The sequence below is a fragment of the Flavobacterium sp. C3NV genome (assembly GCF_046825355.2).
GTDB lineage: Bacteria > Bacteroidota > Bacteroidia > Flavobacteriales > Flavobacteriaceae > Flavobacterium.
In genome coordinates this window covers 1-115,343 of the sequence record NZ_JBKQBJ020000004.1, presented here as the reverse complement: position 1 = coordinate 115,343, position 115,343 = coordinate 1, and the positions used below count along the sequence as shown (strand labels likewise).

The window sequence follows — 115,343 nt, the reverse complement described above, 5'->3', positions numbered from 1 at the left end:
GTACTTTTGTTTCTACATTAAAAAAATATACCGAAATAATAGAAGTTAAAGACACCAATCTTGACAGCCTGAATAAGGAATTGAGAAAATTTGACAAGGTGATTATTAGCTTTCATAAAGTAAATAAACCTTGGGAAAAACAAGAATTTACATTAACAGAAATGCTTTGGCTAAAAGAAATTGCGAAACACAACGACGTAATTCTCGACATTTTTGCCAAACCTTATTCGCTATTATCTATTTCTGATTTTGATGATATTGAAGGCTTAGTGGTTTCGTACCAAAATTCAGATATCAGTCAGGTCGTTTCGGCCGAATTACTTTTTGGTGCTATTGCATCCAAAGGAAAGCTGCCGGTATCCATCAATACTTCCTTCAAAGTAAATGACGGATTAACGACCGAAAAATTAAATCGTCTCGCTTTTACCGCTCCGGAAAATGTGAATATGAATCCCGCCATTCTATCAAAAATAGATGCTGTGGCACAAAAAGCAATCGACGGAAAAATGGCACCGGGAATGCAGATTTTGGTGGCCAGAAAAGGAAGTGTAATTTTTCAGAAATCATACGGAAATCAAACTTATGAAAATGGAAAAAAAGTGACCAATACCGATTTATATGATGTTGCTTCGATCTCAAAAATGATTTCGACATTGCCAAATGTGATGCAATTGTACGATAAAGAAAAAGTAAATCTGGACACTAAACTAAAAGATATGGTGCCGTTTTTTGCCAAAACAAACAAAGAAAATATCATTTTCAAGGATTTGTTGACGCATTATGCCGGACTTCAGGCCTGGATTCCGTTTTACAAAGCAACATTAGACAGCAATAATAATCCTTCTGAAAAATACTATCGAAAAATAGCCGAAACTGGTTTTACCACAAAAGTAGCAGACAACCTTTATATTCGAAATGATTATCACGACACTATCATGAAAATCATTGCCGATAGTCCGGTATCGCTTAAAAAAGAATACAAATACAGTGACTTTACTTTTATCATCTTAAAAGAATATCTGGAAAGAAAAACGCATAAAAAACTGGAAGATCTGAGCAAGCAGAATTTTTACAGCACACTCGGGATGAACAATACACTTTACAATCCGTTAGACAAATTCGATAAAAGCAACATTGCCCCTACAGAAGTTGATACGTATTTCAGACATCAGGTTATTCAGGGTTATGTACACGATATGGCCGCAGCAATGGAAGGCGGAGTTGCCGGTCACGCAGGAATTTTTTCGAACGCTATGGATGTTGCCAAAATGATGCAGTTGTATTTGCAAAAAGGAAATTACGGTAATAAAGAATATTTCTCTCCACAAACATTTGACGCTTTCAATACTTGTTATTATGCCAATCAGGGCGTTCAGAGAGGTTTAGGTTTTGATAAACGAATTGGTAAAGACGGACCAACCTGCGCTTGTGTATCTGCATCAAGTTTTGGTCACACCGGATTTACAGGAAACATCGCCTGGGTCGATCCTGAAACAGAAATTGTTTATGTATTTTTATCCAACAGAACCTATCCCGGAACGAATGGAGATGAGAATAAATTAGCCAAAGGAAAAATTAGAGAAGAAATTCAGCAAATTATTCAGGAAGCTATTATGGTGAAGTAAATTTTAAATTAACCCTATAAGAAATTTAAGAACATATTAGTTTTTGCTAAAATTTTTAAATGAACTTACATTCCTTATATGGTTAAAAAATATTATACACAACGAAGAATAATTTTATTAAAAAAAACAATATCATGAATGCAAATCTGGAATCACTGTATAAAATTGCCCAAAAACCATCACGAACTATTATCGGATTAATGTCCGGTACTTCATTGGATGGTTTGGATGTGGCTTTATGCGAAATTTCAGGTTCAGGCGAAAATACCAAAGTTCAATTAATTCAATTTGATACCGTTGATTATTCTGAAGAAGTAAAAACCGAAATCAGAAATGTATTTGCGAAACCCACTATCGATTTTCAGAATTTGGTTTTATTGAATGAATGGATCGGGATTCTTCATGCTAATATTATTCTGGATCGTTTGAACCATTGGAAAATTCCGGCTGAAAAAATTGATCTGGTGGCCTCACACGGACAAACTGTTTTTCATGCTCCGAAGATCTTGCATCAACAGGAAAAATTTCCAAACGGTACTTTGCAAATTGGTGACGGAGATCATATTGCTGTAAAAACCGGCATTATAACCATTTCTGATTTTAGGCAAAAACATCTTGCTACAGGCGGCGAAGGAGCACCATTGGCCGTTTACGGAGATTATTTTTTATTTAGCAAAAAAGATGAAAACCGCATTATGCTCAATATGGGCGGTATCGCTAATTTTACGTATTTATCTTCAAGCCACAATCCCGAAGAAGTTTTTGTTACCGATACAGGAACAGGAAATACCTTAATTGACGCTTTTACAAGACTTCATTTTCCTGAGAAATCGTATGATAAAGATGCCGAAATTGCGAAACAAGGCAACGTAAATCCTAATCTTTTAAAAGCCTTAAAAGAAGATGAATTCTTTGCTAAACCTTTCCCTAAAACTACAGGTCCGGAACTTTTTAGTATTGACTATGTTCGAAAAGCGCAAGCCCAAAGCAATACCCAAAATATTACTATTGAAGATTTACTCGCCACCTTAACCCGATTCAGCGCTGAAACCATCGCCGAAGCCATACATTCGGCTATAAACAACACAACGTATTCTCCTGAAACTTTCACCATTTATATGTCAGGCGGCGGAGCGCACAATCCATTATTAGTGGGCTGGCTAAAAGAATTATTGCCTTGTACTTTTGAAAATACTGATATTTTAGGAATTTCAGGCGATGCAAAAGAAGCCATATTATTTGCCATTTTAGCCAATGAAACCGTTTCCGGAGGCACTTCTGATTTTGGTCCGCGAAAAAGGATTCCGTCAGTATCGATGGGAAAAATCTCTTTTCCGAATTAAAAAAACAATCACGATTTCTCTTTTTATATCATTAACGAAACCAAAAAACAACCTCAACCAATGACAAAAGAACGTTTAATTTCACTAGATGTATTTAGAGGATTTACCATTTTATTGATGACAATCGTCAATAATCCCGGAAGCTGGGCTTCGATATATCCGCCTTTAGAACATGCCGAATGGCACGGCTGTACTCCTACCGATTTAGTATTTCCTTTTTTCGTTTTTATAATGGGAACCGCGATTCCGTTTGCAATGCCGGTAAAACATTTTGATTCAGCTGTTTTTAATAAAATTATAGTTCGTTCGTTACGAATCTTCTGTTTAGGTTTTTTTCTCGCTTTTTTCAGCCGATTCGAATTATTTGGTTTAGAAGGAATTCCGTTATTAATCCTGAGATTACTAATAACTTTTGCAGTAGCTTATGCTCTTTTAGGCAACTTTACTTTAAAAGTCAAAACCTATCTCGCAGTAGGGATTTTTGCCGTACTAATATCCTTAGCCTACAGCGGAATCGAAGCTTTTGAAGACGTAAGAATTCCTGGCGTTCTGCAACGAATAGGAATTGTATATTTCTTTACTTCTATTTTATATTTAAAAACAAACCTGAAAACACAACTTCTAGTTGCCGCATCGATTTTATTGATTTACTGGATTTTGATGGCTTTTGTTCCGGTTCCGGGATTTGGTCCTGCCAATTTCGACAAAGGAACTAATCTGGCTGCGTGGTTGGACAATTTACTTTTAAACGGACATTTATGGGCTTCTAGTAAAACCTGGGATCCTGAAGGAATTTTGAGCACTTTGCCAGCCATTGGTACAGGAATCATGGGAATGTTTATTGGTCAAATATTAAACCTGCAAATCGCCAAAATCGAAATTGTAAAAAAATTAGCCATCGCCGGAGTTTCTTTATTGATTCTGGGTCTACTCTGGAACACCTTTTTCCCAATAAACAAATCGCTTTGGACAAGCTCATATGTTTTGTACACGGCCGGAATCGCCACAATATGTTTGACGATATTATACTACATAATAGATGTTGCCAATTATACAAAATGGACCAAACTGTTTTTGATCTGGGGCGTAAATCCTATGATTGTATTTTTCTTTTCAGGAATTATTCCGAGAGCGTTGAGTGCAATTAAGGTTCAAAGTCCGGAAATAGCGTCAGAAGAAATCAGTCTTCAAACTTCGATTTACAAATACGGAATTGCAACCTGGTTCGAAAATCCGTTGAATGCGTCTTTGGCTTATGCACTTATATATGCTGTTTTTTGGTCTTGCATTTTATGGGTTTTCTATAAAAAGAAATTGATTTTTAAAGTTTAAAAAACGTTATCCATGCAAACACGAATTTCACGAATTAGCATGAATTTTTCATGAAAATGATTGTCCTAGCCCCGATAGAAGTGGAAATCCTTTTGTGCCGGGGTTCGGCACAAAAGATTGGAACGGATAGCGGGATTAGCTCCTAATTTTTATTAATAAAGACAACATGAGATTAAGCCAATTTATTTTTGGATTTCATTTAATTGCACTTATTTGTTTTTGTTCCATCGGAACATTTCATTGGTAGCCCAATAGATATGGCGTTTTTCACGTTCCGTAGGAACGTCTGATTTTATAAATAATAATTGGTAAAAATAGATACAGATTACAATTTCTCAAACGTCCCAATGGGACGATGTTTCTCACGATGCATTTTTTTTCTACCGATGAGGTGTTCCGATGGAACACAATCTAACTTAATAACATTGCACAGTGGGATGGGATATTTATAGAAATTTTAATATTGATTATGAAGAAAATAGTACCTCTCGCTCCGTTAGAATTTTATTCAGGTAAAAAACTAAAACTTTCGGTTTTGATATGGCGTTCCTTCCCCATCTTCGCAATAACTTTTAAGACTTAACAAAAACATCGCCCAATTGTAATTGCACCATTGGTAAAACTCTGTCAACTCACGCCAATCGAAATGTTTGAGAACAACTGACGTAACTCCGTTTTTCTCGGTCAGGTCAAATGAAATTTTTGTACCAATCCATTCGGGGTCAGAATCTGTGCATTCCCATAGGATTCTTTTGTTGGGAGACAATTCTACTACCTTCATTTTTGTTGAATCATTATCTCCAAAATCAAACTCATTGATAAAACCTACTTCCGGTTTTACAATCAATTCTGTGGTCCATACAGCGCCAAGTCCTTCTTGCGTATTAAGTGTTTTGTAAACCTCAGCAATAGGTGATTTGATGTAATTGATGTGCTCAATTTTTTCCATTTTCATGAATGTTTTGTTTTCGTAAATTCAAAGTTAACGAAATTTCTATTGCTCTGACAAACACTCTATTTTGAAAATAATACCTGTAATTGTCCTTTGTATATTTTAAAAGAGAATATTAATCTCAAGTTAAATTCGATAACCTCTTGCGCTTTTTTCATAATTATGAGGATTAATTTAATTAACTTTAGATTAAATACACTACAATGACTTTGTAAAAGCAATTCTTTCACACCTAAATTGTTTTTATAATGAGTCTTTTAAAATAAAATACTATGAAAATGACTGCAGAAATTACCTCTCCATACGATCAAAGTTTTATTAAAGAATTACCCTTGATAAGCAAAAATGAGATTGACAACATACTTAATACCGCTCAAAACTTATTTAACGATCAATCGAAGTGGATTCCGGCGTATAAAAGAATCGAAATATTAGAAAAAACAGCTTCGATTATGAATGACAGAATCGAGGAATTATTAGTCACTGCCATAAGCGAAGGCGGAAAACCTTATCAGGATTCTAAAGCTGAGGTACTTCGTGCAATAAAAGGTGTAAAATTGGCAGCAGAACACATTTCTCAAATAAAAGGAGAACAAATACCAATGGGACTTACAGAGGCTTCTTTAAACAGAATTGCTTTTACCTCAAAAGAACCTATAGGAATTGTGGCCGCCGTTAGTGCTTTTAACCACCCGTTAAATTTAGCAGTTCACCAAATCGTTACGGCCATTGCGGCCGGCTGTCCCGTAATTTTTAAACCCGCAACAGCGACTCCTCTGTCAAGTTTGGCTCTTGGCAATATTTTAAAAGAAGCAGGATTACCCGATGGCTGGCTTCAAATAATTCTATGCGATAATGAAGCTGCCGAATTGCTAGTCACAGATCCAAGAATTAATTTTTTCTCTTTTATTGGTTCGGCAAAAGTGGGATGGTCCTTAAAAAGCAAATTATCTCCGGGAACAAGATGCGCCTTAGAACATGGCGGAGCTGCTCCCGTTATTGTTGAAAGTGATGCTGATTTTACCGAAATGATTCCTGCTCTCGTAAAAGGAGGCTTTTATCACGCCGGACAAGTTTGCGTTTCGGTTCAGCGAGTTTATGTCAATCAGGAGATTTCTGAGCGTTTTATTGAAGAGTTTGCAGCTGCCACCAATAAACTAATTACAGGAAATCCGTTAGATCAAAAAACAGATGTTGGTCCGCTTATTACACCTAAAGAAGTCGATCGTGTCGAAGAATGGGTGAATGAAGCTATTGAAAAAGGAGCTCAATTAATAACCGGCGGAAAAAGAATTTCCGACACTTTCTTTGAGCCTACAGTTTTGGTTAATCCGTCAGAAGATTCGAAAGTTTCGACTACCGAAATTTTTGGACCCGTTGTATGTATTTATTCTTTTACAGACCGAGATGAAGCGATTAAGAGAGCCAATGCACTTGATGTTCATTTTCAGGCAGCCGTTTTTACAAAAAATGTTGATATCGCTTTAGATACTGTTAAAAAATTGAATGCTACTGCTGTTATGGTTAATGATCATACGGCATTTAGAGTCGATTGGATGCCATTTGGAGGAAGAGATTCTTCAGGTATTGGAATGGGCGGAATTTCATATGCCATAAACGAAATGACGAGAGAAAAACTAACCGTTTTTAAAAGTAAATTTCTATAATTTTTATTTACCCGATTTAATATGAAAATTTCATTTAAAACATAGATTATTTTTCTCGCAGATTTAGGAGATTTTTTTATGTTAAGGATTAAATTTTAAACAAGATCTGCTAAATCTGCGTGAAAAATTTTAAACACATAGAAACATAGATTTTATGTGTACCAAAAAGGAGACAAAAAGAAGCTGATTCCTTTCACATAGCTATACAATTTTAAACACAAATTTCACTAATTGACACTAATTCATTTCGTGAAATTAATTTCACAAACTAAATTAAACCAATTAAAATTTGTGCAAATTAGTGACCTGAGCGATAGCGAACAGGCGGAACAAATTCGTGTTTGTTTCATACTAATGTTCAGACGGTAGGATAGCTATCTGGACTATGTGTTTAAAAACCATACGCAAAGGTTTCATAAATTGATGGTAAAAAATCTAAGCATCCGATTTAAATTTAAATAAAGAAAAAGTTTTAAAAATATGAACGCAAACCCTGCAGAACTAAACATTGAAACGACCAAAAAAATATTACCCATTATTTTGGCGACTTCGATCTTTATGCAAATGCTAGATTCTACTATTTTAAATACATCAATAACGGCTATTGCCAAAGATCTGCACGAATCGCCGCTTGATATGCAGAATGCCATTATTAGCTATGTATTAACTCTTGCGCTTTTTATGCCGGTTAGCGGTTTTTTATCGGATAAATTTGGGACGAAGAAAGTATTTATTTTTGCTTTGTTGTTGTTCAGTATCGGGTCTTTGTTTTGTTCGCTTTCGCAGAATTTAACCCATCTGATTTTTTCGCGCGTTATTCAGGGGATCGGAGGAAGTTTAATGACACCCGTAGGTAAATTGGCGCTCATTAGAACATTTCCTAAAAAAGAATTATTAAAAGCAATGAATTTTGCCATTATCCCAGCCTTGATAGGTCCTGTTTTAGGTCCTTTGGTTGGAGGATACATGGTCGATTATTTATCCTGGCACTGGATTTTCCTGATCAATATTCCGTTTGGGATTATTGGTATTCTTTTAAGTCTTAAGTATATGCCCGACTATAAATCTCCCATAATCGATTTTGACTTAAAAGGTTTCCTGATTTTTGCTGCGGCTTCCCTTCTTTTGTCTATTTCTTTAGAATTATTTGGCAATACTGTTCGCGTAACACCGGTTTTATTGGTATTAATGTCCGGATTTTTAATGTTGTATTGGTATTATAAACATGCTGTGACAGACAATAACCCTCTTTTTCCGTTGAATTTATTTAAGGTAAGAACTTTTCGCGTAGGCATAGTAGGTAATCTGGCGACGCGTTTGGGGTTTAGTTCGATTCCGTTGTTATTACCCATGATGATTCAGATTGCTTACGGACAATCGGCAGTAACTTCAGGATGGATTGTGGCACCTATGGCTCTTACTGCCATGTTTGGTAAATCGGCTGTTATTAAAATTTTAAATACTTACGGTTACAGAAAAACCTTAATGGTGAATACTTTTATTATTGGTGTCTTAATCTGTGCACTGGCTATTCCGTCAATTCATAGTTCTTTTTATTGGTATGTTCCTATTATTTCGGTTTTGGGTTTCTTCAACTCCATACAATTTACGTCTATGAATTCTATTTCTATTGCCGATTTAAGAGTTTATCATACTAGTAGCGGCAATTCCTTAGTTTCTGTAAATCAGCAACTGGCCATTGGTTTTGGAATTGCTTTTGGACTCCTGGTTCTTAAAGTTTTTCAGGGTGATACAAAGCTCATTCATAACGAAATTCACAATGCTTTTCGATATACATTTCTTGTCGTAGGTTTTCTGACTATTCTTTCCGGATTAGTTTTTAGAAGACTTCATGATAAAGATGGTGACAATTTAAAATCGGCTAGTTAAGAACCTTAAATAGAAAACATCTTAAAATAGAAAAAACCTGTAAAACATCAATTTTACAGGTTTTTTCAGCCAACGAATAAATATAATTAAATTCTAAAGTATTAAAAATCAATCTGGGTTCGCCAGTATTTTATACAACTCAGCATTCGAAATATAATACTGATTCTCGATACTAATTTGGGAAAGTTTTGCACTGACCAGATTATTTTCTCTTGAATTGATTAAGAATATCGAGCTTTCGCCAAAGGAAAACAATTTCTCCTCTGAGTTGAGCATGGTCACGTAATCTTTGACCAGATTATCAATAACATTTTTTTGCCTTTTTAATGAAGCAATTTCAGTTTGCTGTGCTTTTATTTTATTCTTTAATTCGAGTCTTTGCTGATCGATATCAAACTTTAAATCCTGAATTTTAAGCTTCGCGAGTTTAAGTCCTCCACGTTCTTTTCGCAGAAAAATTGGAATACTAAAATCGATATTAAACTTGTAATCATCGGCATTAAAAGAATTAAAATAAGAGGGTTCAGAGATATAATTGTAACCCACATTCAGCTTTGGCAATAATGAATTTGCTTTGAGTTGTCTGTTGATTTCGAGCATCGACATTTTAGTTTCTAAAGCCTGAATTTTAGGATGCGCTTCAAATGTTTCTGAGTTGACCATCATCGCTGAGGTTTTTAATGTTTCCTCGAGTGTTTGAATTAAATTCTGCTCTGGTTTTACATTCTCTTCTAACTCCACCGGAACACTTTCGATCCATAAATAATTAGACAGATTCAGTTTGGCTTTGGCCAGTTTCAGGTTCCCGTTTTCTACATTCAGTTCTCTGTTTCTTACCGTAATTCCGGCTTCAACGCTGTCTATTGCGGGAGAATCTCCCAGTTCAATCAGTTTTTTTACTCCGGCAAAACGAGTACTGGCAAAACCAAGATAACTTTTATAAAGTTCGGCTTCGTTGTAACTTTTTCTCCATTCAAAATACGCTTCACTGGCTTTGTATAAAACCTCGATTGCTCTCAGTTTTCGTTGTGCATCGCTTAGTTTTAACTGCAATTTTCCTTCGCGAACATCAGCCATTCTTTGGTTGATAAACATTCCCTGACCCAAAGCTACGCTAATTCCTAATGAGGTTAATCCGGCTTCGGGCGTACGATTCTGCGGATTGTAATATTGCCCGTCTGTATCATCAAAACCGGCTTTGATTTCGACACCGTACCAGGTTGGGATTTTGAAACTGCTGTTTAGTAACGAATAATATTCGGTTCCTTTAAATTCTTTTTTATTGTAATCTACTTCAATTTTTGGATCAAATCCTCCGCGCGCCACCATAAGCATTGCCTGAGCGCTGCTCACTTCAAGGTTGGCCTGTTTTACCAGCGGATGGTATTTTTTTACGTATCCTAAAAACTCGCTATAACTTAATTCTTCTTTATTAAAATCCTGACTGTAACCGGTAAAAATGCCCAATAAGAATAAAAAATAAAATAATTTTATAGCAGTTCTCCTCTTATTTTTTGTCCTTTCCATTTGCTGCTTTTTCATCTGACTTATAATAATTTGGCGGAAATCCATTTAGGTTACGCCATATTTCATACCATACCGAAACGGTTTCTAACAACGCTATACTTTGTGCACCGGCACCAATGCTGAGTTCTTTGGGCCATTTCTCCTCTTTATTATCATCGGGAGCAATTAGTACTCTGTATTTCCCGTTGGCACTAATAAAATTTTCGATAGCCACAATTTTACCTCCAAAAGTTCCGTAAGACAATCCCGGCCATCCTGAAAATACAATTCTTGGCCAACCATCAAACCAAACACGTACGTTTGCACCACGGTGTACCAACGGAAGATCGATAGGATCTACATACGTTTCTACCGCAATATCATAACTCGCAGGCATTATACTTACAATTGGCGTTCCTTCTTTTATGGTTTCTCCAAGACCGGTCAGTAAAGCACGGTTTACATATCCGCTTTGAGGCGCCGTGATATAATACATTCCGTTTCTTATGCTATAATTCGCATATTGATTCTCCAGCTTATTTACCTGAGCTTCTGTATCATATTGCGTGCTTAAAGCGGTAAACTTATCACTTCTTGATTTTGATATTTTTTCAGCATATTCAGCTCCAATTCTATTAATCTCGACTCTGGCATTTATAAGCTCATTTTTACTGCTTAGCAATTTATTTTGCTGTGTAATAATATAAGCTTCAGATTCCTGCAATTTCAGCCGTTTTTGCTCTACATCGGTCATTGGTTTTAAACCTTCTTTATTAAGGGCAGTAGAACGATTAAACTGTGTCTGAGCAATTCTTAACTGTGTTTTTACAGCTTCAAGATCCATACTGTCACTTTTTATTTTCAACAGGGATTGTTTTATTTTATTTTGTGCTTGTTGTAGTTTTAGTTCTCTTTCGGTATTAAGCGATTTTGCCTGATCGTTAAGCGAAGTCACTTTATCGCCATAAGATTCTACAGCCATTTTTTTAGCATCGACCTGATCTTTGGTATTTCCTACCAAATTTGGATCTAAGTAATCTTCTTTGGTTTCTGAAATAAAAAGAATCGTATCTCCTTTTTTGACATAATCGCCTTCTTTTACAAACCATTTCTCTACTCTACCGGCAATGGCATTATGAACAGTTTGCGGTCTTTGATCCGGTTTTAATGTAGTTACTGATCCGCTTCCTGAAATGTTTTGCGTCCAGGGAAGGAATAAACACGCTAATCCGAACAATAAAAAACCTATGATAACTCTGTTTAAAATTTTATAATGAGGTCTGCGGGCAACGCTGGTTATCGAAGCGTATTTTCCCGGAGTAATAAGTACGTTATTATCTTTAGATAAATTGAGCATGATTAAAGCTTTATGTCGTTAATAATTTTTCCATCATCAATCGTGATCATACGGTCGCATTTATTCTTCCAAATATCATTTTTAGAAGTCAGGATTACCGTCCAGTTATTTTCTTCAGAAAGTAAAAAATCAACTATTTTACCCGAAGTCAATTCGTCCATTTTATCAACGGGATCTTCGAGGAATAATATATTCGGTTTGTTTACAATGCTTCGTGCCAAAAGAATTTTTTGAACATCTGAAGCCGAAAGTTCGCGCCCGCCCGGATGAATCTGATTCTCAAGTCCGTTAGGAAAAGTTTTAATGTATGGTGTAAGGCAAACATTGTCTAAAGCCCATTTTAGCTCATCATTATCAATGGTTTCGTTACCAAAAAGAATATTCTCCCTAATGGTTCCGGCAAAAAGCGTATCGCCCTGCAAAAATGTACCTGCCTGCGCTCTGTATGTATTTTCATCCAGACGATTCATATAATTATCTGTGATGTACATGGTACCGCTTTCGGGTTCGAGTAAACCAGAAAGTAAGCGTAATAAAGTACTTTTTCCAGCTCCATTTGGTCCTCTTAAAATGATTTTTTCTCCCTGAGATATTTTCAGGTTGATGTTTTTAAGCGATTTTTTGTTGTGATCGGGATAGTTGTAAGCAACACTTTCGGTTTCGATATTGATGCCGGTATCGCTTACCGCTGAGGTTTGCGGAATGCCCGAAATCTCCATATCAGTCACCTGACCAATTTTTTCGACAGAAGTCAGTACATCATAAAATGATTCTAACCCAAAGATGATTTTTTCGACCGAATTGATCAGCAATACAATCACAATTTCAGCTGCCACAAACTGCCCAATATTCATTTGATGGTGAATTACCAGAAAACCACCAATCGACAAAAGGGCAGCCGTAACAATAACTTTAAAAATAGTCAGCTGAATGTATTGTTTTTTCATGACCTGAAAATGCTTCTCGCGATAGTTGATGTATTCGCTCACATATCCGTCGTTTCTGTTTAATGCATATTCGAAACCGCCTTTTCTTCGAAAACTTTCACGATTGCGCGCAATTTCCTGAATCCAGGCTGCTACTTTATATTTAAACTTAGATTCATTCAAACTGGTTTCTAAACCATCTTTGTACGAAAATTTAAAAATGATATAAAGAATAACAATAAACAAAAGCCCAATTACGGTAAAAAAGGAATGGTACAAAACCAATAATATAATACCAAAACCTACCTGCAGAAAGGCAGCACAAAAATCCAGTAAAAGTTTTGCGGTTCCTTTTTGAACCATCAGGGTATCAAAAAAACGATTGGCTTTTTCGGGAGCATATTCAGAATACATTTCTTTAAATTTAATTAAAGGCATTCTGTAAGCAAATTCAAATGAAGATCGTACAAAAATTCGCTGTTGCAGATTTTCTACTATTCGGAGTTGTAATATGATCAGCACTCCGCCAAAACCAACTCCAACGGTTACCAGAAACACAAGCACAACCCAGGAAACACTTAATTGTCCGCTCTGAATAAAATTAATAATGGCCTGAATTCCTAAAGGCAGTGAAAGATTTACGAGACCCGCAAAAGCGGCGTAAAATATAATTTGATATACGTCGCGCTTATCAAGTGCGAGTAAATTATAAAAACGTTTTAATGGTGTCATGAATTTATATATAAATACAAGATTAATAGATAGACATTAACATACGGTAAATACCATATTAAGGTTGGTAGATTTTCATTTAAATCTACAAAAAAAAAGTGAAATATTTACACAATCATCTCAGGTGGAGGCAAATAAATCTTGCCATGAAATGCAAATAAAAAAAGTGGATTGTCTATGTAGTTTTTTCTTTTAGATCCGTTTTTGAAATATAAACCCGCTATAGCTGCATCGTGAGGAACCAGATAATCTAATAAAACAATGCCTTTTGCCAGTTTGGTTGTTTTGGCATCTTTGGTTTCATAATCATCGAGTTCTTCTGGAATTCCGTCGCATTTGAATATTTTTTTCAGGAAATTGCAGGTCATTCCTTTTACTGAATTTACCTGAGCATTATCATTTATAATTTGGCTGAAATTATTAGACAAATTGATACTGCTCATTAAAAAATAGCCGATTAGCAACGCCTGTAGGCATTTGCATAAAAAACTATTTTTTATCTTGTTCAGCATTTCTAAAAGTTATATTATTTGCAGCAATTAGATTGAAAAAAGGGCTATTTAAAATCCATTATTTCTTTAGAAAAATAGCCCGTTTTTAAAATATTTTTTCTCAAAAAAAGTACAAGCGTGCAAGTTAAATCTAAATTTTCGCTGCCACATTAGAATAACATTAGAATTTCAGACCACACACATAAACCACTTACTGCAAGACATTTAAAAAATAATCACTTTATTTATTCCTTTACTTTTTTTGACGATTCATTTATTTATAAAAAAAAAGAGACAGTTTTATTAGAAACTGTCTCTTGAAATTTTTAAAACAAAACGAATACTATTTTTTAGATAAAACCTCCATAATCTTAGTATAGATTTCGGTGTTTTGATACACGCCCATAAAATTCTCTGCGCCTGGCCCGTAAGCAAAAACCGGAACCGGAACTGCAGTATGATCGTTTGTACTAAAACTTCCGTGTACATATCCTTTTTCGATACTTCCGTCGATTAACGAAAGTCCGCCAGTTTCGTGATCTGCCGTAACGATTAATAAGGTTTCCGGGTTTTTGTCAACAAATTCCATTGCCTGTCCTACCACTTTATCAAAATCAAGCATTTCGCGAACTACATATTCTACATTATTTTGGTGTCCGCCATAATCGATTTGCGCGCCTTCGGCCATAATAAAAAACGGATTTTTTGTTTTGGCAAAAGTTGAGGTTGCTTTCGCTAAAGATTTAGATAAAAAATCCCCTCTTCCGTTTTTCATAGACACTACCGAAGCATCATCTAAAACAATGAATTTGAAATTTTTGATGGTATCCAAAGAGCTGAATTTATCCGAAAAAGTATAGCCTTTTTGCATCAATAGCTTCGAAAGATCTTTACCATCTTTTCTGGATGTAAATTCTTTTGGTCCTCCTCCTATCAAAATATCGGACGGATTTGCTAAAAAATCTTCTGCAATTGGCTGGCTGTAGCTTCTTTCCGGCTGATGTGCGTAAAAGCAAGCAGGAGTAGCATCGGTAATATTTCCGGCGGAGATAATGGCCGTTTTATAGTTTTTCTTTGCCAATTGCTGGGTGATTAATTCTAATGGTTTTCCGTTTTCATCGACACTAATAAAACGATTATTGGTTTTATGTCCCGTTGCCATTGCCGTTGCTCCCGCAGCCGAATCGGTAATGTAACTGTCTGAAGACTTCGTGATCGAAAATCCCTGAGTTGGAATATTAAACAAACTCAATTGCCCTTTATTGGCCGTGTAACCGGAATAAATCTGCGTTAAACCCATTCCGTCACCAATTAAAAGAATAACATTTTTTGGTTTCTTTTTGGCGAAAGCCGAAGCATTTTTAGGAACATACGCCTGATGAAATTCGGTATTTTGATAAAATGTAGATTTGATATTATTAATGAAATGCGTCAGTTCCGGAACATTATCGGTACCAATAAAATCAACTTTTAGGTTCATTAAAGTCATCCACGTATTTACATTATCCTGAGTGGCCCAAAAGCGTACTTTTTTGTTTTGATCGTGTACTTTTTTTATGATAGCCTGTACTTTTTCGGCATCAGCCTGAGTCATTACACCTTTCCCATTCCAAATGGTGATTTCTTTTAAATCCTCGCTGATCATTTCTACGCGTGACAATTGTTCCGGAGAATAATTCTCGTTGAGTCTTCCGTCAAAATAAATAAAATCAGGATATTCTTTCCATGTTGTTGGCGAAGGTCGGTTTCCTGAAATTACGACTTTTAGATTTTTGTTCGAAATTAAATCAGGATAGGTTTTGATTTGTTGGGCGATTAATTTTAAAGTTGCATCGGCTTCTGTTTTGATATCGATCATTAAAATCAAAGGCTTATTACTTGGATAGGCTTTTCCGCCCAGACTTTTTAATTTATTAGAAAGCGGATCTAAATATTGACTTTTAAGGGTATTCTGTGCGTTAATTTCCTTAGAGGTATGCGCCACAAAAAGTTCATTATTTACAATAAAAACATCGGCTTCGATAACGCCGCTTTCATTAGAATAGGCTTCGTAAAAAGGAAGTTTGCTCGCATAATCATTATGAGAATGAATGTTGGATGAGCTGTATTCCTGCGCTTGTGCAAACACAAAGAATTGGAGGCAAAAAAGGGTGATTATTTTTTTCATTGGAAAAATTGGGTTTGTTTATTTTTTTAAAGTTGTAGGTGACTTTATTTATTATATTATTTTTTTTAGGAGCTAATCCCGCACCCGAGCCTGAAAGAGCGAACTGGCGAAGCAATCCGTTTCAATCTTTTGTGGCGAACCCCGCCACAAAAGGATTTCCACTTCTATCGGGGCTAAAGCACTCGTTTTCATAACAATATTTTCGTATAGTTTGTCATTTCGAGGAACGAGAAATCTTCGCAAGTAACTCGACAAAGATTGTGGCATTTCTAGTGTAATTTACTTCTTCTATTTGCTATCGCTTTAGTCTCCTTTCGGTCGAAATGACAATATTAGGGTTACGTTGTATGTAATTCCAATCTTTGTCGATCTTGCAACGGAGATTTCTCGTTCCTCGAAATGACAAACTATGAGGAGATTCTTTGTATAATTTCATGGGGTAAAATCATTTTTAATCCTTTAATCTGTGGCAAAAAAACCAAACAAACCAGCCTTTTTCTAAAAAAAGACTGGTTTGTTTTTATATCTAAAAATTCATTTGTTTTTTTCTTACGACTGCAAGCTCCGACAAGCTTGCAGCGTAGAAAAAACAAACAAACTGAAACTACAAATTACCAGCCTTTATTTTGCGTAAGCGCTCCTTTGCTTACTGCGATTTCGTCTGGTGGTATTGGCCAAACATGGTGAATGGCAGGGTTGAAATTACGGGCCGGATAAATCACGGTTCCGTTATAATGGTGTAAAGGTTTTGCGTACGTCGCCTGAGCATCGCCCCAACGTACTAAATCGAAATGACGGTCTGTCCATTCTCCGGCGAGTTCGCAACGTCTTTCTCTTTTTAAATCGGTTAGTGTTGCTCCGGCAAGATCGCCAAGACCTGCACGGTGACGAATCATATTGATTTCGGTATCGGCATTCAGGCCTTTCATTAGTTTGGCTTCGGCCAACATTAAAATCACATCGGCATAACGCAAAAGCGGTACGTTTAAAGCTGTGGAAGGTTTGTCTCCGTTGGCATTTACATAACGAATGTCGATTCCGCCAGAAGTTGTTTTTGGGTAACCAAACGGCTCCATATATTTATTGAACTGATATCCGGTTCTGTTACTGGAACTTACTATATATTTTCCTTCATTAAAGGTTACTAATTCACCAAAATACAGGAATTTATCTCCTTTTTGCAAAATAGTCGCGCTGCGTCTTTTATCTGTTGGATCATAGGTATCAAACAATTCTTTGGTAGGATAAAAATTTCCCCAACCGTTGTAAGCTCCCCAACCTTTATCCTCCAGACAAACTCCAGGGAAAATTGAACCCAAAGAAGTATTTTCGGCACTAGAAGTTACCGACCAGATATATTCTGAAGACCAGTTGTTTTTGATTTTAAATACATCTTCAAAATTGTCCAGCAATTTGTGTTTTCCGCTGGCAACAATCATGTTGGCATACTTAATGGCATTGTCCCAGTCTTTAGCATACAAATACGTACGAACCAAATATCCCCAGGCTGCTGTTTTATGAGCACGACCGTAATTGTCTGGAGTTAGTTCATTAAAATAAGGTAATAACTCAGCTGCTTTTACTAAATCTGCTGCGATGTAGGCATAGTTTTCAGCTACATTTTTAGCTCTTGGTACATACACATTGGTAGGGTTTTCGCGATCCTGAATTGGGATTCCGGCGCGATCGTCTCCATAGTGATACGCCAATTCTAAATGCATTACGGCATGGTTAAAATAAGCTTCGCCCAACATGGTGTTTTTAGTTTTTTCATCTAAATTAATCTTCGGAATGTTACGAATCACATCATTACAGCGTTTCATGATTTCGTAGTGAATTCTCCAGATCTCTTTGGTATCAGATTCTGCACCATCAACAATAAAATTCTTGATACGTTCTGCGTTCTGTCTTGGTTTTGTTCCAATATCATCACTTGCATTGTTCAGCCAGAAAAATCCGCGACCGTACATATTATCATCAGAATATAAAGCATAAATCGCGTTTACTCCTGCTTTTGCATCTGCAGGCGTTTTCCAGAAATTTCCGCTTGAAGGAGCTCCTTGCGGAACCAGATCAAGTTCGCTTTCGCAAGCTGTCGCGCCCAATAAAAGCACAAAACTCAATACTAAAAGACTTAAATTTTTCATTTTATTTGTTTTATGTTTTTTAAAAAGTTGCATTTACACCCGTCATATAAATACGGGAAAGTGGATATTTTCCTAAGTCCATACCAAAGTTGTTTAAACCAACTTCCGGATCCATTCCTGAATATTTAGTGATCGTGAAAAGGTTTTGTCCTGAGATAAAGAATCTCAATTTTGCTTTTCCGTTTAGCCATTGGTCTTTAACCGTATAACCAATCGAAAGGTTTCTTAATCTTACGAAAGAAGCATCTTCGATATAAAAATCAGAGATTCGACCAAAGTTATTGTTGTTATCTGTTGATGAAAGTACAGGAATACTGGTGTTGGTATTGGTTGGCGACCACGCATTTTTAGACTCAGCCAATAAATTATAACCCGGGAAAGAACCGTTTAAACCTGTATGTTTTACCGCATTAAAAACGCTATTTCCTGCTGCTCCGCTAAAAAATACATTCATATCAAAACCTTTGTACTTAAAGTTCATATTCAAACTGAAAGTAGTTTTAGGAAAAGGACTTCCCAACACAACTCTATCGCTGTTGTTGATGACACCGTCTCCGTTTACATCTTTAAATTTAATATCTCCCGCAACCGCATTTGGCTGATACACTTCGCCTTTGGTATTTACATAGGCTTTTGCCTCAGCATTACTTTGGAACAATCCGTCTGTAGAATAGCCATAAAAAGCACCAACCGGACTTCCTACCTGATAAATATTGGCCAAAGGCAAACTACGAACTCGGCTTAAATTCAATGGTTCAAGAGAGGTTAAATCATCTTTGATAGAAACAATTTTATTACTTAAAAATGCGGCGTTTGCTGTTACATCAAATTTAAAATCGCCGCGTGTTTTTTGGTACGTTAAACTTGCTTCGATTCCTTTGTTTTCTACATTTCCTGAGTTTACAATTCGGCCCAGAGGAGTTCCCGAAACACCCGGAAGCTGGTCACGAACCAACATGTCTTTGTTTGTTTTTACATAAGCATCCAAAGATCCTGACAAAGCGCTGTTGAACATCGTGAAATCTAATCCTACGTTGGTTTGCTCAGAGCTTTCCCATCTTAAATTAGGGTTCGATAATTCGCTTTCTGCATATCCGTAATTGATTACCGGAGTTGACCCGATTAAACCTTGGGTTTGAGTCAATGGCACACTAAACTGGTACGGTCCAAGGTTTCCAAGGTTTCCTATTTGTCCCCAACTTCCGCGTAATTTTAATGTACTGATTATGGGATTAATACCTTTCATGAATCCTTCTTCCGAAATCAACCAACCTGCAGAAACAGAAGGATAAACTTTCCAACGGTTTTCAGATGTTAGTTTTGAAGTTCCGTCACGACGCACAATTCCCGAGATTAAATATTTTTGATTAAAGTCGTAATTCAATCTTCCAACATAAGAAGAAATAATTTCTTCAGATAATCCTGCAGTTATTTGCTGTACTAATTTGGCATTCAATAAATAACGTTGCGATGGATCTTCATTATCGAAACCTGTACCTTGTATGGTATAAAAATTTCTTTTGGTTTGTTGGTACGTATATCCGGCTAAAGCTTTGAAATTATGCTTGCCTAACGATTTTTCGTAAGACAGCGTCTGCTCACTTAATAAATCTGTTGTTGTTGAGTTGGTTAAGGTTAATCTGTTAAAATCAAACACTTTGCCCGGTTCTGTAATTTTAACTGCAAAATCGGTTGAGTTGTTTTGAATTCTGGTATAACCCCAGTTTGATTTTACTTTTAATCCTGAAATAATTTCCCATTCGGCATAAGGATTGATCAAAATAGTCGAAATAGGATTTCTGTTGTCCAGTCTTTTTAGATAAGCTACAGGATTAATTACGTCTCCGTAAGAACCAATATATTTTTCAGGAACTCCACCAAATTGTCCTGAACCGTCTTCTCTATAAATAGTTGCATTTGGCGGATAAAAAATAGCTGCTAAAATCGCACCTGTATAACCACTATTTGTATTTGCCGCCTGACCATCTGTTAAGGAATACGACATGTTTTCTCCTAATGTAAAATTGGGCGCCAGTTTAAAAGAAGAATTGGCTCTTGCTGTATATCTTGTCCCGAAAGTATTCAATAAAATTCCTTCGTTTTTTCTATAACTTCCTGACAAAAAGAAATTCGATTTTTCTGTTTTTCCGTTTACCGAAATAGACAAATCCTGTATTTCGCCTGTACGGAAAATTTCATCCATCCAGTTTGTTTTTGTTGTTCTTGCTGTTGGCTCAAATGCAGGATCAAAAGCAGGAATTCTTGGCATACCGGCATTATCTCTCGCTGTATTCATGGCATCAGCATATCCGGCCGCATCCAGAACATCCAGTTTTTTGGCCACACTCTGAAAACCTCCCTGATAATTTACATTAACATTAATATGATCTGAAATTCCTTTTTTAGACGTAATTAAAATTACACCACCAGAAGCCCTTGCTCCATAAATTGCTGCCGAAGCCGCATCTTTTAGCACACTTATCGATGCAATATCATTTGGGTTTAAAGTATTTAAAGATCCGCTGTAGATGATTCCGTCCAACACGATCAACGGTGTTTCGGCATTCAGGGAACCAATACCACGAATATTGATTGTTGGTTCAGCCGTAGGATCTCCACCATTATTAATTACGGTAACACCCGCTACTGTACCTTGTAGTAATTCGGCTGCACTGTTATAAGTTCTGCTTGAAGTTTCTTTCATAGAAACCGTTCCAACAGCTCCCAAAACTTCATTCTTTTTTACCGAACCATATCCCATAACCACAACTTCCTGAAGCTGTTTCATGTCGGCTAAAAGTTTAACGCTTATGTTTTTATCTGAACTTGTTACTTTTACTTCCTGAGTAACATACCCTACGTACGAAAAAATAAGTACAGCTTCTGATGAATTGATTTCCATCTTGAAAGTTCCGTCGAAATCTGTCGTGGCTGTTGCATCAGAATTTTTGTCTTTGATTCCAACGCCCGGCAACGGCATTCCGTCATCTCCACCAAAAACAGTTCCTGAAATGCTTATTTTACCTTGTCCGGCATCTGCCAGTTTTTGATTTTTTTTGATGACAATGTTGTTGCTTACAATTTCGTATTTCAAGAAAAAATTGCTGCATATTTTATCTAATGCCTGTTCTAAGGTTACATTACTCAGTTTCAGGCTAATTTTTTGATTGATATTGACCTGATTGGTTTCGTACATAAAATGTACATCAGCTTGCTTTTCTATTTTCTGAAAAACATTCTTTATCGTTTCATTCTCAACTTTTAAGGTTACCCTTTTACTGCTGTTAATGCTCGCTGCCTTCATTGTTGATCCGATAAAAAATAAAGCCAGAAAAAAGAGTGCTTTGGTTAGTACGGATTTTTTAATGCTCTGACAGTTTACGACGTACCGCATTTGTTTTTTAGTCATGTTTTTGGAATTTTAATTTGTGTTTGGATTATTGCTTGGTTTCTACGTAGATGATTGATTAACTTAATTTTAAATACTTATGATTGCGTAATTGTTTTAACACATAGGGACATAGCTTTTCTTTGTCGATAAAAGGCGTTTCACTTGTTTAAATTCACATAGCATTGTGAAAAAATCATGATTTTCTAAAAGCATCTTAATTCTTAATTTTAAATCTATGTTTCTATGTGTTTCATTTTTTTGCTCGCAGATTTAGCAGATCGAGCAGATTTTTAATTTTTAATTCTCAATTTTTAATTCTTTTTATTCTTTTTATTCTCTTTTAAAGGTTTTCTTATTGAATGATATAAGTTCCTGCTTCGATTTTATAATTGGCATTGATGATATTACATACCAAAGCCACAACCTGATTAACAGGAAGTTCTTTGAAATAAGCACTGATTTTTAGATTGTTGAGGTTCTTGTTTTCGATCTGGATCGCTACATTATAATTGCGATTGATTGTGGCGATAACTTCCGGCAAAGGAGCATCTTCAAAAACAATGATATTTTTTCGCCATAATGAAATAGAATTCACCGGAATATCTGTAAACGCTTGAATTTTATTATTTTTTGATTTAAAAACCACTTTTTGCCCCGGAGTTACATACACATTCTCTTCGGTTACTGTCGATTTTACATTTACTCTTCCGGTTAAAACCGAAACTTCCTGTGTGGCATGATCCGGATAGGCCTGAACATTAAAACTGGTTCCTAAAACTTTGGTATCCATTTTATCAGTATGAATGATAAAGGGATGTTCTTTATCTTTGGCAACATCAAAAAAAGCTTCTCCGGTGAGATATACTTCGCGTGTTCCGCCTTTAAACTTTATTGGATATTTTAAATGACTTCCTGCATTGAGCCAAATCTGGGTTCCGTCGCTTAATGTTATTTTTGCGTGTTCTCCCAATTTGGTGGCATATTCTTTAGAAATTGTTTTTACAAACGACAGATAAAAGAAGCACGACAATCCCATCAAAAAGATTAGAGAAGCTGCCATTGTCCAGTTTCTGCTATGAAGAAAAATAACGTTGTTTGTTTTTTTAATTTGTCTGATTTCTTTTTTTAGTTGCGAACGATCAGATTGTATTATGATGGCAGGATCTAAAATTTCCTGAGGATGATCGTACCAGTTATTCCATAATTCTTCTCCTTTTTCAGAAGGCTTTCCTTCTAAAAAAAGTTGTACGTCTTGATGTAATTTTTCAGGCATTATAATTTGTTTATCTTTTTAATAGTATGTCTTGGGATTGTTACTTTTAGGTAGGCGCTTAAGGTTACGCTTTTGTTAAGAAAAAGCGTTCACTCCTAATTTTTAGCAAACAATGATCAATTGAATTCGCCCAAATAGTTTCGCATAAATTTTAGCGCATAAGCAATATGATACTTTACGGTTTCCTGCGATACATTCAGTTCTTCAGCGATCTCTTTGTTGGTGTAATGTTTGATGCGGCTTAGAATAAAAACTTCCTTGGATTTTTTAGGCAATAATAAAGTGGCTTTGTCGACGGCTTCCTGAAGTTCCTCATAATAGATAGCATCTTCGGTGGCATTGGTACTATTGTGGTCATTTGTATTTCTGTCGCTAACCTCTTTTATATATTGGTCGGTAGTATTGTGCGATTTGATATAATCTAAAGTCACATAACGAACCGAAGTGTAGATATAAGCTGAGAATTTCTTTTGAATAACCAAAGTCTTCCGACGTTCCCATATAGTGGTAAAAACTTCCTGTACAATTTCTTCAGCAACCGGAACCGATTTCATTCGCATATAAACAAAGCGAACTAACGCATCACGATACCGAAAATACAATTCATCAAACGCTTTGTCTTTGCCTTGTTTCAGTAATTCAACAAGCTGCTCATCTGTAAATCCTTTATACATGATGCAGTATTTTTGTATTATTTGGCAAATGAACGGCGCTTGTTAAAACACCAATTTCGATTATTTTTTTGCTATGTATTCTTAATTTAAAAAATGACATATACTACAAGTGTGTTGTTTATAATATGTCTCCAAAATTAAAACTGAGGGTAGGTCGGCAAGGTTACGTTTACATTAATAAAAATGTCCGGTTATAAAACATTGTATTAACATTTCGTCTCTTAGATGTTATGCGCCAGATATTTGTATGATATCGCTTATTAACTCCATAAAAAAAGGGAACAGTTAAAAAACTATTCCCTTATATAAATTTTTTAAACAAACTTTTAGCAAAGAAGTTTTTGAATTTAAAAATGAATCATTCACGGTTAAATTTTAAAAACCATTCTGTAATTAAAAAAATATTTTAATAATTAAACTCAATTCTTATAATTATTTAAAAAATATAGTAAGTTTGTAAGAGACACGTAATTATAAAAAAGCGATGAGTTTAAAAGATTTATTAGACAATAGTAAAGATAAAAGTCTTTCTGGCCAGAAATGGCATATGCTACGACAATCTATAACGAAACGTTTACTTTCAGGAGGTAATTCTACCATTGCCGAATTAAGTACAGAATTACAATCTAGTGTCCCAACCGTAACCAAAGCTGTCAACGAATTACTGACCGAAGGTTATGTGGTGGATATGGGAAAAATCACTAATAGTGGTGGCCGACGACCTTCCTTATATAGTATCAACCCAACTTGTGCTTATTTTTTGGGTGTTGAGGTGGGTATCAGCAGTATGTCTATTGGGTTACAAAACATCAAAAATGAACTGGTTAGCGTAGAATTGGGCGCATCGTTTATTTTAGAAAACACTCAAAAATCATTATTAAAATTTTGCGAGCTCATCAACTCTTTTATCGAAGACAGTTCTGTAGATAAAAAACTGATTGTGGGTGTTTGTATTAACTTTTCGGGACGTATCAATTCGATGGAAGGCTTTAGTTATAACTATTTCTTTAGCGAAAATCGACCGTTGAACGAAATCATTTCAGAACAATTGGATCTTCCGGTTCATTTAGAAAACGATACGCGTGCCATGGCTTTTGGCGAATATTGCGAAGGCGTTGTCGATGATGAACAAAATATCATTTTTGTCAATTACAGCTGGGGAGTTGCTATCGGGATGATTACTGACGGCAAGTTATATTACGGAAAATCAGGGTATTCAGGAGAATTTGGGCACAGTACCATTTTCAATAATGATATCATGTGCCAATGCGGGAAACTAGGATGTCTTGAAACCGAAATTTCTGGCTGGTCGCTGATCAATCAATTTAAAGAAGCTGTAAAAGAGGGAAAACAATCAAAAGTTACACTTGATGAAAGTTCTTCTACCCTGCAGCATAATGCTATTATTGCCGGAGCCGTAAATCTCGAAGATACTCTTTGTGTCGATCTGGTTACGCAGCAAAGCGAAAAAATGGGACGTTATTTATCTATTTTATTAAATATCTTCAACCCTGATCTACTGGTAATTGGCGGAGATTTCGCACAATTAGGCGACTATGCCTTACTACCTATTCAATCTGCATTAAAAAAATATTCACTGGGTTTAGTCAACCGTGATATGAAACTCAAAAAGTCTGCTTTAGGCCGTCGTGCGGGCGTTATTGGTGCTTGCTGTGTCATCAAAGAAAAGATGTTATTCCCGTTAATTAATAACTAAATTTTCCAACCACTTCTTAATTATTAAAATATTTTAATAACTAATATTGTTATTTTAAAATATTTTATATCTTTACCTCATAATAATAAATTAATTTATTCATAAGATTTTCATAACATTCAAAAGGATTATAAATTTTGACTGTTAAAAGATCGTAATAATGATATCCGGACTTGTAAAATATTCCTAAATACGAAATTGCATTATCATCAAAGAATAGTTTTTATTATTCCCTCAATTTCAAAAAAGAAAATAAAATATAAGATCAGGATGCTGAAGAAAATAGCTTAAAAGAGAATATAAGTTTTATATATAGAGTAAAAAATTAAAGATCAACCCTAAAAAATATCAATAAAAACCATTGCATACAAAATTTGTTTTTTAGTCATAAAAAAGCCAGCGAATGCTTGCAACATTGCTGGCCGGTTCCCCGATAGGAACAATGATTTGAAAATTAATAAACAGACCTTTAACAAAGTTATTATTAACCAAACCATTACAAAAGTATGAAATTATTGCCTAAAAGTAAACCTATCAATTCTAGGTTTACTCCTAAACACGGAAAAGTTATAAAATTGACCTCCACGTTGCTTTTAGTTTTTACCATGCAGCTAGCAACTGCAAAAACAGAAAAAAGTATTGCACTTACATATAACAATGTAAAAAAGAATGACCCTATCCAAAAGAAAGTTACCGGTACCGTTACAAACGAAAAAGGAGAAGCTTTACCTGGTGTAAACATAGTGGCAAAAGGAACGAACTTTAGCGCTCAGACAGATTTTGACGGAAAATTTACTATTGATGTACCGGATAATGCGACTACTTTAATCGTTTCTTATATAGGTCTTCAGGAACAAGAAGTTGCTATAGGAACTGCACCACTTAATATTGTTCTTAAAGAAATAGGACAACAAATGAACGAGGTTATTGTGGTAGGATATGGTTCTCAAAACCGAAGAACTTTAAGTACTGCTGTTTCTAAACTGGACAAAAAAGTATTAGAGAATGTACCTTACTCAAACGTAACACAATCTTTGCAAGGAAACGTAACTGGTTTAGTGGTGAAAACATCTTCTGGTCAGCCCGGAAAAGCTTCGAACATTTTAGTTCGTGGAGGAACTTCTATCGATAATCCTGCCGGAGCGACACCTTTATATATAGTAGATGGTGTGATTCGTACGCAAATTGATGATATTAACTCTCTTGATATTGCTTCGCTTCAGGTTCTTAAAGATGCCGCTGCAACTTCAATCTACGGAGCACGTGCTTCAAATGGTGTTATTATTATTACTACCAATACGGGGAAATCCGGTAAAATGAAAGTTACTTATAGTGTTTCTACTCAAAGCAGCACAATTGGTAAAAAATACAACTTTATGGATGGCGGAGATTACATCAAATTTCAACGTCAGGGTCTTTATAATGCGGCAGAACTGGCCGGACTTTCTACTACAACCGGTATTGCAAGATTGGGTCAGTTAACGGGTGCAACTCCTGCAGGTACGGGAAATAATCTTCAAAACAATACACCTTTTGCTACTTTATTAAAATCTAATTTATCGCCTGAAACTATTAGTACACTTCAGGCAAAAGGCTGGCAGGAATTGCAAGATCCTTTAAATCCTGCTAGTACTATTATGTACAAAAGTACAGACTGGAACGATGTTTTATTTCAGACTGCTATGACGCAAAGCCATACGCTTGGTTTTAGCGGAGGTAATGATACAGGAGTTTTTGATTTAAGTTTAGGATACTTAAAAGGCGATGGCATTACCATATTCACAGGTTATCAAAGGTTTACCAGTAAATTGAATGCTTCACTAAAAATAGCCGATAATTTTACTATTAATGGCCGTATGTTATTTTCTAAATCAAGCAACAATCAGGTGGTGGCCAATAGTGTGGTTTTCAACAGATACTTAGGAAACTCGCCTACTACAAAAATGTATTTAGAAGACGGAACATTGGCTCCGGGTCAAAATAACATTAACGGAAATCCATTGTACCAAATGGGGAAGATGAAGGGAATCAACGAAAACAATAAACTGCAAATGAGCGTTGATGGTGAATTAAGGCTTGCCAAAGATTTTACCTTTACGCCTTCGATGTCGCTTTATAGCGAAAACGAAAATGACAACACTTTTCAACAGGCATTTTTAAGTGGAAGCAGCGGTTTGGTAGACAATACGCGTACTGCAACGAGACTAAGCAATCAGATTTCGCAAGTACAATACGAAGGAGTTTTTGCTTATAAAAAAGACTGGGAAAACATTGGTGATTTTGATGCCAAATTAGGAGTTTCTAAATACGACAGAACCATAAAAGCTTTTAATGCTTCAGGAAAAGGAAGCCCTTCAGATTTAGCACAGACTTTAGACTCATCTCCTATTCCGGTTTCGGTTTACAGCAACAATACAAAATTGGTTTTAAATAGTGTTTTCGGACGTTTAAATTACGATTACAAAAACAGGTATTTTGCAACAGCTTCTTTCCGTTATGATGGTTCATCAAGTTTAGGACCAGATAACAGATATGGTTTCTTTCCGGGAATTTCTGCGGGATGGAACATGCAGGAAGAAAAATTCTGGACGGCTACAATGCCAAAAGTTATTTCTTCGCTTAAACTTAGAGGAAGTTATGGTGTAAATGGTAATTTAGGAACTTTGGGAGATTTTCAGGCCGGAGGTTTATATTCAGGATCAACAAATGGTATCGCCAACAGTTACAACGGACAATCGGCCATTATTAACTCACAAATTGCCAATCCGGGATTAAAATGGGAACAATCTGAAACTATAAATGGTGGTTTCGATTTGGGTTTCAACGAAGACAAAATCAGAATTATTGGGGATTTTTATAACAAACTGACTTCTGATTTATTAACGAACTTAACGCTTCCTTCAAACAGTGGTTTCTCTACGGTTTTAACTAATCTTGGAGGATTAAGAAGTAAAGGTTTCGAATTAGAAATACAGGCAAATTTGTACAATCAAAACGACTGGAAAATTAATGTTGGAGCAAACGTTTCTCATAATACCAACACGATTGAAAAACTTCCATCAAACGGAAATTTAAACAACAGAATTGGCGGAACTGAGATTTTCGATCAAAATAGTGGTACTTATCAATATGTTGGAGGTTTACAGGAAGGACAAAAAATTGGAAATTTCTACGCACACAAACAATTATATATTCTTTCGACTCAGGCAGAAGCCGATGCTTACAACTTAAAAGTTCATGATACTTATGTAACCAAAACAGCTGCCGCAGGTGGTAATCCTGAAGGTAAAAAATTCGCCGGAGATGCTGTATTTGAAGACACGGACAACAATGGTGTAATCGACAGCAGAGACAGAAAGTATATGGGGAATATGTTCCCAACGTTTGTGGGAGGTTTTAATTTTGATGCTTCATACAAAGGATTTTCATTAACCGTAAGAACAGATTACTCTCTGGGAGCTACAATTTACAACGAATCAAGAGCCCGTTTCTTAGGTCAGTTTCAGGGTAACTACGGATTATTGGCAGAAAGCGCACAATCATGGCAAAAAGAAGGTGATATTACAGATGTCCCTCGTTACCGTTGGGCAGATCAAACGAACCAAAACAACTTGTTTAGATCAGAAGCTAGTGGAGCTGCTTACAACACCAATATGTTTCAGGGAAACAGCCGTTACTACGAAAGCGGAGATTACTTGTGTATTAGAGAAATTACCTTTAGTTATAATTTTCCAAAATCATGGGTTGAAAAAGCTAAGTTAGCCTCACTTCGTATGTATGTTACAGGAAGCAACTTATACTATTTCACTAAATACAGCGGATTAAGCCCTGAAGTACAAGGTATCGACGGAGGATCTAGTTTAGGATTATCTGCAGCAGGTTCAACCGGAACCTACCCTGTTCCAAGAAATATTATCCTTGGTTTAAATATCAGTTTGTAAATTTTAATACTAAAATCATGAAAAAGAAATTTCTTCTCTATACACTATTTTTTACTACTCTATCTCTATTCAACTCTTGTCAGGATGATTTAGAACTAACTTCTGATAGTATCATTACATCTGACAGTTTTTGGAAAACAGAAGATGATGCCAAAGCTGGCGTAAACGGAATGTACGTGAACTTTAGAATCCAGACACAGCAAAATTATTATTTGCTGGGCGGAGCCAGAAGTGCCGAAATAACAGGAGGTGTTCAGTCGCCACTAACATTAGCCAATTATTATAACAACCTTCTTACACCACAAAACATCGATGTAGACTGGGCTGGTTTATATACCGTAGTACATTCGGCCAATTTAGTTTTAAAGTATGTACCGCAAATTACGTTTAGTCCAACAACGGTAAATGAGCAAAAACGATACATTGCACAAGCCTATTCAATGCGTGCATTATGTTACTTTATCATGGCACGTTCGTGGGGTGGTGTACCAATTGTTACAGATCCTACTGAAAATGCCAATCAGTCGCAATACATAATTCCGCGTAATAGCATCGAAGAAACATTTGCCTTCATCAAAAAAGATATTGATGCAGCCATTGCCAACTTTCCGGATGCTACAAACAATAAAACGCAGTTGTCGCTTGCATCGATCTACGCTTTAAAAGCGGATGTAAATTTATGGACCGCAAAACAATTAGGCGGAGGAACAGCAGATTTGAATACGGCATTGACAGCCATAAACACAATCCCTGGAACTCCAACTTTATTGCCTAACTTTAAAGATGTTTTTGCTTATGACAAAAAAGCAAATGCTGAGGTAGTTTTCGCCGTGCGTTACTCTCTGGCAGATTTACCATCGAATTTAGCAGACAACTGGAATCAGTTTATGTTTGTGGGGCCAAGTGATTTTGCACCGTTAACTTCTGCAACAGCAACAGCTACTTTTGGAACATTAGGAACCGGAGCTGGAAATGCAGGAATTTCAAGAGTGCAGCCGGACATTACAAGATTTAACTTTGCAGCTACAGATACCAGAAAAGCCGCTACTTATTTAACATTATACAATGGTGCAGTTCCTGTAGTTACAGGTTTGGTAAAATACAACGGAACTGTTGATGGAACGCTGAGACGATTTGTAAGTGATATTATCATTTACCGTTGGGCAGATATTTTATTGATGAAAGCAGAAATCAAAAATGCTTTAGGTCAGGATCCAACTGCAGAGATGAATTTGGTAATGCAAAGAGCAGATCCTTCGGCTTCATTTACAAATGATTCCCCTGCAAATAATGACAATGTGATTTTGAATGAACGTTTGAAAGAATTGGCTTTTGAAGGAAAATCATGGTGGGATTTGGTTCGTTTCAACAAAACAAGCTTAGTGCCATCAATGACAGCAGGCAAAGAAGTTTTGTTTCCTATTTCTCAAAACACGATCAACTTTAATCCAAAAATTGTTCAAAATCCGCTTAGCAAATAATTAGAATTAAAAATTAGACTGGGAATTCAAAAAGTTCCCGGTCTAATACCAAAATACACAAACAACAAAAAAACATACTCATGAAAATTGAACATTTACAAGGTCTTATTTCTGCTCCTTTCACTCCTTTTGACAGCAACGGAAAATTAGACGTAAGCCTGATTCCGCCTTATTATGCATTTCTAAAAAGAAACGGAATCACGGGAGCTTTTATCAACGGATCTACCGGAGAAGGAGTTTCTATTACTTTGGAAGAGAAAAAAGCCGTTGCGCAAGCCTGGGCAGACTGCTCGAATCATGATGCCGATTTTAAAGTAATGGTTTTCCTTGGAGGAACTTGTCTTTCAGATTGTATCGATTTAGCCCAACATGCTTACGAAATTGGTTTGTATGCCGTTTCTTTAACCGGAGCTTTTTACTTTAAACCAAACAATGTTGATACGCTTGCAGAAATTTGTATTAAAGTAGGAGAAAGCGTTCCTAATATGCCTTTCTACTATTACCACATTCCGGTCTTAACAGGCGTAAATGTTGCGATGTATGATTTGGTAAGGGCTTTAGACAATAAACTTCCAAACTTTGCCGGAGTAAAATACACTCACGAAGATTTCATGGATTTCCAAAGTTGTATGAGTTACGAAAACGGAAAATTTGATATGCTTTGGGGACGTGACGAAAATATGTTATCGGCTTTGGTTCTTGGTGCAAAAGGTGCTGTTGGAAGTACTTTCAATTATGCGGCTCCATTATATTATGATTTAATCGATGCTTTCAATAATAATGATTTGGTTAAAGCGCGTAAACTTCAGCAAAAGTCAATTGATATGATTCGTTTCTTAGGTAAATATGGCGGAATCTCTGTAGGGAAAGCGTATATGAAATTGGTTGGTCATGATTTAGGAGAATTTAGATTGCCGGTGAAAAACATGAACGCTGAACAATTTGAATTATTCAAAAAAGATGTTGCAGGTTTAGATTTCGATACTTTCAAATCCAAATAAATCCGTTCGTTTTCTCTAAAACAAACCCATATGAATCAGTCTTTTTCTTCCTTAATCCTTACTATTTTTATTATGTCTGCAACTGTTGGTTTTTCGCAAAAAACAAAGATTACAAATGTCGAATGGAAAAAAGCAGCACAACTGCAAAATGCTGACGGAAGTCTTTCATTGGGTTTTGCCGGTCCGATAAACGGAGTAAGCAATACTGTTTTGATCGTTGCCGGAGGAGCTAATTTTCCGGATAAAATGCCTTGGGAAGGAGGAAAAAAACACTATTCGAATGAAATTCATGTTTTAGAAAAAACGGCAGATGGTTTTCATTGGAACAAAAAAGTGGCAACTACATTACCGGAACCTATTGCATATCCCGGAAATACAACCACAAATAAAGGAATCGTTTATGTAGGCGGAGAAAATGAAAACGGACTTTCGAACAAAGCTTTTATCTTAAATTGGAATGCTGATAAAAATCAAGTAGAAACAAAATCATTACCCGATTTTCCGTTAGCAATTACCAATATCGCGCTTACACATTCAGGAAATATTGTGTATGCCATTGGCGGAGATGAAGCAACACAATCTTCGGATTTAGTTTTTAGTATTGATTTGAATGCCGAAAAACCGGAATGGAAATCGTTGACCAAATTGCCTTTTGCTTTAGCGAATTCAGTTTCAGTAATTCAAAATGATACAATTTATGTTATTGGCGGAAGAACCAAAACGCCTTCAGGAATAAGCGATTTGCACAACACCACTTTGGCTTTCGATCTAAAAAAACAAACCTGGGAAACAAAAGCCAATATTTGTGACGGCAAAGAAACAACCAATTTTTCGGCAGGTGCCGGAGTTGCTGTAGGAAATGAATACATTTTGATTCTTGGCGGAGATAACGGAACTACTTTTCATAAAATAGAAACCTTTTTATCTCAAATTGCAAAAGCCAGTTCTGAAGAAGAAAAAGCGAAACTTATTGCCGAAAAAAATATTTTAAATACAACACATAAAGGTTTTTACAACGCTATTTTACTGTACAACACACTCACAAATAAATGGTCGAAAATAGGCGAATTGCCTTTTCTGGCTCAGGTAACCACAACGGCAACCATCTGGAATGATAAAATAATTTTATCGAATGGAGAAATAAAACCCGGAATTCGTACACCGGATGTTATGTTGGGAACTATTAAATAAAAGATTAAACACGAATTGCACGAATTACCACAAATTAGAAATCCTAATAATCTTTTAATCAGTGGCAAAAATTAGAATAAAATCTGTTTCAATCCGCGTTAATCTGCGTGCAAAAAATTAGACACAGAGAAAAAAATTAAACACAAATTAGCACGAATTAAAATCCTAATAATGTTTTTATCCAATAGCTATCGGGAAATTAAACACATAGAAACATAGATTTAAAATCAAAGTAAAGATGGTTTTTAAAAAAATACATTTTTTTACATAGCACTATGAGTTTTATTTGGAGTGAAACGCCTCTTAACGCTATGCAGACTATGTTCCTATGTGTTTAAAAACTCAGCAGCAAATAATTTAAACTTAACCAAAGAGACCTAACAGGTTTTTAAAACCTGTTAGGTCTGACAAGAATCAAAATATGAAAAACTCTAAATATTATCCCTGGTTAGTCGTAGCGTTACTCTGGATTGTAGCGTTGCTTAACTATATGGATAGACAAATGCTGGCGACCATGAGACCTTCGATGGAAGCTGACATTCCTGAACTGGTATCGGGTGAAAATTTTGGACGTTTAATGGCTATTTTCCTTTGGATTTATGCTTTAATGAGCCCCATTTCCGGTATTATAGCCGATAAATTAAACCGAAAATGGCTGATTATTGGCAGTTTATTTGTTTGGTCTGCGGTTACATATGCCATGGGATATGCCACAAACTACAACCAAATTTACTGGTTACGCGCCATTATGGGAGTGAGTGAAGCCTTGTATATTCCGGCAGGTTTATCTTTAATCGCCGATTATCATCAGCAAAAAACACGTTCGCTTGCCATTGGTATTCACATGACCGGACTTTATGTAGGATCTGCTTTAGGAGGTTTCGGCGCTACAATTGCAGCCAGATTTTCGTGGCATACTACTTTTCATCATTTTGGAATTATCGGAATTGTGTATTCGATTGTGTTGGTTTTCTTTTTATACGAGAAAAAAGTCACTGCCAAAGTTTTTGATCCTGAGTTTAATAAAACCCACGAAAAAGATTCCCTTTTCAAAGGCCTGGCGCTATTGTTTACCAATATTTCGTTTTGGGTAATTTTATTTTATTTCGCTATTATAAGTTTACCGGGCTGGGCAACAAAAAACTGGCTTCCTACCCTGTTCTCGGACAACTTAAATATTTCAATGGATCAGGCCGGGCCTATAGCGACTATTACAATTTCGGTTTCATCCTTAATTGGCGTTATTTTCGGAGGGATTTTATCCGATAAGTGGGTTCAGAAAAATATAAAAGGAAGAGTTTATACCAGCGCCATTGGTCTAAGTTTAACCATTCCCGCCTTAATGCTAATTGGTTTTGGTCATTCCTTATTTCACGTAGTTGGAGCTGTTTTATGTTTTGGTATCGGATACGGAATGTTCGATGCGAATAATATGCCTATCATTTGTCAGTTTGTTTCTTCCAAACATCGGGCAACTGCATATGGTGTCCTTAATATGACTGGTGTTGGCTGCGGAGCGTTGGTTACTTCACTATTAGGCAAATCAGCAGATTCAGGAACTTTAGGTTTTGGTTTTGCTTTAATGGCCGGAGTTGTGTTGCTTGCCTTAATAGTTCAAATTAGTTTTCTGCGTCCTAAAGTCAATGATTTTGCCGATGCATAGGATATAAAGTTCATTCCCCTTTTTTTACAATTTAAGAGTTAGTTGGTTTTTGGTTTTTCAATAAGCCCGGGCGGAGCTATGCGTTCTGCCCAGCTTATTAATCGCCACATTTTTAATAATAGTTCTAAGAAAAATGAGAACAAAAAATCGAAATATTTTCCTGTTGATACTCTTCTTTTCAATGATTTTAAATCTTGAAATGAAAGCGCAGAGTCCAGTAAAAATTGCTTGTATAGGAGATTCCGTAACGGCAGGTTATCTTTTAGCCCATCCGGAAACAGAATCATATCCTTCGCAGCTTCAGGTTTTAATGGGAAATCAATACGAAGTCAGAAATTTTGGACATAGCGGCGCAACGCTTTTAAAGAAAGGAAGTACGCCTTATTTTAAAACGGAAAAATGTGCCCAGGCAATTGCGTATCGTCCTGATATTGCCATTATTCATTTGGGATTAAATGATACGGATCCCAGAAACTGGCCCAATTATAAAGAAGATTTTGATGCCGATTATGCGTGGCTGATTGATACTTTAAAAACACAAAACCCGAAGGTGAAAATTTTCATTTGCCGAATGACACCGATCTTCAATGAACATCCGCGTTTTAAATCAGGAACAAGAGATTGGTTCTGGCAGATTCAGGAACACATTCAAGGAATTGCAAAGGCCAATAATATTGGTTTAATTGATCTTCACGAAAAATTATACCATCGCCCTGATCTTTTTCCTGATGCTTTACATCCAACAAAAGAAGGCGCAACTATTCTTGCACAAACGGTTTACGGCAATATTACACAAGATTTTGGCGGACTGAGATTATCGCCTGTTTTTAGTGATAATATTGTTCTTCAAAGAAACCAGCCCATTGTAATTTACGGAACTGCAAATGGCGGTGAAAAAATAGCTATTACATTTAATAATCAAAAGGAAATTTCGACTGCAAACGAATACGGAAAGTGGAAAGTTATTTTTCCTGCGATGAAATCCGGCGGAACACATCAAATTACAATTTCATCAAAAGAAAAAAATATCGTTTTAAGAAATATCCTAATTGGCGATGTCTGGTTTTGTTCCGGACAATCGAATATGGCATTCCCGCTTCAGAAATCAGAAAACGGAAGGACTGAGGTTAAAAAAGCCATTCACAATACGAATCTTCGATTATTCAATTTTGAAGCCATTGCCGAAACCGATGAAAAAGCCTGGGATTCTGTTACTTTACAAAAAACAAATCAGTTAGAATTCTTCTCCGGAAAATGGAAAATAAGTGATTCTATAAGTGCCAGAGATTTTTCGGCCATAGCCTATTACTTCGGACAAAATATAACACGTGAAGAAAATGTCCCGGTTGGATTAATACAAGTGGCGGTTGGCGGATCTCCCATAGAATCCTGGATCGATAGATATACTTTAGAACATGATGATAAAGTAGTCGATGAATTAACCAACTGGCGAAAATCAGATTTTTTTATGCCGTGGGTAAGATCACGCGCCGATGAAAATTTGAAAAACACCGCCAATCCAAAACAACGACATCCGTACGGACCTTGTTACAATTATGAAGCCGGCGTAACCCATTTTACCGATTTCCCCATAAAAGGAATTATTTGGTATCAGGGCGAAAGCAACGCACATAACATCGAATTATACGAACATTTAATGCCAGTCCTGGTTGGTAGCTGGCGCAAAGCCTGGGGAACTTCCCTACCCTTTTATTATGTTCAATTGTCAGGAACAGATCGTCCGACCTGGCCGTCCTTTAGAGATGCACAAACCAAAATCCAGAAAAATATCGCACATAGCGGCATGGCGATTAGTATGGATTATGGTGATGCTACAAATGTACATCCTATTCAAAAAAAGCAGGTTGGAGATCGTCTGGCGCTTTTGGCCTTAAAATTTACCTACGGAAAAAATATCACCGCAACCGGACCATCGGCACAAAAAGCAACACAAAAAGGAGATGCAATTATAGTTTCTTTTTCGAATACCAAACAGTTATCGACAGCCAATAAGAAGGATTTAATTGGTTTTGAATTGGTCACTGAAAAAGGAATCCGGATCGAATGCAAAGCAACTATTATCAAAAATGAAGTTTCAATAAATATTCCGAAAGGCGAAAAGATAAAAACAGTTTTATATGCCTGGAAACCTTATACAACAGCCAATCTGGTAAATGAAGCGAATTTGCCTTGTTCGACTTTTCAATTGGATTTAGATAGAGAAAGATGAAAGAAGCAAGATGTGAGAGGCAAGATTTGAGAGGAAAGAAGCAAGAAATAAAATTTGTGTGATCTGCGAGCAAAAAAATAAAACACCAATTTCACGAATTAGCACGAATTAAAATCATGATAATCTTTTTATCCTAATAACTATCGGGAGTGGCAAAAAAAATTAAACACATAGAAACATAGACTTCAATCTAAAAAAAGAGAATTAAAGAAAATACATTTTTTCACATAGCGCTATGAGATTTATTTTAAGTGAAACGCCTTTCCAAGTTTTATAAACTATGTCTCTATGTGTTTAAAAATTATACACAACAAATACGAAATCAACACTTGGTAAATACAAAAACCAAGTCTAAAAAACATATATCAAATGAGTTATTCTAATACTGATCTAATACAATTAAAAGATTTTTATCAGCACCAATTATTACAGGACACGGTACCATTTTGGTTTCCACAATCTATCGACACCGTTCACGGCGGTTATTTGTTAATGCGCGGACAAAATGGCGATTTAATCGACGATGATAAATCGGTTTGGTTTCAGGGGCGAACTGCGTGGTTACTATCGACACTTTATAATACTGTCGAACCCAAACAAGAATGGCTGGACGGTGCCAAATCCGGAATAGATTTTATCAATCAGCATTGTTTTGATACCGATGGAAGAATGTTTTTTCACGTCACACGCGAAGGAAACCCGATTCGTAAACGTCGTTATTATTTTTCTGAAACCTTTGCCGTGATTGCGATGAGCGCTTACGCAAAAGCAAGCGGAGACGAAAAAATTGCAGAACAGGCACGTCATTTATTTGGAGAATGCATAAAATACTCCAGCACTCCGGGATTATTAGAACCAAAATATACGGGAGAACGCCCGTCGAAAGGAATTGGATCGCCAATGATTATGATCAATACGGCACAACAAATACGAGAAACAATTGGAGATCCGCGTTGCGACGAATGGATCACTAAATGGATTGCCGAAATCGAAAATGATTTTGTAAAGCACGACATCAAATGTGTGATGGAGCAAGTGGCTCCGGATGGTTCTATCATCGATCATATTGATGGCAGAACATTAAATCCGGGTCACGCTATCGAAGGCGCGTGGTTTATTTTGCACGAAGCAAAACATCGAAATAATGATCCGCATTTAATCGAATTGGGCTGTAAAATGCTCGATTATATGTGGGAACGCGGCTGGGACAAAGAACATGGCGGCATTTTATATTTCTGTGATGTTTACGGCAAACCCGTTCAGGAATATTGGCAGGATATGAAATTTTGGTGGCCTCATAACGAAGTGATTATTGCCACATTATTAGCCTACACAATGACGGGCGATGAAAAATATGCAAAATGGCATAAAATGATTCATGATTATGCGTACAGTAAATTTCATGATAAAGAAAACGGAGAATGGTTTGGGTATTTGCACAGAGACGGAACTGTGGCTCAAACGGCTAAAGGAAATCTTTATAAAGGGCCTTTTCATTTGCCGCGACAGGAATGGTATTGCACACAAATATTAAACGAATATCTAGAAAAAACAATCAAATATGAAAATCAAAGTTTGTAAATCAATCTGCAGTTAGGCACAACAGGTTGGTAGAAAACAAAAAATGGCCACAACAACCCCGTGCTGTAGGTACGCAACAAAACGTATTCTTGCGTACCTACGGCACGCTTTGGGATCTTTAATCTAATTTTTTTCTACCAACCTGTTGTACCTAACGGCACAATAAATGACATAATGCTGTGAGAAAATCATAATCGATATTTTGAGTTTTTCGAAACAATATATCGGTAGAAAAATATGATTGCATGAATGTGCCGTTAGGCACAACAGGTCGGTAGAAAAAAATTGTGTTCAATTTATGTATTGTGCCGTTAGGTACAACAGGTTGGTAAAAAACAAAAAATGGCCACAACAACCGCGTGCCGTAGGTACGCAAGAATACGTTTTGTTGCATACCTACGGCATGCTACCAACCTGTTGTACCTAACGGTACAATATTACATGTTTTCACAAAAACCTGTTTTCCATCAAGTCGTTCGTTATTAAACCTTATGCTTATTAACCAATTTTAACCAAAATAAAAACTATGAAAAATTTATTACGCTTATTTTGTTCGTGTTTTATGTGTTTATACGGTAGTAATATCCAGGCACAAAGTGGTAAGGTTTTGAACCTCGATGGAATTTCAACTTTTATGACAGTCGCAGATCATCCTGATTTGGACTTCGGCGCAAGCCAAAACAAGACCATTACCTGTTGGATCAAAACAACGACTTCGACAGGAACACCTCGAATTTTTGCCAAAAGAAATGGCGCTTCAGGAAACGGCTACGAATTTTGGACAGGAAACGGAACCAATGCCGGAAAATTTGCCATGAACATGAGCGGAACCGGAACACCCAACAATATTAGTACCGCAGGATATTCGGCCAACTCTATTGCTGACGGAACATGGCATCATATTGCTTTGGTAATCGATGCGTCGAGCAATCGAACGATGTACGGTTATGTAGATGGCGTTTTAGCCAATACAGGAAAAACCTTTACCTCTGTTACTTCAGATTTTTCGAATGCTTTAAATTTTGTGATTGGAGCAACTTCTGACGCTGGAAACAGTTACAAATGGGCAGGCCAAGTTGATAATGTTCGGGTTTGGAATAAAGCTATGACGGCACTTGAATTACAGGAAGATATGACTGCCGTTGTCAATGCGCCCGCAACTAATCTTCTTGCAGCATGGAATTTTGAAAACATAAGCGGAACTTCTGTTCCTGATGTTTCGGGCAATAACCATCCCGGAACTTTGGTGGGATCTCCAACAACATCAAATGCATTTCCTATGATTTTATCTTTAGATGGTATAAATGATTATATGTCGGTCGTGAATCATGCTGATTTTAATTTAGCAGCAGGTCAAAGTCTGACCATCACTTGTAAAATTAAAACCTCAGATTTTGGCAAACGTATTTTAAGCAAACGTCCCGGAGGTGCGGGAATTGGTTACGAATTTATCAATAATACATCAGCAGGCGGCGGACAATTTGGTGTTAATTTAACCACAAGCGCCGGAGCTGCGGGACCTCCATACGGAACTTCGAATATTGCCAACAATATTTGGCATCATTTGGCCATGGTGGTTGACGTTGCTTCAACCAGTTGCAAAATCTATGTTGATGGTGTTTTACAGCAAACCAAAACGACAGCAAATATTGGCGGAACCAATACGGTTTCGAATACCGGAGATGTATTATTTGGAACACTCAGCAATTTTGCATCGTATATGAATGCACAATTAGATGATATTCGTTTTTGGAATAAAGCCATGACAGCCGCAGAAATCGTAACCGATAAAACGGCCATTGTAACCGGACCGCAAACCAACTTAATTGCTGCGTGGGATTTTGAAAACGTAATTGGCACAACCGTTCCCGACATTTCAGGAAATAACCATCCGGGAATATTAAACAACGGAGCGATGGTAATTGCGCAAACCAACGAAATGCAGATCAATTCGGTTTCATTGGTGCAAACCGAATTACCAACCGGAATTGGCGATACCAACCAAAGAATTATTGCCGTAAAAGCTTCTGTGAGTGGTACTATAAATCCGCTTACAGTAAGTGCACTAAAATTTACGATGGCAGGAACTACAAATGTTTCTGATGTTACCAATATCAAAATTTACTCTAGCGGAAGTACTGCAATTTTCAATCCTGCAACCGCAACTTTATTTGGAAATGTTGCTCCGTCAAGCGGAAATCTTGTTGTAAACGGTTCAAAGTCATTAGTAAACGGAGACAATTATTTTTGGATTACTTATGATATTTCGGCTTCCGCCAATGAAGGAAATTTATTAGATGCCACTTGCGAATCTATTGTTGCAAACGGAATCACTTACAATACAACATCCAATACGGTTACCGGAAATCGAGTTATTTTATTGGCCAATACTTTGCTTTTTACTCCCGGAGATGCGGGTTCTGCAAGCTATCGTATTCCGGCCATTATCACTGCTGCCGATGGTTCATTGGTAACGGTAACGGATAAAAGATGGAACGGTGCCGGAGATTTAGCCGCTAAAATAGATCCTGTTGTTCGCCGTAGTACAGATAACGGAAAAACATGGTCGGCACCATTGACGATTGCCAATTTTGGTGCTGCCACAGGAGCGGGCGATGCAGCTTTGGTTTTGGATAAAACTACCGGAGAACTATTATGTATCGTTTCGGCTGAAAAAGGATTTTTTGCTTCTACAAATTCGGCGCCAGCCAAAGTTTTGGTCATTCGTAGTACGGATAACGGAATAACATGGGGAACTCCCGTAGATATTACAAGTCAGATTTATGGTCCAAATCCAGGTTGGAAAGGATTATTTGTGGCTTCAGGAAGAGCGCACCAATTGCGTGACGGAAAAATTGTAGCGGCAATTGCCGTACGAGAAAATGTTTCAGGAACCGAGCGTATTTGCAATTATATGATTACTAGTGCCGATCACGGAGTAACATGGACAACATCGACCGGAAGAGCAGAAATAGATGGCGATGAAGCCAAAGTTGTAGAATTAAATAACGGGAATATCATGATGAGTATTCGTAACCCGGGAACACGCCGTTTTAATGTTTCTACCAATAAAGGCGCAACATGGGGAACGGCTTACAATCAGGCAAGTATTACAGACCCTAATTGCGATGGCGATTTTATTCGCTACACTTCTACCCTTGATGGTTATGATAAAAATAGGTTATTGCATTCGATTCCGTTTTCAGGAAGCCGAAAAAATGTGAGCGTACAATTGAGTACGGATGAAGGAACAAGCTGGGGAGCACCAAAAACGATTTTCGCAGGAGCTTCGGCGTATTCGAGTTTAACCATATTGCCTGATGGAACAATCGGAATTTATTATGAAAACGGAGAAAGCTCGACTTATCAAATGTATTTTGTTCGTTTTAGTTTGAACTGGTTAACAAATGGTGCAGATAGTTTTGTACCTGCTGATACTCCTTCGTTAAGCAAGAAAACACAGGAAAAAGCAGCGACCGATGAAGAAAAATTTAGTATTGATGTAAATCCTAATCCAATTGATGATATTTTTACTGTGAAAATTAATAATGCTAAAGGAAAAGTAAATATTCAAATATTTGATTTATCCGGTAAAATAATCCGAACTGAAACTTTAAATACTAATGAAACACAAGCGACTTTTTCATTAGGAAATCAAACTCAGGGAATTTATCTTTTAAATATAAATGACACCAATTCTACTATTAGCAATAAAATAATTAAAAAATAAAAAAAAGAGCCATCGGCTCGACTTATATTGTAGGGCTGGATTTTAATCCGGTTTAAATAAATAAAAATGAAAAAATGAAACAGGCGATTATCAATACGACCGTGCACACTGGGGATGAAATCATTACCAACGGAGTCATTATTATCGAAAACGGAACTATTCTTTCCGTTCAAAAAGAAATTCCAAATGACATTGAAACGATTGATTTACAAGGAAAACATATTGCGGCCGGCTTTATCGATATTCAGATCAACGGCGGAGAGAAGCTTTATTTTAGCCAGACTCCTACCGAAGAAACAATTCAGGATATTTATGATGCAAGTTTAAAATACGGAACGACTCAGGTACTTCCGTGTTTGATTTCCTCTTCGCACGAAACTATTCTTCAGGGAATTGAAGCCGTTCGTAATTACATGCAAAAGCACGATAATGGCGTAATCGGGATGCATTTGGAAGGTCCGTTTCTGAATCCGTTAAAACGTGGCGCACATAGTATTGATCAGGTTCGCAAGCCTACGAATGCGGAACTTGAAGAAATTATCAGATTGGGGAAAGGCGTGATCAAAGTCATCACGATTGCACCGGAATGTTTTACAGACGAACAACTGAATATGTTGCTCGAAAGCGATATTCAAATCTCGATTGGACATTCGACTGTTACACATAAAGAAGCTCAGGTTTATTTTTCGAAAGGCATAAAACTTGTCACACATTTATTTAATGCCATGACGCAATTTGGACATCGTGAACCGGGCTTGGTTGGTGCTACTTTTGAAAATGAAAATGTATACGCTCCTGTAATTCTTGATGGCGCACATTGCGATTATGCTGCAGCAAAAGTGGCATACAAACTCAAACAGGACAAATTCTTTTTGATTAGTGACGCTACCTTTTTAGGCCGAAAAGTTGAAAACTTCAAATGGGATAATTTTGATGCACATCTTGACAATGGTTTTTACAGAAACGACGACGGAAATTTAGCCGGAGCTACAATATCGATGCTTGAAGCGGTTCAAAACGCCTATAATCATTTGGATGTTTCAGCAGATGAAGCGATCAAAATGGCTACTTCGCGCGTTGCCAGTGCGATTGGTTTAGAAGATCAATTCGGAAAAATAAAAGCGGGTTTTCCTGCCAGTTTTGTACAATTTAATGATGATTTATCTGAAATAGAAACGTTGAATTTTCTAAAACATTTATAATTATTTCGTAAAATGATCAAAGAAAAAATGCTCCCGATTACCGATAAAATCAAAGAATTTAAAATCATTATTGCCGGAATATTGTTTGCCTTTTTATGGGCATCTGCATCTACGGCAACCAAAATTGGATTGCATGCCGCGCAGCCTTTTGTGATTTCTATTTTCAGGTTTTTAATAGCCGGGAGCATTATGCTTATTCTTTCACATATTATAATGGCAAAACGATTTCCACAAAAAAAGGAATGGGTTCAAATTAGTATTTATGGTTTGTTCAACATTACTTTTTATCTGGGATTGTATGTCATTGCCATGCAAAAAGTATCTGCCGGTTTGGGAAGTCTGGCTGTAGCCACTAATCCTGTTTTTATTGTTTTGATCTCAGCTGTTTGGTTATCGCATAAAATCAAATTCAAAAACATACTTAGTCTGATTCTTTGTTTTATTGGAGTATTTCTAGCGGCATATCCTTTATTACAAAACAGTTTTGCAACCCCCGGCGGTATACTTATTTTGGTTACCAGCATGATTGCTTATTCATTAGGAACGATTTATTATTCAAGACAAAACTGGAACGGATTGCACATTCTTACCATCAATGGGTGGCAAACCATTATTGGCGCGGTGTTTCTGCTTCCGGTTTTATTTTTAACGTATGAATCTGATCAGAATGTTTTTAACCACGATTTTTGGTTCTCGACTTCCTGGCTGGCGATTGCGGTTTCTATTGGTGCAGTTCAGTTTTGGTTGTATTTATTAAAAAACAATCCTATAAAAGCTTCGTACTGGCTTTTTTTGTGCCCGATATTCGGATTTTTGATTGCCTACTTTATGGTCGATGAGCCACTTACTTTGTATACTCTTTTTGGAGTTCTATTTGTCATCATCGGATTGTATACTACGCTTTCTTCTGATAAAAAGAATCATTAAACAATAAAAAGAGTATTAACGATGAGCTCCGGCGGAGCGTAATATTTATAGCCAATTATCACCTCTCATCAAAGCTCCGGAGGAGCGTAATATATATCAGGTATTATATCCTGCCAAGATTTCTATTATAATTTGATTATGAAAATATGTCACCCCGATGGGGTTCATTCAATACGGAACTTAATTCTATAAATATGACGTCCCTATGGGACTGGCAGGATTATGAATAATCAAATCAGAACAAGAAAAACGTATTTCAAAACCGAATGCTATTCTAAATAATCAAATGTATTAATACTAGTAAAATGCCTTTACACATGAAGAAAACTACGTTTCTATGTGTTTAATAATGATTCATTAACAAATTAAAATAACCAAATAAAATTAATAAAAATGGAAACTGATTTAGCAACCAAACCTGATATCAGCTATAAAAGTGCGGGGAAATTTGAAGAAACCAGATTTGAGAAAATTCATAATGAAATCTTCAAAAATTCAGCAGAAGCTTCTATAATTGTAGCGCAGGAAATTGCGCAATTAATTAGATCTAAACAAGAAAAAGGAAAATCTTGTGTATTAGGTTTAGCAACAGGTTCTTCTCCTATAAAAGTTTACGAAGAATTAGTGAGAATGCACAAAGAGGAAGGTCTGAGCTTTAGCAACGTAATCACTTTCAATCTGGATGAATATTATCCAATGACCAAAGAGAACAATCAGAGCTATCATTATTTCATGCATCAGCATCTTTTTAATCATATTGACATCAAACCAGAGAATGTTAATATTCCTGACGGAACGGTACATATTGATGAATTAAACCAATATTGTATTGATTATGAAATGAATATTAAAAATGCAGGAGGTCTTGATTTTCAATTATTAGGAATTGGGCGTACAGGTCACGTAGGTTTCAACGAACCGGGATCGCACATCAATTCAGGAACCAGAATTATTACACTGGATCATATTACAAGAGTAGACGCCTCATCAGATTTTAATGGTATTGATAACGTTCCAAAACGTGCTATTACTATGGGAGTTTCTACCATTATGAGATCAAAAAGAATCGTACTAATGGCTTGGGGACAAAACAAAGCCGATATTATCAAGAGAACCATTCAGGGAGATATCAGTTCAGAAGTTCCTGCTACATTTTTACAAAATCATGCTAATGCAACTTTTGTATTAGACCAGTCTGCAGCCTCAGAATTAACGCGTTTCAAAACGCCTTGGTTAGTAGGAGAATGCATTTGGAATCAGGAATTAAAAAGCAAGGCGATTGTTTGGTTGTGCCAAAAAACAAAACAATCGATATTAAAATTAACAGACCGCGATTACAACAATAACGGAATGTCTGATTTATTGGCGCAGGAAGGTTCTGCTTATGATTTGAACATCAATATGTTCAACGTCTTGCAGCATACCATCACAGGATGGCCGGGTGGAAAACCCACTACTGATGATTCGCATCGTCCGGAAAGAGCCAATCCAGCAAAAAAACGAGTGATTCTTTTTAGCCCACATCCGGATGATGATGTGATTTCTATGGGAGGAACTTTTTCAAAATTGATAAAACAAGGTCACGATGTACACGTAGTGTATCAAACCTCTGGAAATATAGCTGTTACAGACGACGAAGCATTGAAATTTGCTGAGGTTGCCAAAGATTTTATTGGTGAAGCCGGCAGCGGAATCAACTTCAAATCTATAATTGAATTCTTAAACAGCAAATCAGAAAACGAGATCGATTCTCTTGAAGTTCGAAAATTAAAAGGATTGATCCGAAGAAGAGAATCTTATGCGGCCACAAGATATATTGGTTTAAAAGATGAGAATACACACTTTTTAGATCTTCCGTTTTACGAAACAGGACAAGTAAAAAAGAATCCGTTAGGAGCAGAAGATATTGCCATTGTAAAAGATATTATCACCAAAATAAAACCACATCAGGTATTTGCAGCAGGAGATTTGGCAGACCCCCACGGAACGCATGAAGTTTGTCTTAATGCAATTTTTGCCGCCATGAAACAATTAAAACCAGAAAAATACATGGATGATTGCTGGTTATGGTTGTACAGAGGCGCCTGGCACGAATGGGATATTCATGAAATTGATATGGCCGTTCCGCTTTCTCCATCAGAAGTATTATTAAAACGTCATGCGATTTTATACCACCAATCTCAAAAAGACAGGGTGATGTTTCAAGGAAATGACTCGAGAGAATTCTGGGTAAGAGCCGAAGACCGTAACAAAAACACTGCTATTTTATACGATGATTTAGGATTGGCAGAATACGAAGCAATCGAAGCTTTTAAACGTTTTGATTATTAAAGCCAATTAAGATGTTCAAAAAAAATCGTTGAGTGTAATGATTAAATCTATAGTTCCGAATTTTCAGGTTTATAGAATTAATTGCCATAAAAATCAAAATCAAAACATTTTTAATCAGATTTAAAAGTTGGTTTTTCAGTTACAACTTATCTTTCGCCCTGATAAAACCTTAAAAAACAAAAGAATAAGAAAATCTAAAAAAACCTACTTTTATAACAAATTAAAACAGCAATTTTCTGTCAATATTCTTGTTTTTAACAATGATATTGATAGTTTTGCGTTGTATAAATAAACCCCAAATTTAACCTACAAACCTTATGAGAAAAACCATTTCTTATTTTTTACCCTTTGCTATTTTCGCGAGCGTACTTATTGGCTGCAGCGATGATGACTCGAAAGGAGACGATTACAAAGCCAATTATTTGCCCAGCATTGATGCTAGTAATTTACCAAAGGAAAACCGACCTATGACCATGTTCGAAGACGATGAAAACTCGTCGAAAATGTACGACAACAAGGACCGTTTTTTCCGCGTTAACCAACCCATGCAGATCCTCCAGAAAGGAAAAGATTCTGTTCAGGTTTCTCTTTATTCCCCAGTTGGACTGAGCGATGTAAAAGTTTATGCCAAAATAGCCAACTACGACAAGCGATTTTTAATTTACCAGTTTTCTAAAGTTCCTGCTTTTCATCGTTCTTTTCACCAGCTTCCTTTGGTCGAAGGAAAACATGATTATCAGTTAGAAAACGGAAAAACAGTTACGATTGATAAAATTGGCGGATTTTCTTCCGGTGCGATCGAATTTTCGGTAGAATCTACAGATCCTTTATTTGCCAAATTCAAGAAAATTAAATCAAATCGACTAGTACAATTCAGCACGCAGTACCACCTTAATAATCCTGCTGATGATCCTAATAAATATTTACCGATGAATCCTGTTTTGGCAAAAGAGGCGATCACCATGATCATCAATTTCTCGTATGCTATTAGTCATCCTTTGTATTATGATACATTCATGAATTTTGACCGATACAAAAAAGAACAGGCTGCAACAGCCGGAACAGAAATAAATGGAGCCTTAAACTGGCACGGAAATGCTGATGATGTCGATGGCGTTTATGATTATCTGACAAAAGCTCAAATCGAACAAGCGTATAATACTTATATTGATAGCCGTACACTGAATATGGCGATGGTAGGTGGAGGTTCTGCCTGGGGCGGAGGCGCTTTGGCATCGCAATGGGAATCGGGTTATGTTACCGGACACTGGAAAGGCGAAATGTCAGTTTGGTCACACGAATATTCTCACCATTCAGGTTATAGCCATAGTAGTAATTTAGCCAATAGCGGCCAGGGCGGTGGTCAGCAGGAAATGTTAACAGAGTTTTATAAATATCTGATTCATTTAAATGATCTTCCTTTTACTGATCCGGATGTATTAAAAGGATACACAAAGACTACTTATTTAACAGGTAGTTACAAAAAACCTGTGTTTACTATTAATCCTAAAAATACATTTTTAGTAAAATATAAAGGAGAAGGAAAATGGAACTAACCTACAAAACTATCATGAACAAAATACCGTTTTTACTACTATTACTTTGCTTTTTTACCAATTGCAGCAAAGATTCTAATGGCGATGACCCAACTACTTACAACTACTTCTACCCTACTGATGAAGCTTCGATAACAGCGGCTCAAATTGGAGACGGAACTGGAACTTTAGATCCTAAGGGAATCGCGATTGCCAACGAAAAATTATATGTTGCTAATGGCAATGTACTTGAAGTTTTCAACGCGGTAACTTTGGCACATATCAAAACCATTACCGAATATAAAAAAGGAACTACCACTACTCCGTTGACCGAAATTACTTCTGTTGCTGTTGATAAAGGCAGAATTTATATTGGAAGCCGTGAGTCAAGACTTTTTGTAATTGACGAAAATACAAATGCCGGAATCAGCATTGTTGGAAACGGTCAATGGTGGCAGACTTTTGTACACGTTTTTGGTGTTGTGGTAAAAGACGGATTGGTTTTCGTAAAAGAAAAAGAAACCTCGATTAAAGTTTTTGAAACTTCTCAAATTACAGAAACCAGCGATTGGAATTTAAAACCTATCGCAAAACTGAATACTTTAAATGGTTTTGACCAAGTGTATTCATTAGATGTTGAAGGCGGAAATTTAGTCGTTGCGGGAAGAGATGCAAAAAGTTATTTGTATTACAATATTGCGGGCATCAGAGCCAATGCGGCAGGCTCACTTACTGAACCTATAAAGCCGGTAACATCGACTATTGTAACTAAACCAATTGCCGTAAGTTTTACCAATGATTGGGCTGTTACGTCTGAAAATAACGGAAGCACTAATTATTTACGTCTTTATCCTAAAGCAGATTTTATGGCTCGTAACTATACAGCAAGCGTAAATGCTACTGATGTTTTAGGACAAAATCCTTTTGGAAGCATCGTTGGTGTTGCACAACTTAACGATCGTATCTTTTTATCAGATAACACGAATAAAAAGATTAGAGTTATTAAGCTTAATAAATCTGTGATTGAGGAACAAAATTAAAATTAGAAATTCCAATTTTTGAATCTCAAATTCCAAAAAAAACAGAAGTTTTTACAATAAAAAATCTCAAGTTCCTTCATTGGAATTTGGGATTTTTTTTATTGGAATTTGAAATTCTTTTATTCGTGAAATTCTTTGTCTATTGAACGCAGATGATACGGATTCGCTAAAGCGAAAACGCGGATTTAAAACGGATTTTTTTATTTTTTGGATTTATTTTTTTGTCACTATTGTCACCCTGAGCGTAGTCGAAGGGCGCTCCAATTGGAACGTGGGTTTCGACTTCGCTCAGCCTGACAATGTTGATAAACCTTAAACTTTAAACAAAAAGCATCTCAAGCAACTTTGTCAAAGTTCAAAACTTTGACAAAGTTTCACGCAAAGTAAACCCAATATTGTCACCCTGAGCGTAGTCGAAGGGCGCTCCAATTGGAACACGGGCTTCGACTACGCTCAGCCTGACAATGCGGATAAATTTTAAACTTTAATAAAAAGAATTTTTAGCAACTTTGACAAAGTTTCACGTAAAGTTTGTTTTTTAGAGTTTATTCACAAAGTTTATCATTTCACAAGATTGCAAGTTTTTCACTAAAAAAACCACTCTAAAACCCCTACAATTCATTTTTAAATTTCTAATTTTAGGGAGTATATTTCCAATACATCTTAGAAACTTTATGCTAAAAAAATATAGCTCGTTGATTATTTTTATTGCCATCGAAATTGGTATTGCATTGGTGAGTTTAAATAATCATTTTCAGAACAATTCGGCTTTATTATCCGTCTGTACGGCTCTATTTTTGGTGGTAACACCGGCATTGTATTATATCTTACATAAAAAACAAACTGAATTTACTTTTTGGTTTGTTTTTTATTCTGTTTTTAAGATTACTCCTTATATATTCGAAATGGAAAACAACTTTTTTCAAGTCATTTTTCAATTCAAAATCTATTTCAACATTGCATTTCTGATGTTTTTACTTTGGAAAGCTTTTCAATTTATGAGAAACTTTAGAAAGGCGGTAAAACAAAAAGATATTGTTGAACAAGATGAATATGCTATTATTTCTGATTCTTTAAAAAAATCAATACCGTTTAAAAAACTGGGAAAAATGATCGCTTTTGAAGTGTGTTCATTTTATTATTGTTTTATAAAATGGACTCGGAATACCAATAATCAAAGTGGTTTTTCGGGCTATCGAGAAAGTGGTGTTAGTGCGATTTATATAGGTTTAATGATGGCTTCGGTTTTTGAAGCCATTGCGCTGCATGCGTATCTCATTTCGCGTAATAAAATGATCGCCATTGTTATCCTGATTCTTCATGTTTATTTACTGATTAATCTGATCGGGCATTTGAAAGCGATTTATTTTAGAACTCATCTTGTTTTATCTCAAAAAATTGTCATTCGTTATGGGCTTTTTGACACTTTAGAAATTCCTTTTGATTCTATTAATTCTATTCAGAAATTCGAAGGGGATTATCATAAAAGTAACAAACTTGTAAAATTTGCTTTGTTGGGAAAATTAGAACCTCATAATGTTTCGATTGAATTAAAAGAAATTATTACGGTTAATTTAACGTTTGGAATCACCAAAGAACCTAAAAAAATATTGCTATACGTAGATCACGTAACTGATTTTCTTAAAACCGTTACTGGCAAAATAGAAGAATCGCAAAAATTTGATGCTGTACCCTTACAACCAGATGGTGCTACTCCTATTTTTGTTACTTAGGAATGAAATGAAAAGGTGTAAAACCTGAAACGCGGAGCTGTCACCCTGAGTGAAGTGGAAGGGCACGCAAAGGGCTTCGACTACGCTCAGCCTGACAATGTTGATAAACCTTAAACTTTAAACAAAAGCATCTCAACAACTTTGTCAAAGTTTTGAACTTTGACAAAGTTTCTCGTAAAGTAAATATTGTCACCCTGAGCGAAGTCGAAGGGCGCTCCAATTGGAACGTGGGCTTCGACTTCGCTCAGCCTGACAATGTGGATAAATTTTAAACTTTAAACAAAAAGCATCTCAACCAACTTTGTCAAAGTTCAAAACTTTGACAAAGTTTCACGTAAATTAAACCCAATATTGTCACCCTGAGCGAAGTCGAAGGACACGTAAGAAGCACTACAAAGATTGTCGATTTTCTTTGGGTAATTTCTAGTGTGATTTCTCCTCCGAAATGATAAGATTGCGAAAAAATTCCGCGTAAATCCGTTTAATCCGTAAAATCCGCGGGCCATGGCAAACAAATTAACCACAAAAAAAGCTTGTCTTCAACAGACAAGCTTTTATATTCTCAAACGAAAGACTCGTTTATATGTTTACTTCTTTTGCAGCATCTTTCGATTTCACTAACTGATTTACTCTCCAAATAAAGAATATGGAACAAAGTGTAATAATCGCAATTACGTATCCTAAAATATCATAATTTTCAAGCGGAGCTGTTTTAGTTTTCTGATGTACAATGTATCCCGCACAAACCGCTGCGATTCCACCTGCAATTTGTTGTAAAGAGGATGATATCGACATGTAAGCACCACGATCTTCTAATCCCGGAATAGCGGTATTTAGCGTTGTGGCAGGAATCATTCGGCTCATAATTCCCATAAACAAAATCATATTGATCACTACGATTTCCCATAGCGGAATAGGATTTAAGTTGGTATAAATTAAGATCATAATGATCGAAAGTATAGAACCTGCTGCAAACAATTTGAACTTGCTTATTTTATCACTTAGCTTCCCGACCAAAGGCATGATAAAAAGAACTGAAAGTCCGGTAAAGAAAAATACCATTGGCAATTCTAATTGGCTAATTTTGATATTATTGACCAAAAAAGCACTTCCGAAAGGCTGTAACATAAATCCTCCAACCGAAAGAAAGGCAATAGAAGCAAATCCTATCTGATATTGTTTGTTGCTTAATGTATGCCAAAGATGCAAAAACGGACTTTTATCTGATTGTACTTCAAGGTGTTTGACAATAGGCTGCATTTGGGTGATAATCGCAATAAGAATCAGAACGCCTAAAACGGCGATCATGATAAATGCCGAATGCCATCCCCAGTTGTTGGCAAAATACAAACCAACCGGAATTCCAAGAATCTGACTGGTGGCAAAAGCCATTTGTATAAAGCCCATCACGCGGCCTCTTTGGTGAATCACAAATAAATCGGTTACGATGGCTAAAGATACTGAGCCAATTACACCACCAAAAAGTCCGGTAACAATTCGTGCCATAAGCAACATCATATAACTTGTTGAAAGTGCACAGAAAACTGTACCAATGATAAATCCGGTATAAAAGAAGATCAATAATTTTTTTCGGTCGAATTTGTCTGCAAAACCTGCTGCTAATAATCCGGATATTCCGGCACTAAAAGCATAAGCAGAAACGGCAAAACCAAAGTTTGCAGTGGTCATGTCGAGTGTTTTCATTAAGATATCTCCCAGCGGAGAAATGACCATAAAATCGAGAATTACAGTAAACTGCAAAAGTGCCAGAATGGCGATAATGATTTTTTGGTTAAAAGTAAAAGTGGGGCTTTCCCCTGATGTTTTTTCCATATAAAGTGGTTATTTTTTATTAATTTAATTCCTGGCATTCATGACCAAATTCGTTGATCATACCAATGATTGTTTCGGGTTTTAGTACCGAGGAAACAACGCGGAGTACACAATCGACATCTTCGTGATCGATACTCCATTGCTGTATATCCTGATGGTCGTTGAGCGTTTTACGCAGCTGGCAAGCCGGATCTACAGTGGCAATATTTGTTTTAAAAACGTGTATGGTATTTAAATCAGTTTCCATAATTTTTCATGGTTTTAAAGCTTTTATGGTTCGGCTAAAAGCTTCTTTCATAATTTCACTGGTAAGCTTAAATGGCTTCCCTCCCATACTCTTACCTTCAGTATGCAAGTTCAACAGCGTGTATAATGGTCCGTAGGCAACAGACCAAAAAGCTTCAAATGTCATAGGGACCAGTTCTTTGTTACGTAGTCCGTTATCTATAAACTCCTTCATAATCATTCTAAAATCTGCAAACTCCTGGATAGAATCCAGAATAATTTCTGAGTGAGGGGAATGTTTGACGATTTCAAAAAAAGCAACTTCCTTGGGGTATTTCATGGTAAACGCCGCACGGTTTTCCCATTGCTTCCATAATCCTTCTTCAAACGACATTTGAGGTGAAAAGTTTTTTACCGTACTGGTAAAAAATTTAAGTGCAGTAATGGCACCTATTTTTTGTATTAAGTCATCTTTGTCTTTATAATAAATATATAAGGTTCCAACAGAAATCGAACAGGCTTTTGCCAGTTTGTTCATGCTGAAACCCTGAAATCCGTTTTGTACGATTTGATCTATGGCAGTCGAAATTACCAGTTTTTCTTTATCAACATCACGTATTCTCATGGTATTTTTTTGGCAAAGATAAAATAATAAATGAATGAACATTCTTTTATTAATTATTTTTTTGAAATTATTTTAATGGAGAAAAATAACCGGTTTCAAATTCAAATCTAAATAGTCTTGATATGGAAAAAACATAGCCAACGGTTTCAACCGTTGGGACACAATATATTTATCGTGTTCATTATTTCGATACGTTATTTCGATATGTTATTTCGATACGTTATTTCGATACGTTATTTCGATACGTTATTTCGATACGTTATTTCGATACGTTATTTCGATACGTTATTTCGATACGTTATTTCGATACGTTTCCCGTGGTTGAAACCACGGGCTATGTTTGAAATACGATAAGTTAAAACTTCAACAAAATATATCGCCAAAGTTTGTTATTTCTCTCTTCGGTCGAAATGCCAAAAATGTGCAGATCGGCTTTGAACACAAGTGATTTTTTTTTGTGAAATGACAAACCAGACCAAAATATTCTTATGGAAATGAGTGCCCTAGCCCCGATAGCAGTGGAAATCCTTTTTCTGGCTTCTTTAGCCAGGAAAAGATTGGAACGGATAGCGGGATTAGCTCCTAAAAAAAATATAAATCAAATGTCTTTTTCAAGTTAGAACCACACGTAATTTAAAATCTTCTATTGATAAAAAATCCTTTTTAATCCTTTAATCAGTGGCTATAAAAAAACACAACACTTTATTCCATAAAAAAACTCCTGCTCAGATGAACAGGAGTTTCAAAAACAAATCTAATTTCAATTTCTAATCTAATTCTAAGTATTTAATTTATGCTAAACCACGTGTTAACCAACCTCTTTTGTTGGCTGTAACGATGGCGTATGGTGTAATCCAGAATAGGCTGAAGGTGTAAAAAACACTGTATGAATACGCCCAAAGCGAATCTGAAAAATTATATCTTTTTGCGTAAAACAAAACCGGAAAGCTTGATACGATTAAGATTCCTAATAGTGTTGAACTTAAAAACAATAGCGGGTGAATGGCGATAAAAAAGAACATGAAAAGCATGAATGGATATGCCATAGCGATTCTTAAAGCCTGGTTCAGCCATAAAAGTCTTGAACCAAATTTAGATCCTTCTCTAAAATCGGTGAAAACATATTTCGCCATTGCAATGTTCTCACGTACGTTACTTCTACTCCATCTAATAAACATTTTGTATAATCCGGTGTATTCTTCAGGAACATTGGTAAGTACATAAGCATTTCTTTGAAACAATACATGTTGACCTTGTTTTAGGATCATATTGGTCATGGCACGATCTTCACCAATGTCTGATGGCTGTCCCATAAAAGTCTGGTTGATCCATTCGTCAAGACAAGCAAAAACGGCTGTTTTACGATATGCTGCTGCTGCTCCCGGAGTACAAAGAACCGATCCTAATTTACTTTCGGCAGAACGCATGAATTCAAAACTCATTACGAAACTTACATTCAGCATTTTTGGCAAGATTGCTTTTTTGCTGTTTAAAACATGAACGTTTCCAGCCACTGCTCCACATTTTTCGTCTACCACAAACGGGCTAACTAAATTACGTAGGGTATCTTTTTTTACGATTGAATCACTATCTACCGTTACAAAAATTTCTCCGGTTCCTAATTCAAATCCACGGTATAGGGCGTGACGTTTTCCTGCGTTTGCCGGTTGTTGAAAAATCGTTAAACGATCTCCTAATTTTATTTTGGCCTGTTGCATCCAGTACCAGGTATCATCTTTACTTCCGTCATCAACGGCTAATATTTCTAGTTTATGTGCAGGGAAATCACTGTCGGCCAAACTCAATAAAGTATCCCAAACCAGTTTTCCTTCGTTATACGCAGGAACGATTACAGTAACGGTTGGCAACATTTCATCCGAAACGGATTCGATTGGCTTGTATTTAAAAAACAAGTATAAGTTGTAAAGGAAAACTCCTGTCTGAAAGAAAAATAATAATCCCGCAACAATCAGGAATGGTAATCCCCAGGAAGAGTTTAATCGCTCAATTTGAAACTGATCGAAGTCGTCCTGCAAATGATATACAGAATAGGCTCCCACAAACATTAAGATAAAAGTACTTACCAGCACAAATAACCCAAACTTACTTTTGGTGCGCTCGCTTACTTTTTTTGTTGCTGCATGATCATTACTGATACGAAAAATGGAACTGTTTAAGGCTTGTTCGTTGTTAAGGTCTGATTTCGAAGTATAAAATTGTTCTGATGTTAAGGTTTCACTTTTCATATGACACTACTTTTGATTTGCTTTGTATGGCTTTTATTTTTTTTGCTTTCCTCCCGATTCGTTATTTTCATTTATCGACAGAAATCTACATTATCCCATTTTGCAAGCCTTGTGCCATTATCAGTTTTTACTGGTTTTGAGTTGTTTAGCGGTTTTGATAATTTAGAGAGTGTGTAATTATTATACGTTTTTAGGATACAGTATACAGTTTTTGTTGGGGTTTCGGGAGATTTTGGGTTGAGGTTTTGGTGTGCCCGAAAGGGCTTGAAGTTTCATTATAACGCTTTCTGAGATTTATTATTGTTATGCTGAGGGAAGTTGAAGGATTTTTGGGATTTGGAATTTAAAATTTTGGAATTTAATTTTTAGGAGCTATTTCCAGCCATCCGCTATATCTTTTCCTTGCTAAAGGAGCAAGAAAAAGGATGCCGCTTCTGTCTGGGCTATTAGACTCTCATAAAAACTATATCTTATGGTAGATATTAAGCCATCATGGTATTTCATAAAAATAAGTATAATATTTTTCTTATATATTTGTTTTAATTATAAGTCTAATAAAAATAAAAATTATGTATCAAGAACATGACCTACTAGCATTGTCAATATCTGAAATTAGCCCATTATTAAAACATCAAATGTTTTCAATTCCTGAAGATAATCTCGTTTTAGATGCTTACGAAGAATTAGCAATTTTCATTATATCTAATTTCAATGTTTCGCCAACTCAAGAAGAGTATATTATTAAGAATTTAGGAATTTCAAAAGACTCTTTTAAAGGCAACATCAAAACTGCATTAGAAGATCATTTAAAAGGCATAAAAGGAAACTTTAACTTAGAGTTACCATTAAGAGCATTAGAATTTTATTTTTCTTTTGGGAGACCACAAGATATTGAATTAAACATTCTTATGAAATTAAAATACTTAATATCTAAACTTCATTATTTAGTAGGAGAAAATTATAAATTTTAAAAAGTACTCGATTGATAAACCTGATCTTAAACAAATAGATATTTATAATCCTTAAGCATAAGGATCTAAAGTCTTTTTTGCCCTTGACCAAATAAGGAGAGTAAATTTCTCTAAAATTTACTCTCCTTATTTGGTTATTTAAAATATATCCATTACATGAACTTAAAAAAAATCAATACATTAAAAACAAATTTAAAAAATAGAAAAGTTAAAAAATCAAATAATTCTAAAACTTAGACTTCTTTACTTATAGAAATATTTAAATTCCTAAGCCATCATTCCGTTTACAAAAACCTCTACGAACTCCTTCATTCTTGCAATAATTCGATCGCCAATAACCCTTGCCTGAAGAATACTTGGTCTATTGTCTAAACATTGAAAAACTTCGTCTTTTATTGGTTCTCTACCGCTATAAATATAAGCATCAATCAGCGCTTTGAATTGGGCTTTGTCCAGATGTTCTTCTTCACACAATTTTCCTAATGCTAATACTTTTTGATCTTGCCAGAATTTTTCAAACTCATCTTCGATCGAATCGCCATCTTTAATGTGGGGCATATTCTCATCGATGAATTTTTGAATCAATTCTCTTTTACTTCTTAATTGAATATCACCGCCCAATAAATCAATAATAACTTTTCTTTGAGCAGCCGCTGTAGTAGGAGTTTTAGCTCCTTTTAATTGCGCTAATAATTTCAAAATATAAGCAACATTTATTTGATCTCTATGGATTAATTCTAATTCAAAATCGATATCGTCAAGTATAGAGGATTTTTGTTTTTGATTGTCTTGTTTTACTTTTTCGTACAAATCCAGATATTTGCTTTTGTAGTCTTCAAATTCCTGCTCATCAATTGGTAAATCATCCCAGTTAAAATCAGTGTAGGATTGTAATACATTCATCGCTCGCATTAATTTTCTGAAAGCTTGCACAAACTTAGCATCTTCTTCTTCGCTTTCTAGACCATTTACACTTTGGGAGGTGGGCGTTATTTCTCTCAATAATTTTAATGCTTCATCAAACTTTTCCGCTATCTTTTCATAATCGGGCATTGTAACAACTTCTATCGCCTCTTTATTCGAAAACAAAGTAATTGCATCATCAGTTGCTTTTTTAAGGTTTCTGAAAGATAAAATGTTTCCTTGCGACTTCTGTTCTCCTAAAATTCTATTTGTTCTTGAATAAGCTTGTATCAAACCGTGTTGCTTCAGGTTTTTATCTACATAAAGTGTATTAACCTTTTTAGCATCAAAACCAGTCAACATCATATTTACAACAATCACAATATCCAAACGATCTTGTTCATTATTGAAATTTTCTTTTTCACGATTTTTTAATCGTTTACTTATATTTTGAAAATATTTTTCGAATGATGAACTATCTTTATTTGTAAAACTGGTACCATACATAGTATTATAATGTCCAATGTATTTTTCAAGTTTATCTCTGGTATGCCTGGATTCATAAAGAGTTCTTGGTTCTGCCAAAACATCAAAATCTACTTCATCAGAAGGAAGAAAATCTTGCGCCTCGTCTGAATCTTCATTCGTACCATAAGTAAAAATAGTAGCAATACGCAAATCATGTTCTCCGGCTTCTTTCTTTTGCTGAAAAAGATCATAATACTGAATCACATTATTGATACTGCTTACGGCTAAAAGTGCCGAATAATCTCTATTAAAGGTTTTTTGATTGTGATAAGCAATTATATAATCAACAATCTTGTTAATTCTTTTGTGGGAATCTAAAACTTCTTGCTTATCAATATCTTCAACTTCTATATCAATAAAAGTATTACTCTTGTTTTTGTATTTCCCCACATATTCAATTCCAAAACGTAATACGTTTTGATCCCGAATAGCATCTGTAATTACATATTTATGCAGGCAATTACCAAACAAATCTTTGGTAGTTCGTTTTCCTAAATCATTTTTAGAAGCGTTTTCTGCAAATATGGGTGTTCCTGTAAAACCAATTAACTGGCTTTTCTCAAAGAATTTTGTAATGCGTTCATGGGTTTCTCCAAACTGAGAACGATGACATTCATCAAAAATAAAAACGATTTTCTTATGTCTCAAAGGTTCAATATTTCCTTTAAAACGTTCTGAAACTGCATTATTTAATTTCTGAATAGTTGTTAAAACCAACTTAGTATTATCTGTTAATTGTCTGATTAGGGATTGTGTATTATCGGTAACATCAACACTATCTTTTTTGAAAGCGTTGAATTCGTTCATGGTTTGATAATCCAAATCTTTTCTGTCGACTACAAAAACTACTTTGTACACCTCAGGCAATTCCATCAAAATTTGGCTCGCTTTAAACGAAGTCAAAGTTTTACCGGAACCGGTCGTGTGCCAGATGTAAGCGTTATTATTGGAGTTTTTAACCTGATGAATAATCGCTTCTGTTGCAAAATATTGATAAGGTCGCAATATCATCATTACCTTATGTGTCTCATTTATTACAATATAATGCGAGATCATTTTACCCAAATGATTTGGGTTCAGAAAAGCATCTGCAAAATCAGGTAACTGTTTAATATTTTTATTATTAGCATCTGCCCAAAAGAAGGTTTGCTTAACCGACTGCAATTTGTTGTTGGCTAAATATTTGGTATTAACACCGTTACTTATTACAAATAATTGTACATATTGAAACAAACCATGATTGCTCCAAAAAGAATGCATTTGGTAGCGATTGATTTGGTTAAAAGCTTCTTTGATTTCGATGCCAGAACGTTTGAGTTCTATTTGTACTAAAGGCAAACCGTTTACCAAAAGTGTTACATCAAAACGATTCTTGTAACTTCCTTCCAGACTTATTTGATTGGTTACCTGAAATAGATTTTGAGTATTGTCTTCGGTATTAAAAAAACGAACATAAAACGAAGTCCCGTCTTCTCTGGTTAAATTATAATAATCTCTTAGCGTTTTAGCTTTCTCAAAAACATTGCCTTTGGCTAAATGATTCAAAATAGCATCAAACTCTTTTCCAGTAAAAGTAGTTTGGTTAAAAACTTCAAGTTGATTTTTTAGGTTGGAAACCAAAGCATCTCCATCCTGTATTTTAATGGGCGTATAATCCAAGCCTACCAATTGCTTGATTAAGTTATTCTCTAATACGGCTTCAGATTGATGTCCCATTTTTTTATTTATAAAATTTATCTTCTTCCCATTTGGAAGGATTATTCTCTATATAATTTTGAATATTTTCAAATGATGTAGAATCTTTGATAATATGATCATGAAATCTGGAATGCCAACTAAAATCAGCATGTATTTTACGCATTTCAAAACTACATCTTCCTTTATACCATCGAATAATGCGCGATATATTTTGATTCAGCATCGGGTTTTTATCTCCTGTCATTCCTCCTTTTTTCTCTTCGTTGTTTGGAGATGCGATGAATCGCGTCTCTACCGTTGCGGATTTGTTTATGATTAATATCCCATGTACATGGTTGGGCATAATTACAAAATTACCCAATTCGACATACGAAAATTGATTTGCGATCTCTTTCCATAATTCCTGGGCTAATTTCCCCAATTCATTTAATTGCATTTCGCATTCAAAAATTTCCCCAAAATAATGCTGCATTTTGTCTGTGCATATTGTGATAAAATAAGCACCATTTGCACCATAATTCCAATTTTGCAATCGGGCAGATGGAATGCGATATTTATTTTGAAATTTTATCATATCTATAATAATCTTTATCCTCTATGGGTAGTAAAGACGCGATTTATCGCCTCTCACGCACTGTGAATCAATCCAATTTGGAAATTCCAATATTTGAAATCCGTTGTGTTAGACGCGATAAATCGCGTCTCTACGTGCGTCACGTGTATCGATTCCAATTATCCGTACAGACGCGATTTATCGCGTCTCAACATAATCTACATCCATCCTGATTGATAGACGCAATAAATCGCGTCTCTACACAAACATTTGCTGCAATAATCCTTTTTTGAACGTTTGTGTTTGGGTAATTTCTTGGTTGGTGCTTTCTATCTTTGTATCAATGCTTGATAAAAAATTAGCTATTTTTTGTTGTTCGGGAATTGATGGAATACCACAAGATTCTATTGAATAGTCTTTAAAATAAATATGCGGGATAGTACTTCCAGTAATATATTTTTTAAAATCAATATTTAAAAGTAAACAATATAAAAAATATGAATCTATATTTTGCTTCGGACTTATTACCTCCATCGTGCCTAAAACTGATGATTTGCCTTTACAATATAACAAACGTCCCACGCCTGCTCCGTCTTTTACAATACTAATATAATCTTTTTCTTCTTTATAAAAATCAACTTTTTTTAAGACTCCAGACGCGCCATAAATAATGAAATCACCAAAATTTTCTTCAATTTTATTTGCTGAAATATTTGAAGATTTTTTAATAGCAACATCACCCAACTTCTTCTCCTCCCAATCCGGATAATCCTCCCCATTCTCATCTTTAAACCGTAATTTACCATAAAACAATTGTTGCATTATGCCTTTTTTGTATTGTTCTAATAATACTTTTTTACGAGAAAGTTGCTGTACTTTTTCATCGACAGCATTTAAAAAAGAGGCTATTTTTTTTTGTTCAGGAAATGACGGTGCTGCAATTTTTAGCTTTTTGAAATAAGGCAAACCAATTGTTTTGATAGTGTTGCCAATTGCAATTCTCTCAAACTCAGGTTTCATTATTTGCAAAACATTATACAAGAACCAATTAGAAGATAAATTTTCCTTTATAGTCCAAACAATAAAATGTTGACTTACTGCCATAGGATGTTTCATGACTGCACTTTTACCTACACCAGCATCTCTCGATAATAAAACTGATCCTGCAGGATGTAATATTGCTGATGAATTATCAAGCCCTAATTGAGTTATTTTAGTATTTGTAAATTCGATGTATCCATTATCCAGTCTTTTAGAGTCAGTTAATGAAATCCAATTAATATCGCCATTATAATATTCTGGATGACTTTTATTTGGCGTGTGTCCGGAACCTCTTTTAGCGAAATCTTCTAATAAAATTTCTTTCCACTCCCCTTCAAACTCTTGAAAACGCAAGCGAGGCAAAAATGCTTTTTTCTTTTCAATATATAAAGTTGCTGTACTCATCAAAATGGGGTTTCAATTCCTAATTCATCACAAAAATCGGCAATTGTTTCATCAGTAGTTTTACCAAGTACTGCTAATTCTCGCAATTCGGTACTTATAGCTTTCAAATCAATTGTATCTTCTTCTTCAATAGTATCTACATAACGAGGAATGTTTAAATTGTAATCTTGAGACGCAATAAATTGCGTCTGTACGAGATGGCTGTATTTCTCTTCTGTGATGCGGTTTTTATAGGTATTTATAATTTTGTTAATATCCCGATTACGCAATATGTTTTGGTTTTTTATTTTTTCGTAATGTTGGCTGGCATCTATAAATAAAATGTTTTCGACATCGGTTCGTTTTTTCTTTAAAACCAAAATACAAGTTGGTATACTGGTTCCGTAAAATATATTGGCAGGTAAACCAATTACAGCGTCTAAATAATTTTTCTCTTTTATTAAATACTCACGTATGTGTCCTTCGGCACCGCCACGAAACAAAACACCGTGTGGGAGAACAATTGTCATCGTTCCGTTATCATCCAGCTGGTGTACCATGTGTTGTACAAAAGCAAAATCGGCTTTACTGCTTGGCGCTAGTTTTCCGTAAGCAGAGAAACGTTCGTCATTCATAAATAAAGGACTTGCGCTCCAATTGGCAGAAAAAGGCGGATTAGCTACAATAGCTTCAAAACGCATATCATAATGTTGTGGGCGTTCTAAAGTATCTTCATTTTTAATATCAAAACGTTTGTAATGCACATCGTGCATAATCATGTTCATACGACATAAGTTGTACGTCGTAGGATTCATTTCTTGTCCGTAAAAAGCATTTACAGTTTTTACTTCTTTGGCAACACGTAATAATAACGAACCTGAACCGCAAGTTGGGTCATAAACGCTTTTAAGTTTGTCTTTTCCAACTGTTACCAATTGTGCCAAAATACTGCTGACTTGTTGTGGCGTATAAAATTCTCCTGCCTTTTTTCCTGCGCCACTGGCAAATTTTCCAATTAAATATTCATAGGCATCACCAAGAACATCGCTGTCTACATTTTCTAAATCGAAATCAATTTCGTCAAGATGTACAAGTACTTTTACAATCAATTCATTTTTATCAGCTTCTGATTTTCCAAGTTTATGAGAAGTTAAATCTAAGTCAGAAAATAGATTTCCAAAATCTTCTTCACTTTCAGAGCCCATTGTACTTTGCTCAATGTGCGTAAGTACTTTGGCCAAATCGCCCAGAATAAAATTGTTTTTTCCACCTGCATTTCCTCTTCTTGCCAACTCCGAAAACAATTCAGATGGTTCTAAGAAAAAACCAAGTTTATCAATCGCCAATGATTTTAATTCCTGCTTTAATAAAGCTTCGTCAGCATGTCCTTCGATTTCCTGAAAAGTCAAACCGTCTGGTTTTAATACTTCATTTGCATACAAATCCATTTTTGTACTCAAGTACTTGTAGAAAATAAAACCTAATATATAATCTCTAAAATCATCGGCATCCATTTTCCCACGAAGGGTGTTAGCGATATTCCAGAGTTGTTGTTCTAATTTTTGTTTTTGTTCGGCTGCCATTAAGCAAGTATTTTTTTGAATTTATTATGAGTGCTAAAGTATTGAATATATACCGAAGACTAAAGAGGAAAACTATAAAGTCTAATATTATAGTTTAATTATCTGTTTTAAACAATTAAAATTATTAAATGATGATCAAGATATAAGCAAAGCATTATTTTTTTAATTAAACAAGTACAAATACCTACAGTTTAATTCTTATTTAGTAGTATACTTGTCTAAAAAAAATAGCAGTTTATTATGGTTTTCCGTAAAGATGATAATTACTAAATAGTGACATTTGTTTTTAGATAGGCATTTTGTCTAATCCTTGGCAAGAAAATCTATGGTCTGGATTAATGTTGGAAACATTGGTGAATATATAAGTAATATTAGAAAATTAATTAAAAATGATAAAAGAAAGAATCGAACAATATTTAACAACTCAATTTTCTGAAAGAATAATTAATACTCAAGATTTCTTTTTTCAAAAAGGTCAAGATGCATTACAAAAATGGATGAATCTGTCCATAAATAATGAAGACAAAGCTGATTTAGAAAAATTAGCTGGTGATTATGAGGGCTTACAAACATTAGCTAGTCAAAAGCACACTATCAATGTAATACTCAACTTATTATTTGAAATTATTTCATATTGTGATAGTAAAGCAAAAAGCAAGGATTATTTCAATCAATACGATGATAATAGAACTTTAGCAATGGCTTATGTCAGAATGAATCATTGGATTGAAAAATTAATAATGTTCAAATTTAATCCAGATAATGTTCCAGTTGGTTCTATTCGAAATGCAATAAATTATCTTCTTGACCCTAATAATAATGCTACGATTTTAAGTGAAAATCATAGAATAATGATTTCAAAAACATTATTTAAAAAAGAATATAATCCAGGAAATTTCATAAAAGATTTAGAAGAATATTTTTCTTCTTACCAAATTAAGGTAAGTAATAGTAAAAACTATACCTATCTACTTTCTTGCATTATTTATTTTATCAAAAAAGAATGGCTAGATGATATCATTGGATTAATGGCTTCTGATAATACTGAATGGAAAGATAATACTATAGATAAAATGCAAGGAAGTGATTGTACGATCTTATGGAATTCTAAAAGACCAACAGGAACAGATAATACATTGAAGATGTTACGAAGTAAAATTAATGATGGTGGATACTTTAAGTTATTTTATTCCGTTCACGGCAATGTACAATATGTAGCTGAAATTATTGATTTTGTAGAAAATGACAGTCAATTAAAGGAAAAGAACTGGCCTTCTAAATTTAAAAAAATAGATGGCTACGAAAATGATTTTAGTAAGTATAATGATGACAACAAGTCGGCAAACATTGTATTTCTTACTAGAAAATTCGAAAAAATTCAATCAATACCAGCCGCTTCTTTTATAACGTACAAAGGATGGGCGTATCCCGTACAAGACAATTTAACCCCAATAATATCCGAACCAGATATAATCGCAATACCTACAAATAACAATTCCGCAACATCTTCTATTATGAATAATAACACTAAAAGTCCGTTAAATCAAATTCTATATGGTCCACCAGGAACGGGGAAAACATATGCAACTAAAGAATTAGCTGTGAAAATTGCTAATCCTGATTTTGTTTTTGATGAATTGTGGAATGATGAAAAAAAGAGAGAAGAAATAATTAAAGAATATAAAATTTTATTTGAATCAGGTCAAATTGTTTTTACCACTTTTCATCAAAGTATGAGTTATGAGGATTTTGTTGAAGGCATAAAACCTAAAACAATAAACAATCAGGTTGAATATGAAGTTGAGGATGGCATTTTTAAACAAATCTGTCAAAAAGCTAGTGTGAAGAATGGAAACTTTGATGAAGTGATAGAAAAGTTGAAACATGACGTATCAGAATTAGACGGAAAACCTGCCCTTACAATTAAATATGCCAACAATTCTTTTTCATTAATATATAGAGGAACCAGTGTATTTTATGTTCAACCTCAAAATACAACTAAGGATAATCCTTGGTATCCAGTCAATATAAACAATATGCGAATTGCATTTGATACTAATGATTATGAGAGATTATACAACCCCACCTATATCAGAGAAATCCTAAATTATCTAGTTAAAGAATATGCTCTAGTTAAAGGAAAAAAAGAAAACAGTAAAAATTATGTATTAATTATTGATGAAATTAATAGAGGTAATGTTTCTGCTATTTTTGGAGAATTAATAACTTTATTAGAAACTGATAAACGCATTGGAGAAGATGAGCAGATTTTTTTAGACCTACCTTATTCTAAAAATGAAAAGTTTGGTATTCCAAATAATCTTTACCTTATTGGTACAATGAATACCGCTGACCGAAGTGTAGAAGCATTAGACACTGCCTTAAGAAGACGTTTTTCTTTTACCGAAGTAATGCCAGAACCAAAACTATTAGAAGGCAAATTTATTGGTGGTATAGCATTGGACAAATTATTGGAAACTATTAATAAAAGAATTGAAATTTTGTTAGATCGAGATCATACAATTGGACATTCCTATTTTATTAAATTAAAAGAAGATTATAGTGAAGGTCTAAAACAAGTTTTTAAAAACTGTATCATACCATTGCTTCAAGAATACTTTTATGGTGATTATGAAAAAATAGGAATGATTATAGGTACTGGCTTTTTTGATGAAACGCAAAAATATGATAGTAAGGTTTTTGCAACATTCCCTACTCAAAACTATCCTGAAAATGGGAGCCTTTTAAGCTTTAAATCTATCGATGAAGATTTTAACATTATTGACGCAATAAAAATTTTATTAAAAATAAAAGAGGAAAAAAAGACTGATGCTTAAAATTCAAGTTTTTGAACATAGCTTTCTACCTATTGAAGGCAATTTTGGACAACGCCATTTTATGGCTTTGTCCAAATTAAATGCATTGCATAACGACAAGTATTTTTGCATACGTCATAACGGTATAAAATTTAAACAGTATGTAGGCGTAATTCAAGTTAATGGCTTAACAATTGAGATTCTTCCTAAAATAGATAACCATAGCGGCGATGAAGCAGTATGGCAAAAAGCTTTAATAGAAATGCTTCGCGTTACAAAAAAATTGAAAGTACAAAAAGTTGATCAGGCAAGTGTTAACAGACAAAATATTCATTTGCTGGATCTTTATTTTAAGTGGTTTTTAAATGAAGTTCAATCCTTAATTCATCAAGGCTTGATCAAACAATATTATAAAGAAACCGGAAATGTCAAAGCATTAAAAGGTAAATTAGAATTTGCAGGACATATTAGTGAAAATTTAGTTCATAAAGAGCGATTTTATACTACTCATCAAGTTTACAACAAAGATCATCTTGTTCATCAGATAATTTCTAAAGCTTTAAATATTGTAGAAAAATGTACAAAAGGAAATTATTTATATTCTAAATGCAAAACGGTGCAACTGGATTTTCCAGAAGTAAAAAACATTTCAGTTACTGAAGCCACATTTTCAAAAATTCCTAAAACCAGAAAAACCGCTCCTTATGAAACCGCTTTAGCAATTTCAAAATTTATTATATTAAATTTCGCTCCCAATATTTCAAGTGGTTCAGAAAACATGTTAGCCTTATTATTCGATATGAATAATTTATGGGAAGAATATATATTGGCAAGATTGAAACAATCAGAAAGAAAAGTAACTGTTCGCGGTCAACAGTCTACAACTTTTTGGAATAGCATTTCAATAAGACCTGATATTGTACTTGACCATTTGAAAAATAAATTTATTATTGACACAAAATGGAAAAACATTTCAAACGATAAAACTTCAACACACGATTTACGTCAAATGTATGTTTATAACGACTATTGGAATTCTGATAAGGCAATATTATTATATACATCAAATAAAACAGAACCACCTCTATTTAAATCATTTGAAGATCATAGTGTACAAAAATATACAATAAACAATGGGAAAACTGAAGAAATAAAACAACATCAATGTGGTTTGGGGAAACTTTCTATTTTCGAAAAAAATGGATCTGAATTAAATAAAAACATTGGCAATGAAATAATAGATTGGTTTATCAATCCACAATAAGATTAATCAATTATTAAAATCCCCCTACTCCTCATACATCTCCATCCACAATCTAGTCTCCTCCAAATCCAGTTCCTTCTCAATCTTCCTGAAAATCTCTTCATTGACAGAACCCGATTTATGCATCGATTCTAGTTTGTTGCGTTCCACATTCAAAAGATCGATTTGCAGTTTGGTGAAGTCGTTGAAGATCTCGCCGCCCATTATATTTCCTTTTCCGAAGAAGTTGGCTGGGAGTTCGGTTTTTTGGAGGCGGTTGAATTTTACCTCGTATTTGCTTTTGATGTTGTGAAGTAAATCGTCGTTGAGTAACGAGAAATTATCTTCGATATGGGTAATGGTTTGCGAAACGATAATGTTTCTTATCTCGTATTCTTCGGCGATGATAGAGTACTTTTCGATTTTTAGTTTTTTAATCAGCCAGGGTAATGTCAATCCCTGAATGACCAAAGTCGAAAGGATCACACAAAATACCAGATAAATGATGAGGTTTCGTAATGGGAATGCCTCCGTTTCGTTCATCATTAGCGGAAGCGCCAAAGCCGCAGCCATCGACACCACACCACGCATTCCGGACCAGCCGAAAACAATCATGTTCCGGAAATCGAATTCTTCCTGCAAACGGATTTTTTTACTGATATATCTTGGGAGCAAAGTTGCTGGAATCACCCATAAAAAACGCACCAAAATCACGACGATACTTACCGAAGCGCCCCAAATAAACAAAGACCAACCGGAATAATCCCCGATTCCTTCAATAATTTGTCGCAACTGCAATCCGATTAAGATAAAGATCAATCCGTTTAGAATATTGGTTAAAACACTCCAGATTGTTCCCGTCATGATTCGGCTTTCGTGTGTGAAAATCGTTCCTGATCTCGCCGAAAGAAAAAGTCCGGTTGCCACTACAGCCAAAACTCCCGATGCTTCAAAATGTTCTGCAATTAAGTACGATGCAAAAGGCGTTAATAAAGTTAAAGTCGCTTCGATCACCTCATCGCAGACGAACTTTTTATGAATAAAACTCATGATATATCCTACGCCCAATCCAATGGCGATTCCTAAAACCGACATGATAACAAAGTTCAGTCCCGCTTGCCAGAGGACAAAATTTCCGGCGGTAATAGCGGTCAAAGCATATTTGTAAGCGACCAGACCACTGGCATCATTCACCAGACTTTCACCTTCGAGAATTGCAATTAACCTTGGGTGCAAACCCAAACCTTTTGTAATAGAAGTAGCCGAAACCGCGTCAGGAGGCGAAACGATCGCGCCCAGTAAAAAAGCTAACGGCCAGGAGATATCATCTATCAGCATATGGGCGGCAACAGCCACAGCCACGGTGGTAAAAAGTACCAAACCTACAGCGGCCAAAGTAATTGGTCTTATAGTTTGTTTAAAATCTGACCAACTGGTGTACCATGCCGCGTGATACAAAAGTGGTGGCAAGAAGACAATAAACACCACTTCGGGACTTAAAGCAATAACCGGAAGTCCCGGAATGACGCTAATAATAACTCCGCAAAGTACCAGCACAATCGGAATGGGGAAATTGTATTTTTTACTGATAAGGCTTAGGAATGCAACCCCGAAAAGTAACATGATAATTACGGTAATATTTTCCATTTTCTGATTGTTTTGGTAATTCTGGTATTTAGAGTACGAATATAATATTTTTAAATCTTTGCGTTAATTTTTTTAAACACATAGAAACATAGATTAAAACTTTATTAAAGATGATTTTAAAAAATCCTGATTTTCTCACATAGCTATAACCTATATCAAAACCAATGATTTCCTGACAGCTTACTATGTGAATTCATGTTGAAGTGAAACGACTTTTATTTTCGCCCTATAAAGCTATGTTTCTATGTGTTTAAAAATTGTAACCACTGATTAAAAAAAATACAATGCTGAGATAAAACGCAGTAACATAAAAATACTCCTTTTTGAGAACTTTGTCAAAGTTTTGAACTTTGACAAAGTTGGTAACATCGTTATTTTTAAAATTTCCATCTTTCAAAAAAATCATTTTAATCCTTTATCCCGATAGCTATCGGGAGTGGCAAAAAAAATTAAACACAACACAATTAAACTCCATCCCGCAAAATCTCTTTTAACCAAATTTTATCATACTTTCCATCATAAATACCCTAAAAAAAATTACATTTGACCATTAAATTCATTGCCTTACATTATGATTCAGAAAAGAAATTTTATTGGTTTACTGACCTTAATAGCCGTCTTTTTTTACGCGCCGTTTACCTATTCTCAAACCAAAGCGGCTACAACTGAAACTGCAGCGGTTAGAGCTGATACTACTCCGCCTAAAACCCCAACCAAATCGAAACTTTTTGAAGAAAGTGCTACCGACAGCGATTATTTGATGGCGATCGAAAAAGCCGGAGAAGTTTTGGAATCTGCTCATAATGACACTGAGTTTGATGGTAACAGTCATCATTTATTTGGCGAAATAAAAAGAACACAAGGTAAACTCGATCTTATTCTGGCGAGTTTAAAAGGCGCGAATCCTAACGTGCGCAACCAGCAAATGTATCGTATTGTCCTGAAAGAAATCGAACAGGAACTGGACGAACAAAATACAGCAATTAATTCCCGAAACCTGGCGCTTGAAAAAATCAAAGGCAGGGTAATTGAGTTGCGCAAGGACAAAACCCTGATGGGACTTTTGACAGATACCATTAAACGCAAACAATTTAAAAAAGAATTTGCCAACCTAAAAAGCAGGTACCTGAGTACGGACAGTTTAATGACCAAAAATCAGGGCATTTTAAATACCAATAAAAGACTAACTGTAGAAAGAAAAATTGCGGTTTCGAATGCTTTAATTACTGTAGAAAGTAAACTGGAACAATCCGGAATAAGCATGCTCAAAAAAGAATATCCTGTTTTATGGAGCACCAGCGATTCTACAGCTAAAAAAATTGTCGGGAAAAATATCAAGGCTAAAATAATCATCGAAGAAAATGTAGCTTCGTACTATTTGAGTTATAAAGCAGGTGCCTTAATCTTTTTGGTGTTATTAATGGGATTATTGGGCTGGTACATTTCACGCAATTTAAAATACCTTAAAAATAACGGCCATGACGAACATTTATCAGAGTTTAACTTTAAATATTTAAATCGCGGCATTATCGTTCCTGTTGCTGTAGTAGGTCTTAACATTGCGGTGGTAAGTAATTTATATGCTCCGGCGATGTTTATAGAACTCATTCAGCTTGGTCTTTTGGGACTTATCACGATTCTTTTCAAAGACAATTGGTCAAAAGTGGCGATGCGCAATTGGCTGCTTCTTTTAGTTTTATTTTTTGTGTTGTGTTTCCTTGACTTATTTATTGCCGTTGGTTTTATACAACGCTGCGCCTTTCTTATCATCAATATTTTGGGCGTTCGTTATGGATTTGTTCAGATAAAAACCCTGAAAGATCAGCTTTACTACAAAGGATTTTTTAAATGGGCGACGATCATTTTTATTGGTCTGAATGTTCTGGCGATCCTTAATAATCTCTTCGGAAGAGTTTCGCTGGCCAATATGTTGAGCATAACTGCTTTTATATCGCTTACGCAAATTGTTGCCTTAAGCGTGCTTTTGAAAATAATTTTAGAAATTATTCTTTTACAAATTTATACTACTCGCGTAAAACGCGGTATCGAAAAGATTTTTGATTACGAAAGCCTGTCTGAAACACTCAAAAAACCTTTCATAATTGTAATCACTTATATGTGGGTTGTGGTAATCGCAGCCAATTTAAACATTTGGGAATCGCTGCGTACGGGTTTAAATTCATTGTTAAATCATCCTAATACCATCGGGAGTATCACCTTTACGTTAGGAAACATCGTTTTGTTTTTTATCATTATCTGGATGGCCCATTTACTACAGAATTATGTAGCATATTTCTTTGGTGAAGTTGATGATGAAAACGAAGAAAACATCAATAAAAAACAACATTCTAAATTACTGATCACAAGATTACTGGTATTAATTTGTGGTTATCTTCTGGCCGTTGCCGCATCCGGAATGCCATTGGATAAACTAAGTATTTTATTAGGAGCTTTGGGAGTTGGTGTTGGACTTGGTCTTCAGAGTGTGGTGAACAATTTCGTTTCGGGTATTATTTTGATTTTTGATAAACCGATACAAATTGGAGACGTAATCAATATTGCTTCTGAATCCGGTCGTGTAAAATCGATGGGATTGCGTACCACCAAAATCAACTCGGCAAACGGTGCCGAAATCATTATACCAAATGGTAATTTATTGTCGCAAAATATTACGAACTGGACGTATACTGACAATTATAAACTGGTAGAAATCGCTGCAGAAATTAGCGGAGATGTTATGCCGGAAGATATTAATGCCTTAATATTAGAATCTCTTGAAAGCATGGATTTAGTCAATAATACTAAACCTCCGCAGATTTATTACACCGCAATTGCCGACGGAAAATTCAAACTGCAAATAAAATTCTGGTGCAGCATTTACCGTACCGAAGAAACCATTAGCAGTGCTCGTCAGGTTCTTTTTAGTAATTTTAAGGCTAAAGGTTTAACCTTATCAACATAAAAATAATTTAGATTATATCTTAAAATCCGTCAAATCAAATTTTGGCGGATTTTTTTTTTGAAGCTGATTTCAGAAATAAAAAAGACATTAACAATTGTTCTATGAAGCAAAACCAATTTTTTATTTTTAAAATTCATTAGAAAACAAACCCCTTAAAACCCTTAAACCGTTAATTTTAAAAACAATAACTCCCAATTACAAATTATTGAATTAGAAACGAAAGCGTTAAATTTATCCGTATATTACTGATTAATAGTAATAAAATTAGTTCTATCTTAGCAGAATTAAATCGATTTTGGATTAAATATGAACTTTAATTAAAGTAAAAGTCAATTCAAAACAGATACAATTAGGAAATCTAAAGGTGAATTAATTGCTTAAAAAATAAAAAAAATATAATATTCAAAATGATTAAACAGAATTACAATTTATTGCTTGCAGATGATGATGAAGATGATTGCGATTTTTTTAAAGAAGCACTGGATGAATTAACGCTTCCGGTATCTCTCGTAACTGTTAATGATGGCGTGCAGCTTATGGATTTTTTAGCAGATCATAGTGGAGAAAATTTACCGGACCTGCTTTTTCTGGATCTTAATATGCCCCGCAAAAATGGCTCTGAATGTCTGAAAGAAATAAAAGAAAGCGAAGCGCTCAAAAACCTTCCTGTCATTATTTTTTCTACTTCGCTGGACAATGAGATTGTCGAGCTGATGTATGCAAAAGGGGCTACTTATTACATTCGTAAACCAGGCGAATTTTCTAAATTAAAAAAAGTGATCGAAAATGCTCTGAATGCAGTATCCGAAAATAATTTTAAGCAACCTATAAGAGAGCAATTTATACTCCAACCCTAATTCGTTTCCAGAATGAGCTCTACAGATCATAAACATTATTTTCTATCCGATGGCGGCGAAATGGGCAAATTGATACGCTCAAAAGACTGGAGTAAAACATCATTGGGCGATCCTGACAACTGGCCTCAAAGTCTCAAAACCATTGTTGCCCTAATGCTCAACAACCCCTTTGGAATGTTGGTCGTTTGGGGTGACGATTATACGCAAATATACAACGATACTTACAGTCAGATTCTGGGCTCTAAACATCCTAAAGCCTTAGGAATTAGTTCTCAAACTACATTTTCAGAAGTTTGGGAAATCCTTGCGCCTATGTTTCATGATGTTATGAAAGGAAGTTCGGTGAGTTTTCCGGATTTTAAATTGACATTGGACAGAAATGGATATGATGAAGATTGTTATTTCGATTTCTCGTACAGCCCTATAAAAAAAGAAGATGGTTTAATAGGCGGTCTTTTGGTCACCGTTATCGAAAGCACCGAAAAAGTGCGGGCAACAGCAGCGCTAAAAGAAAGTAATCTCAGATTTAGAAATAACATCATGCAGGCTCCTGTGGCCATGTGCGTGATGAGAGGACCAGATCATGTTGTAGAAATTGCCAACGATCAGATGATTCAGTTATGGGGAGTCAAAGCCGGCGAAATTATAAACAAACCTGTTTTTGATGCTTTACCGGAAACAAGAAATCAATATCTTGAAGATGTACTGAATAATGTGTACAAAAGCGGCAGAAAGTTTATTGCCAACGAACAACTTGTAAAACTGCCTCGTAACGGAAAAATAGAAGATACGTATTTGAATTTTGTTTACGAAGCGCTGAGAGAAGCTGATGGCACTATTTCCGGAGTGGTAGGAATTGCAATAGAAGTGACTTCGCAGGTTCTTTCGCGTTCGAAAGTGGTCGAAAGCGAGCAAAAAGTAAGAGAGTTGGTCGAAAATGCACCTTTCCCGATTGCATTGTATGCCGGAAAGGACATGATTGTTGAACTAGCCAATGATTCTATTATAAAAATATGGGGAAAAGGTAATGACGTTATCGGAAAATCATTCAAAGATGTGCTTCCGGAACTCGATAACCAATTGGTTTTTGAACAAATTACTGAAGTCTTAAACAGCGGAAAATCTTTTCACACCCAAAATACCCCTCTTGATCTTACTGTCGACGGAAAATTACATACCTATTATTTCAATTACAGCCTAACGCCAATATACGATGTAAACGGTAATGTATATGGCGTAATGAATACAGGAGTCGATTTGACTGATCTGAATTTAGCCAAGAAAAAAATAGAGGAAAGCGAACAGAATTTGCGCAGTATGGTTTCGCAATCGCCTATTGGTATTTGCGTACTGGATGCAGAAACTTTAATAACAGAAATCGTAAATGATAGTTTTATTGAAGTTGCAGGAAAAAAATACGAGGAAATTGCAGGAAAACATTATTGGGATGCTTTTGCCGAGGTAAGATCTGCTTACGAAATTCCGCTGCAAAAAGTAATCGACGAAGGAAATCCGTTTTATGCTAATGAGGTTGAAATGAAGCTCATAAGACACGGCAAAGAAGAAAAAATTTATGTGACTTTTGTTTATGCTCCGTTAAAAAATATTGATAATAAAGTTACCAAAATTGCTATTTGGGTACTGGACAATACACCGCAGGTAAATGCCCGTCAAAAAATTGAAGAGGCAGATAAACGTTTTAGAAACACGGTCAAACAAGCTCCTGTTGGAATTACTATTTTACGTGGACCTAACCATGTAGCAGAAATGGCCAATGAAGCTTATTTAAAATTGGTAGGAAAAGAAGAAAGCAGCTTTGTGGGCAAACCTTTGTTTGATTCTTTGCCTGAAGTAAAAGGAACTGTTGGCGATCTTTTAGATACTGTTTATACAACCGGGATTCCTTATCACGGAAATGAATTACCTGTACCAATTAACCGATTTGGAGATCCCGAAATTTTCTATTTTGATTTTCTTTACCATCCTTTAAAAGAAGAAAATGGAGAAATTTCAGGCATCATCGTTACCGCAACAGAAGTTACTGAAAAAGTTGAATCCAGAAAGAAAACAGAACTCAATGAAGAAAGGCTTAACATTATAGTTGAAGCCAGTGAATTGGGAACCTGGGAATTATATGTAAAAACAAAAAATCTTCAGTACTCAAACCGATACCTGGAAATTGTTACCGGTCATAAAAATACCGAACATTTAACTCATGCCCAGCTTCTTAGCCATGTGCATGCTGATGATTTGCACATACGTGAAAAAGCCTTTAAAGAAGCTATTGCTTTAGGCAACATTTATTATGAAGCCAGGGTAATATGGGATGATCAATCGATTCATTGGGTCGAAGCCAAAGGAAAAGTATTTTATGATTCAGAAAATAATCCTGAAAGATTGTTAGGAACCATAAGAGATATTACCGACGAAAAAAATCACCAGCAGGAACTTGAAGCAAGCGAAAAAAGATTCCGAAAACTGGTTATGGAATCTCCTGTTCCTAAAGCGATCTTAAAAGGCAAAGACATGGTGATCGAAATGGTCAATGGCGCCTTATTGAAAAATATCTGGAAAAAAAATGAAAGCGATGTTCAGGGTAAAAATATATTAGAGGTTTTCCCCGAACTCAAAAAACAAAAATACGCCAGACTTTTAAATGAAGTCTACAGTACCGGAAACGTACATTCAGAATCTGAATCTTTATTTTATATAAATACTGATAGTATTGAACATAAAATGTATATCGATTTTGAATTTGCACCTCAACGTGAGTTAGACGATACTATTTCAGGAATAAAAATCACCATGATTGATGTAACTGAAAAAGTAGAAGCAAGAAAAAAAATAGAAGAAAGCGAAAAAAGATTCCGTTCTCTGACCGAAAGTATTCCTCAGCTTATTTGGGAAACAGACGATAAAGGCAATGCATTGTTTACCTCAGGCAAATGGTTCGAATATACTGGAGTAGTTCCTAACGGCGAAGCAGCTTGGAAAGCCATGATTCATCCTGACGATTTTGATGAAAACTCCAGAATATGGAACAAAAGCCTGACAACCGGGACAATATACAAAGCCGATGTGAGGGTTTTAAGAAAAGACGGAACCTATAGATGGCATTCTGTTATTGGCGAACCCGTTTTGAATAAAGACAATAAAATCATTAAATGGGTAGGCGCTTTTACCGATATCCAAACAGAAAAAGCTTTTACACAGGAATTAGAGAAGCAGGTTACGGCACGTACCAAAGAACTGGAGCAAAAAAATGTCGAGCTGGAGCAAATGAACAAAGAGCTTCAGTCGTTTGCTTATATTTCGAGTCACGATTTGCAGGAACCTTTGCGAAAAATTCAAACTTTTGCAACTCAGATTATCGAGAAAGAATCTGATAATTTATCCGATTCCGGAAAAGATAAATTTCAGCGTATGCAAAATGCTGCACAGCGAATGCAAACGCTTATCAATGATCTGCTCTCCTACTCGAGAACGAATATTCAGGAAAGAAAATTCGAAAAAGTGAATCTTTCTAAAATTATCGATGAGGTAAAAGAAGACCTGAAGGAAGAGCTGGAGCAAAAAGGAGCCGTAATAGAAATTGATAATACCTGCGAAGCAAGTATTATTCCGTTTCAGTTCAGACAATTATTGTATAATCTGGCCAGTAATTCCATAAAATTTGCCAATCCGGAAATCCCTACAGTAATAAAAATAAACTGTGAATTTACCAAAGGCGAAAATTTAGATCATGAATCTTTAGTTAAAGAAACTACTTACTGCCACATTAGTTTATCGGATAACGGTATTGGTTTTGAACCTCAATACAGCAAAAAGATTTTCGAAGTTTTTCAGCGTTTACACGGAAAACTCGAATACACCGGAACAGGAATTGGACTTGCAATCGTGAAAAAAATTGTAGAAAACCATAACGGAATTATCACCGCCAAAGGCGAAAAAAATAAAGGAGCTACTTTTGATATTTATATCCCTGTAATTTAAGTTTAAGCTTAAATCTAAAACAATAAAAAACGGAAACAACTTTTAGAAAGTCGTTTCCGTTTTCGTTTTTTAATCCTCCCAAGGAATTAAAAAAATTTACTTTGATAGATTATCTTGTATAAACAGTAATAATACCAGTTGCTTTATCTTTCAATTTCAGCTCTTTGTTTGTAAGGTTCATGATATCGCTAGTTGAGCTTAAAGCACCAACAGTAAGCGTTAAATCATTATGAGATCTTACGTAAGTTCCTGTAGTTTCTACTAAGGCACAATCAGAACCATTGTAATCACCAATAACAGCTGCATTGCTTAATCTTAGATCTAAATAATCTTTTTTGCATCCCGCTTGATTTTGCGGAGCATCAATTAAGACCTCTTTACCGTCAATAATTGTTCCTGTTTGGCTTAGGTTGTAAACACCCTGAATTGGTACGATTGTTTCCCCGTCATTGTCATCGCTGCTACAAGATGCTGCAAATAAACCCATGCTCAATAATAATCCGAATAATATTCTTTTAGTTTTCATGTTTGATTTCTTTAAAATTATTTTATGCTAAATTAGTTTTAAAGTCCTCCAACAATGTTCTATAATTTTCGGTTTGATTTACATAATTTCATTTCAGTTTAAAGAATTTATTTACGGAATCATAATTTTCAGCATTATTTACATGGCTTATTACTTACGTATTTACCAATCATATAACTTGTTATGGGTCTTAAGTATTGACTACGCCTCTCAGGATGAGGCCCAATTTGATTAAAGCATTCTAATGAATCTCCTGATCTGGCATAAAACACTATAGCCTTTTCGTTTTTAAAGAATGGTGTTGTATCACACACTTTAATCCTTTTAAGATTAACAAGATTTGGATCTAACAGTTCAATGTTGTTATCTGCCGCTTTCAAATCGCAATCTACAATTTCATAGTTATTACCAGTCCATTGCATGCAGCCTTTATTTGGAAATGCAAAAAAGATTACCGGAAACCCTATAAATAAAACCAATCCCAGTCCTATTATAGTATTCCTAATTCTTTTGTTCAATTTGCCCGGAGTTTTTTCCTGAATAGAGACAAATGCATTGATTGCTTGTGGGCTTGATTTTATTTCTTCAGTAGTACTTTCTGTTACTTCTTCACTTTCTTTTACCTCAACATGTTTCTTTTCTTCTATTATCCCCTTTTCTATTCCTTTTTCTCTTTCCTTTTCATCAAGAAAAACTTCCAGATCTCCTGAACCCTCATTTTGTCCCTTTTGTTGATTTACTAAAGCTACTCCATCATCACCTTTAATTTCATCAGGAAATAAATTGTGAATTCTAAATTTATTAAAAGGCCGCGCTTCAAAACCTACCAATATTGCAGCCATATTTACTGCCTCAACATTTGCAGGATCAGTTTCTCCTTTAAAGAAAGTCTCAATAGGTCTGAATTTATCTTTTTGGTCATCAAACTTGTTCTTTTTAGTAACATCAAAAGATAATCCTAATAAGGAACTAAAAACATTTAAATCATCCTGATTTCTGTTTTGCTGCAGAAATAACTCCCAGCATAAATTACGAAGTCTTCCTCTAGTTGGATTATCTAAATAAACAAAGTATTCGCTGTTTCTAACCTCTTCATATTTATTTTTTACAGCAATTTTATAATCATCAAAAGTATTGTTTGGCATGGGTTTTCTGGAATTTTAAGGATTTCTCATTTGGATTTTTAAGGAATTTTGCGGAATTATCGGGACTTCAAATAATACTTCGGAATTCCCGGAATTCCCTCTCAATTCAGGCTCAAAGCCGTTGTTACTTTGCCTCAGAATTAGTTCTTGTTCGATATCGAATTAAAACAAAAATACAAAACTAGTTCAATTAAAAGTACGGAAAACCGTAAGACGAAATTTATCCGGGAAGTATAAATCAATCTTACTGTCTACGCACTTCACTTCCCAACACAAAATGATGTTGCATTAAAAGTTCCGGAAAAGTTCCGAACAGCAATACTCATGCTTAATCCTTAAATATAAAAAAAATGAAAAAGCTAATATTATTGGGAGCGTGCGCTCTATTGACAACTATGATTTCTTGTACCGCTGATGATTTCGAAGATACTAAAGCGAATATAAAACCCGAAGTACCAGCATACGCTGACGGACCTGGAGATGCTCCAATAAAGGTTCCACCACCACCACAATAGTGGTAATTTTAAGTAGTTAATTTCAAATTAATTACTATTTTCGGGGAAAGTAACTTTTATGCTACGATCCCCGTTTTTTTGTTTTCTTTTTTTTCTGCTTTTTCTTTCCTGTAAAGAAGAAAACATTAAACCTGTGGATACATCTTTTATTAAAAAAGAAGCACTAGATTTTAGAAAAAAAGGAATAGAGAACTTTGAAAATAAAAATTTCAATAGTGCATTCTACAACTTCAATAAATCAAAAATAATTTTTGAGACCATAAAAGATAGTGCCAATATTGTCTTTAATCTGATTCAAATGGCTTCTATCCAGCAAATAAATGGAGATTATTATGGAAGTAAAGAAACACTTACAGAAGCACTGCCTTTTCTGAAAAAGAAAGACATATATAGTGCTGCCATTAATAATTTCTTCGGAATTGCTGATAAAGAACTTTCTCTTTACCATGATGCCATCTATTATTACAGGGAAGCTATTGCAGATTGTACTGATGAGGTTTCAAAACAATCTCCTTTAAATAATATGGCCGTAATTCATATTCAACAAAAAAATTACAACAAGGCAATCAAAATTTTAGAATCTTTACTCGATAAAAAAGTAATTGATGAAAAAGCAAGAATACTAGACAATTTGGGTTATGCTTATTTTAAAGACGGATTAACCGAAAAAGGACTTTCATTAATGAACGAAGGTTATCAACTAAGAAAACAAATTACTGATTTCTACGGAAGTATCGAAAGCAATTTACATCTTGCTGAATTTTATTTAAAAACAGATTCTAAAAAATCGAATCAATATGCACAAGCGGCATATGAAATCGCAACAAGATTCAATAGTGTCGATGAACGTTTGAAAGCTTTATCGTTTTTAATTTCGAATGATTCCGGAAATAAAAATGTACAATATGCTCAAAAGTATGTTACTATAAATGATAGTATTATAAAGGTTCGTAATAACTTTAAAAATAAGTTTGCCAAAATTAAATACGATTCTAAAAAAGAAAAAGACGAGAACCAAAAACTTCGTTTAGAGAAAGCAGAAAATCTATTGTCGATTCAGGAACAAAAATATCAAAAAGTAGTGGCCGGTATTGGGGTTATCTTTTTGATTATTGTAATTTTTATTCTAATACGATATTATAAAAACAGAGGCCGAATCGAGAAAATAAAAACAGCTTATGATACTGAAACCCGCATTGCCAAAGATATTCATGATGAGTTGGCAAATGACGTTTTTCATGCAATGACTTTTACTCAAACGCAACCTTTGACCAGCGAGAATACAAAAGAAACATTGGTTCACAAACTAGACAATATTTATTCTCGTGTTCGCAGAATTTCGCAAGAAAACAGTACAATCGATGTGACATCAAATTATGCTGCCAACTTAAAAGAAATGCTTTCGACTTATAATAGCGAGACTACAAACGTTATTATTAATAATATAGAAAAAGTAAATTGGGAATTAGTCGATAATATAAAAAAGGTCACGATTCATAGAATTCTGCAAGAATTAATGGTGAATATGAAAAAACACAGTCATGCATCATTGGTGGTTGTAAAGTTCGAAAGCAACGGAAAAATGCTTTTTATTGATTATACAGATAATGGAAAAGGCTGCGAAAAAGATAAAATTATAAAAAATGGTTTGCAAAATATGGAAAACCGTATTCTGGCCATAAAAGGAACTATTACTTTTGACTCTGAACCGGATAAAGGTTTTAAAGTAAAAATAACTCTGCCTAAATAAAAGCCATATGTTTAAAAAAGTAATAATTGCCGAAGATCTTGACGGTATTAATTTAGCAATCGAACAAACCTTAAAAGATTTAGAAATTGTAAATTTTCAAAACTCAAAATATTGTGATGACGCTTTTCTAAAAATACGAAAAGCCATTCTGGACAATGAACCTTATGACTTATTAATTAGTGATCTTTCATTCAAAAAGGATCATCGCGACGTACAGATTACTTGTGGTGATGAACTTGTTGAAAAGGTTCGGGAATTACAGCCTGATATTAAAATTATCGCCTATTCGGTAGAAGATAAAAGCCATCGCATTAAATCTCTTTTTGATAATGCTGATATTGATGGCTTTGTATTAAAAGGCCGAAATAGTATTGAAGATTTAAAAAAAGCAATTCACATTACTTCAACTTCAAATCAAAAGTTTATTTCTTATGAAGTTGCTTCTGCGCTTCAGGAAAAAAGCAATTTTGAAATCGATGATTTAGATATTCAAATCTTAAAACACCTATCATCTGGAACTGCGCAAGACGAAATCATACAAATCTTTAAAGACTTGGGCATCAAACCCAACAGCAAAAGTGCAATGGAAAAAAGACTTTCTAAACTAAAAGACTTTTTTAAAGCAAATAATACCGTTCATCTGGTTTCTATTGCAAAAGATATGGGGATTGTTTAAAATATCGTTATAAATTATTAATTCTATAAAGCTCCTTCTGGGGCTTTTTTTATGGCTTAAAATTAAAAAAAATACGGATTATGGATTTCCGTAAAATACTGGTTTTAATTGGATTTACATTTGGATAATTACAAATTAAAATATTAACCAGTATGATAAACGATTTAAAAAAGTTCTTAAACGAAGAACAAGATCCAAAAGCGGTCGAAAAACTTTTAACTAAAGTTAACGGATTACTTACTTCTGGAGAGCAGGTAGAATACATTGCCGTACAAAAAAAACCAGTTGTAAATCTTTCACCAGATTGTATAGCTCTAACTAATAAAAGAATAATCTTTTGTAGACCAAGAAATCTAGGATTATCAATGGATTTTCAGGATTATGCATGGAAAGACATACTAGATTGTCACATGAAAGAGGGAATTATTGGGGCAACCTTTTCTATGAAAACAGTCAAAGGAAATATGAATATGCTCGATTACCTACCAAAAGCTCAAGCCAGAAAACTATATCAATTTGCGCAACAAAAAGAAGAAGAAATGGTTGCATATAGACGTGAGCATGATCTGGAAAATAAAAGAGCAATTGCCGGTGGAGGAATTACTGTAAATGCGAATTTACCTATTCCTCAAAATGTAGCAGAGCAAAAAGAAGATCCACTGGAAACACTTCAAAAATTAAAAAAATTATTAGATAGTGAGATTATATCACAAATGGAATTTGACACAAAAAAAACAGCAATTTTATCTAAAATGTAAATTATGAAAAGTAAACTAACCGCAGCAATTTTAACTTTCTTTCTTGGAGGAATTGGTATTCATAAATTTTATTTAGGACAATCTGTACAAGGAATTCTTTATCTCCTCTTTTGTTGGACATTCATTCCTGCAATATTGGCATTTTTTCAGTTTTTTGGACTATTGCTAATGTCTGATCATTCTTTTAACGTAAAATATAACAATGGTTTTTTAAATGACTAAAAATGGGAAAATACATAAAAAGGAAAGATGCCATTAGCGTATCACTCACAGACTTTATAGATTTTGTAAACAAATCAGGGGGTTCTAAAATGACAAAGGTTAAGCAAGTTAAAAATAGACCTCCTTACAATCCTGCTACCGATTTTTATAAAGCCTTACGTGAGGAAATTATTGACACTCACAAAAATAATGATGATAAAAAAAGGTTGGACAACTTATTGCAAAAACTAACTGATTCAAAGAAAATAGCTAATTATCCTTCATCAATAGACGGATATAAAAAATTTTGGGGAAAGAAAAAAACACAATGGTTTGATCCTCCTTTTTATCATTGGCTAACTGGAGATCTTGATATTAAAATTAATCCTGAATTAGGACTAGCATTTGATAACAAATATTATGTTATCAAATTATTTTTAAAGGCTGACAAAATTTCTAAAGATAAATTATCACAAATTTTATCACTTATGGAAAGCCAATTACGAAAGGAAGCTGGAGATCAAGTTATCTTTGCTGTTTTAGATGTAAAAAATTCGAAACTGTACGAAAATACAAAAGATGATTTCACTTATTTACCTTTATTAGAAGGTGAAGCAAAAAGTTTTGAATCAATTTGGAAAGCTATATAAATTTCTAATAAAATCAAGTATTACTACGCATTTTAAAAAAGGTATTTCTACTTAGATTTAGAACTTAAAAATTACTTGGTTTTTAATCACAGATTTCAAAAACACTTTTTTTATATATAATTTTTTTTATCCAAAAAGCCTATGCAAAAAAACTACCTCGTCTTATTTTTATTACTTGTAACACTTTCATGTAAAAAAGCTTCAGCTCCTCCTCCACCGGAAATTAATTCGTTTTTAAAACAAGTAATTACGCCAGATGATCGAAAAACAATTACTGCCGAAGAAGCAAAAACGTATCATGTAAACGACACCTACCAATACAAATACAGAACCGGAAATCCCGGAAAATACGAATACAATTATGATGTAAAAGGAATCAACATTGATGGCGATTCGGTTTTTGGGAATATCAATGTCGAAGGAAAATATGGCGCAGGAATTTTACTTGGCGATACTATTCCTGATATTGAAATTAAAACTGAATGGGTTTCATACGGAAAACTAAATGCCACCGATTTAAATGGAAATAAATACCAATTAATTGTCAAATAAAACACTGATGAAATATTCTTTACTCTTACTATTTATTTTTTTAACTTCTTTTACACCTCCTCAAACCACTGTATATATTTGTGGCCCAACTGGTGCTAAAAAATACCATTATAGCCAAACCTGTCGTGGTTTATCATCTTGCAATCACGAAACTGTAAAAACATCACTAAAACAGGCACAAGGTTTAGGCCTTACACTTTGTGGATGGGAAGATTAAACATCTTCCCATTTTTATTATTTAATCATTTGATAATAATCACTTTACGTTAAATTCACATTAGTTTTATTAATTTGATTAAAACTAAACGTTATGAAATTCTTCAACCTAAATTTTCTGGTTTCATTCAAAGAATGGCTGTTTTTAAGAGCTATGCAATCGTCTTTCCTTCATTAATAAATTACAATAAAATAAAGGAAATACTTATTTGAATGAATAAAATAGAGAACTCATTTTTGAACAAAGACCAATTTGGAGATGATTTCTTGTGGGGTGTTTCAACCGCCGCTTTCCAAATTGAGGGAGCACACGATGCCGACGGAAAAGGTTCTTCGATCTGGGATGTTTTTACGTCTCAAAAAGGGAAAATAAAAAACGGACATCATGCTTTAACCGCTTGTGACTTTTATAATTCGTACCAAAACGATATTGACTTAATCCGGGAATTAAATATTCCGAATTTTAGGTTTTCTATCAGTTGGCCCCGAATTATGCCTACAGGAGTTCATCCTGTAAATCAAGCCGGTATCGAATACTACAATAAAATCATCGATGCTTTATTAGACGCCGGAATAGAACCCTGGATTACACTTTATCATTGGGATCTGCCACATGCCTTAGAAACAAAAGGCGGCTGGACGAATCGCGAATCAGTTTCCTGGTTTTCAGAGTACGTCGAAGTTTGTGCTCAATATTTTGGAGATCGCGTAAAAAACTGGATGGTGATCAACGAACCTTCTGTGTTTACCGGCGCAGGATATTTTTTGGGTATTCACGCTCCGGGCAAAAAAGGGATCACCAATTATCTTAAAGCCATGCATCACGTAACACTCGCTACTGCTGCCGGCGCGAAAATATTGAGAAACAGAATTCCCGAAGCGAATATTGGTACAACTTTCTCCTGCACGCATATCGAAGCCGCAACAGAAAGCCCTAAAGATATTGAAGCCGCAAAACGTGTAGACACTTTACTGAACAGAACTTTTATAGAACCTATTTTAGGATTGGGTTATCCGCAGAGTGATTTGCCGGTATTAAAGAAACTCAATAACTATATTTTAGACGATGATCTCGACAATTTATCTTTCGATTTTGATTTTATAGGCCTGCAATGTTACACCCGTGAAGTTGTAAAATCATCTATGTTGATTCCGTACATAGGCGCTGAACTAATAAGTGCCGAAAAGAGAAACGTAATTTCAACCGAAATGGGTTGGGAAGTTTATCCTCCTGCCCTATATCACGTCCTGAAAAAATTCAACGAATATAAAGGCATTAAAAAAATTATCATTACCGAAAATGGTGCTGCTTTCCCTGACACTTTAAGCAACGGAAAAGTCTACGATATCAAACGCACCCATTATATTCAGGATCATTTAGAGCAAATTCTTAAAGCCAGAAAAGATGGCCTAAATGTCGAAGGTTATTTTGTCTGGAGTCTTACCGATAACTTCGAATGGGCTGAAGGCTATAATGCCCGATTCGGCTTAATTCATGTCGATTTCGACACGCAGCAACGAACCATTAAACATTCTGGATTGTGGTTTAAAGATTTTTTATCTTAAACCTGATACCTCAAAATATAAAAAGCCTTTCGCGATTAAGTCGTGAAAGGCTTTTTACATTTGAAATACAATCATTTATCGTTGAACTCTAAAAGGATATTGTTGTTTTAAGATTCCAATAGTAATCTTGCCATTATTTTTTAAATGAGCTGTTGCAAGAATATATCTATCCTCGGGATAATTTATATCAAAACTAAAGATCGTATCTTTTACTTTCACCTGAAGCAAATGTTTCCCTACATCTGATACCGGCAGTTCTGCTGTTTCATAACTGGGCATTGCAGTTGTCGCTTTTAAGTTAATGTCCTGAACTTTCTTTTTATCCAGAAGCACTTCGAGTTTTAAGTTATCCAATTTCATATCTGTTGGCTGCTCAAATGAGACAACATATTTTTTACAACCAAAAGTGCATAAAACAATGAATAGTAGTAGAAGCTTTTTCATAAAGATATTTTTAAAAGGATAGTGAATAGAAATTAAAACCTAATGCAATATTTTTATAAATATAATCCATTGGGTATAATGTATGAAAATTTAATTAAACACATAGAAACATAGATTGTAGGATTCTTAAAAAAGTAAATCAAAAAGAAACACGTTTCTCTCACATAGCTATATGTGTTTATGCGATTGAAACGACTTTTTTGAGTTCAATAATTCTATGTTTCTATGTGTTAAAAATATTTATAAACAAAGAGTAAATATAGATAATTTTATTACAATCCAACCGCTGAAAAAAAGGCCGTTTTTTTTGCTTTAAAATGAGTAATTAGAACCAGAAAAAATCTAAAAATTAATTGCAAAAAAAACACAAAAAACGGCTATTTCCCTTGTATTTATTAGGTTTAACGGTTATTTTTTCTTATCTTTATAGTATAAATAACAGTACAATATATGCCAAAAAACAAACTATTTAAGCGCCCGGATTACTCCTCAAAAAATTGTCCTTTTTACAACTTCAGACATTTTATTTTTCAAAATGCTTTCCAATTTCATTTCGAAATTTTTCAAATGAATCTTTTCTCTGCGCAACATAGAAACACGCAGATTACACCAGAGCAATCGCTCCAATTTCAACCATAATTATTTTTCCCGGATATATTTCTGAGCTATTGTTTTAGAAAATATATTCCTGACATTACAGAAAAGATTTCCTTTTTCAGGATTCTCTTTCGACTCTTCATGTTCATTTTTCACTAAACTAAATGTAATTCTATGATTTATTTCTCGTTTTGCAACAGTCAGATTTGTTCTGATATTAATTTCAATGTATTGATTTCTTCAATGCAATATTTTCATCTTTTTTAATAATCAAATCCAACCTTTTTAGGACTTTTTGCATCTATATAATAAAAGGTCAGATTGGTTTTTCATTCAACTAACGCGTTCTAACGAGCCTAAATTTACTATGCATTGTATTTTGTTTTTAGGAATTCCTGGGAATCTCAGGAAAACGTGGGAATTCTGGGAATCCCTTGTCAACAAAGGCCTAAAAGCGCCTTTCCTTTGCCATAGAAATTAGTTCAGGTTTTGTCTGCAGACTAAAACAAAAATAAAAACTATTTCGAACTAACAGTGTAAAAACCGTAAGACCGAGTTTATCTAGGAAGTATAAATAACGTCTTACTGTTCTACACGATTTACTTCCTAAAAAATCAATTTGGTATTGCTCCAAACAAGCTCTGGATAAAATCCGGACAGCAATACCTATGTCTAATTTCTAAATTAAATCAAAATGAAAAAATTTATACTATTTATCGCTTTTGCATTATTGTTCACTATATTTTCTTGTACTCCTGATGAATACGAGAGCCAACCCAAAAAGGATACAGAAAAAGCTGTTAATCCTGTAAAAGCAACTTATGCTGACGGTCCTGGTGATGGTAATGGTGGTATACCACCACCTCCACTTTAATATTAAATATATATTTTTAGTATCTAATTAATTACTATTTTCGGGGAAAGTAAATTTATATGTTACGGTCCCCGTTTTTTTATTTTATTATACTTCTCTTTCTTTTTTCGTGTGAAGAAAAAAAGACCGTTAATATCAATACAGAATCCTTACAAAAAGAGGCCCGTAGCTTACGAAATAAAGCAATTGAAAATCAGGAAAAACAAAACTTCAATACTGCTTTTCATGAGTTTAATAAATCAAAACAACTTTATGAAACTTTAAAAGATAGTGCCAATATTGGTTATATACTTATTCAAATTGCAGTAATTCAACAGGTCAATGGTGATTATTACGGCAGTAAAGAAATCGTAACCGAAGCACTACCTTATGTTAAGAAAAAGAGTATTTATACAGCTGCTATAAATAATATGTTAGGTATTGCTGACAAAGAACTTTCTCTTTATGATGATGCGATTCTTTATTATGAAGCAGCAGCAAATGATTTTAAAGATCCTATAGATAAAATAAACCCTTTAAATAATATTGCGACTGTTTATATTCAACAAAAAAAATATGGTAACGCAATCACTATTTTAGAATCTCTTTTGAGTAAAAAATTTTCAAAGAATCCTCCTCCACCAACGAAGAAATCACTAATTCTAGATAATTTAGGCTATGCTTATTTTAAGAATGGAATGGATGAAAGAGGATTCCGTTTAATGAATGAAGCGCTCCAGACAAGAAATGAATTTGAGGATACATACAGAAGCATTGAAAGTTATCTGCATCTCGCCGATTATTATGCTAAAAAAGACATTCAAAGATCAAATAAAAATGCTCTTGCGGCTTATAATACAGCCACAAAACTAAATAGTGTTGACGAAAGATTAGAAGCATTGCAAATTTTAATTTCAAATGATCACAGTGCTCAAAACAATCAATATGTACAGAGGTATTTTACTTTAAATGACAGTATCATTAAGGTTAGAAATAATTTTAAAAATAAATTTGCAAAAATAAAATACGATGCAAAAAAAGAAAAAGATGAAAACGCAAAACTTCGCTTAGAAAAAGCAGAAAACTTATTATCGCTTCAAAAAGCCACTTATCTGCGAATTGTATTTGCCATTGTCTTTGTTTTTCTAGTTATTTTGATCTTCATTTTAATACGCTATTACAAAAATAAAAACAAAGCAATAGAATTTAAGACTTCCTATAACACAGAAACCCGAATTGCCAAAAAAATTCATGACGAATTGGCCAACGATGTGTTTCATGTGATTGCTTTTGCCGAATCTCAGCCCTTATCTATAGAAAGTACCAAAGAGAATCTACTACAAAAATTAGATGACATTTACGGGCGCGTGAGAGGAATTTCAAGAGAAAACAATAAAATTGAGACTGGTACCGATTTTATAAAAAGCTTAAAAGATATGCTTTCGACCTATAATACCAGCGAAAGAAATATCATGGTTACTAATTTAGAAAGTATACACTGGGAAAGTATCGATGAAATAAAAAAGATTACCATTAGCAGAGTTTTACAGGAACTAATGGTGAATATGAAGAAACACAGCGAGGCAAATCTCGTGGTTATAAAATTTGAAAGTGATCCAAAATCAATTGTGATAAATTATACTGATAATGGTAAAGGCTGCGAAAAAACCCTGATGATAAAAAATGGTCTCCAAAACATGGAAACCCGTATTCAGGCCGTTAAAGGAACTATCGATTTTGATACCGAACCTGGCAAAGGCTTTAGAGCAAAAATAGTAATGCCTAAATAGTCAAATTAAATTTAGGCATTATAATTACAAAAAAGCCTTTCAAAATTTTACTCTTGAAAGGCTTTTATTTTTACAATACTATTTTAGTTTGGCATTTGATGAAACAATTCTACCATTATTTTTAATCCGTCCGCAGAATACATCCAATCCATCATTTCTGCAGTTTCTTTTCCTTCATCTGCAAATCTTTCGAACATTTGCTTCTCATAATCCGCTATTGCTGATTTTACATCCGTAAATTTTCCGTTAGTTAGATTTTCGCTTAAATATAACGCATCGAGCATGGCTGAATTTACCCCTTCTCCATTAGGAGGTAATAAATGTGCTGCATCACCAAGCAACGTTATATTAGGATTCGTTTCCCAATATTGATCCAGTGGCATACCGTATAAAGGCCTTACAACAAATTCGGTTTCATCATAATCAAACAATTCCAACCACATAGTATCCCAATTCGCAAATTCCTTTTTAAACCATTCTAAAACCTGCTTATTATTCTTAAAATCAATTCCGATTTCTGTAGCCCAGTTTGCAGTTGCTTTCCATCCAATGTAAAAATCCAGGCTACCATCGCCTTTCGCACTTAAAAATAAAGTTTTAGAATCGGCCATGGCAGAAATCTTTCCGCCCTTTGTCAGTTCATGCAATTTTGGAGCATGCTTTTCCGAATCAGGGATATTGCACACCAAATAAGTAACACCTGAATAAAAAGGCTTAACTGGCGTAACAAACGGGCGAATTTTTGAATTGGCTCCATCTGCTCCAATTACAAGATCTGCAGTTACAGTGTTTCCATTTTTAAAAACAATTTCCCAACCATTTTCTTTTTCTTCAAGCGAAACAATATGGCTGTCCCAAACAATTGTATCGGGTTGCAGCGCATCTATTAAGATATCTCTTAAAGGTCCGCGGTCAATTTCGGGTCTAAAAAATTCATCACCAAAATCACCTGTAGATACTTTATCGTGATCATCATGAAGAACATTTCCCTTTTCATCAACAACACGATACCGATCATTGTCCGGTCTGTAATGAGTTTTAAAAGCATCCATCAAACCCGCTGCTTCAATGGCTTTTAATCCTGATTCATAATGCAAATCAAGCGTTGCGCCTTGTAATCTTACATTTCGATTTTCATCTCTTTCATACACTTTTACATTTGCGCCTTTTAGCTGTAAAAGTCTTGCAAGAGTTAATCCACCCGGACCGCCTCCTACGATAGCTATTTTTTTATTTTGTAGTAACATCACTTTAATATTTGTTTTATTACTGCAAAATTATTCTTCAGGCTGTGTATTAAATAGTAAAAATCGGTCGTTTTTGTCTTTGAATAATTCTTTCGGAACCACTCCGGAAAGTCTTTTGACTTCTTTTATAAAATGATTCTGATCCGTAAAATTCAGTTCGGGAAAAAGTCTTCCTTCTTTAATATGTTCCAATGATTCTTTGAATCGTACAATATTGCAGTACGCTTTTAAGGAAATTCCAAAATGATCATTAAAATAGCGATTGATCTGGCGGCTGTTCCAAAAAACCTTTTCAGACAATTCTTTTACAGACATTGCGCCATTCGAAGCATAAATCAATTCAAATAGCTTTTGCTTTCTGGAGTCAATATTGGGCTTAATCAGCGAAATCATTTTTGCTGAAACTTTCTCGCAAAAACACTCAAAATCGTTGAGGTCCTTTTTTGTAATTCCCCAAAAATCAGTTGGCAAAGGATCAACTGTGTTTACTATAGAAGCCGCTTTTACATCCAACAAATATTCGATTGCAAGAAGTTTGAAACTAATAGCAAATAACAGCGTTTTTGGCGGAATTGAACCTTTTGCAGGCTCCGTTTCCAAACCTATTCTTGTTATCTGAAAGGATTCTTCCGGCGAATAAAAAAACGCGATATCGAATCTTCCATTCGGTAAAACAACAATATCATGTGGTGAATCTGAAGTATTTTCAATCATCCAAAAATTTTCTACAAAATCAGAAAGCCTTGGTTCAGGTTTTATTATTCTACGTTTTATAGCGCTATTTATTGTCAAATCTCTCTTTTATTTAAACTCAATTCCTTTATATAAAAATAACCATTTTTATCAATATTATTTTCCAATCGACCCGTTCTAATTTCTCTTCTAATTTCTCACGGCGATTCAGGACACATTCAAAACCAATATATAATTTATATAATGATTGCATTACGAATTAGAATCCTTTTTTCGTAACATTTTTGTCAATCTAAGTATTGTAAAACCTATTACAACAATTATATTTTATCCTTTTCCAGGATAAAAAAGTTCTGGTTTACCATCTTATTATAGAGCAAAATTCAACATTTCACGCTATAAAAAACTGTCATTCAGCATTTTATTTTTTTTTCAAATTTTATTAAAAATTATAAGAAAAAGACTGTCTTTAAATTGATTTAGAAGAAAAATACTACTTTAATTTTTTCTGGTCATTTAATACTATTAATGATTTATCACTACAGGTACAGAATTAAAATAATTAGATAAAAAAGCAATATAGAATACATCACGATAAAATTTGTCCTTATTAGGATACAATTCTCTATGCTCAAAATCCTGACAGTTCATTTTTATTTGAAAACGAGCTGAATTTATAGATCATCCTGTTATTAAAAAAAAATAGAATTATAACGATCAACAATAAATACGCTACCAATTAAATTTTAATGCATTATGCAAAAAACAAGAAAAGAACATGATTTTTTAGGAGAATTAGATATTCCGAATCATTTGTATTATGGTATCCAAACTTTCAGGGCTGTAGAGAATTTTAATATTACAGGAATTCCAATTTCAAAAGAACCTTTATTTATTAAAGCTTTAGGTTATGTAAAAAAAGCAGCTGCTTTAGCCAATAAAGATTGCGGGGCACTTGATCCTAAAATTGCAGAAGCCATTTGTTACGGAAGTGATCAGGTTATTGCAGGTAAATTCGATAAGGAATTTGTAAGCGATTTGATTCAGGGAGGAGCAGGAACTTCGGTAAATATGAATGCAAATGAAGTAATTGCAAATATTGGTTTGGAATATCTGGGACATAAAAAAGGAGATTACAACTTCCTGCATCCAAATAATCATGTCAACTGTTCCCAATCTACAAATGATGCTTACCCATCGGCATTTAGAATTGCGCTTTACCTGAAAATGGAAAGCTTCATTAAAACATTAGAAGGTTTAGAAGTTGCTTTTGCTGCAAAAGGAGAAGAATTTAAAAGTGTTCTTAAAATGGGAAGAACCCAGTTGCAAGATGCGGTTCCGATGACTTTAGGACAAGAATTTAGATCTTATGCGACTACAATAGGCGAAGATGTTCGAAGACTAAAAGAAGCTCAGAGTTTAGTTTTAGAAATCAATATGGGAGCAACCGCAATTGGTACAAGAGTAAACGCACCGGAAGGTTATCCTGAAATTTGCGTGAACTATTTAGCCAAAGAAGTTGGAATTCCGTTAACACTTTCTCCGGATTTAATTGAAGCAACGGTTGATACAGGAGCTTACGTTCAGATTATGGGAACATTAAAAAGAACAGCCGTTAAAATTTCTAAAATCTGCAATGATTTAAGATTATTGAGTTCAGGACCAAGAACAGGTTTCAACGAAATCAATTTACCGGCACGTCAGCCAGGATCTTCTATTATGCCTGGAAAAGTAAATCCGGTAATTCCGGAAGTAGTAAACCAGACTTGTTTTTACGTAATAGGTCAGGATTTAACCGTTACTATGGCAGCTGAAGCTGGACAATTGCAGCTGAATGTAATGGAGCCAGTAATTGCTTTTGCCATGTTTACCTCACTAGATTACTTATCAAATGCCATTCAGACTTTGATCGATAAATGTATTATTGGAATTACGGCAAATACAGATCATTGCTATAATATGGTAATGAACAGTATTGGGATTGTAACGCAACTAAACCCAATTTTAGGTTATGAAGTAAGTGCCAGTATTGCCGGCGAAGCTTTAAAAATGAACAAAAGTGTTCATGATATTGTGGTGGTCGAAAGAAAACTAATCACACAGGAAAAATGGGATGAAATTTATTCCTTAGATAACCTTATCAATCCAAAATTCATAACCGCTTAGAACAAAAATCTTAGAAAGAAACTCCATATAAATAATTGAAAAAATATAATATGAAAAATATTTTAATCGTATTGTTTATGTCATTACTGACAGTATCAATACAGGCACAATCTTCTCAGGAATCTAAAAGAATTATTATTCTGGCTACTGGCGGAACTATTGCCGGTTCTGGAGAATCAGCTACAAAAGCCGCATACACTGCAGGAAAAGTACCTATTGATGAATTACTGAATGCCGTGCCTCAAATTCACAATTACGGAAAAATTACCGGTGAGCAAATTGCATCAATTGGAAGCCAGGATATGAATATTGTTACGTGGCTAAAATTATCTAAAAGGATAAATGAAATTTTTAAAAACAACGAAGCTGATGCTGTTGTAGTAACACATGGAACTGACACACAGGAAGAAACTGCTTATTTCTTAGACTTAACGGTTATGTACGATAAACCTGTTGTTCTTGTTGGTGCTATGCGTCCCTCTACCGCAATGAGTCAGGACGGAAACAGGAATTTACTAGATGCTGTAGTTGTTGCCGCTTCTCCTGAAAGCCAGACAAGAGGAGTTATAGTAGCTATGGATGAAAAGATTTTTGACGCAAGGGATGTTACCAAAACCAGTACTACAAATTTAGAAACTTTTCAATCCAGAAACTTTGGTCCTCTTGGACTTATTTATGATGGAAAGGTGAAATATTACTATCAGTCTTTACGAAATCCTGCCAAAAAATTTGATGTTACCAAACTGAATTCATTGCCTCAGGTAGAAATAGTATACGGATATGCAGATGCAAATGCTAATAGCGTTTACTGTATCAGCAATTCAGGTCCTAAAGGAATTGTATATGCCGGAATGGGTAACGGAAATTTTAATGCTCCTGTTGGGAAAGCACTGGCCGAAGCTTCTAAAAAAGGAATTATAGTTTGCCGCTCTGCCCGTGCAGGTTCAGGTAGAGTAACCTTAGATAATGAAGTTAAAGATGCTGAACTTGGTTTTGTAGTTTCTGATGATTTGAATCCTCAAAAAGCAAGGGTTTTACTAATGTTATCTTTAACTGAAACTTCTGACAGAGCTAAAATTCAACAAAATTTCTTTGAGTATTAATTAGTGTCGAAAAAATTGAAACTCGTTTTTTAATTAAATCTTTAATCTAAAAATAAAATAAATGATTTGGATTGAATTTATGATTCTGATCGGAATGATTCTGATTGGATCACAAATGAAAGGAATTGGTCTAGGGGTTATGGGCATGCTGGGTCTGCTTATTTTCATTCTTGTTTTCAAAATGAAACCAACAGACCCTCCGCTTGATGTAATGCTGATTATTATGGCAATTGTCACTACAGCTGCAACTCTGCAGGCTTCGGGAGGATTGGATTATTTGGTGCGATTAGCAGAAAGAATCATTCGAAGCAATCCTTCTAATATTACCTTTATAGCACCATTTACGGTATATTTTCTGTGCTTATTTGCAGGAACTGCTCATATAGTTTATTCTTTATTGCCCATTATTGCTGAGGTATCTGCCAAGAAAAGGATTCGTCCCGAAAGACCATTGAGTATCTCAGTTATTGCTTCGCACGTTGCTTTAACAGGAAGTCCCATGAGCGCCGCTACGGCAGCATTGGTTGTGATTTTAGGTACGCAGGGAGCATTAGTGAATATCATGATGATTTGTATTCCGGCGTGTATCATTGGTTTATTGCTTGGTTGCTTTTCTGTGTTCAAAAAAGGTGTCGAACTCAATGATGACGCTGTTTTTATAGAAAAAATGAAAGATCCCGAATTTGCAAATACTATCAATTCTGCTATTGAAGGAAAAGAAACCGAACTGAAATCGGGTGCCAAAACGGCTGTTTTAATATTCGCCTGTGCGATTGTACTTATTGTAATTGCGGGTGCGTTTCCTTCAATTTTACCTCACTTTGAAGCCGGAGAAAAATCTATAGCCGTGAATGCTGATGGTTCATTAACAATGGTAGCAGTTATCAGTGTTATTACACTAACTGCCTCGGCTGCCATGATGCTGATCACTAAAACCAGTACTACGGCTGTTACCAAAGCAAGTTTGTTCACCTCTATGGCATCTGCAGTTGTGTCTGTATTTGGAGTAGTCTGGATGAGTTCTACTTTTATGCGTGCCAATAATGACACAATACAACATGCACTTGGAGAAATTGTTTCTCAATATCCCTGGACTTTTGCGATTGCAGTGTTTATTATGGGAGCACTAATGTTTAGCCAGGCTGCTACTACAAAAACCATGATGCCATTAGGCATTGCATTAGGATTACCGCCATCAGCATTAATAGCAATTTTCCCTACAGTTAATAGTGATTTTGTTTTGCCCGGTTATCCAACTTTATTAGCAGCCATCAATTTTGACCGGACCGGAAGTACCAAAATAGGAAAATTTGTTATCAATCACAGTTTTATGATTCCAGGAATTGTCACTATTGGCTCTGCTGTTGCCATTGGCTTTTTAATAGGTTCCTTTTTATTATAAAAATTTAAAAACTTAATTATGAAAAAATATTATATATATTTCCTGATTGCCCTATTTCCCCTTATGGTATCAGGACAGACTGATCATATAGAAAAACAAACCAGTGAAGGAAATTTATTTAAGGATACTATACAACCAATAATTCCTGTTTCAAAACAATCTTTATTAAGAGATATTGATGTGATTTTTAATTCCAGAATGGCTTACAATAGCTATTTTACCGATGGCGATCACGACCTTTCACATTATAACGTTGATCAGCTAAGATTTGAGATAAAAGGAAAAATTCACGACAAAGTATATTTTAGATTCCGTAACAGATACACGAGAGATCCTATTCCGGGAAACCTGGATAATATTAGCAGATCTATTGATTTGGCTTTTTTAAGAATAGATTTGTCAAAAAGAACAAATATTTCTGTTGGTAAGTTATGTGCAGATTGGGGAGGATACGAATTTGATTTTAACCCCATTGATATTTTAACTTATAATGATATTATAGAAAATGCAGATAATTTCTTAGTTGGTGCTGGAATTTCACATACTTTAAAAAATGGAAATCACTCATTTTCATTTCAGTTACTAAATTCACGAACAAAAACTTATGAAGAGCAATATGGGAAATCTGCACCGCCAAGTGTTACCCCAAGTGAATATCCTCTGGCAATGGTAGGAAATTGGAGGGGAAAATTTTTTGATGGGAAATTTGAAACTACCTATAGTTATAGTTTCTTTAATGAAGCCAAAGGAGCTCATATGAATTATGTTGCTCTTGGAAATAAATTTGCCGCAAAAAACTTTGTACTCTACTATGATTTTCAATATAGTAATGAAGGTCTTGACCGTTTAGGAATTGTGTCTAATATTATTAGCAGTCAATATCCTTTCGCAGCAAAAAAAGCAGTTTATCTTGAAAATTGGATAAGAGCCGAATATTTGGCAACTCCTAAAATCAATTTACTTATGACGGTAATGAGTAGCAATCAATCCTGGAAAGACAATCCGGATTCAAATGCAAACTGTAAATTATCGACCAGTTACGGACTTATTCCTACTATTCAGTATATGCCTTTTAAAGACTTTAATATAAAATTCTACTTGGCTTATACAGCCAGAAAATACGATTATACCAAGTATGCTGAAAATACTTTTGGCGCAAAAGATTACACTACAGGTCTTGTAAGCGTTGGATTTATTGCCCCTTTATTGGTTTTGTAATGCAACGTATACAGGAAAATAAAAAAAGTAATAAATAGATTTTTTATAAAATAAAAAAGAAGCTGCCTCAGTAATGGGACAGCTTCTTTTCTTCTACAAATTAACAGGCAATATTATTTCCATCCGCCGCCTAAGTCTCTGTAAACATGGACAGCAGCATTTAGTTGTTCTTTTTTGGTATCAACCAATTCTAATTTTGCTTCTAATGCATCACGTTGTGTCATCAACACTTCGAAATAATCTACTCTCGCTGATTTAAACAAATCGTTTGAAACATCAATAGAAGTATTTAAAGCATCTACTTGTTTCGATTTAAGATCATAACCTTTTTGAAGATTTTCGATTTTAGAAAGTTGGTTCGAAACTTCTAAATAAGCATTCAAAACCGTACGATCGTAATTGTACAACGCCTGAAGTTGTCTTGCATTTGCACTTGCAAATTCTGCTTTGATCGCATTTCTGTTGATCAGTGGTGCAGCAAGATCTCCCGCTAACGAGTATAAAATAGATTCCGGAAACGTAAACAAATAAGCAGGTTTAAAAGCTTGCACTCCAAATGCTGCCGAAATATCCAATGATGGATAAAACTCAGCGCGGGCTACTTTTACATCTAATTTTGAAGCTACCAATTCTAATTCGGCTTGTTTTACATCAGGACGATTCGCCAATAATTGAGAAGGAATTCCTGAACTTACAGCAGCCGGCAGTAAACTTAAAAAGTTGTTAGCATTTGTTCTCTTGATTTCCTGAGGATATCTACCCAACAAAAAGTTGATTTTATTCTCTGTTTCTTTGATTTGCTGCAAAATTCCAAACTCCAAGCTTTGAGAAGTCAAGACCTCTGCTTCAAATTTCTTAACCCCAAGTTCTGTTGCTCTTGCAGCTTGCTTTTGGATTTTTACAATCTCCAAAGCATTGGTCTGCAATTTGATTGTTTGTTTTACAATATCCAACTGCGTATCTAAGGCCAATAATTCGTAATAAGAATCGGCAACTTCAGCAATAAGGTTGGTAATCACAAAGTTTTTACCTTCAACTGTAGCCAAATATCTGTTTAATGCCGCTTTTTTAGAATTGCGTAGTTTTTTCCAGATATCCACTTCCCAATTGGCGTAAGCCGAAATGGTAAAATCTCCCAACGGATCAGGAGTTTCTATTCCGGGTTTAATTTCGGTAGTAGCATCACCCGCACCCTGACTGGTATATCTACCTACTTTTTCTACTCCAGCTCCGGCGCGAACACCAACTGTTGGTAATAAAAGTCCTTTTTTTACACGAATATCATTTTTAGCAATTTCAATTTCCTGTAAAGTGATATTTAATTCCTGATTGTTTTTCAGGGCAACATCAATTAAATCAACCAGATTTTGATCTTTAAAGTAATCTTTCCAGACTAAAGCTGAGGTATTATTGTTTGCGTCCTGAGTTTGGGTTGTTGTACCAAACGATTCAGGAACTGGTGTACTGGTTGTAGGTGCTGTCTCAGGCGCAGGGGCTTTACACCCTGCAACCGTAAGACATATACCTAACGCAATACCATATTGATATGATTTGAATTTATACATGGTTATCATCAATTTCTTCTGTTAATGGATTTTCTTCTTCATTTTTTACCAGTTTATGCTTTTCTGCAATTTTAGCAAAAATGAAATACAAGCCCGGAATTACAAATACCCCACAAATAGTACCTATAAGCATACCTCCGGCAGCTGCAGTACCAATGGTTCTGTTACCAATTTTACCCGGACCACTAGCAAAAGCAAGTGGCAATAATCCCGCAATAAAAGCAAATGAAGTCATCAAAATAGGACGGAACCTCGCTTTCGCTCCCTCCATTGCGGCTTCAAGTACTGATCTTCCTGCTGCATGTCGCTGTATCGCAAACTCTACAATCAGTACGGCATTTTTACCTAGTAAACCAATAAGCATTACCATCGCTACCTGAGCGTAGATGTTGTTTTCTAATCCTGTTAATTTCAGCAATAAGAAAGCTCCAAAAATACCTGCCGGTAAAGAAAGAATTACAGATAATGGCAAAATAAAACTCTCATATTGAGCCGCTAATACAAGGTATACGAATCCTAAACAGATCATGAATACCCAAATCGCCTGATTACCCTGAGCTACCTCATCTGCAGAAATACCTGCCCAGTCAATATCATACCCTCTTGGTAATTTTTTCTCTGCAACTTCCTGAATTACTTTAATAGCGGTACCTGAACTATATCCAACAGCGGGGCCACCACTAATTTCAGTAGAATTGTACATGTTATGTCTCGTAATTTCTGAAAGACCGTACACTTTTTCTAATTTCATAAAGGCCGAAAAAGGAACCATTTCGTCACGATTATTTTTAACATAAAGTTTTAAAATATCATCCGGCTGAGCACGATATTCAGGAGATGCCTGAACGATAACTTTATAATTAATTCCGTATTTAATAAAACTAATTTCATAGTTACTACCTACAAGAGTTGACAAAGTATTCATGGCATTTTCGATAGAAACACCTTTTTGCTGTGCCAGATCATTGTCGACTTTCATCATATATTGAGGGAAACTCGCACTAAAGAAACTAAACACATTCGATAATTCCGGACGTTTGTTCAGTTCTTCTACAAACTCTTTATTAACAGCTTCCATTTTTTTGAAATCACCAGAACCTGTTTTGTCCAGTAAACGAAGCTCAAATCCTCCTGCTGCTCCATATCCGGGTACTGCAGGCGGCTGGAAAAACTCGATGTTGGCTCCTGGAATATCTTTTGATTTTTCTTCCAGTTCGGTCATAACTTCCTGTACAGATTGTTTACGATCGCTCCAGTCTTTTAAGTTGATCAAACATGTTCCGGCATTAGATCCCGTTCCCTCTGTCAAAATTTCATAACCTGCCAATGAAGAAACCGATTTTACTCCGTCTACCGTTTCGGCTATTTTTTGTAATTTCTCAGCAATATTATTTGTTCTTTCTAATGATGAACCCGGAGGCGTTTGTATAATAGCATAAAACATTCCCTGATCCTCATTTGGGATAAACCCTGAAGGAACTGTGCTGCTAATTAACCATGTTCCGGCACAAAAAACTAAAAGGGCAATAATAGTAACGGCTCTTCTGTTTACAATTTTACCTAGTACATTTTGGTATTTTCCTTGTGCAAGATTAAACTTGTTGTTAAAACCATCAATAAATCTATTTACAGGTGTTCTCTTTTTAGGTGTAGCGTGATTGTTTTTTAACATCATTGCACAAAGTGCTGGTGTCAAAGTCAAAGCCACAATACCCGAAAGTATAATTGCTGTTGCCATCGTGATCGAGAACTGTCTGTAGAAAACTCCAACAGGACCTGACATAAAAGCAACCGGAATAAATACCGCAGCCATTAAGAATGTAATCGCAACAATAGCTCCTGCAATTTCGTGCATCGCTTTTTTGGTCGCTTTAAGCGGAGAAAGATGTTCCTCTTCCATCTTGGCGTGAACGGCTTCGATAACTACAATCGCATCATCGACGACGACTCCAATTGCTAATACCAAAGCAAATAGCGTAATTAAGTTCAATGAAATATCAAAGAAAGTCATGAAAATAAAAGTTCCTATCAGGGAAACCGGTACTGCAATAGCCGGAATAATTGTAGAACGCCAATCGCCTAAGAAAAGAAAGACAACCAAACCAACCAGAATAAATGCCTCGACTAAAGTGTGAATTACTTTTTCGATAGAAGCATCAAGGAATTTAGAAACGTCATAAGAAATTTCATAATCCATTCCTTTTGGAAATTTTTGCTTGATCTTTTCCAGTTTAGCTTTTACGTCTTCAATAACCTGATTCGCATTACTACCAAAAGACTGTTTTAATACAATCGCTGCCGATGGTCTTCCGTTTAAGTTCGAATAAATATCATACATCGAGCTTCCAAATTCTACTTTGGCAACATCTTTCAAACGTAAAAGTTCCCCGTTAGCATTTGATTTTACCACAATATTCTCGTATTGTTCTTTGGTTGTAAAACGCCCTGAATATTTCAATACATATTCAAATGCCTGAGAACGCTTACCGGAACTTTCTCCTGTTTTACCAGGCGAAGCTTCTAAACTCTGACTTGATAAAGCCTCCATGATCTCATCTGCAGAAATTTTATAAGCTAACATACGATCAGGTTTTAACCAGATACGCATAGCATATTCACGTGTTCCCAAGATATCTCCTGATCCAATACCGTTTACCCTTTTTAGTTCAGATAATACGTTGATATCAGCATAATTGTACAAGAACTTCATATCGGTATTTTTATCCGTACTATAAAGATTCACGTACATTAACATACTCGGAACTTCACGAGTAATTTTTACACCTTCTCGAACTACCAATGGAGGAAGTTTATTTGTAACAGAAGCTACACGGTTTTGAACATTAATTGCAGCCTGATTAGGATCTGTACCCAAATTAAATACAACCTGAATACTTGCTTCACCATCATTTCCTGCATCAGAAGTCATATATTTCATTCCGGGAACTCCATTTAGGGCTCTTTCTAACGGAATAACTACTGATTTAATCATTAGCTCTCCATTCGATCCAGGGTAATCTGCTGTAACGTTTACCATCGGAGGAGAGATGGAAGGAAACTGGGTAATTGGTAAATTCAACACCGACAATATTCCTAAAAAGACAATTATAAGCGATATTACTATCGACAATACAGGTCTTTGAATAAATTTATTAAACATTTTTATATTTTTTTAATGATTAAACCTATTCTGCTTTTACGCGCAAATGATTGATAACCGTTTGAGGAGCTTGGTATTCGAATTTAATTTTATCGTTTTCTTTTACTTTCTGAACTCCTTCAAGTAAAATCTTGTCGTTCTCAGTAAGTCCGGTTTTAATCACGTACAAATCAGGTATTTCGCCTGTAATTGTAATTTCTCTTGACGTTACTTTATTGTTTTTATCAACAACAAAAACATATTTTTTATCCTGAATTTCGTAAGTCGCTTTTTGCGGAATTACGATAGCATTTTTAAGAGGAACTAACATTTGAACTTGTCCTGTTTCGCCGTTTCTAAGTAATTTTGCTGAATTAGGGAATCTTGCTCTAAATGCAATATTTCCAGTTTCATTATTAAATTCACTTTCGATAACTTCTACGTTTCCTTTTTCTTTAAAAATATCTCCATTCGCTAAAACAAGGCTAACTTTATTGTCAGCACGATCTTTTACGTCTGTTTGGTATTGTAGATATTCAGGTTCTGATACATTGAAGTAAGCAAACATCTGACTGTTGTCTGAAAGACTTGTCAATAATTCGCCTTCGTCGATAAGACTTCCTAATTTTAAAGGGATACGGTCGATAGTTCCGTCAAACGGAGCTCTGATTTCAGTAAATGATAAGTGAAGTTTTGCCAATGCAACCTCAGCTTTTGCTGATTGCAGTTTTGCCTGAGCCACACTTAATTCGTTTTTAGAAACGATATTTTTATCTGCCAGTAATTTAGAATTTTGCAATTCAATTTCTACTGATTTTTGTTCAGCCTGTGCTTTAAGCAATTCAGCCTGATACATGTTTGGCATAATTTTAAACAACAGCTGTCCTTTTTTTACAAACTGTCCCTCATCAACATAAATATTTTGTAGAAACCCTTTTTCCTGGGCTCGAAGTTCGATATTTCGAACAGATTTAATTTGCGAAACATACTCCTTCGTAAACGAAGTATCAATTCTAACCGGATTGGTCACCGTGAATTTTTCTGCTTCTTCTTTTTCTTCTTTTTTAGTTGTACAACTAGTAAGGCACACAAGGGCAAATAAGCCTGTGAACAAGATAATTCTTTTCATGATTTTAATGGAAATTAAGCGATTGAATGCTTGGAATACAGTGATTCCTTTAGATGAAAAAATGCATCAGGCAGCCTTAGTTATAACTTAACTTTCATACAAGAAGAAGTAAAAAAAAATATACATCAACAAGATATGCAGGATTACAACTTAGGTAACCGATGTATACTGTTGAATCAAATTCTTAGAACCTGTTGGGTAATGTAAATAGGATTTGACTGGCCATAGAATGGCACGAAGATTTTAAAACGATTGTAATCATTTACAATAGTCTGACTTGAAAAGGAAAGGTACCAATTGTCAAGTAAACTGTAGTTTGTTGCAAAAAACTTATTCGTAAGTCCATCTTTAAGATCATCACTTCCAAGATATTCTTCTTCAAGATCTACATCGGCATCTTCAATGATTGAACTGCCCTGATCCTGATTGGTGAATTTCACTCGGTGCTTTTTCTCAAGAGTATGATGGTGAAAGTTTTTAGGAGTACCCGCATTAAGATATTGCCCTCCGCCAAGCAGAAGCAAATTCATGAATACTAAAAATACTATTAACTTTCTCATTTGGGTGCGAAAGTAAGCAAAGTATCGAAACAAAAAAAGATTTTTTTATAAGCTTTAACATTTAACAAAAACGAAAACGTTTTCATTGATTTTTTATTTACGAAATATATTAAATCGCTATTTTTTTATGTTCAATTATCTTAAAAATCCTTAATAAAAATAAGTCTCGTACGAAAGAAAAAGATTACTTATTCAAAATCATCAAAAACATAATTATTTGATATTGTTTATTTTAATTCAATAATTCCGCTTATATTTTTAAAGTGAAATTTCCATTATTGTAAATTCCTGATTTGCTTTAACAAAAGTTTTATGAGTATCTTTCATTCCTAATTTCTCATAAAAAGTTTTTTTGTTTGTTCTGGCGTTACACCACATTTTGTTCAAATTCTTTTCTTTTGCAAGCTCCAAAATATAGTTTAGAAGCTGAGAAGCAATTCCTTTTCCCTGAAATTCTTCTAAAGTGGCTAATTTTCTAAATTGCATTTCATCATTAACAATAAAGCACGAAACGATCGAAACTAGTTTTTCATGATCAAAAACACCAAAATGCAATCCTAGATTATCTTCTTCTAGTTGTACAAATTCAAAAGGCTGATCCGGCCACATTACTTCATGCCTTATTTGCCAGGTTTGCGAGGCACTAATTGGTTTTATCTCCATAATTATTTATTTCATCAACTATACAAATTTACAGGATTTACAAATCCTATTTTTCTAATTAACTAAATCCATATTTTACTCACTATCAAAAACATACCTCAAATAAATAAGATAAATCATTCTTTTGTAAGTAATAATATTTATTTTTATGCTATCTAAAAACAAATAAATCCAGTTATGAAAAAGTTCATTTTAGCAGCATTATTATGTATTAGTGCGAATGGTTTTGCGCAATTGATACAATTTGGACCTCAGTTTTCTTATAATATTACTTCTCCGCTTACGGATGATTTCAGTTCTAAAAGCTCCGGAACTGGATATGGCGTTGCGGGATTTGCGCGGGTAAATTTATTGCTTTTTTATGGACAGGCAGAATTTGGTTATGCTAAATCAGAATTTAGTCTTTCGCAAACCGGAATTGGAGAAACTGAATATAAATTATCAGGAACTGATGCAACTCTTCTTATTGGTTTTAAAGTTGTTCCTTTAGGAAAACTGGGTAATGTTCGCATTTTTGCCGGATATAACTGGAAAAGTTACTCTGATATTAAAGCCAATAACAGCTTGAATTATATTGCTTTTGAAAAAAATAACAGCAGCATTCTTGGCGGAGTTGGTGTTGATTTATGGAAATTGACTTTAGATTACAGGTATCTCGCCGGAGTTACAGATCTTGATCCTTCGGGCAGAAATGTAAAAACTGCGGTTTCTAATATTTCGCTTGGTTTTAAGTTTTTATAAAAAAGAAATTAAACATAAAAAAAGGGAATCTGATTATTTTAGATTCCCCTTTCTTCTTATTTTACTTTAACATAAAAACGTTCTATGTTATTGTTTTCTATTTTCTCAACACCGTTATCGCTTGTTTTACCGACATTTATTACACGAAGTTCATCTGATTTTTCATTAATCGAACAATTCCATATTGTTCCATCTGATAAAATTACATCCGAGAATAATGCATCAGATTCTTGTTGGTTATAATAAACCAAAGGTTCTGTTTTGATTATTTTCTTTTCCTGCGTCTTTTTATTCTTCTCATAAAATAAAATCTCAGTTGGCATAATTGCTATAAATTCCTCAGTATCTTTTTCTACACTTTTTTCATTTTGATTAGACGCCCAAACCGGTTTATCTCCGTTCATTTTCCAGGTTCCTAAAGCCTGAGTTAAAATAGCCTCTCTCAAAACAGTTTTCAAAGTATCTACTTTTTGAATGGATTCTTTAGCAATTTCGGTATCAGGTTTAATTTTGGAAGCAAGGTGAAATAAATCAAGGGCTTTTTTAAAATCAGCTTTTTTATAATACGAAACAGCTAATTCGTATCGGCTTTTTTGAAATGCAGTTTTAGAATCGTTTTGAGCAATTGTTTTAGAGACAATTAATAAAACAATTAAGAGTAAAAGTTTTTTCATTTTTTGTAGTAGGTTTTATTTTTTTTGCAAACCTAGTTTTTTAATTCTAAAACTTTTACCGCATTTCTTATTTTTTTTACCAAAAACTTTCCTGCATTAAGTAAAAAAGAGAGAATCTAAATAGCTAGATTCTCTCTTTTAATAGGTAGGAATAAAGTAAGCAGGACTAACTTAAACCGAAAATGAATGTAAAATCTCCATTGCTTTTTCCACATCTTTTTGATTAACAAAAATATGATCATGATAATATGCCGCAACAACATTACAACTGATTCCTTGCTCTGAAAGCGCTTTCGAAAATGCCGCCGTAAGACCAACAGCTTCTAATGAAGAATGTACTGTAAGCGTTATCCAGGACATTACAACCGAATAATCTAATTGTAATTGATCGGCGATTTCTTTTTTTAGAATTAATGTAATGGCTTCTTTTTCTTTGAATAACATTACAACGTTATTCAAATCCAGATTTTCAAATTTCTCTACTTTACAAAAAACATAATCACCTGAAACGTGTTCCGGTTTCATACTTTTAAGCAATATTTCTAAATCTTTTTCTCCCGACATGGTTACATATTAGTTTACAATCAAAGTATTATTCGATGGCGTGGCATCCATAAAAATACCGCCGTCTAAAGATACTTGCTTGATTTGTTTTTTATTTTTTAATGCAATAGTGGCTCTTTTTTGATTGGTTTTCCAGATTTCCGGAGTCTGATGTATAGTTTCTGTCGAATTATCTGCATAAACAACATTTACATCAAAAGGAACTGCAAAACCACCAACGTTTTCTACTGAAACTACATTCTTAGCAACATTTTTGACTGAAAGATCTATGTAATTATTCGTAAAAAACCAGTTATTAAAAAACCAATTCAGATTTTGTCCAGAGGCTGTATTCATCGAATTAAAATAGTCCCACGGAATTGGATGTTTACCATTCCAGGTATCCATATACTCGTGCAATGATTTTTTGAACAAATCATCACCCAGCATATCTTTTAAAGCCAGATAAGAAAGAGAAGCTTTTCCATATGAATTATTTCCGTATCCGGCACCTGAAACCTGTGTAGACATCGAAATTATAGGTTGATCTTCTTCTGTAGATGCATCTTTGATATAATTCTGAACTCTAAATTCTTTATAAAATTTATCGGCAGCTTCTTTTCCGTGTTCTGCAATTCCAATTAAGTATTCAAAAGTCGTTGCCCAGCCTTCATCCATAAAAGCATAACGCGTTTCGTTGATTCCCATATAAAACGGAAAATAAGTATGTGCTACTTCATGATCCTGCACCAATTGTGCAAAAACAGGATCTCCCATTTGAGAATCGTTACACATCATAGGGTATTCCATATCGGCAAAACCCTGAAAAGCAGTCATTTTAGAAAACGGATACGGTACTCCCGGCCAATTGTTCGAAAAGAAGTCTAAAGCATATTGATTGTTTTTTACCGAATTTACAAAATCGGTTCCTTTTATATCATAGGCTGCCTGAACACTCGCGCGGCGATTTGTTTTTTTATCAACCACAACACTGCTGGCATCCCATAAATAGTGATCACTTAACCCAAAACAAACATCTGAGATATTCTTCGCTTCGAATTTCCATACATTCCATTCATTTTGTTTGGTTACTAATCCGCTTTTTAGTTCAGTCTCGTTTGCAATATGTAAAATTTCATCTGCTAGATATGATTTTTTCAAACGCGCGGCAAACTCGGGTTGCAAAACTTCGTCAGGATTTAAGAAATCTCCCGTTGCATACACCACATAATTTTTAGGTGCTTTTACAGAAAATACATAGTCATTAAAATCATTATAAAATTCCTGACGATCTGTATGTGGCAATCTGTCCCAACCGTTGTAATCATCAAAAACACTCACACGAGGATAACTATAGGCTACAAAAAAAGTAGTTTCATCAATTTGCCCTTCCCTTCCGCTTTCTTTAGACAAAGGATAATTCCAATCGATATTAATTGTAGCTTTAGAATGAGGAGGAATACCTTTTTTCATTTTTACATTCCCAACCGTACCCCAGCTTCTTGCATCTTCTTTATAGATCTCACCTTCAATTTTCAAGGAAGTAATGGTCAATCCATCACTCAAAAAATCATCACTTACAGTTCCGCTTCGTGGTGAAGATGGTTTATGCAGATTATTTACAAATCGAACAACTAAATTCCTTAAAGTATCATTACTATTATTTTCGTAAACGATTGTTTCTGTACCGCTAACAAGTCTTTTTTTAGGATCTACCGAAATATCCATGGTATATTTTCCATGATTTTGCCAATAGTTTTTTCCAGGTTTTCCGTCTATAGAACGCGTACCTTTTTTGTAAGCCTCTTTTATATTTCTGGGCATATAAAGTTCTTGGGCGAAACTAGTTTGTGCCAAAAATAAAAAGGCAATAAACAGTAATCGAAATGATTTATTTCTCATAAATGGTCTCAGGATTTTGATTTATAGAATACGAATTATATTATTAGTGGTTATTTTCGTTTTAAAGTTACAATTCTGTATGAAAATATGTTATTTCAAAATAAAAAAACATCTCATTCTTAAAAAGAAAAAGATGTTTTCAAATGTTACAACAAGAATTATCAGCCCTGTCTTATTTAATTTTAATATAATAGGATTCTTTATTATCTATATCAATTATTTCTCTTCCTGAAGAAGTTACATTACCGGTATGAATTAGACGAAGACTATTTAAAGATTCATCTACTATAAAAGTCCATAATTCGTTTTCTGAATTTATCATTTCTGTCACAGAATTAGTATTATCAAAACCATCATAAAATTTAATTTCATCTGTTTTGAGTAATCTTGTTTCTTTTGTTTTTATATTTTTGACATAATACGCAATTTCCTGATTGGTAATTACCATCAAAGTATCATTTTGTTTGGCAGTTTTTAAATCTTTTCGTGTCCAGATTGGCTCGCTACCATTTAGATTCCATTTCCCTATTATTTTATTAATCAGGTTTTCTCTTAGAATAGGCTTAAGTAAATCGATTTTATTTTTTGACTTTTTTCCAATTTCCGATTCTGGATTTATTTTGTAGGCAAATAAAAGAGGCTCAATCGCTTTATTGTATTGCTTTTTCTGAAAGTAAGATAATCCTAAATTATATTTATTTTCCTGAAGCCATATTTTTTGATCATTTTGAGACCAGGAATTTAATGCGAATAAGAGAAGAAATATAATTGTAATTTTTTTCATTTTTGACTTCATTTTTATCAATTAAAAAAGTAGTAAAAATAATACAATAAAATCATTTAACAAGAAAATACGTTTTTTATATTAAAATAAAAACCGTCTAATTCTAAAAAAGAAAAAGACGGCATCTACAATTAATATATAACCTTGATTGCTACAAAATATAATCGGTATTAATAAAATTCGACTCTTTGCTATTTAGCAATTCCTGAAGAATTTCATTATTATAAGCGATATCTTTTGAAGCTACAAACGTACGGATTGAGAATGAACGTAATGCATCCGGAATACTCAATGTTCCTACAGCAGAATCTTTACGACCTGTAAACGGGAACGCGTCCGGACCTCTCTGGCAAGAACTGTTGAGGTTTACTCTACAAACTAAATTCACTAAAGAGTCAATAAGCGGTGCTAAAGTCTTGATATCTTTACCAAACAAACTTACTTGTTGTCCGTAATTAGACTCTGCCATATCTTCTAGTGGCTCATTGATATCTTTAAAAGCAATAATTGGCACTACTGGTCCAAATTGCTCTTCGTGATACACACGCATATCTTTGTTTACAGGATATAAAACAGCTGGAAAAATATAATTCTCAGAATGTTTTCCGCCTTTTTCATTTAATATTTTTGCTCCTTTATGAGTAGCGTCATCAATTAGTCCCTGAATATAATTTGGTTTCTCCGTTTCAGGAAGTGGTGTTAATGAAGCTCCTTTTTCCCATGGATTTCCAAATACCAGACCATCTACTTTTTCAGCAAAGCGCTTGTTAAATTCATCAACAATAGATTCGTGTACATATAATACTTTTAAAGCCGTACAACGCTGACCATTGAAAGATAAACTTCCTGCAATACACTCCTGAATTGCCAAATCTAAGTCGGCATCCGGTAATATAATCGCTGGGTTTTTAGCCTCTAATCCTAAAATCAAACGTAATCTGTTTTTATTTGGATGCTGATCCTGCAAAGCAATTGCAGACTTACTATTTCCAATTAATGCCAAAACATCAATTTTTCCTGATTTCATGATAGGAGAAGCTACTTCACGGCCTCTACCATAAACAATATTGATAACCCCTTTTGGAAAACTGCTTCTGAAAGCTTCTAACAATGGCGAAATACATAAAACACCATGTTTCGCAGGTTTGAAGATTACGGTGTTCCCCATAATTAAGGCTGGAATCAACAATGAAAAAGTTTCATTAAGAGGATAATTGTATGGTCCTAGACACAATACAACCCCCAGAGGTCCGCGGCGAATCATCGCATTTACACCTTGTACTTTTTCAAAATGCGAACTACGTCCGTTTAGTTCTTTATAACTTGCAATAGTATCGTAAATATATTCTACTGTTCTGTCAAATTCTTTTTCAGAATCTCCAAGATTTTTTCCAATTTCCCACATCAAAAGTTTCACCACTTCCTGGCGGGTTTCTTTCATTTGTGTTACGAAATTTTCCATGCATTTAATACGGTCTACGACCTTCATGGTTGGCCATAAACCCTGACCTTTATTATAAGCAGCATTGGCAGCCTCAACAACTTCGGCAGCTTCCTTCTCAGCCATAAACGGAATTGATCCCAATAATGTTGGCGTATATTTTTCTGTAGATGAAATGGTCGAAAATACTGGAGTAGTTTGTCCTGTCCAAGGTTTCAATTCGCCATTTACAAGATAAGTATCTTGGTTTATAAGGGTTTTAATCTGGTATTCTTCCGGTATTAAACTCATAATCTGGTAATTTTATGTTTGGTTATTAATAGTTTATTAAAAGAAAAAAGAGGCTTTTTGCGCCTCTTCATTTTGTTTTTATGGATTTATGGTTTCGCCTTCCCAGTCCAGTATACCACCAAGCAGGTTGTAGGCATTATTTATACCCAACTCATTCATAACCTGACATGCTTTAGCACTTCTGGCTCCAGAACGGCAATACACATAGTAATTTTTATTTTTATCCAGTTCTTCGATTTCGTAAATAAAACCTTGTCCTTTATTGATATCAATGTTTACGGCATTCTCGATATAACCGTCATTAAATTCGTCTTCAGTTCTTACGTCCAGTATAACTGCATTCTCGTCAGCAGCAAGCTGATTAACCCAATCTTCTTGTGATAAATTCATAGTATCTGTTTTTTGTAAAATTACGACGTTTCTATTAATTAAAAACGTGCCCAATGCGATTTCGATTATTATTCTCAGAAAACGTTTTAGAGAAAGTATTATAATCAGTGAAAGACAAATTTACTTACTATTTTTAAAATTACAGTCTATAAAATCGATAGAAAATAGGATTTTTTCATTTTCATAAAATGCATCTTAAATATAGTTTTCTGACAATTTATGCCATTTCAATCTGCTATCTTTGTATAAAATTATATGTTTTAATTTTAATTTGATAAAAAAAGTTGGCCACCAATATTTTTTTGCCACAGATTAAAATGATTAGAATGATTAAAATTGTTTGCCACGAATTGCACTAATTCTTATTAATTAATTCGTGAAATTCGTCGCAAAAAATAAAATTTAAACACATAGAAACATAGGTATATTTTTTTAAGTTTAGAGCAAAATAAATAACACATTATTTACACATAGCTATGTGCATTAATGCAAGTGAAATGCCTTTTTTTGAGCTACTAAAAGCTATGTTTCTATGTGTTTAAACATTCAATCCTTGATTTTTTTAAAATTATATCTGTGAAAAACAGTTCAAACCGTAAAATCCGTGGGCTATTATTACCACAATTAACATATGCAAAACTCACTTAAAAATATATTTCCTAATTTTTCTAACGAACTCATTTCGACGATTGAAGAAAACGGAAGTCTGCAAGATTTTGAAGCCGGAACGATCTTAATGCGAACCGGACAATACATAAAAAACACTGTTTTGATCACCAAAGGAAAAATCAAAATCTATCGTGAGGGCGAAGATGGCGGCGAATTTTTAATGTATTACCTGCAACCCGGACAAGCCTGTGCCATTTCGATGATTTGTACCGCCAAAAGTGAGAAAAGCCAAATCATGGCCAAGGTAGTCGAAGATGTTTCGGTTATGATGATTCCCTTGCAAATGATGGACAAATGGATGATGGAGCACAGAACCTGGTACGAATTTGTAATTGAAACCTATAGAAGCCGTTTTGAGGAAGTTCTCGAAGTCGTAGACAATATCGCTTTCCGTTCTATGGATGAGCGTTTGGAATTTTATCTCAAAAGACATTCTGATGCCTGCGGATGTTCTGAAGTTAATTTATCGCACCAGGAAATCGCAACTGAACTAAATACCTCAAGAGAGGTCGTTTCAAGATTGCTCAAAAAAATGGAACAACGAGGTTTGGTTAAACTTAATCGCAATCAAATTGAGTTATTAAACACGAATTTCACGAATTAACACTAAGTTTTTTTTTATTTTAACCATTAAGAGATTAAGAAAAATTAAGGCTTGCTGCTTAATTCCCTTTTTAGTCATTAAGAGATAAAAAAGCTAAGCTTAACTTTCTTAATATCTTAATGGTAAAATTAATATTTAAAGACAACAGTTGTCACATTGAGCGAAGTCGAAATGCTTTGCGGGTTCTCGACTTCGCTCGAACTGACAGATCAATTTGTGCAAATTCGTGAAATTTGTGTTTATTTTTTTATGTGATAAATGTTACTGTAGATTTCTTTTTATCCAAGCACCTTTGCATAAAACAAATGCAATGGAATATTTAGGTTATTTTGCTTCGATTATTATTGGGATTTCGCTGGGCTTAATTGGCGGAGGCGGATCGATTTTAACCATTCCTATTTTAGTGTATTTGTTTAAGGTAAATCCTGAGCAGGCCACATCCTATTCTTTGTTCATCGTAGGATTAACTGCTATGTTTGGGAGTTACAGCCATTATAAAATGGGAAATCTAAAACTAAAATCGGCATTGTATTTTGCCATTCCTTCTGTAATTTCGATTCTGATTATTCGTGAAGTTATTTTTCCGCAGATTGCCTCTACCCTGTTTTCTATCGCTTCCTATTCTGTTTCGAAAGATTTTCTGATCATGATTATTTTTTCGGTTTTGATGATCACCGCAGCAATCTCCATGATTAGAAAAAATAAACCCGAAATAAAAACAACCGAAACCAATTATATTCAATTAAGCATAATAGGTTTCATAGTCGGGATCATCACCGGATTTCTGGGCGCCGGCGGCGGATTTCTAATTATTCCTGCTTTGTTATTTTTTGCTAATTTACCCATGAAACAAGCCGTAGGAACATCATTACTGATTATTACCATCAATTCGACAATAGGTTTTGGAGGCGATTTATACATTGGCACACCCATAAATTATCCGTTTTTATTGGGAGTTTCAGCAATGGCGCTTTTCGGAATGATTATCGGGAGTCAGCTTTCGAAAAAAATTGACGGAACGAAACTCAAGCCACTTTTTGGCTGGTTTGTACTCGTAATGGGTTTTTATATTATTACCAAAGAGGTTTTGTTTTAAGTTTTTTTTGTTTCTCGCAGATTTAGGAGATTCAGCAGATTTTTTTTATAACTTTAATTTGTAGATTAAAAATGGGGAAACGAATACTGCTTCCCCATTCTTTATTCTTTGTTCTTTGTTCTTTATTTCCACCAATGGTAATAATTATGCAATCCGTCATATTCAAATCCACAACGCGGGTATAAGGTGTTGCCTATATCATTTGTTTTTTCGGTTTCCAGCATCAAACCACAGGCATTTGTTTCTTCACACCATTGTTTACTTCGGTCAATTAAAGCTACCGAAAGTCCTTTGCCTCTATAATCAGGATGTACAAAAAGATCACTTAACAGCCATTGTTTTTGCAATTTGGTATAATGAAATAATTTGTAGAGCTGTACAAAGCCAACCGCTTTTTCGTTCACGATTGCTAAAAAAATATCCGACTCATTGTTTAATAATCGCTCTTTCAGAAATGCTTTTCCTTTTTCGACATCAGATTCCTGACGGTAAAAAACACGGTACAGATTAAAAAGTTCCGCTGCTTCGTCAAGGTCTTCAATACTTGCTTTTTTGATTTGGTAATTCATTGTTTTAAATATTTTGATTAAAAAGCGAAAGTATCCTAAAGAGCAAGCTCCCTTATAGTCCAGTTTATATAAAACAAGACCATCCAGTATTTACAACGTCAAAAAGACCTTTTGATAATGAATAAATTGACAAATGATTTTTCTGTAAATCAATTCTTATTTAAGTTTCGAACTTTGATTGAGAGAAAAAATCCGTTTATTCCTGAGAGTAAACGGATTTTTATATTTTGGACGTTTTCGCCGCGGCGAACGGGCTATCCGCTATATCTTTTCCTTGCTAAAGAAGCAAGAAAAAGGATATCACTTCTATCCCTAACGCAAACTTGTGTGAATTAGAAATTTTAGTTTAAAAAAAATTGTACGATCCATAAAACCGATATCCCAGAAGGAGATTGCTTCAATACTTTCAAGAACACACGCAAAATTGAATGAACGAAGCAATTAAATAAAAAAAATTAAAGCATCAAATTCTACAATTCAGAATGTTCAACTTTCGTAGATTTTTTCGATTCAATAAGTTGTTTTAATTTTGTCAATGATTGTTTTATATTTTCAGACTTTGTTTTCTTCAACATAAGATTAACTTTTTCTAGTAGATCATCGTAATTAAAATCAGGATAAATATTAATTAATTCAGTAAAATTCTCATTTATTCCATTAGCAATCAAATTCAACCCTACATCGCTATATGATTTTTCATTATTTATTTCATCCAAATAGATAATCATATTATTGACAAGAGTTTGTGTATTCCTATTTATCGTATTTAGTACTGATAATGAGTTTGGATCATCTGCCTTTTCAATAATTTCATCATTTCCAAGTTTGAAATATCTTAATTGTAAGCCTAATCCAAAATTAAAAACCTCAAGATATTCTTTTTCATAAATATATTTATCTGTCCTGTCAATTGCATTATAAATGGTAGTCATATCTTTCCATTTATCAAAAAATTGTTGCGCTATTTCATTTCTATGTTTAAGCCCTAATTCTTTATCATCTAATACAACTTTAAAATTCTCCTGATCTGTTAATTTCTCAAGTAAAAGCTTAGTTTCCGGATTATCAAATGTTGGTAATTTTTCATCTGGTTTAGTTCCGTATTTAACCTCTCTAATTACGTTATCATAATCTGTAACATCCCAATATTTTTTTTCAAGGGGAAATTTATTCTCTTCTTTACAACTAACTAAACATAACAATAGAAAAGCAAAAAGTAAAATTGTATTATTTTTCATTTATATAAACTTTGGGATTTTTAAAATTACTGTGTAAATTTAACAAACTATCTATATCATTTTGATACTTTTTTTGTTCACTAAAAACATAGCTATGAAAAGTATCATCATCATACTTAAATTGAAACTGTCTTTCTTTGATTTTTAACTCATTAATCAAGTTTTCAATTTGAATATTATCTCTGTTTTTAGATTCGAAAATTTTTTTCTTTATCATTCTGGAAAATAGTTCTGTTATCTTAAAATGATATAACTCATGAGTTAATAATTCCTTACTAAAAAGATCCTTTTTATAAACATATGAACTGGAAGGATGGAAAAATGATTCTACTTTTACTGAATCCTCTTCTATTTGATAATTAATTGATGTTTTTATATAGGCAAAATGCTTAT

82 protein-coding genes (1 of these 82 running past the window's edge) are annotated in these 115,343 nt (G+C 34.7%); 44 read left to right on the top strand and 38 right to left on the bottom strand.

From position 1 onward, the window contains the following. The 3 genes from ACIDC4_RS07420 to ACIDC4_RS07410 form a co-directional block, all read left to right on the top strand. Window positions 1-1,625, top strand: the 3' portion of a protein-coding gene (locus ACIDC4_RS07420) for a serine hydrolase domain-containing protein (RefSeq protein WP_412042606.1). The gene continues 1,378 nt to the left of window position 1, outside the view; 1,625 of the gene's 3,003 nt are visible here — the last part of the coding sequence; the start codon falls outside the window, past its left edge; it ends in the stop codon at window positions 1,623-1,625. A 134-nt stretch (window positions 1,626-1,759) separates the two neighbouring features. Beyond that, the gene (locus tag ACIDC4_RS07415) at window positions 1,760-2,968 is read left to right on the top strand and encodes an anhydro-N-acetylmuramic acid kinase (RefSeq protein WP_412042607.1); all 1,209 of its coding nucleotides are present in this window, start codon (window positions 1,760-1,762) and stop codon (window positions 2,966-2,968) included. 60 nt (window positions 2,969-3,028) lie between these two features. Beyond that, window positions 3,029-4,300: an acyltransferase family protein gene (locus ACIDC4_RS07410; protein WP_412042608.1), complete on the top strand. Its 1,272-nt coding sequence runs from the start codon at window positions 3,029-3,031 to the stop codon at window positions 4,298-4,300. A 520-nt stretch (window positions 4,301-4,820) separates the two neighbouring features. Here ACIDC4_RS07410 and ACIDC4_RS07405 read toward each other — a convergent pair. Further along, window positions 4,821-5,255 carry an SRPBCC family protein gene (locus tag ACIDC4_RS07405; protein WP_412042609.1) on the bottom strand — a complete coding sequence of 145 codons (435 nt, stop codon included), beginning with the start codon at window positions 5,253-5,255 and terminating at the stop codon, window positions 4,821-4,823. Between the two features lie 269 nt (window positions 5,256-5,524). On the opposite strand from ACIDC4_RS07405, the gene ACIDC4_RS07400 reads away from it, so the two are divergent. Together ACIDC4_RS07400 and ACIDC4_RS07395 are read left to right on the top strand one after the other, a co-directional pair. Next, window positions 5,525-6,919 (top strand): aldehyde dehydrogenase family protein, encoded by a 1,395-nt coding sequence (locus ACIDC4_RS07400; RefSeq protein WP_412042610.1) that lies wholly within the window; start codon window positions 5,525-5,527, stop codon window positions 6,917-6,919. Between the two features lie 480 nt (window positions 6,920-7,399). Continuing rightward, window positions 7,400-8,809, top strand: a complete 1,410-nt coding sequence (locus ACIDC4_RS07395) for an MFS transporter (protein ID WP_412042611.1) — start codon at window positions 7,400-7,402, stop codon at window positions 8,807-8,809. A 108-nt stretch (window positions 8,810-8,917) separates the two neighbouring features. Here the strand turns inward: ACIDC4_RS07395 and ACIDC4_RS07390 are convergent, their stop codons facing one another. The 9 genes from ACIDC4_RS07390 to ACIDC4_RS07350 all read right to left on the bottom strand — a co-directional run bounded on the left by ACIDC4_RS07390 (window position 8,918) and on the right by ACIDC4_RS07350 (window position 23,473). Beyond that, window positions 8,918-10,336: a TolC family protein gene (locus ACIDC4_RS07390; protein ID WP_412042612.1), complete on the bottom strand. Its 1,419-nt coding sequence runs from the start codon at window positions 10,334-10,336 to the stop codon at window positions 8,918-8,920. After that, on the bottom strand, window positions 10,317-11,672 hold the full coding sequence (locus tag ACIDC4_RS07385; RefSeq protein WP_412042613.1) for an HlyD family secretion protein: 1,356 nt from the start codon (window positions 11,670-11,672) through the stop codon (window positions 10,317-10,319). The genes ACIDC4_RS07390 and ACIDC4_RS07385 overlap by 20 nt, the downstream gene beginning before the upstream one ends. A 2-nt stretch (window positions 11,673-11,674) precedes the next feature. Continuing rightward, window positions 11,675-13,330, bottom strand: a complete 1,656-nt coding sequence (locus ACIDC4_RS07380) for a peptidase domain-containing ABC transporter (protein ID WP_230040378.1) — start codon at window positions 13,328-13,330, stop codon at window positions 11,675-11,677. Window positions 13,331-13,437: 107 nt separating this feature from the next. After that, window positions 13,438-13,773, bottom strand: coding sequence for a hypothetical protein (locus ACIDC4_RS07375; protein WP_412042614.1), 336 nt, complete (start codon window positions 13,771-13,773; stop codon window positions 13,438-13,440). Window positions 13,774-14,164: 391 nt separating this feature from the next. After that, entirely contained in the window at window positions 14,165-15,988 is a 1,824-nt protein-coding gene (locus tag ACIDC4_RS07370) for an alkaline phosphatase (protein WP_412042615.1), read from the bottom strand. A gap of 611 nt (window positions 15,989-16,599) precedes the next feature. Further along, entirely contained in the window at window positions 16,600-18,135 is a 1,536-nt protein-coding gene (locus tag ACIDC4_RS07365) for a RagB/SusD family nutrient uptake outer membrane protein (protein ID WP_412042616.1), read from the bottom strand. 19 nt (window positions 18,136-18,154) lie between these two features. Then, a complete protein-coding gene (locus ACIDC4_RS07360; protein WP_412042617.1) occupies window positions 18,155-21,544 on the bottom strand; it encodes a SusC/RagA family TonB-linked outer membrane protein in 3,390 nt (1,129 codons plus the stop codon). A gap of 334 nt (window positions 21,545-21,878) precedes the next feature. Further along, complete coding sequence (locus tag ACIDC4_RS07355) at window positions 21,879-22,799, bottom strand: FecR family protein (RefSeq protein WP_412042618.1); 921 nt, start codon at window positions 22,797-22,799, stop codon at window positions 21,879-21,881. Between the two features lie 116 nt (window positions 22,800-22,915). Further along, window positions 22,916-23,473, bottom strand: coding sequence for an RNA polymerase sigma-70 factor (locus ACIDC4_RS07350; protein ID WP_412042619.1), 558 nt, complete (start codon window positions 23,471-23,473; stop codon window positions 22,916-22,918). 484 nt (window positions 23,474-23,957) lie between these two features. Between ACIDC4_RS07350 and ACIDC4_RS07345 the strand changes: the two genes are divergently transcribed. The 15 genes from ACIDC4_RS07345 (at window position 23,958) to ACIDC4_RS07275 (ending at window position 50,776) form a co-directional block, all read left to right on the top strand. After that, the gene (locus ACIDC4_RS07345) at window positions 23,958-25,190 is read left to right on the top strand and encodes an ROK family transcriptional regulator (protein WP_230040389.1); all 1,233 of its coding nucleotides are present in this window, start codon (window positions 23,958-23,960) and stop codon (window positions 25,188-25,190) included. A 506-nt stretch (window positions 25,191-25,696) separates the two neighbouring features. Next, complete coding sequence (locus ACIDC4_RS07340; protein ID WP_488381133.1) at window positions 25,697-29,131, top strand: SusC/RagA family TonB-linked outer membrane protein; 3,435 nt, start codon at window positions 25,697-25,699, stop codon at window positions 29,129-29,131. Window positions 29,132-29,148: 17 nt separating this feature from the next. After that, complete coding sequence (locus ACIDC4_RS07335; protein WP_230040391.1) at window positions 29,149-30,612, top strand: RagB/SusD family nutrient uptake outer membrane protein; 1,464 nt, start codon at window positions 29,149-29,151, stop codon at window positions 30,610-30,612. 80 nt (window positions 30,613-30,692) lie between these two features. Then, a complete protein-coding gene (locus ACIDC4_RS07330) occupies window positions 30,693-31,613 on the top strand; it encodes a dihydrodipicolinate synthase family protein (protein ID WP_412042621.1) in 921 nt (306 codons plus the stop codon). Window positions 31,614-31,643: 30 nt separating this feature from the next. Continuing rightward, window positions 31,644-32,804 carry a galactose oxidase gene (locus tag ACIDC4_RS07325; RefSeq protein ID WP_412042622.1) on the top strand — a complete coding sequence of 387 codons (1,161 nt, stop codon included), beginning with the start codon at window positions 31,644-31,646 and terminating at the stop codon, window positions 32,802-32,804. 421 nt (window positions 32,805-33,225) lie between these two features. Continuing rightward, window positions 33,226-34,467 carry an MFS transporter gene (locus ACIDC4_RS07320; protein WP_412042623.1) on the top strand — a complete coding sequence of 414 codons (1,242 nt, stop codon included), beginning with the start codon at window positions 33,226-33,228 and terminating at the stop codon, window positions 34,465-34,467. A gap of 199 nt (window positions 34,468-34,666) precedes the next feature. Continuing rightward, window positions 34,667-36,697 (top strand): GDSL-type esterase/lipase family protein, encoded by a 2,031-nt coding sequence (locus tag ACIDC4_RS07315; RefSeq protein WP_412042624.1) that lies wholly within the window; start codon window positions 34,667-34,669, stop codon window positions 36,695-36,697. A 369-nt stretch (window positions 36,698-37,066) separates the two neighbouring features. Then, the gene (locus tag ACIDC4_RS07310) at window positions 37,067-38,278 is read left to right on the top strand and encodes an AGE family epimerase/isomerase (protein ID WP_412042625.1); all 1,212 of its coding nucleotides are present in this window, start codon (window positions 37,067-37,069) and stop codon (window positions 38,276-38,278) included. A gap of 526 nt (window positions 38,279-38,804) precedes the next feature. After that, a complete protein-coding gene (locus ACIDC4_RS07305) occupies window positions 38,805-42,008 on the top strand; it encodes a LamG-like jellyroll fold domain-containing protein (protein ID WP_412042626.1) in 3,204 nt (1,067 codons plus the stop codon). Window positions 42,009-42,082: 74 nt separating this feature from the next. Beyond that, complete coding sequence (gene nagA, locus ACIDC4_RS07300) at window positions 42,083-43,210, top strand: N-acetylglucosamine-6-phosphate deacetylase (RefSeq protein ID WP_412042627.1); 1,128 nt, start codon at window positions 42,083-42,085, stop codon at window positions 43,208-43,210. A gap of 12 nt (window positions 43,211-43,222) precedes the next feature. Further along, window positions 43,223-44,137 carry a DMT family transporter gene (locus ACIDC4_RS07295; protein WP_412042628.1) on the top strand — a complete coding sequence of 305 codons (915 nt, stop codon included), beginning with the start codon at window positions 43,223-43,225 and terminating at the stop codon, window positions 44,135-44,137. A gap of 393 nt (window positions 44,138-44,530) precedes the next feature. Continuing rightward, window positions 44,531-46,468 carry a glucosamine-6-phosphate deaminase gene (gene nagB, locus ACIDC4_RS07290; RefSeq protein ID WP_412042629.1) on the top strand — a complete coding sequence of 646 codons (1,938 nt, stop codon included), beginning with the start codon at window positions 44,531-44,533 and terminating at the stop codon, window positions 46,466-46,468. Window positions 46,469-46,785: 317 nt separating this feature from the next. Further along, complete coding sequence (locus ACIDC4_RS07285) at window positions 46,786-48,024, top strand: hypothetical protein (RefSeq protein WP_412042630.1); 1,239 nt, start codon at window positions 46,786-46,788, stop codon at window positions 48,022-48,024. Next, entirely contained in the window at window positions 48,015-49,043 is a 1,029-nt protein-coding gene (locus tag ACIDC4_RS07280; protein WP_412042631.1) for an NHL repeat-containing protein, read from the top strand. Before ACIDC4_RS07285 ends, ACIDC4_RS07280 begins: the two co-directional genes overlap by 10 nt. Window positions 49,044-49,738: 695 nt before the next feature. Continuing rightward, window positions 49,739-50,776: a hypothetical protein gene (locus ACIDC4_RS07275; protein ID WP_412042632.1), complete on the top strand. Its 1,038-nt coding sequence runs from the start codon at window positions 49,739-49,741 to the stop codon at window positions 50,774-50,776. A gap of 579 nt (window positions 50,777-51,355) precedes the next feature. On the opposite strand, the gene ACIDC4_RS07270 is transcribed toward ACIDC4_RS07275, so the two are convergent. The 4 genes from ACIDC4_RS07270 to ACIDC4_RS07255 all read right to left on the bottom strand — a co-directional run bounded on the left by ACIDC4_RS07270 (window position 51,356) and on the right by ACIDC4_RS07255 (window position 55,705). After that, window positions 51,356-52,609 carry an MFS transporter gene (locus ACIDC4_RS07270; RefSeq protein ID WP_412042633.1) on the bottom strand — a complete coding sequence of 418 codons (1,254 nt, stop codon included), beginning with the start codon at window positions 52,607-52,609 and terminating at the stop codon, window positions 51,356-51,358. Between the two features lie 19 nt (window positions 52,610-52,628). After that, complete coding sequence (locus ACIDC4_RS07265) at window positions 52,629-52,856, bottom strand: hypothetical protein (protein ID WP_412042634.1); 228 nt, start codon at window positions 52,854-52,856, stop codon at window positions 52,629-52,631. Window positions 52,857-52,862: 6 nt separating this feature from the next. Beyond that, entirely contained in the window at window positions 52,863-53,459 is a 597-nt protein-coding gene (locus ACIDC4_RS07260) for a TetR/AcrR family transcriptional regulator (protein WP_412042635.1), read from the bottom strand. Window positions 53,460-54,250: 791 nt separating this feature from the next. Continuing rightward, window positions 54,251-55,705 carry a glycosyltransferase family 2 protein gene (locus tag ACIDC4_RS07255; RefSeq protein ID WP_412044502.1) on the bottom strand — a complete coding sequence of 485 codons (1,455 nt, stop codon included), beginning with the start codon at window positions 55,703-55,705 and terminating at the stop codon, window positions 54,251-54,253. 569 nt (window positions 55,706-56,274) lie between these two features. Between ACIDC4_RS07255 and ACIDC4_RS07250 the strand changes: the two genes are divergently transcribed. After that, entirely contained in the window at window positions 56,275-56,676 is a 402-nt protein-coding gene (locus ACIDC4_RS07250; RefSeq protein ID WP_412044503.1) for a hypothetical protein, read from the top strand. Between the two features lie 267 nt (window positions 56,677-56,943). Here ACIDC4_RS07250 and ACIDC4_RS07245 read toward each other — a convergent pair whose 3' ends face one another. The 4 genes from ACIDC4_RS07245 to ACIDC4_RS07230 form a co-directional block, all read right to left on the bottom strand. Continuing rightward, window positions 56,944-59,823 carry a type I restriction endonuclease subunit R gene (locus ACIDC4_RS07245; RefSeq protein WP_412044504.1) on the bottom strand — a complete coding sequence of 960 codons (2,880 nt, stop codon included), beginning with the start codon at window positions 59,821-59,823 and terminating at the stop codon, window positions 56,944-56,946. Between the two features lie 4 nt (window positions 59,824-59,827). Continuing rightward, a complete protein-coding gene (locus ACIDC4_RS07240; protein ID WP_412044505.1) occupies window positions 59,828-60,379 on the bottom strand; it encodes a transposase in 552 nt (183 codons plus the stop codon). A 237-nt stretch (window positions 60,380-60,616) separates the two neighbouring features. Continuing rightward, on the bottom strand, window positions 60,617-61,804 hold the full coding sequence (locus ACIDC4_RS07235; RefSeq protein WP_412044506.1) for a restriction endonuclease subunit S: 1,188 nt from the start codon (window positions 61,802-61,804) through the stop codon (window positions 60,617-60,619). After that, a complete protein-coding gene (locus tag ACIDC4_RS07230; protein ID WP_412044507.1) occupies window positions 61,804-63,366 on the bottom strand; it encodes a type I restriction-modification system subunit M in 1,563 nt (520 codons plus the stop codon). Before ACIDC4_RS07230 ends, ACIDC4_RS07235 begins: the two co-directional genes overlap by 1 nt. Before the next feature lie 389 nt (window positions 63,367-63,755). Between ACIDC4_RS07230 and ACIDC4_RS07225 the strand changes: the two genes are divergently transcribed. Together ACIDC4_RS07225 and ACIDC4_RS07220 are read left to right on the top strand one after the other, a co-directional pair. After that, the gene (locus tag ACIDC4_RS07225; RefSeq protein ID WP_412044508.1) at window positions 63,756-66,203 is read left to right on the top strand and encodes an McrB family protein; all 2,448 of its coding nucleotides are present in this window, start codon (window positions 63,756-63,758) and stop codon (window positions 66,201-66,203) included. Further along, on the top strand, window positions 66,196-67,446 hold the full coding sequence (locus ACIDC4_RS07220; RefSeq protein WP_412044509.1) for an McrC family protein: 1,251 nt from the start codon (window positions 66,196-66,198) through the stop codon (window positions 67,444-67,446). Before ACIDC4_RS07225 ends, ACIDC4_RS07220 begins: the two co-directional genes overlap by 8 nt. 24 nt (window positions 67,447-67,470) lie before the next feature. Here ACIDC4_RS07220 and ACIDC4_RS07215 read toward each other — a convergent pair whose 3' ends face one another. Beyond that, the gene (locus ACIDC4_RS07215; protein ID WP_230040431.1) at window positions 67,471-69,072 is read right to left on the bottom strand and encodes a Na+/H+ antiporter; all 1,602 of its coding nucleotides are present in this window, start codon (window positions 69,070-69,072) and stop codon (window positions 67,471-67,473) included. A gap of 571 nt (window positions 69,073-69,643) precedes the next feature. Here ACIDC4_RS07215 and ACIDC4_RS07210 point away from each other — a divergent pair. The 3 genes from ACIDC4_RS07210 (at window position 69,644) to ACIDC4_RS07200 (ending at window position 76,884) form a co-directional block, all read left to right on the top strand. Beyond that, a complete protein-coding gene (locus tag ACIDC4_RS07210; RefSeq protein ID WP_412044510.1) occupies window positions 69,644-72,034 on the top strand; it encodes a mechanosensitive ion channel family protein in 2,391 nt (796 codons plus the stop codon). 407 nt (window positions 72,035-72,441) lie between these two features. Beyond that, the gene (locus ACIDC4_RS07205; protein WP_412044511.1) at window positions 72,442-72,891 is read left to right on the top strand and encodes a response regulator; all 450 of its coding nucleotides are present in this window, start codon (window positions 72,442-72,444) and stop codon (window positions 72,889-72,891) included. 12 nt (window positions 72,892-72,903) lie between these two features. Continuing rightward, window positions 72,904-76,884, top strand: a complete 3,981-nt coding sequence (locus ACIDC4_RS07200; RefSeq protein WP_412044512.1) for a PAS domain-containing sensor histidine kinase — start codon at window positions 72,904-72,906, stop codon at window positions 76,882-76,884. A 109-nt stretch (window positions 76,885-76,993) separates the two neighbouring features. Here ACIDC4_RS07200 and ACIDC4_RS07195 read toward each other — a convergent pair whose 3' ends face one another. Together ACIDC4_RS07195 and ACIDC4_RS07190 are read right to left on the bottom strand one after the other, a co-directional pair. Further along, window positions 76,994-77,410, bottom strand: coding sequence for a lipocalin family protein (locus ACIDC4_RS07195; protein WP_230040437.1), 417 nt, complete (start codon window positions 77,408-77,410; stop codon window positions 76,994-76,996). Window positions 77,411-77,544: 134 nt separating this feature from the next. After that, entirely contained in the window at window positions 77,545-78,555 is a 1,011-nt protein-coding gene (locus ACIDC4_RS07190) for a hypothetical protein (protein WP_412044513.1), read from the bottom strand. 350 nt (window positions 78,556-78,905) lie between these two features. Here ACIDC4_RS07190 and ACIDC4_RS07185 point away from each other — a divergent pair, with 350 nt between their 5' ends. The 9 genes from ACIDC4_RS07185 (at window position 78,906) to ACIDC4_RS07145 (ending at window position 85,439) form a co-directional block, all read left to right on the top strand. Beyond that, on the top strand, window positions 78,906-79,070 hold the full coding sequence (locus ACIDC4_RS07185) for a hypothetical protein (protein WP_412044514.1): 165 nt from the start codon (window positions 78,906-78,908) through the stop codon (window positions 79,068-79,070). A 58-nt stretch (window positions 79,071-79,128) separates the two neighbouring features. Beyond that, the gene (locus ACIDC4_RS07180; RefSeq protein WP_412044515.1) at window positions 79,129-80,820 is read left to right on the top strand and encodes a tetratricopeptide repeat-containing sensor histidine kinase; all 1,692 of its coding nucleotides are present in this window, start codon (window positions 79,129-79,131) and stop codon (window positions 80,818-80,820) included. A 7-nt stretch (window positions 80,821-80,827) separates the two neighbouring features. Then, window positions 80,828-81,496: a response regulator gene (locus tag ACIDC4_RS07175; protein ID WP_412044516.1), complete on the top strand. Its 669-nt coding sequence runs from the start codon at window positions 80,828-80,830 to the stop codon at window positions 81,494-81,496. Between the two features lie 152 nt (window positions 81,497-81,648). Beyond that, entirely contained in the window at window positions 81,649-82,254 is a 606-nt protein-coding gene (locus ACIDC4_RS07170; RefSeq protein ID WP_412044517.1) for a PH domain-containing protein, read from the top strand. 3 nt (window positions 82,255-82,257) lie between these two features. Further along, entirely contained in the window at window positions 82,258-82,476 is a 219-nt protein-coding gene (locus ACIDC4_RS07165) for a TM2 domain-containing protein (protein ID WP_072963849.1), read from the top strand. A gap of 2 nt (window positions 82,477-82,478) precedes the next feature. Then, window positions 82,479-83,105, top strand: a complete 627-nt coding sequence (locus ACIDC4_RS07160; protein ID WP_412044518.1) for a hypothetical protein — start codon at window positions 82,479-82,481, stop codon at window positions 83,103-83,105. A gap of 141 nt (window positions 83,106-83,246) precedes the next feature. Beyond that, window positions 83,247-83,657, top strand: coding sequence for a hypothetical protein (locus ACIDC4_RS07155; RefSeq protein WP_412044519.1), 411 nt, complete (start codon window positions 83,247-83,249; stop codon window positions 83,655-83,657). Window positions 83,658-83,664: 7 nt separating this feature from the next. Further along, window positions 83,665-83,874 carry a hypothetical protein gene (locus tag ACIDC4_RS07150; protein ID WP_078006134.1) on the top strand — a complete coding sequence of 70 codons (210 nt, stop codon included), beginning with the start codon at window positions 83,665-83,667 and terminating at the stop codon, window positions 83,872-83,874. 212 nt (window positions 83,875-84,086) lie between these two features. After that, on the top strand, window positions 84,087-85,439 hold the full coding sequence (locus tag ACIDC4_RS07145; RefSeq protein ID WP_412044520.1) for a GH1 family beta-glucosidase: 1,353 nt from the start codon (window positions 84,087-84,089) through the stop codon (window positions 85,437-85,439). Between the two features lie 75 nt (window positions 85,440-85,514). Here ACIDC4_RS07145 and ACIDC4_RS07140 read toward each other — a convergent pair whose 3' ends face one another. Beyond that, on the bottom strand, window positions 85,515-85,883 hold the full coding sequence (locus tag ACIDC4_RS07140; protein WP_412044521.1) for a hypothetical protein: 369 nt from the start codon (window positions 85,881-85,883) through the stop codon (window positions 85,515-85,517). Between the two features lie 1,291 nt (window positions 85,884-87,174). On the opposite strand from ACIDC4_RS07140, the gene ACIDC4_RS07135 reads away from it, so the two are divergent. After that, a complete protein-coding gene (locus tag ACIDC4_RS07135; protein WP_412044522.1) occupies window positions 87,175-87,354 on the top strand; it encodes a hypothetical protein in 180 nt (59 codons plus the stop codon). Window positions 87,355-87,413: 59 nt separating this feature from the next. After that, window positions 87,414-89,123 (top strand): tetratricopeptide repeat-containing sensor histidine kinase, encoded by a 1,710-nt coding sequence (locus tag ACIDC4_RS07130; RefSeq protein ID WP_412044523.1) that lies wholly within the window; start codon window positions 87,414-87,416, stop codon window positions 89,121-89,123. Between the two features lie 83 nt (window positions 89,124-89,206). On the opposite strand, the gene ACIDC4_RS07125 is transcribed toward ACIDC4_RS07130, so the two are convergent. Continuing rightward, entirely contained in the window at window positions 89,207-90,370 is a 1,164-nt protein-coding gene (locus tag ACIDC4_RS07125) for an FAD-dependent oxidoreductase (protein WP_412044524.1), read from the bottom strand. Window positions 90,371-90,400: 30 nt separating this feature from the next. Continuing rightward, on the bottom strand, window positions 90,401-91,162 hold the full coding sequence (locus ACIDC4_RS07120; protein WP_412044525.1) for a DUF6597 domain-containing transcriptional factor: 762 nt from the start codon (window positions 91,160-91,162) through the stop codon (window positions 90,401-90,403). A 657-nt stretch (window positions 91,163-91,819) separates the two neighbouring features. Between ACIDC4_RS07120 and aspA the strand changes: the two genes are divergently transcribed. From aspA to ACIDC4_RS07100, 4 genes are all read left to right on the top strand, one after another. Beyond that, on the top strand, window positions 91,820-93,229 hold the full coding sequence (gene aspA / locus ACIDC4_RS07115; protein WP_412044526.1) for an aspartate ammonia-lyase: 1,410 nt from the start codon (window positions 91,820-91,822) through the stop codon (window positions 93,227-93,229). Between the two features lie 50 nt (window positions 93,230-93,279). After that, window positions 93,280-94,332 (top strand): type II asparaginase, encoded by a 1,053-nt coding sequence (locus ACIDC4_RS07110; RefSeq protein WP_412044527.1) that lies wholly within the window; start codon window positions 93,280-93,282, stop codon window positions 94,330-94,332. Between the two features lie 61 nt (window positions 94,333-94,393). Then, complete coding sequence (locus tag ACIDC4_RS07105; protein WP_412044528.1) at window positions 94,394-95,734, top strand: anaerobic C4-dicarboxylate transporter family protein; 1,341 nt, start codon at window positions 94,394-94,396, stop codon at window positions 95,732-95,734. A gap of 18 nt (window positions 95,735-95,752) precedes the next feature. After that, window positions 95,753-96,952, top strand: a complete 1,200-nt coding sequence (locus ACIDC4_RS07100) for a porin (RefSeq protein ID WP_412044529.1) — start codon at window positions 95,753-95,755, stop codon at window positions 96,950-96,952. Window positions 96,953-97,065: 113 nt separating this feature from the next. Here the strand turns inward: ACIDC4_RS07100 and ACIDC4_RS07095 are convergent, their stop codons facing one another. From ACIDC4_RS07095 to ACIDC4_RS07075, 5 genes are all read right to left on the bottom strand, one after another. After that, the gene (locus ACIDC4_RS07095; protein ID WP_412044530.1) at window positions 97,066-98,517 is read right to left on the bottom strand and encodes a TolC family protein; all 1,452 of its coding nucleotides are present in this window, start codon (window positions 98,515-98,517) and stop codon (window positions 97,066-97,068) included. Continuing rightward, window positions 98,510-101,677 carry an efflux RND transporter permease subunit gene (locus tag ACIDC4_RS07090; protein ID WP_412044531.1) on the bottom strand — a complete coding sequence of 1,056 codons (3,168 nt, stop codon included), beginning with the start codon at window positions 101,675-101,677 and terminating at the stop codon, window positions 98,510-98,512. The genes ACIDC4_RS07095 and ACIDC4_RS07090 overlap by 8 nt, the downstream gene beginning before the upstream one ends. Before the next feature lie 25 nt (window positions 101,678-101,702). Then, complete coding sequence (locus ACIDC4_RS07085; protein WP_412044532.1) at window positions 101,703-102,785, bottom strand: efflux RND transporter periplasmic adaptor subunit; 1,083 nt, start codon at window positions 102,783-102,785, stop codon at window positions 101,703-101,705. Between the two features lie 176 nt (window positions 102,786-102,961). After that, a complete protein-coding gene (locus ACIDC4_RS07080; protein ID WP_412044533.1) occupies window positions 102,962-103,345 on the bottom strand; it encodes a hypothetical protein in 384 nt (127 codons plus the stop codon). A 258-nt stretch (window positions 103,346-103,603) separates the two neighbouring features. Next, window positions 103,604-104,008, bottom strand: coding sequence for a GNAT family N-acetyltransferase (locus ACIDC4_RS07075; protein WP_412044534.1), 405 nt, complete (start codon window positions 104,006-104,008; stop codon window positions 103,604-103,606). A gap of 177 nt (window positions 104,009-104,185) precedes the next feature. Between ACIDC4_RS07075 and ACIDC4_RS07070 the strand changes: the two genes are divergently transcribed. Further along, window positions 104,186-104,749 carry a hypothetical protein gene (locus tag ACIDC4_RS07070; RefSeq protein WP_412044535.1) on the top strand — a complete coding sequence of 188 codons (564 nt, stop codon included), beginning with the start codon at window positions 104,186-104,188 and terminating at the stop codon, window positions 104,747-104,749. A 56-nt stretch (window positions 104,750-104,805) separates the two neighbouring features. Here the strand turns inward: ACIDC4_RS07070 and ACIDC4_RS07065 are convergent, their stop codons facing one another. The 6 genes from ACIDC4_RS07065 to ACIDC4_RS07040 all read right to left on the bottom strand — a co-directional run bounded on the left by ACIDC4_RS07065 (window position 104,806) and on the right by ACIDC4_RS07040 (window position 110,774). Beyond that, the gene (locus ACIDC4_RS07065) at window positions 104,806-105,423 is read right to left on the bottom strand and encodes a hypothetical protein (protein WP_412044536.1); all 618 of its coding nucleotides are present in this window, start codon (window positions 105,421-105,423) and stop codon (window positions 104,806-104,808) included. A gap of 171 nt (window positions 105,424-105,594) precedes the next feature. Next, window positions 105,595-105,987: an ACT domain-containing protein gene (locus tag ACIDC4_RS07060; protein WP_230040487.1), complete on the bottom strand. Its 393-nt coding sequence runs from the start codon at window positions 105,985-105,987 to the stop codon at window positions 105,595-105,597. Window positions 105,988-105,996: 9 nt separating this feature from the next. Beyond that, entirely contained in the window at window positions 105,997-107,868 is a 1,872-nt protein-coding gene (locus ACIDC4_RS07055) for a M1 family metallopeptidase (RefSeq protein ID WP_412044537.1), read from the bottom strand. A gap of 172 nt (window positions 107,869-108,040) precedes the next feature. Beyond that, entirely contained in the window at window positions 108,041-108,652 is a 612-nt protein-coding gene (locus ACIDC4_RS07050; RefSeq protein ID WP_412044538.1) for a hypothetical protein, read from the bottom strand. A 151-nt stretch (window positions 108,653-108,803) separates the two neighbouring features. Then, window positions 108,804-110,384, bottom strand: coding sequence for an NADP-dependent glyceraldehyde-3-phosphate dehydrogenase (locus tag ACIDC4_RS07045; RefSeq protein WP_412044539.1), 1,581 nt, complete (start codon window positions 110,382-110,384; stop codon window positions 108,804-108,806). 78 nt (window positions 110,385-110,462) lie between these two features. Next, window positions 110,463-110,774, bottom strand: coding sequence for a rhodanese-like domain-containing protein (locus tag ACIDC4_RS07040; protein ID WP_055095772.1), 312 nt, complete (start codon window positions 110,772-110,774; stop codon window positions 110,463-110,465). 631 nt (window positions 110,775-111,405) lie between these two features. Here ACIDC4_RS07040 and ACIDC4_RS07035 point away from each other — a divergent pair. Then, the gene (locus ACIDC4_RS07035) at window positions 111,406-112,047 is read left to right on the top strand and encodes a Crp/Fnr family transcriptional regulator (RefSeq protein WP_072963813.1); all 642 of its coding nucleotides are present in this window, start codon (window positions 111,406-111,408) and stop codon (window positions 112,045-112,047) included. A gap of 310 nt (window positions 112,048-112,357) precedes the next feature. Next, window positions 112,358-113,143, top strand: coding sequence for a sulfite exporter TauE/SafE family protein (locus tag ACIDC4_RS07030; protein ID WP_412044540.1), 786 nt, complete (start codon window positions 112,358-112,360; stop codon window positions 113,141-113,143). Between the two features lie 122 nt (window positions 113,144-113,265). Here ACIDC4_RS07030 and ACIDC4_RS07025 read toward each other — a convergent pair whose 3' ends face one another. The 3 genes from ACIDC4_RS07025 to ACIDC4_RS07015 all read right to left on the bottom strand — a co-directional run. Then, window positions 113,266-113,712, bottom strand: a complete 447-nt coding sequence (locus ACIDC4_RS07025) for a GNAT family N-acetyltransferase (protein ID WP_412044541.1) — start codon at window positions 113,710-113,712, stop codon at window positions 113,266-113,268. Window positions 113,713-114,182: 470 nt separating this feature from the next. Then, a complete protein-coding gene (locus ACIDC4_RS07020) occupies window positions 114,183-114,950 on the bottom strand; it encodes a hypothetical protein (RefSeq protein ID WP_412044542.1) in 768 nt (255 codons plus the stop codon). Next, window positions 114,940-115,343, bottom strand: a 404-nt coding sequence (locus tag ACIDC4_RS07015) for a hypothetical protein (protein WP_488381132.1), incomplete at its 5' end; no start/stop codon positions are given. The genes ACIDC4_RS07020 and ACIDC4_RS07015, both read right to left, overlap by 11 nt.

What these genes read in the sequence shown, in the direction of transcription:
- ACIDC4_RS07415 (WP_412042607.1), top strand. Translation starts at nt 1,760, where the DNA reads ATGAATGCAAATCTGGAATCACTGTATAAAATTGCCCAAAAACCATCA.
- ACIDC4_RS07410 (WP_412042608.1), top strand. Translation starts at nt 3,029, where the DNA reads ATGACAAAAGAACGTTTAATTTCACTAGATGTATTTAGAGGATTTACC.
- ACIDC4_RS07405 (WP_412042609.1), bottom strand. Translation starts at nt 5,255, where the DNA reads ATGAAAATGGAAAAAATTGAGCACATCAATTACATCAAATCACCTATT.
- ACIDC4_RS07400 (WP_412042610.1), top strand. Translation starts at nt 5,525, where the DNA reads ATGAAAATGACTGCAGAAATTACCTCTCCATACGATCAAAGTTTTATT.
- ACIDC4_RS07395 (WP_412042611.1), top strand. Translation starts at nt 7,400, where the DNA reads ATGAACGCAAACCCTGCAGAACTAAACATTGAAACGACCAAAAAAATA.
- ACIDC4_RS07390 (WP_412042612.1), bottom strand. Translation starts at nt 10,336, where the DNA reads ATGGAAAGGACAAAAAATAAGAGGAGAACTGCTATAAAATTATTTTAT.
- ACIDC4_RS07385 (WP_412042613.1), bottom strand. Translation starts at nt 11,672, where the DNA reads ATGCTCAATTTATCTAAAGATAATAACGTACTTATTACTCCGGGAAAA.
- ACIDC4_RS07380 (WP_230040378.1), bottom strand. Translation starts at nt 13,330, where the DNA reads ATGACACCATTAAAACGTTTTTATAATTTACTCGCACTTGATAAGCGC.
- ACIDC4_RS07375 (WP_412042614.1), bottom strand. Translation starts at nt 13,773, where the DNA reads ATGAGCAGTATCAATTTGTCTAATAATTTCAGCCAAATTATAAATGAT.
- ACIDC4_RS07370 (WP_412042615.1), bottom strand. Translation starts at nt 15,988, where the DNA reads ATGAAAAAAATAATCACCCTTTTTTGCCTCCAATTCTTTGTGTTTGCA.
- ACIDC4_RS07365 (WP_412042616.1), bottom strand. Translation starts at nt 18,135, where the DNA reads ATGAAAAATTTAAGTCTTTTAGTATTGAGTTTTGTGCTTTTATTGGGC.
- ACIDC4_RS07360 (WP_412042617.1), bottom strand. Translation starts at nt 21,544, where the DNA reads ATGACTAAAAAACAAATGCGGTACGTCGTAAACTGTCAGAGCATTAAA.
- ACIDC4_RS07355 (WP_412042618.1), bottom strand. Translation starts at nt 22,799, where the DNA reads ATGCCTGAAAAATTACATCAAGACGTACAACTTTTTTTAGAAGGAAAG.
- ACIDC4_RS07350 (WP_412042619.1), bottom strand. Translation starts at nt 23,473, where the DNA reads ATGTATAAAGGATTTACAGATGAGCAGCTTGTTGAATTACTGAAACAA.
- ACIDC4_RS07345 (WP_230040389.1), top strand. Translation starts at nt 23,958, where the DNA reads ATGAGTTTAAAAGATTTATTAGACAATAGTAAAGATAAAAGTCTTTCT.
- ACIDC4_RS07340 (WP_488381133.1), top strand. Translation starts at nt 25,697, where the DNA reads ATGAAATTATTGCCTAAAAGTAAACCTATCAATTCTAGGTTTACTCCT.
- ACIDC4_RS07335 (WP_230040391.1), top strand. Translation starts at nt 29,149, where the DNA reads ATGAAAAAGAAATTTCTTCTCTATACACTATTTTTTACTACTCTATCT.
- ACIDC4_RS07330 (WP_412042621.1), top strand. Translation starts at nt 30,693, where the DNA reads ATGAAAATTGAACATTTACAAGGTCTTATTTCTGCTCCTTTCACTCCT.
- ACIDC4_RS07325 (WP_412042622.1), top strand. Translation starts at nt 31,644, where the DNA reads ATGAATCAGTCTTTTTCTTCCTTAATCCTTACTATTTTTATTATGTCT.
- ACIDC4_RS07320 (WP_412042623.1), top strand. Translation starts at nt 33,226, where the DNA reads ATGAAAAACTCTAAATATTATCCCTGGTTAGTCGTAGCGTTACTCTGG.
- ACIDC4_RS07315 (WP_412042624.1), top strand. Translation starts at nt 34,667, where the DNA reads ATGAAAGCGCAGAGTCCAGTAAAAATTGCTTGTATAGGAGATTCCGTA.
- ACIDC4_RS07310 (WP_412042625.1), top strand. Translation starts at nt 37,067, where the DNA reads ATGAGTTATTCTAATACTGATCTAATACAATTAAAAGATTTTTATCAG.
- ACIDC4_RS07305 (WP_412042626.1), top strand. Translation starts at nt 38,805, where the DNA reads ATGAAAAATTTATTACGCTTATTTTGTTCGTGTTTTATGTGTTTATAC.
- nagA (WP_412042627.1), top strand. Translation starts at nt 42,083, where the DNA reads ATGAAACAGGCGATTATCAATACGACCGTGCACACTGGGGATGAAATC.
- ACIDC4_RS07295 (WP_412042628.1), top strand. Translation starts at nt 43,223, where the DNA reads ATGATCAAAGAAAAAATGCTCCCGATTACCGATAAAATCAAAGAATTT.
- nagB (WP_412042629.1), top strand. Translation starts at nt 44,531, where the DNA reads ATGGAAACTGATTTAGCAACCAAACCTGATATCAGCTATAAAAGTGCG.
- ACIDC4_RS07285 (WP_412042630.1), top strand. Translation starts at nt 46,786, where the DNA reads ATGAGAAAAACCATTTCTTATTTTTTACCCTTTGCTATTTTCGCGAGC.
- ACIDC4_RS07280 (WP_412042631.1), top strand. Translation starts at nt 48,015, where the DNA reads ATGGAACTAACCTACAAAACTATCATGAACAAAATACCGTTTTTACTA.
- ACIDC4_RS07270 (WP_412042633.1), bottom strand. Translation starts at nt 52,609, where the DNA reads ATGGAAAAAACATCAGGGGAAAGCCCCACTTTTACTTTTAACCAAAAA.
- ACIDC4_RS07265 (WP_412042634.1), bottom strand. Translation starts at nt 52,856, where the DNA reads ATGGAAACTGATTTAAATACCATACACGTTTTTAAAACAAATATTGCC.
- ACIDC4_RS07260 (WP_412042635.1), bottom strand. Translation starts at nt 53,459, where the DNA reads ATGAGAATACGTGATGTTGATAAAGAAAAACTGGTAATTTCGACTGCC.
- ACIDC4_RS07255 (WP_412044502.1), bottom strand. Translation starts at nt 55,705, where the DNA reads ATGAAAAGTGAAACCTTAACATCAGAACAATTTTATACTTCGAAATCA.
- ACIDC4_RS07250 (WP_412044503.1), top strand. Translation starts at nt 56,275, where the DNA reads ATGTATCAAGAACATGACCTACTAGCATTGTCAATATCTGAAATTAGC.
- ACIDC4_RS07245 (WP_412044504.1), bottom strand. Translation starts at nt 59,823, where the DNA reads ATGGGACATCAATCTGAAGCCGTATTAGAGAATAACTTAATCAAGCAA.
- ACIDC4_RS07240 (WP_412044505.1), bottom strand. Translation starts at nt 60,379, where the DNA reads ATGATAAAATTTCAAAATAAATATCGCATTCCATCTGCCCGATTGCAA.
- ACIDC4_RS07235 (WP_412044506.1), bottom strand. Translation starts at nt 61,804, where the DNA reads ATGAGTACAGCAACTTTATATATTGAAAAGAAAAAAGCATTTTTGCCT.
- ACIDC4_RS07230 (WP_412044507.1), bottom strand. Translation starts at nt 63,366, where the DNA reads ATGGCAGCCGAACAAAAACAAAAATTAGAACAACAACTCTGGAATATC.
- ACIDC4_RS07225 (WP_412044508.1), top strand. Translation starts at nt 63,756, where the DNA reads ATGATAAAAGAAAGAATCGAACAATATTTAACAACTCAATTTTCTGAA.
- ACIDC4_RS07220 (WP_412044509.1), top strand. Translation starts at nt 66,196, where the DNA reads ATGCTTAAAATTCAAGTTTTTGAACATAGCTTTCTACCTATTGAAGGC.
- ACIDC4_RS07215 (WP_230040431.1), bottom strand. Translation starts at nt 69,072, where the DNA reads ATGGAAAATATTACCGTAATTATCATGTTACTTTTCGGGGTTGCATTC.
- ACIDC4_RS07210 (WP_412044510.1), top strand. Translation starts at nt 69,644, where the DNA reads ATGATTCAGAAAAGAAATTTTATTGGTTTACTGACCTTAATAGCCGTC.
- ACIDC4_RS07205 (WP_412044511.1), top strand. Translation starts at nt 72,442, where the DNA reads ATGATTAAACAGAATTACAATTTATTGCTTGCAGATGATGATGAAGAT.
- ACIDC4_RS07200 (WP_412044512.1), top strand. Translation starts at nt 72,904, where the DNA reads ATGAGCTCTACAGATCATAAACATTATTTTCTATCCGATGGCGGCGAA.
- ACIDC4_RS07195 (WP_230040437.1), bottom strand. Translation starts at nt 77,410, where the DNA reads ATGAAAACTAAAAGAATATTATTCGGATTATTATTGAGCATGGGTTTA.
- ACIDC4_RS07190 (WP_412044513.1), bottom strand. Translation starts at nt 78,555, where the DNA reads ATGCCAAACAATACTTTTGATGATTATAAAATTGCTGTAAAAAATAAA.
- ACIDC4_RS07185 (WP_412044514.1), top strand. Translation starts at nt 78,906, where the DNA reads ATGAAAAAGCTAATATTATTGGGAGCGTGCGCTCTATTGACAACTATG.
- ACIDC4_RS07180 (WP_412044515.1), top strand. Translation starts at nt 79,129, where the DNA reads ATGCTACGATCCCCGTTTTTTTGTTTTCTTTTTTTTCTGCTTTTTCTT.
- ACIDC4_RS07175 (WP_412044516.1), top strand. Translation starts at nt 80,828, where the DNA reads ATGTTTAAAAAAGTAATAATTGCCGAAGATCTTGACGGTATTAATTTA.
- ACIDC4_RS07170 (WP_412044517.1), top strand. Translation starts at nt 81,649, where the DNA reads ATGATAAACGATTTAAAAAAGTTCTTAAACGAAGAACAAGATCCAAAA.
- ACIDC4_RS07165 (WP_072963849.1), top strand. Translation starts at nt 82,258, where the DNA reads ATGAAAAGTAAACTAACCGCAGCAATTTTAACTTTCTTTCTTGGAGGA.
- ACIDC4_RS07160 (WP_412044518.1), top strand. Translation starts at nt 82,479, where the DNA reads ATGGGAAAATACATAAAAAGGAAAGATGCCATTAGCGTATCACTCACA.
- ACIDC4_RS07155 (WP_412044519.1), top strand. Translation starts at nt 83,247, where the DNA reads ATGCAAAAAAACTACCTCGTCTTATTTTTATTACTTGTAACACTTTCA.
- ACIDC4_RS07150 (WP_078006134.1), top strand. Translation starts at nt 83,665, where the DNA reads ATGAAATATTCTTTACTCTTACTATTTATTTTTTTAACTTCTTTTACA.
- ACIDC4_RS07145 (WP_412044520.1), top strand. Translation starts at nt 84,087, where the DNA reads ATGAATAAAATAGAGAACTCATTTTTGAACAAAGACCAATTTGGAGAT.
- ACIDC4_RS07140 (WP_412044521.1), bottom strand. Translation starts at nt 85,883, where the DNA reads ATGAAAAAGCTTCTACTACTATTCATTGTTTTATGCACTTTTGGTTGT.
- ACIDC4_RS07135 (WP_412044522.1), top strand. Translation starts at nt 87,175, where the DNA reads ATGAAAAAATTTATACTATTTATCGCTTTTGCATTATTGTTCACTATA.
- ACIDC4_RS07130 (WP_412044523.1), top strand. Translation starts at nt 87,414, where the DNA reads ATGTTACGGTCCCCGTTTTTTTATTTTATTATACTTCTCTTTCTTTTT.
- ACIDC4_RS07125 (WP_412044524.1), bottom strand. Translation starts at nt 90,370, where the DNA reads ATGTTACTACAAAATAAAAAAATAGCTATCGTAGGAGGCGGTCCGGGT.
- aspA (WP_412044526.1), top strand. Translation starts at nt 91,820, where the DNA reads ATGCAAAAAACAAGAAAAGAACATGATTTTTTAGGAGAATTAGATATT.
- ACIDC4_RS07110 (WP_412044527.1), top strand. Translation starts at nt 93,280, where the DNA reads ATGAAAAATATTTTAATCGTATTGTTTATGTCATTACTGACAGTATCA.
- ACIDC4_RS07105 (WP_412044528.1), top strand. Translation starts at nt 94,394, where the DNA reads ATGATTTGGATTGAATTTATGATTCTGATCGGAATGATTCTGATTGGA.
- ACIDC4_RS07100 (WP_412044529.1), top strand. Translation starts at nt 95,753, where the DNA reads ATGAAAAAATATTATATATATTTCCTGATTGCCCTATTTCCCCTTATG.
- ACIDC4_RS07095 (WP_412044530.1), bottom strand. Translation starts at nt 98,517, where the DNA reads ATGTATAAATTCAAATCATATCAATATGGTATTGCGTTAGGTATATGT.
- ACIDC4_RS07090 (WP_412044531.1), bottom strand. Translation starts at nt 101,677, where the DNA reads ATGTTTAATAAATTTATTCAAAGACCTGTATTGTCGATAGTAATATCG.
- ACIDC4_RS07085 (WP_412044532.1), bottom strand. Translation starts at nt 102,785, where the DNA reads ATGAAAAGAATTATCTTGTTCACAGGCTTATTTGCCCTTGTGTGCCTT.
- ACIDC4_RS07080 (WP_412044533.1), bottom strand. Translation starts at nt 103,345, where the DNA reads ATGAGAAAGTTAATAGTATTTTTAGTATTCATGAATTTGCTTCTGCTT.
- ACIDC4_RS07075 (WP_412044534.1), bottom strand. Translation starts at nt 104,008, where the DNA reads ATGGAGATAAAACCAATTAGTGCCTCGCAAACCTGGCAAATAAGGCAT.
- ACIDC4_RS07070 (WP_412044535.1), top strand. Translation starts at nt 104,186, where the DNA reads ATGAAAAAGTTCATTTTAGCAGCATTATTATGTATTAGTGCGAATGGT.
- ACIDC4_RS07065 (WP_412044536.1), bottom strand. Translation starts at nt 105,423, where the DNA reads ATGAAAAAACTTTTACTCTTAATTGTTTTATTAATTGTCTCTAAAACA.
- ACIDC4_RS07060 (WP_230040487.1), bottom strand. Translation starts at nt 105,987, where the DNA reads ATGTCGGGAGAAAAAGATTTAGAAATATTGCTTAAAAGTATGAAACCG.
- ACIDC4_RS07055 (WP_412044537.1), bottom strand. Translation starts at nt 107,868, where the DNA reads ATGAGAAATAAATCATTTCGATTACTGTTTATTGCCTTTTTATTTTTG.
- ACIDC4_RS07050 (WP_412044538.1), bottom strand. Translation starts at nt 108,652, where the DNA reads ATGAAAAAAATTACAATTATATTTCTTCTCTTATTCGCATTAAATTCC.
- ACIDC4_RS07045 (WP_412044539.1), bottom strand. Translation starts at nt 110,384, where the DNA reads ATGAGTTTAATACCGGAAGAATACCAGATTAAAACCCTTATAAACCAA.
- ACIDC4_RS07040 (WP_055095772.1), bottom strand. Translation starts at nt 110,774, where the DNA reads ATGAATTTATCACAAGAAGATTGGGTTAATCAGCTTGCTGCTGACGAG.
- ACIDC4_RS07035 (WP_072963813.1), top strand. Translation starts at nt 111,406, where the DNA reads ATGCAAAACTCACTTAAAAATATATTTCCTAATTTTTCTAACGAACTC.
- ACIDC4_RS07030 (WP_412044540.1), top strand. Translation starts at nt 112,358, where the DNA reads ATGGAATATTTAGGTTATTTTGCTTCGATTATTATTGGGATTTCGCTG.
- ACIDC4_RS07025 (WP_412044541.1), bottom strand. Translation starts at nt 113,712, where the DNA reads ATGAATTACCAAATCAAAAAAGCAAGTATTGAAGACCTTGACGAAGCA.
- ACIDC4_RS07020 (WP_412044542.1), bottom strand. Translation starts at nt 114,950, where the DNA reads ATGAAAAATAATACAATTTTACTTTTTGCTTTTCTATTGTTATGTTTA.